This window comes from Arcanobacterium ihumii, from assembly GCF_900604515.1.
Taxonomy (GTDB): domain Bacteria; phylum Actinomycetota; class Actinomycetes; order Actinomycetales; family Actinomycetaceae; genus Arcanobacterium_A; species Arcanobacterium_A ihumii.
Genome location: NZ_UWOS01000002.1, coordinates 230686 through 346028, shown reverse-complemented (window position 1 = coordinate 346028; position 115343 = coordinate 230686). Strand labels below are relative to the sequence as shown.

General features: G+C 48.3%; 103 protein-coding genes, 3 tRNA genes and 1 other RNA gene (2 of these 107 only partly in view). 64 read left to right on the top strand and 43 right to left on the bottom strand.

The features are described 5' to 3' along the window. The 3 genes from EIH22_RS06625 to EIH22_RS06615 all read right to left on the bottom strand — a co-directional run. Positions 1–1038 carry the start of an AMP-binding protein gene (locus tag EIH22_RS06625; RefSeq protein ID WP_200829201.1) on the bottom strand. The gene continues 1065 nt to the left of window position 1, outside the view, so 1038 of the gene's 2103 nt are visible here — the first part of the coding sequence; it begins with the start codon at positions 1036–1038; the stop codon falls past the left edge of the window. Positions 1039–1212: 174 nt separating this feature from the next. Then, positions 1213–2421, bottom strand: coding sequence for a phosphoglycerate dehydrogenase (gene serA / locus EIH22_RS06620; protein ID WP_124055012.1), 1209 nt, complete (start codon positions 2419–2421; stop codon positions 1213–1215). A gap of 162 nt (positions 2422–2583) precedes the next feature. Beyond that, a complete protein-coding gene (locus EIH22_RS06615; RefSeq protein ID WP_124055011.1) occupies positions 2584–4863 on the bottom strand; it encodes a HelD family protein in 2280 nt (759 codons plus the stop codon). 202 nt (positions 4864–5065) lie between these two features. On the opposite strand from EIH22_RS06615, the gene EIH22_RS06610 reads away from it, so the two are divergent. Beyond that, a complete protein-coding gene (locus tag EIH22_RS06610; RefSeq protein WP_124055010.1) occupies positions 5066–6118 on the top strand; it encodes a PAC2 family protein in 1053 nt (350 codons plus the stop codon). 21 nt (positions 6119–6139) lie between these two features. Here EIH22_RS06610 and EIH22_RS06605 read toward each other — a convergent pair whose 3' ends face one another. Further along, complete coding sequence (locus EIH22_RS06605; protein ID WP_124055009.1) at positions 6140–6988, bottom strand: spermidine synthase; 849 nt, start codon at positions 6986–6988, stop codon at positions 6140–6142. 91 nt (positions 6989–7079) lie between these two features. Here EIH22_RS06605 and dinB point away from each other — a divergent pair, with 91 nt between their 5' ends. The 23 genes from dinB to dnaE all read left to right on the top strand — a co-directional run bounded on the left by dinB (position 7080) and on the right by dnaE (position 33196). Further along, the gene (gene dinB, locus EIH22_RS06600; protein ID WP_124055008.1) at positions 7080–8309 is read left to right on the top strand and encodes a DNA polymerase IV; all 1230 of its coding nucleotides are present in this window, start codon (positions 7080–7082) and stop codon (positions 8307–8309) included. A gap of 90 nt (positions 8310–8399) precedes the next feature. Beyond that, positions 8400–8795, top strand: a complete 396-nt coding sequence (locus EIH22_RS06595) for a DUF3040 domain-containing protein (RefSeq protein ID WP_124055007.1) — start codon at positions 8400–8402, stop codon at positions 8793–8795. A 224-nt stretch (positions 8796–9019) separates the two neighbouring features. Further along, positions 9020–9451 carry a division/cell wall cluster transcriptional repressor MraZ gene (gene mraZ / locus EIH22_RS06590; protein ID WP_124055006.1) on the top strand — a complete coding sequence of 144 codons (432 nt, stop codon included), beginning with the start codon at positions 9020–9022 and terminating at the stop codon, positions 9449–9451. Positions 9452–9578: 127 nt separating this feature from the next. Continuing rightward, positions 9579–10616, top strand: a complete 1038-nt coding sequence (gene rsmH / locus EIH22_RS06585) for a 16S rRNA (cytosine(1402)-N(4))-methyltransferase RsmH (RefSeq protein ID WP_124055005.1) — start codon at positions 9579–9581, stop codon at positions 10614–10616. After that, a complete protein-coding gene (locus EIH22_RS06580; RefSeq protein ID WP_124055004.1) occupies positions 10613–11008 on the top strand; it encodes a hypothetical protein in 396 nt (131 codons plus the stop codon). Before rsmH ends, EIH22_RS06580 begins: the two co-directional genes overlap by 4 nt. A gap of 8 nt (positions 11009–11016) precedes the next feature. Continuing rightward, entirely contained in the window at positions 11017–12909 is a 1893-nt protein-coding gene (locus EIH22_RS06575; RefSeq protein WP_124055003.1) for a peptidoglycan D,D-transpeptidase FtsI family protein, read from the top strand. Between the two features lie 2 nt (positions 12910–12911). Beyond that, the gene (locus EIH22_RS06570; protein WP_124055002.1) at positions 12912–14516 is read left to right on the top strand and encodes a UDP-N-acetylmuramoyl-L-alanyl-D-glutamate--2,6-diaminopimelate ligase; all 1605 of its coding nucleotides are present in this window, start codon (positions 12912–12914) and stop codon (positions 14514–14516) included. Positions 14517–14519: 3 nt separating this feature from the next. Beyond that, positions 14520–15959: a UDP-N-acetylmuramoyl-tripeptide--D-alanyl-D-alanine ligase gene (locus tag EIH22_RS06565; protein ID WP_124055001.1), complete on the top strand. Its 1440-nt coding sequence runs from the start codon at positions 14520–14522 to the stop codon at positions 15957–15959. After that, the gene (gene mraY / locus EIH22_RS06560; RefSeq protein ID WP_124055000.1) at positions 15960–17045 is read left to right on the top strand and encodes a phospho-N-acetylmuramoyl-pentapeptide-transferase; all 1086 of its coding nucleotides are present in this window, start codon (positions 15960–15962) and stop codon (positions 17043–17045) included. It begins immediately after the preceding gene. Beyond that, a complete protein-coding gene (gene murD, locus EIH22_RS06555; RefSeq protein ID WP_124055161.1) occupies positions 17042–18535 on the top strand; it encodes a UDP-N-acetylmuramoyl-L-alanine--D-glutamate ligase in 1494 nt (497 codons plus the stop codon). The genes mraY and murD overlap by 4 nt, the downstream gene beginning before the upstream one ends. Further along, positions 18535–19830, top strand: a complete 1296-nt coding sequence (locus tag EIH22_RS06550) for an FtsW/RodA/SpoVE family cell cycle protein (RefSeq protein WP_124054999.1) — start codon at positions 18535–18537, stop codon at positions 19828–19830. The genes murD and EIH22_RS06550 overlap by 1 nt, the downstream gene beginning before the upstream one ends. After that, positions 19823–20947 (top strand): undecaprenyldiphospho-muramoylpentapeptide beta-N-acetylglucosaminyltransferase, encoded by a 1125-nt coding sequence (murG, locus tag EIH22_RS06545; RefSeq protein ID WP_124054998.1) that lies wholly within the window; start codon positions 19823–19825, stop codon positions 20945–20947. Before EIH22_RS06550 ends, murG begins: the two co-directional genes overlap by 8 nt. Beyond that, on the top strand, positions 20944–22320 hold the full coding sequence (gene murC, locus EIH22_RS06540; protein ID WP_124054997.1) for a UDP-N-acetylmuramate--L-alanine ligase: 1377 nt from the start codon (positions 20944–20946) through the stop codon (positions 22318–22320). The genes murG and murC overlap by 4 nt, the downstream gene beginning before the upstream one ends. Next, positions 22317–23501 carry a cell division protein FtsQ/DivIB gene (locus EIH22_RS06535; protein ID WP_124054996.1) on the top strand — a complete coding sequence of 395 codons (1185 nt, stop codon included), beginning with the start codon at positions 22317–22319 and terminating at the stop codon, positions 23499–23501. Before murC ends, EIH22_RS06535 begins: the two co-directional genes overlap by 4 nt. A gap of 159 nt (positions 23502–23660) precedes the next feature. Further along, the gene (gene ftsZ, locus EIH22_RS06530; RefSeq protein WP_124054995.1) at positions 23661–24890 is read left to right on the top strand and encodes a cell division protein FtsZ; all 1230 of its coding nucleotides are present in this window, start codon (positions 23661–23663) and stop codon (positions 24888–24890) included. Between the two features lie 91 nt (positions 24891–24981). After that, positions 24982–25812 (top strand): polyphenol oxidase family protein, encoded by an 831-nt coding sequence (locus EIH22_RS06525; protein WP_124054994.1) that lies wholly within the window; start codon positions 24982–24984, stop codon positions 25810–25812. 92 nt (positions 25813–25904) lie between these two features. Next, positions 25905–26324: a cell division protein SepF gene (locus EIH22_RS06520; RefSeq protein WP_124054993.1), complete on the top strand. Its 420-nt coding sequence runs from the start codon at positions 25905–25907 to the stop codon at positions 26322–26324. A 12-nt stretch (positions 26325–26336) separates the two neighbouring features. Then, a complete protein-coding gene (locus EIH22_RS06515) occupies positions 26337–26636 on the top strand; it encodes a YggT family protein (RefSeq protein WP_124054992.1) in 300 nt (99 codons plus the stop codon). A gap of 216 nt (positions 26637–26852) precedes the next feature. Next, positions 26853–27449: a DivIVA domain-containing protein gene (locus EIH22_RS06510; RefSeq protein ID WP_124054991.1), complete on the top strand. Its 597-nt coding sequence runs from the start codon at positions 26853–26855 to the stop codon at positions 27447–27449. A gap of 141 nt (positions 27450–27590) precedes the next feature. Continuing rightward, complete coding sequence (gene lspA / locus EIH22_RS06505) at positions 27591–28115, top strand: signal peptidase II (RefSeq protein WP_200829200.1); 525 nt, start codon at positions 27591–27593, stop codon at positions 28113–28115. 25 nt (positions 28116–28140) lie between these two features. Next, the gene (locus EIH22_RS06500; RefSeq protein WP_124054990.1) at positions 28141–29070 is read left to right on the top strand and encodes an RluA family pseudouridine synthase; all 930 of its coding nucleotides are present in this window, start codon (positions 28141–28143) and stop codon (positions 29068–29070) included. Next, entirely contained in the window at positions 29070–29525 is a 456-nt protein-coding gene (locus EIH22_RS06495; protein WP_124055159.1) for a GNAT family N-acetyltransferase, read from the top strand. The genes EIH22_RS06500 and EIH22_RS06495 overlap by 1 nt, the downstream gene beginning before the upstream one ends. Before the next feature lie 125 nt (positions 29526–29650). Beyond that, positions 29651–33196, top strand: a complete 3546-nt coding sequence (gene dnaE / locus EIH22_RS06490) for a DNA polymerase III subunit alpha (RefSeq protein ID WP_124054989.1) — start codon at positions 29651–29653, stop codon at positions 33194–33196. A 125-nt stretch (positions 33197–33321) separates the two neighbouring features. On the opposite strand, the gene EIH22_RS06485 is transcribed toward dnaE, so the two are convergent. The 5 genes from EIH22_RS06485 to EIH22_RS06465 form a co-directional block, all read right to left on the bottom strand. Further along, positions 33322–33546 carry an RNA-binding S4 domain-containing protein gene (locus tag EIH22_RS06485; protein WP_124054988.1) on the bottom strand — a complete coding sequence of 75 codons (225 nt, stop codon included), beginning with the start codon at positions 33544–33546 and terminating at the stop codon, positions 33322–33324. Positions 33547–33548: 2 nt separating this feature from the next. Continuing rightward, positions 33549–33953 (bottom strand): Fur family transcriptional regulator, encoded by a 405-nt coding sequence (locus EIH22_RS06480; RefSeq protein WP_327537495.1) that lies wholly within the window; start codon positions 33951–33953, stop codon positions 33549–33551. An 88-nt stretch (positions 33954–34041) separates the two neighbouring features. Beyond that, positions 34042–34989 (bottom strand): metal ABC transporter permease, encoded by a 948-nt coding sequence (locus tag EIH22_RS06475; protein WP_124054986.1) that lies wholly within the window; start codon positions 34987–34989, stop codon positions 34042–34044. Next, entirely contained in the window at positions 34986–35825 is an 840-nt protein-coding gene (locus EIH22_RS06470) for a metal ABC transporter ATP-binding protein (RefSeq protein WP_124054985.1), read from the bottom strand. Before EIH22_RS06470 ends, EIH22_RS06475 begins: the two co-directional genes overlap by 4 nt. Positions 35826–35924: 99 nt before the next feature. Continuing rightward, entirely contained in the window at positions 35925–36986 is a 1062-nt protein-coding gene (locus tag EIH22_RS06465; protein ID WP_235001801.1) for a metal ABC transporter substrate-binding protein, read from the bottom strand. A gap of 260 nt (positions 36987–37246) precedes the next feature. On the opposite strand from EIH22_RS06465, the gene EIH22_RS06460 reads away from it, so the two are divergent. The 3 genes from EIH22_RS06460 to dusB are packed head-to-tail and all read left to right on the top strand — an operon-like array spanning position 37247 to position 41107. Then, entirely contained in the window at positions 37247–38641 is a 1395-nt protein-coding gene (locus tag EIH22_RS06460; protein WP_124054983.1) for a glycine--tRNA ligase, read from the top strand. Between the two features lie 13 nt (positions 38642–38654). Beyond that, positions 38655–39893 carry a YibE/F family protein gene (locus EIH22_RS06455; protein ID WP_235001800.1) on the top strand — a complete coding sequence of 413 codons (1239 nt, stop codon included), beginning with the start codon at positions 38655–38657 and terminating at the stop codon, positions 39891–39893. A 2-nt stretch (positions 39894–39895) separates the two neighbouring features. Continuing rightward, positions 39896–41107 carry a tRNA dihydrouridine synthase DusB gene (gene dusB, locus EIH22_RS06450; protein ID WP_200829198.1) on the top strand — a complete coding sequence of 404 codons (1212 nt, stop codon included), beginning with the start codon at positions 39896–39898 and terminating at the stop codon, positions 41105–41107. A gap of 11 nt (positions 41108–41118) precedes the next feature. On the opposite strand, the gene EIH22_RS06445 is transcribed toward dusB, so the two are convergent. Next, complete coding sequence (locus tag EIH22_RS06445) at positions 41119–42210, bottom strand: hypothetical protein (protein WP_124054982.1); 1092 nt, start codon at positions 42208–42210, stop codon at positions 41119–41121. Here EIH22_RS06445 and EIH22_RS06440 point away from each other — a divergent pair. Both EIH22_RS06440 and dnaG read left to right on the top strand, forming a co-directional pair. Further along, complete coding sequence (locus EIH22_RS06440) at positions 42205–43518, top strand: deoxyguanosinetriphosphate triphosphohydrolase (protein WP_124054981.1); 1314 nt, start codon at positions 42205–42207, stop codon at positions 43516–43518. The two genes, EIH22_RS06445 and EIH22_RS06440, sit on opposite strands and share 6 nt — an antisense overlap. Before the next feature lie 28 nt (positions 43519–43546). Next, positions 43547–45529, top strand: a complete 1983-nt coding sequence (gene dnaG, locus EIH22_RS06435; protein ID WP_124054980.1) for a DNA primase — start codon at positions 43547–43549, stop codon at positions 45527–45529. A gap of 148 nt (positions 45530–45677) precedes the next feature. On the opposite strand, the gene EIH22_RS06430 is transcribed toward dnaG, so the two are convergent. From EIH22_RS06430 to EIH22_RS06415, 4 genes are read right to left on the bottom strand one after another with little or no spacing between them, the layout of a single operon-like run. Beyond that, a complete protein-coding gene (locus EIH22_RS06430; RefSeq protein WP_124054979.1) occupies positions 45678–45944 on the bottom strand; it encodes a DUF6457 domain-containing protein in 267 nt (88 codons plus the stop codon). Then, positions 45928–46737: a twin-arginine translocase subunit TatC gene (gene tatC, locus EIH22_RS06425; protein ID WP_235001799.1), complete on the bottom strand. Its 810-nt coding sequence runs from the start codon at positions 46735–46737 to the stop codon at positions 45928–45930. The genes EIH22_RS06430 and tatC overlap by 17 nt, the downstream gene beginning before the upstream one ends. A gap of 24 nt (positions 46738–46761) precedes the next feature. Then, the gene (tatA, locus tag EIH22_RS06420) at positions 46762–46947 is read right to left on the bottom strand and encodes a twin-arginine translocase TatA/TatE family subunit (RefSeq protein ID WP_124054978.1); all 186 of its coding nucleotides are present in this window, start codon (positions 46945–46947) and stop codon (positions 46762–46764) included. Positions 46948–46988: 41 nt separating this feature from the next. Beyond that, on the bottom strand, positions 46989–47363 hold the full coding sequence (locus EIH22_RS06415) for a Sec-independent protein translocase subunit TatA/TatB (RefSeq protein WP_124054977.1): 375 nt from the start codon (positions 47361–47363) through the stop codon (positions 46989–46991). A gap of 225 nt (positions 47364–47588) precedes the next feature. Here EIH22_RS06415 and EIH22_RS06410 point away from each other — a divergent pair, with 225 nt between their 5' ends. From EIH22_RS06410 to EIH22_RS06375, 8 genes are all read left to right on the top strand, one after another. Next, on the top strand, positions 47589–48443 hold the full coding sequence (locus EIH22_RS06410; RefSeq protein WP_160149038.1) for a 4Fe-4S dicluster domain-containing protein: 855 nt from the start codon (positions 47589–47591) through the stop codon (positions 48441–48443). A 53-nt stretch (positions 48444–48496) separates the two neighbouring features. Then, a tRNA-Ile gene (locus EIH22_RS06405) sits at positions 48497–48573 on the top strand. A 393-nt stretch (positions 48574–48966) separates the two neighbouring features. Continuing rightward, the gene (locus EIH22_RS06400) at positions 48967–49248 is read left to right on the top strand and encodes a hypothetical protein (RefSeq protein ID WP_235001798.1); all 282 of its coding nucleotides are present in this window, start codon (positions 48967–48969) and stop codon (positions 49246–49248) included. Positions 49249–49290: 42 nt separating this feature from the next. Next, on the top strand, positions 49291–49782 hold the full coding sequence (locus EIH22_RS06395; protein ID WP_124054974.1) for a hypothetical protein: 492 nt from the start codon (positions 49291–49293) through the stop codon (positions 49780–49782). A 173-nt stretch (positions 49783–49955) separates the two neighbouring features. Next, positions 49956–50030 (top strand) — tRNA-Asn (locus EIH22_RS06390). A gap of 174 nt (positions 50031–50204) precedes the next feature. Then, positions 50205–50696 (top strand): peptide deformylase, encoded by a 492-nt coding sequence (gene def, locus EIH22_RS06385; protein WP_124054973.1) that lies wholly within the window; start codon positions 50205–50207, stop codon positions 50694–50696. After that, complete coding sequence (locus tag EIH22_RS06380) at positions 50693–51661, top strand: TIGR01777 family oxidoreductase (protein ID WP_124054972.1); 969 nt, start codon at positions 50693–50695, stop codon at positions 51659–51661. The genes def and EIH22_RS06380 overlap by 4 nt, the downstream gene beginning before the upstream one ends. Before the next feature lie 129 nt (positions 51662–51790). Continuing rightward, entirely contained in the window at positions 51791–52297 is a 507-nt protein-coding gene (locus tag EIH22_RS06375) for a DUF3145 domain-containing protein (protein ID WP_124054971.1), read from the top strand. Between the two features lie 100 nt (positions 52298–52397). Here the strand turns inward: EIH22_RS06375 and EIH22_RS06370 are convergent, their stop codons facing one another. After that, entirely contained in the window at positions 52398–52862 is a 465-nt protein-coding gene (locus EIH22_RS06370; protein ID WP_124054970.1) for a hypothetical protein, read from the bottom strand. 114 nt (positions 52863–52976) lie between these two features. On the opposite strand from EIH22_RS06370, the gene EIH22_RS06365 reads away from it, so the two are divergent. Both EIH22_RS06365 and EIH22_RS06360 read left to right on the top strand, forming a co-directional pair. Beyond that, on the top strand, positions 52977–53597 hold the full coding sequence (locus tag EIH22_RS06365) for an L-threonylcarbamoyladenylate synthase (RefSeq protein WP_124054969.1): 621 nt from the start codon (positions 52977–52979) through the stop codon (positions 53595–53597). Positions 53598–53652: 55 nt separating this feature from the next. After that, complete coding sequence (locus EIH22_RS06360) at positions 53653–54369, top strand: HAD hydrolase-like protein (RefSeq protein WP_124054968.1); 717 nt, start codon at positions 53653–53655, stop codon at positions 54367–54369. Between the two features lie 30 nt (positions 54370–54399). Here EIH22_RS06360 and EIH22_RS06355 read toward each other — a convergent pair whose 3' ends face one another. The 3 genes from EIH22_RS06355 to aceE all read right to left on the bottom strand — a co-directional run bounded on the left by EIH22_RS06355 (position 54400) and on the right by aceE (position 60908). Further along, complete coding sequence (locus EIH22_RS06355; protein WP_124054967.1) at positions 54400–56211, bottom strand: ABC transporter ATP-binding protein; 1812 nt, start codon at positions 56209–56211, stop codon at positions 54400–54402. Beyond that, the gene (locus EIH22_RS06350) at positions 56208–57980 is read right to left on the bottom strand and encodes an ABC transporter ATP-binding protein (RefSeq protein ID WP_124054966.1); all 1773 of its coding nucleotides are present in this window, start codon (positions 57978–57980) and stop codon (positions 56208–56210) included. The genes EIH22_RS06355 and EIH22_RS06350 overlap by 4 nt, the downstream gene beginning before the upstream one ends. 174 nt (positions 57981–58154) lie before the next feature. Next, positions 58155–60908: a pyruvate dehydrogenase (acetyl-transferring), homodimeric type gene (gene aceE / locus EIH22_RS06345; RefSeq protein ID WP_124054965.1), complete on the bottom strand. Its 2754-nt coding sequence runs from the start codon at positions 60906–60908 to the stop codon at positions 58155–58157. Positions 60909–61178: 270 nt separating this feature from the next. Between aceE and EIH22_RS06340 the strand changes: the two genes are divergently transcribed. The 3 genes from EIH22_RS06340 to EIH22_RS06330 all read left to right on the top strand — a co-directional run bounded on the left by EIH22_RS06340 (position 61179) and on the right by EIH22_RS06330 (position 63433). Then, entirely contained in the window at positions 61179–61589 is a 411-nt protein-coding gene (locus EIH22_RS06340; protein ID WP_124054964.1) for a DUF3052 family protein, read from the top strand. 146 nt (positions 61590–61735) lie between these two features. Continuing rightward, a tRNA-Val gene (locus tag EIH22_RS06335) sits at positions 61736–61808 on the top strand. 185 nt (positions 61809–61993) lie between these two features. Further along, on the top strand, positions 61994–63433 hold the full coding sequence (locus EIH22_RS06330) for an alanine/glycine:cation symporter family protein (RefSeq protein ID WP_124054963.1): 1440 nt from the start codon (positions 61994–61996) through the stop codon (positions 63431–63433). A gap of 20 nt (positions 63434–63453) precedes the next feature. Here EIH22_RS06330 and crcB read toward each other — a convergent pair whose 3' ends face one another. Together crcB and EIH22_RS06320 are read right to left on the bottom strand one after the other, a co-directional pair. Beyond that, positions 63454–63816 (bottom strand): fluoride efflux transporter CrcB, encoded by a 363-nt coding sequence (crcB, locus tag EIH22_RS06325; RefSeq protein WP_124054962.1) that lies wholly within the window; start codon positions 63814–63816, stop codon positions 63454–63456. Further along, positions 63813–64271 carry a fluoride efflux transporter FluC gene (locus EIH22_RS06320; protein WP_124054961.1) on the bottom strand — a complete coding sequence of 153 codons (459 nt, stop codon included), beginning with the start codon at positions 64269–64271 and terminating at the stop codon, positions 63813–63815. Before EIH22_RS06320 ends, crcB begins: the two co-directional genes overlap by 4 nt. A gap of 50 nt (positions 64272–64321) precedes the next feature. Here EIH22_RS06320 and EIH22_RS06315 point away from each other — a divergent pair, with 50 nt between their 5' ends. From EIH22_RS06315 to EIH22_RS06280, 8 genes are all read left to right on the top strand, one after another. Further along, positions 64322–65122: a Nif3-like dinuclear metal center hexameric protein gene (locus EIH22_RS06315; RefSeq protein ID WP_124054960.1), complete on the top strand. Its 801-nt coding sequence runs from the start codon at positions 64322–64324 to the stop codon at positions 65120–65122. Positions 65123–65364: 242 nt separating this feature from the next. After that, positions 65365–66405, top strand: a complete 1041-nt coding sequence (locus tag EIH22_RS06310; protein ID WP_124054959.1) for a LacI family DNA-binding transcriptional regulator — start codon at positions 65365–65367, stop codon at positions 66403–66405. 13 nt (positions 66406–66418) lie between these two features. Next, a complete protein-coding gene (locus EIH22_RS06305; RefSeq protein WP_124054958.1) occupies positions 66419–67180 on the top strand; it encodes a glucose 1-dehydrogenase in 762 nt (253 codons plus the stop codon). Then, positions 67177–68637, top strand: coding sequence for a CoA-transferase (locus tag EIH22_RS06300; RefSeq protein ID WP_124054957.1), 1461 nt, complete (start codon positions 67177–67179; stop codon positions 68635–68637). The genes EIH22_RS06305 and EIH22_RS06300 overlap by 4 nt, the downstream gene beginning before the upstream one ends. A 73-nt stretch (positions 68638–68710) precedes the next feature. Continuing rightward, a complete protein-coding gene (locus tag EIH22_RS06295; protein WP_124054956.1) occupies positions 68711–69886 on the top strand; it encodes a thiolase family protein in 1176 nt (391 codons plus the stop codon). Between the two features lie 104 nt (positions 69887–69990). Next, positions 69991–71139 carry a glycerate kinase family protein gene (locus tag EIH22_RS06290; RefSeq protein WP_160149036.1) on the top strand — a complete coding sequence of 383 codons (1149 nt, stop codon included), beginning with the start codon at positions 69991–69993 and terminating at the stop codon, positions 71137–71139. 2 nt (positions 71140–71141) lie between these two features. Then, on the top strand, positions 71142–72779 hold the full coding sequence (locus EIH22_RS06285; RefSeq protein ID WP_124054954.1) for a class I adenylate-forming enzyme family protein: 1638 nt from the start codon (positions 71142–71144) through the stop codon (positions 72777–72779). Between the two features lie 78 nt (positions 72780–72857). After that, a complete protein-coding gene (locus EIH22_RS06280) occupies positions 72858–73592 on the top strand; it encodes a zinc ribbon domain-containing protein (RefSeq protein ID WP_124054953.1) in 735 nt (244 codons plus the stop codon). A gap of 55 nt (positions 73593–73647) precedes the next feature. Here the strand turns inward: EIH22_RS06280 and EIH22_RS06275 are convergent, their stop codons facing one another. Further along, positions 73648–74421: a YaaA family protein gene (locus tag EIH22_RS06275; RefSeq protein ID WP_124054952.1), complete on the bottom strand. Its 774-nt coding sequence runs from the start codon at positions 74419–74421 to the stop codon at positions 73648–73650. A gap of 99 nt (positions 74422–74520) precedes the next feature. Here EIH22_RS06275 and rnpB point away from each other — a divergent pair. Continuing rightward, positions 74521–74898: RNase P RNA component class A (gene rnpB / locus EIH22_RS06270), an RNA gene on the top strand. A 56-nt stretch (positions 74899–74954) separates the two neighbouring features. Here the strand turns inward: rnpB and ppgK are convergent. Genes ppgK through panB form a run of 3 tightly spaced genes read right to left on the bottom strand, consistent with a single transcriptional unit; the run spans position 74955 to position 77525 of the window. Then, positions 74955–75740, bottom strand: coding sequence for a polyphosphate--glucose phosphotransferase (gene ppgK / locus EIH22_RS06265; protein ID WP_124054951.1), 786 nt, complete (start codon positions 75738–75740; stop codon positions 74955–74957). A 20-nt stretch (positions 75741–75760) separates the two neighbouring features. Beyond that, positions 75761–76672, bottom strand: coding sequence for a type I methionyl aminopeptidase (map, locus tag EIH22_RS06260; RefSeq protein ID WP_407640829.1), 912 nt, complete (start codon positions 76670–76672; stop codon positions 75761–75763). 55 nt (positions 76673–76727) lie between these two features. Beyond that, on the bottom strand, positions 76728–77525 hold the full coding sequence (panB, locus tag EIH22_RS06255) for a 3-methyl-2-oxobutanoate hydroxymethyltransferase (RefSeq protein ID WP_124054950.1): 798 nt from the start codon (positions 77523–77525) through the stop codon (positions 76728–76730). 109 nt (positions 77526–77634) lie between these two features. Between panB and EIH22_RS06250 the strand changes: the two genes are divergently transcribed. Together EIH22_RS06250 and EIH22_RS06245 are read left to right on the top strand one after the other, a co-directional pair. After that, a complete protein-coding gene (locus EIH22_RS06250) occupies positions 77635–78972 on the top strand; it encodes a glutamine synthetase family protein (RefSeq protein ID WP_124054949.1) in 1338 nt (445 codons plus the stop codon). 85 nt (positions 78973–79057) lie between these two features. Beyond that, positions 79058–82090 (top strand): bifunctional [glutamine synthetase] adenylyltransferase/[glutamine synthetase]-adenylyl-L-tyrosine phosphorylase, encoded by a 3033-nt coding sequence (locus EIH22_RS06245; protein WP_124054948.1) that lies wholly within the window; start codon positions 79058–79060, stop codon positions 82088–82090. 29 nt (positions 82091–82119) lie between these two features. Here the strand turns inward: EIH22_RS06245 and EIH22_RS06240 are convergent, their stop codons facing one another. The 8 genes from EIH22_RS06240 to lpdA form a co-directional block, all read right to left on the bottom strand. Beyond that, a complete protein-coding gene (locus tag EIH22_RS06240) occupies positions 82120–82902 on the bottom strand; it encodes an amino acid ABC transporter ATP-binding protein (protein ID WP_327537494.1) in 783 nt (260 codons plus the stop codon). 10 nt (positions 82903–82912) lie between these two features. Beyond that, on the bottom strand, positions 82913–83896 hold the full coding sequence (locus EIH22_RS06235) for an amino acid ABC transporter permease (protein ID WP_124054947.1): 984 nt from the start codon (positions 83894–83896) through the stop codon (positions 82913–82915). A gap of 20 nt (positions 83897–83916) precedes the next feature. Next, positions 83917–84822, bottom strand: a complete 906-nt coding sequence (locus EIH22_RS06230) for an ABC transporter substrate-binding protein (protein WP_124054946.1) — start codon at positions 84820–84822, stop codon at positions 83917–83919. 169 nt (positions 84823–84991) lie between these two features. Further along, complete coding sequence (glnA, locus tag EIH22_RS06225; protein ID WP_124054945.1) at positions 84992–86416, bottom strand: type I glutamate--ammonia ligase; 1425 nt, start codon at positions 86414–86416, stop codon at positions 84992–84994. Positions 86417–86614: 198 nt separating this feature from the next. Next, positions 86615–87325, bottom strand: coding sequence for a DUF4191 domain-containing protein (locus tag EIH22_RS06220; RefSeq protein WP_124054944.1), 711 nt, complete (start codon positions 87323–87325; stop codon positions 86615–86617). A 69-nt stretch (positions 87326–87394) separates the two neighbouring features. After that, positions 87395–88606: an MFS transporter gene (locus EIH22_RS06215; protein ID WP_124054943.1), complete on the bottom strand. Its 1212-nt coding sequence runs from the start codon at positions 88604–88606 to the stop codon at positions 87395–87397. A 127-nt stretch (positions 88607–88733) separates the two neighbouring features. Next, entirely contained in the window at positions 88734–90470 is a 1737-nt protein-coding gene (gene sucB / locus EIH22_RS06210; RefSeq protein ID WP_124054942.1) for a 2-oxoglutarate dehydrogenase, E2 component, dihydrolipoamide succinyltransferase, read from the bottom strand. A gap of 21 nt (positions 90471–90491) precedes the next feature. Further along, positions 90492–91868, bottom strand: a complete 1377-nt coding sequence (gene lpdA / locus EIH22_RS06205; RefSeq protein WP_124054941.1) for a dihydrolipoyl dehydrogenase — start codon at positions 91866–91868, stop codon at positions 90492–90494. A gap of 229 nt (positions 91869–92097) precedes the next feature. Between lpdA and EIH22_RS06200 the strand changes: the two genes are divergently transcribed. Then, on the top strand, positions 92098–92439 hold the full coding sequence (locus EIH22_RS06200) for an oxidoreductase (RefSeq protein ID WP_124054940.1): 342 nt from the start codon (positions 92098–92100) through the stop codon (positions 92437–92439). A 79-nt stretch (positions 92440–92518) separates the two neighbouring features. Here the strand turns inward: EIH22_RS06200 and EIH22_RS06195 are convergent, their stop codons facing one another. After that, the gene (locus tag EIH22_RS06195; RefSeq protein WP_124054939.1) at positions 92519–93964 is read right to left on the bottom strand and encodes a leucyl aminopeptidase; all 1446 of its coding nucleotides are present in this window, start codon (positions 93962–93964) and stop codon (positions 92519–92521) included. A 19-nt stretch (positions 93965–93983) separates the two neighbouring features. Then, entirely contained in the window at positions 93984–94655 is a 672-nt protein-coding gene (locus tag EIH22_RS06190; protein ID WP_160149035.1) for a DUF3043 domain-containing protein, read from the bottom strand. Positions 94656–94768: 113 nt separating this feature from the next. On the opposite strand from EIH22_RS06190, the gene EIH22_RS06185 reads away from it, so the two are divergent. From EIH22_RS06185 to EIH22_RS06170, 4 genes are all read left to right on the top strand, one after another. Next, on the top strand, positions 94769–96112 hold the full coding sequence (locus tag EIH22_RS06185) for a dipeptidase (RefSeq protein ID WP_124054937.1): 1344 nt from the start codon (positions 94769–94771) through the stop codon (positions 96110–96112). Positions 96113–96115: 3 nt separating this feature from the next. Beyond that, complete coding sequence (locus EIH22_RS06180; protein WP_124054936.1) at positions 96116–97303, top strand: hypothetical protein; 1188 nt, start codon at positions 96116–96118, stop codon at positions 97301–97303. Between the two features lie 137 nt (positions 97304–97440). Next, complete coding sequence (erpA, locus tag EIH22_RS06175) at positions 97441–97791, top strand: iron-sulfur cluster insertion protein ErpA (RefSeq protein ID WP_124054935.1); 351 nt, start codon at positions 97441–97443, stop codon at positions 97789–97791. Positions 97792–97882: 91 nt separating this feature from the next. After that, on the top strand, positions 97883–98830 hold the full coding sequence (locus EIH22_RS06170) for an FKBP-type peptidyl-prolyl cis-trans isomerase (protein ID WP_124054934.1): 948 nt from the start codon (positions 97883–97885) through the stop codon (positions 98828–98830). 94 nt (positions 98831–98924) lie between these two features. Here the strand turns inward: EIH22_RS06170 and EIH22_RS06165 are convergent, their stop codons facing one another. The 5 genes from EIH22_RS06165 to EIH22_RS06145 form a co-directional block, all read right to left on the bottom strand. After that, a complete protein-coding gene (locus EIH22_RS06165) occupies positions 98925–99569 on the bottom strand; it encodes a LutC/YkgG family protein (protein ID WP_124054933.1) in 645 nt (214 codons plus the stop codon). Then, a complete protein-coding gene (locus EIH22_RS06160) occupies positions 99566–101095 on the bottom strand; it encodes a LutB/LldF family L-lactate oxidation iron-sulfur protein (RefSeq protein ID WP_124054932.1) in 1530 nt (509 codons plus the stop codon). Before EIH22_RS06160 ends, EIH22_RS06165 begins: the two co-directional genes overlap by 4 nt. A 1-nt stretch (position 101096) precedes the next feature. Continuing rightward, positions 101097–101885 carry a (Fe-S)-binding protein gene (locus EIH22_RS06155; RefSeq protein WP_124054931.1) on the bottom strand — a complete coding sequence of 263 codons (789 nt, stop codon included), beginning with the start codon at positions 101883–101885 and terminating at the stop codon, positions 101097–101099. Positions 101886–101920: 35 nt separating this feature from the next. Beyond that, positions 101921–103585 (bottom strand): L-lactate permease, encoded by a 1665-nt coding sequence (locus tag EIH22_RS06150; protein WP_124054930.1) that lies wholly within the window; start codon positions 103583–103585, stop codon positions 101921–101923. A 284-nt stretch (positions 103586–103869) separates the two neighbouring features. Further along, the gene (locus EIH22_RS06145) at positions 103870–104493 is read right to left on the bottom strand and encodes a superoxide dismutase (RefSeq protein ID WP_124054929.1); all 624 of its coding nucleotides are present in this window, start codon (positions 104491–104493) and stop codon (positions 103870–103872) included. Between the two features lie 248 nt (positions 104494–104741). Here EIH22_RS06145 and EIH22_RS06140 point away from each other — a divergent pair, with 248 nt between their 5' ends. Together EIH22_RS06140 and trpD are read left to right on the top strand one after the other, a co-directional pair. After that, the gene (locus tag EIH22_RS06140; RefSeq protein ID WP_124054928.1) at positions 104742–105170 is read left to right on the top strand and encodes a response regulator; all 429 of its coding nucleotides are present in this window, start codon (positions 104742–104744) and stop codon (positions 105168–105170) included. Then, positions 105170–106228, top strand: coding sequence for an anthranilate phosphoribosyltransferase (gene trpD, locus EIH22_RS06135; protein ID WP_124054927.1), 1059 nt, complete (start codon positions 105170–105172; stop codon positions 106226–106228). Before EIH22_RS06140 ends, trpD begins: the two co-directional genes overlap by 1 nt. A gap of 3 nt (positions 106229–106231) precedes the next feature. On the opposite strand, the gene EIH22_RS06130 is transcribed toward trpD, so the two are convergent. Further along, the gene (locus EIH22_RS06130; RefSeq protein ID WP_235001797.1) at positions 106232–106573 is read right to left on the bottom strand and encodes an Lrp/AsnC family transcriptional regulator; all 342 of its coding nucleotides are present in this window, start codon (positions 106571–106573) and stop codon (positions 106232–106234) included. Positions 106574–106737: 164 nt separating this feature from the next. On the opposite strand from EIH22_RS06130, the gene EIH22_RS06125 reads away from it, so the two are divergent. Both EIH22_RS06125 and EIH22_RS06120 read left to right on the top strand, forming a co-directional pair. Continuing rightward, the gene (locus tag EIH22_RS06125) at positions 106738–107952 is read left to right on the top strand and encodes a pyrophosphate--fructose-6-phosphate 1-phosphotransferase (protein WP_124054926.1); all 1215 of its coding nucleotides are present in this window, start codon (positions 106738–106740) and stop codon (positions 107950–107952) included. A 139-nt stretch (positions 107953–108091) separates the two neighbouring features. Further along, a complete protein-coding gene (locus tag EIH22_RS06120) occupies positions 108092–109447 on the top strand; it encodes a class II 3-deoxy-7-phosphoheptulonate synthase (RefSeq protein WP_124054925.1) in 1356 nt (451 codons plus the stop codon). A gap of 44 nt (positions 109448–109491) precedes the next feature. Here EIH22_RS06120 and pknB read toward each other — a convergent pair whose 3' ends face one another. Both pknB and EIH22_RS06110 read right to left on the bottom strand, forming a co-directional pair. Beyond that, entirely contained in the window at positions 109492–111534 is a 2043-nt protein-coding gene (gene pknB / locus EIH22_RS06115) for a Stk1 family PASTA domain-containing Ser/Thr kinase (protein ID WP_124054924.1), read from the bottom strand. Between the two features lie 97 nt (positions 111535–111631). Next, positions 111632–112732: a LysM peptidoglycan-binding domain-containing protein gene (locus EIH22_RS06110; RefSeq protein ID WP_124054923.1), complete on the bottom strand. Its 1101-nt coding sequence runs from the start codon at positions 112730–112732 to the stop codon at positions 111632–111634. A gap of 150 nt (positions 112733–112882) precedes the next feature. Between EIH22_RS06110 and EIH22_RS06105 the strand changes: the two genes are divergently transcribed. Further along, entirely contained in the window at positions 112883–113242 is a 360-nt protein-coding gene (locus EIH22_RS06105) for an Rv2175c family DNA-binding protein (protein WP_124054922.1), read from the top strand. Positions 113243–113394: 152 nt separating this feature from the next. Here EIH22_RS06105 and EIH22_RS06100 read toward each other — a convergent pair whose 3' ends face one another. Then, positions 113395–114465 (bottom strand): polyprenyl synthetase family protein, encoded by a 1071-nt coding sequence (locus tag EIH22_RS06100; protein WP_124054921.1) that lies wholly within the window; start codon positions 114463–114465, stop codon positions 113395–113397. A 114-nt stretch (positions 114466–114579) separates the two neighbouring features. Between EIH22_RS06100 and EIH22_RS06095 the strand changes: the two genes are divergently transcribed. After that, positions 114580–115343, top strand: the 5' portion of a protein-coding gene (locus tag EIH22_RS06095; RefSeq protein ID WP_160149034.1) for a DUF4192 family protein. The gene runs 481 nt beyond the window's last position; 764 of the gene's 1245 nt are visible here — the first part of the coding sequence; it begins with the start codon at positions 114580–114582; the stop codon falls past the right edge of the window.

Genomic DNA, 115343 nt, shown 5'->3' with positions numbered 1-115343 from the left:
TGCGGCAAGATCTGGGTGTAAAGGCATAGCTCCGCTTACCGAAAAACGGATTGATTTGAGATTTACGGATGGTCGGTCTTCTATGCTCTTAAGGATTTTGTCGAACATCGGAGGTACCCCTCCGAAGAAAGTGATGGGGTGTCGTGAATGGGCAGCTAAAAGAATGTCAACATCGAAGGTTGGGGTCATTACCTGGGTGGCAGCCATATTGACACAAACCGAAAGTGAAAGTTGTAGACCGAAAGCATGGAAGAAAGGAAGAACTGCAGCTACAGTTTCTTTTCCACGTTTGAAGTCAGTGAGCCAATACTCTACTTGCAGTGAGTTTGAGACTAAGTTGCTGTGAGTTAACTGAACAGCCTTCGGGCTACCGGTTGTTCCACCTGTTTGAATCAAAACAGCTACGTCCTCGAGTTCTGGACGCTGGACTGAATTGAGGTTCATAGGATCGGCGTGGAAGACTTGGTTGTCCCACGAATGGACTCCAGCTGGAACCTTTCCTCGAAGTTTTGCGCGTTGTGCGCGAGCCGCTTTGAGTGGCAATTTCAGAAGAATCTGCGACTTTTTTGGAAGAGCGCGCGTGATGTCTACTGCCAAGTATGTGAAGCCGTGAAGGGTTTTATCGGTGGTCAGTTTTTCAACTGTTTGCTCCCAGGCAATGACGATGCGTGCCCCTGAGTTTTTGAGTTGCTCAAGGATCTGGCTTGGTGGGGCAAGTGGATTGTGCTCAGAGACCGTCGCACCGAGATACATCGCGGCATAGAATGCAACATAATGCTGAGGGCAATTTGGCATAATCAGTGCAACAACATCCCCGCGCCGTACTCCGCACATTGTAAGGACTGTGGCGGCGCGTTTGACCTCTTCGTGGATTTGAGAATAAGTAAATTCCCTACCTAAAAAGTCAATTGCAACTCGATTTGGGTAGTCTCTGACCGCTGAATCCAGCTTCTTTTCAAGAGTTTCAGTTACGGATTCAATTGTCCAAGGAACGCCCGCACTGTAGTGCTCCATAGCAGCTTCTTGAGCTTTATTCACGATACTATCTCCCTGCGTAATAAACTCTCACTGCAAATATTACAGCGTTTAGCCATATTGTAATCAAATAATATAAAATCGTCACTTGGGAACCGATGGGCTGGAATACACCGAGCTACGAATATGTTATGGAAACCTATGAACATGCTTGGAATAGTCGGCAAAGGCGGTGCTTTACCGCTTCGGCAGCACTCTCAAACGAATGTGCATAGAGGATTGCTGCAGCTCATCAAGAACTTGATCCGGTACTTCGGTTGCAGAATCCGTGACCATATACCCGTACTCGCCACGAGTAGCAAGTGACTGGTAAGTAATATTAGCACCGGCGTCGGCGAACAACTGGTTGACACGAGCAAGGGCGCCAGGAGTGTTCCGATGAACCCAGGCAACTCGGTAAATTGACTCCTCAGAAGGTGAAGAAGCCAAATTTGGCAAATTGACCGACATGTCGGTTTCGCCTTTTCGAATGTAATTCATGAGTTTGCCAGAGACGAACTGCCCGATCGATTCTTGAGCTTCGAGAGTGGAGCCACCGATATGGGGAGTCAAAATTACATTGGAATACCCTAAAAGTGAAGATTCAAAGTGTTCACCATTGGCATTCGGTTCATGTGGAAATACGTCAATACCGGCACCAACAATTGTTCCATCTTCTAGTTTTTCGCGTAGCGCTTCGAGATCAACGGTATGGCCACGAGAAAGATTGATGAAAATCGATCCGCGCTTCATTTTGTCAAACATTGCGCGTGAGAAGAAATTGGTATTAGACGACCGTCCATCGATATGGAGGCTAACTACATCGGACTGAGCCAAAAGTGCATCAAGCGTCGATGTGCGCTGAGCATTTCCTAGGGCAAGTTTTTCTGCAATATCGTAGAATACAACGTTCATGCCGATTGCTTCTGCGACGACGGACAACTGGGAACCGATCGAACCGTAACCGATAATTCCTAAGGTTTTCCCGCGGATTTCGTGTGATCCTACCGCGGATTTTTCCCATAATCCGCGGTGTAAAGCTTCATTTCGTTGCGGAATCTGGCGAGCAAGTGAAATCAGTTCACCAATCACCATTTCTACAACCGAGCGCGTATTGGAATAAGGTGCATTGAACACTGCTACACCGTGTTGTGAGGCAGCGCTGAGGTCAATCTGATTTGTGCCAATGCAAAAGGCGCCAATCGTCGTTAACGACGGCGCAGATTCGAGTACTTTTTTCGTAACATAAGTCTTAGATCGAATTCCCAAAACGTTTACGCCGTCGAGTGCTTCAATGAGGTCATCTTCCGATAGTGCACCAGATACGCGGCGGATATCGCATCCGTATCGGTGGAAGGTTTCGTCAGCGGACGTGTGCGGGTTTTCGAGAAGCAATATCTTAGTCACAGATTAACTCTCGACCGAATTCGCCCATTTTTCAAATATGTACCATGATTCGGAATGCTCAAAGCATTTATTTGACCACGATCAGATCTGATCTAATCGTGGTTCGTGTCAAAATGGGTGATATTCGCTTGTGGTCGTGGTGTTGTCAGGGTAGTCGTTTCTTTAGGGTTTGGGAACAAATCCGGCCATTGGTACTTTCGTGGAAACTGCAATGAGTTTTGAGGTTGTTCGCGTCATCGCCACGTAAAGGTCACCCGGTCCGTCGTCGAGAATATCGTTTGGTTCAAGCAAAATGACGACGTCGTATTCCAAACCCTTTGCTATTCGTGCGTCTACTAGGTGGATACGTCCGGTGATATCGGTGCCTTTGACATCAATTGTGTCTGCTATGGAATGTGTAACGTTCTGAAATTGATTCGCTAAATCAGAGCGCTGTGACACCGATGAAATTACTGCGATAGTACCCAGACCTTCACCGTATTTCTCGTTGAGAGCAGCAACTTCGCGATTGATAATCTTTTCGAGGTCTGTGGCAATTGAGTCATGCGTAGATTCAACGAACTCAAAAGAATTAGGTAGATCACGTGCTGCGCGAATTGGACGTACCGGGAAGCCAGCTGATTTCATCGCGATAGATGCTCGGTTAAGAATTGATGCAGGGGTGCGGTAGCTTACAGTCAATCGCTCAACTCGATGGTTTTCTGCCAACTGGCCGAGAGCTTTTTCCCATCCACCAGCAGGGGCACCTTCAGGGCGCTGGTCGAGGTCTCCAACAATCGTCATAGAACGTGACGGATTACGTCGTCCGAGCATACGCCACTGCATCGGAGAAAGCTCTTGTGCCTCATCGACGACGACGTGACCATAGGTCCATGACCGGTCGCTTGCCGCTCGATCGGCAAGCGTATCGGAGCTTCCGGCGTCCGCCCAGCGTTGCGCTAAGTGACCTGAGTTTACAATGCCTCCTCCCAAGCCCATGGAAGACATCGTCTGTTCCATGTATTGAGAGAGGCGAGTGTTTTCGGCGTCCTGTTGAGCCAAGTGTTGCCTTTGATCATCGGTATAGAAATCGCCTACGAGTTCAGAAATCTCGTCTAATAATGGTATGTCCGCTTTGGTGAAACCGTCTCCTGGCTGGCGCTGTAGTACTTCACGTTCGTAATTATTGAGCTCAGGTGCCACCTGCTTGAGGAGCTGTGGCCACTTAAATATATGCTCGAGAAGCCACTGTGGTGAAGTAGGTAGCCAATGCAGGTTAATAAGTCGGCGCGCATCAGGATCACCAGCGACGTCTGCAATCAGCCAGTCACTTTCGGTCACCGTTGTGTGCTGTGCCTGAGCTAGTTGTTCCGCAAGTACATTGACCAAGTACCTTGCGTAGATATCGCGGGCTTGGTTATGAGGCTTCCCAGATCTATGCGCGCGTTGCTGAGCATGCTGGACGTCCCTCGGTGTGAGCTTAAGCTTCTTCCCAGAGATTACGATCGTCTGTTCTATAGAAAGTGGACGTTGCAAAATTGTGGTCACGGCGCGTTTAATTATTGTCGACCAAACAAGGCGTCCTTTAATTTCCTCGCATTCCTTCGATTCCTCGGCCGTTGCTGAAACAAAGGGGAGGAGGTCTTCTAGTGTTGTGGAAACGACGTCGGACTCGCCAAGAGAAGGAAGAACTTGGTCGATATAACGTAAGAAGGAATGTGACGGGCCCACAATTAAAACTCCCGAGCGGGCAAAGCGTTCGCGATGCGTGTAGAGCAGATAGGCGGCGCGGTGTAGCGCTACGGCTGTTTTACCTGTACCAGGGCCACCTTGAACAACCAAAATTCCTTTGTCAGAAGAGCGAATAATGCGGTCTTGCTCGGCCTGGATGGTTGCAACGATGTCTCCCATCTTGCCGTCGCGGGCTTTCCCCATCGCGGCAAAGAGCGCGCCTTCACCAGTAAGGTTTAAATCGGAGTCGTTTCCCGCTTCAGAAATAAGGAGTTCGTCTTCAATATTCGTAACTTTTCGGAAGCGAAGCTGGATATGCCGGCGTCTTACCACCTTTCCCGGTTCAGCTGCAGTGGCTTGATAAAAAGGTTCGGATTGAGGAGCTCGCCAGTCAGTCAAAAGAATCTGCTGGTTCTCGTCACGAAGGGTGAGTCGGCCAATATGTGTAACTTTTTGTGAAAGCGAATCCAAACGACCCAGAACAAGCCGATTTTCTACATTGCGTAACCGAAGTAGATTCTCTTCATAATGAGCTGCAAAAGAGTCGCGCTCAGATCGGGCACCTGGTGTTCCAGATCCGCCTTGCTCACGGACTCGATCAAGTTTCTCCTGGTAATAGCGTTGTTGCTGGTCGAGCGCTGCATAGGCGATGTCTACAAATCGTTGTTCTTCTGAAACCGCGCGTGATAGAGCAGTATTGTCCGATTTCTCAGAATTAGATTCGTAATCCATGAAAACTCCTTGAAAGGAAAATGTAGCCAAATAATTATCCACTATTTAGAAACCGGATGCCATTCCTATTGATCAAAGTGCCGTAAATATCGAGATGGTGTGATGGGGTGATAAATGCTACGAAGGTCAGCGATGATACTGGACGAAGAAATATGGCAGAGTTGAATCATTAGGTATCGATTCTAGAAAAGCAAGGAAGACGATGGCGGAGCTCATAGAGTACAAACAGACGCGACCAGATCTTTGCGTTCCTTACCTCGTGATGAATCTGATTGATCCGCTTGTTGATGCGGGTGATATTTCGCAGGCAATTGATGCAACGATTGCCGATCTCGATGCGGTAAAGATTGCAACTTTTGATTCCGATTTGATTTACGATTACCGAGCTCAGCGTCCAATTGTTAGCTATCTCGATGGTCAGCTCAATGATCTCGCCTATCCGGAAATGAAACTTAACCTTGTGACGGATATTGCGGGAAATAACTTCCTCTATCTTTGTGGGCAAGAACCAGACTTCCGGTGGCGAACACTGACAAATGACATTATCGGTATTGTTGAGAAATTCGGAGTGGAACAAGTTATCACCTATGCAGCGATGCCTGCGACTGTTCCTCATACTCGACCTGCAGATATGTTGATTCGAACCACGAAACCACGTGAAGAGAGTGCCTATGTTCAAGGTCATGCGGAGCATTTCAGTGCGCTTGCTGATTTCTTCGAATATTTTGCAGGCAAAAAGGGAATTTCGGTGACGAACGTCCGAGTTCGAGTGCCGTTCTATATGGCACGTGGAATGCATCCTTTTGTTTCAGGTGCACTAGCAGCGGTTAAGATGACGGCCTCGTTAGGGGGTCCCAAACTTCCGCTCGGTGATCTTGAGCAGCTAGAGGATCGTCAAGCTGAAGAGATTGCGAGTATCCAGATCGAGGGTGCAGAGTTCGAAGAGCTTCTTGAAAAGCTCGAAATGGAATATGATGCCACTTCACTCGAGGCAGGATTCGCGAAAACCGAAGATGTTATCCTCGAAATTCCTAGCTCAGAAGAAATCGGTAAGGCGGCAGAACAATTTTTGGCGATGCAAGGCGAGGATCTACACGGAATGGTTCGGCCAAATCACGACGCCGCTCCCACGAAGTCGAAGTCAGGTTTGGCTTCAGGTGTTTCTGACGATGAAGAAAAGCCTCGATGGTCGCGCCGCCTACGTGGACGCCACCATTTCCGTCACGATGAAGATGAAACCGGAACCGCACATTAATTGCTAGGTTCGGGCTGATGATCACTTAGTTGGAGATGGTTGTGCGACGCTCCACCCTACATCGGCATCGGTCAAAGCACGAATGCTCTGAGCTCCCGATAACAGCCGCTGTGAACCAATAATCGAGGTGGGAAGGGGAAGCTTACGAAGCTCTCGACCAATTGAGTCAACTGGTATTGGATTGTTGCTTGCCAACAGAATGATATTTCCAAAGCGCCTGCTTTTGAATATGGCGGGATCGGAAATTGCTGCTAGATGGCAGAAAGATGGCTCAAGCGCACGGATTTCTTCGTAGAGATGCGAAAGTCCCGAATGCCCCGCAACATTGAGGCAGTAAATTCCGCCGTCTGCCAAGAGCTTGGCTGCCTGCTGATGAGCTTCAACGGTGCGTAGGGGATCTGGAATGATCCCGTGCCTAAAGGTATCTCTCACAATCACGTCCCAGGTACCTTTATTGGTGTCTAGAGTGAGACGTGCATCCTCTGCTCTGATTCGCAAGAAAGGCGAGCGGGGAAGATCGAACCACTGGCGCGCAAACTGAGCTAACTCGGAATCTATTTCTATAGCTAATTGGCGCGAACCTGGTCGGTCTGCATTCAAAGCACGTGCCAATGTGCAACCGCCTCCGCCAAGGTGAAGAACTTTGAGCGGGGTGGGTGGCTCAAAAATTGAATTGAGGGAAATTCGGATATGCTCCATATATTCAAACTCTAGGAAATGCGGGTCCGAAAAACGGATCGCCGATGATTCAGTTCCATCTACCCAAAGCGTTAGTAAATCAGGGTCGCCGGGGGTAGCGCGAACCTCAAGCAAAGACATCATCGTTTTGAACGTTTGGGGTAGAGGGGATACTTCGCGCTGAGTTTTCATAGTGGCATACTATCTAAGAATCAGCATGGAGCAGAATCACTCTCCAGTAGACTGGAACCACTAAGAAGTAGGGAAGGAGGAGTAGGGAGTAATGTCACGTGCACCAAGAAACGAATCACTTCGGCGGAACTGGGGAAGTGATGATTCAAGTACTCCTATCCTTCACGTCGATATGGACGCATTCTTTGTTTCCGTTGAGCTGCTAGACAAACCTCACCTCCGTGGAATTCCCTTGGCGGTCGGCGGTCAAGAACGAGGGGTAATTTCCGCAGCCTCGTATGAAGCGCGTAAATTCGGCGTCAATTCCGCGATGCCGGTTGCGATCGCTAAAAGACGCTGCCCTCATTTGCTTATTCTGCCTGTAAATATGGAGCGCTATAAAGATGTTTCGCGCCAGATCATGGGAATTTTGCACGATGTTACCCCGCTAGTTGAACAAGTATCGGTTGACGAAGCTTTTTTAGATGTCAGTGGGTCGAGACGTCTATTCGGAGGACCGGTCCAGATTGCACAGATGATTAGATCTCGAGTCCATGAAGAGGTTGGTGTAGGGGCCTCCATCGGTATTGCTTCCACGAAGCACCTTGCGAAAATAGCTTCTGCGCATGCCAAGCCTGACGGTATGCTTCTGATCCCCAATGAGCGATCTTTAGAGTTTCTCCATTCCTTGCCAGTTGGTGCTTTGTGGGGTGTTGGGGACAAGACTCGTAAAAAACTTTCAGATCGTGGCGTGGAGACGGTTGCCGATATCGTTCAGTTGGGTGAAAACCGCATGGTAAAAATGCTCGGGGAAGCGGCAGGGAAAAAGCTTTATGCGCTCGCGATGAATCAGGATTCCCGATCGGTCCATGCTGATTCGAGTGATAAGTCCATTAGTAAGGAACGGACTTTCTTTGATTTTCTCCACGACCGCGATGAGGTGCTCAACGTAATTTTGGATGAGTCGCTTGAAGTGGCACGTCGCATGCGTAGTCGCCACTATATGGCACGTACTGTTTCGATCAAGATTCGCTCTGGAGAATTCTTTACCATCAATCGTTCCACGACACTCGGTGCACCAACAGATGTAGGGAGCGTCATTTTTGAGGCGGCAAAGCGCCTGTTCAGAGGTGTGGAAATGCCGGCTTCGGGAATTAGATTGATTGGGGTCCGTGCGGAACACTTTGTTGAAGATGGTGAAGGTATCCAAATTGCCCTGGATGACGACGGGCGGCGCGGTCAAGCTGAAAACGCAATTGACGCTGTGCAACAGAAGTTTGGTAGCTCGGTGGTGTTGCCGGCGTCGTTGATGGGCTTTCAACCTCGGGATAGACACGAATAATTCCTCGTTACAACCTTTTGATCTGACTACCTTTCGGTGCAGCATTCAGCTAGGCTGGTGATGATATAACGAAGATCTTGGGGAGTTTCAATGGCGCTTTCAGATTACGAACGACGAATGCTTGAGGAATTGGAGAGTCAGCTTAGTGGTGATGATCCAAAATTCGCACAGACTTTAGCGTCTGATGAGGGGACGGTGAAGCGGCTTTCGATTTCGCCGAAGAACTTGGTAGGTGGCTTAATCATCGCTGTACTTGGTCTCGGTGTAGTATTGCTCGGAGTTTCCCTTGAGATCGTTGCTTTGGGAGTGCTTGGGGTAGTGGTGGTATTTGCTGGATTCTGGTATCTCAGCAATGGTGCCACACAAAAGTCCATCCGGCTTTCCTCCACTTCTCACACGGGAAAGTCTCCGTTTGGTGGATCGGGGAATTTTATGGAGAAGCAGGCTCAAGAGTGGTTGCGCCGTAGGGATCAAGGCCAACAATAATTCGAAAATAACTTAATTTAGTTTTAGCAAACTCTATTTTAGGGGCGACGCATTGCGTCGCCCCTAAAATTTTACCTTCAAGCCGCGTAAATGTGTGAAAAACCCTCCACCAGATTTTTCCTTGCTATACCAAGAAAATTGTGGCGCAAAATGCTGAAATAGACTTGCTTGTGGTTGAAAATGGAGTAAAGTGGAGCTATAAACCTTGAGAGGGGAGGTGCAAGGTGTTTCTCGGAACGTACGAACCGCGTTTGGACGATAAGGGACGCCTGATCCTTCCTGCCAAGTTTCGAGAGCAACTTGCTGGTGGATTGGTAATTACGCGTGGGCAGGAACACTGTTTGTACGTATTCCCGATGGCAAATTTTGAAGAACATTTAGAAAAGCTCCAGCAGGCACCGATGACTTCTAAAGAAGCACGTACGTATACCCGCGTGTTCCTTTCGGGAGCCAACGATCAGATTCCAGATAAACAGGGACGAATCACGATTCCAGCCAATCTTCGCGATTATGCGAGCCTTAACCGCGAACTTGCTGTTATTGGTTCGGGTAATCACGTCGAAGTTTGGGATCTCGATTCGTGGAATTCCTACCTTGAAGGAAACGAATCTGAATTTGCAGATCGAGAAGAAGAACTAATTCCCGGAGTGTTCTGAGTCTGTTTGGTTTCTTACCGCCGTCTTGAGGTAATTCCCCAACTTCAAGCCTGCGGTAAGGAATCAAATTGCCTTAGCCCACGACGGGGAAATACATAGGGATGCCGAAATCAAGAAAGGAGTCGGTGTGGAGTCAACGTCACTCAGCGCAGAAAACAATGCGCTCCACCAGCCGGTCCTTTTGCGTACCTGCATTGACCTCATGGCCCCTGCTATCTCCCGCCCTATTGATTCGCGCGCAACGGGCATCGTAATTGACTGTACCCTCGGCATGGGTGGTCACTCCGAAGGTATTTTGACCGAATTCCCAGACGTGACCGTCGTTGGAATTGATCGAGATCCGCAGGCAATCGAGTTGGCATCTAAACGCCTTGAACGTTTCGGTGAACGTTTCCATGCCGTGCTTACCACGTACGACGACGTTGACCGAGTTGCAGCCAAGTACGGTGATCACGGAAAAGTAGATGCGATCTTAATGGACCTAGGGGTTTCTTCTCTCCAGCTAGATAATGCAGAACGAGGTTTTTCATACTCGCATGAAGCACCTCTTGATATGCGTATGAATCCCACCCAGGGAATTTCTGCTCAAGAACTTCTTAATTCGGTTGAAGTTGGAGAACTTGCACGAATTTTACGAGTCTACGGAGAAGAAAAATTTGCGATGAAAATTGCTCAGGCGATTGTTCGTCGTCGTGAAACCAAACCTCTGGCAACTACCACGGAACTGGTGGAATTGGTTCGTGATGCGCTTCCGGCAGCAGCTAAACGAACTGGTGGAAATCCTGCGAAGCGCACTTTCCAAGCGATTCGAATCGCTGTTAATACCGAACTATCTGTGCTTGAAAAAGCGGTACCACGAGCACTTGAATCTTTGCGGGTCGGCGGACGTTTGGTTATTGAATCCTACCAGTCGCTTGAAGATCGCATTGTTAAAGATGCTTTCCAGCGGGGGTTGAAGTCAACAACACCAGCGGGATTACCGATGGAACTCGATGACCACAAGCCGTTCTTGAAGGCATTAGTACGCGGAGCGGTGAAGGCAGACGATGAAGAGCTCGCGCTCAATTCACGATCTGCATCGGTTCGACTTCGCGCAGTGGAACGAGTACGTACCACTCCAACTCACTTATTTAATCCAGATTACTATCGAGGGGACACTTTATGAGTGCTGCAAACTACGCGGTCTCGCGTCGCGCTGTTTCGCCTAAGTCACGTCCAGTACTTGCTGCGCCAGGACTTAAAGTCGTACCAAGTCCGGCTCCCGCACGAGGGTTGTTTGGAACGGTGACGGCGTGTCTCCTTATCTTTGTAGTTTCAATCACGCTTGCCTTTTATCTCAACACACGCATGGTCCAAGGTGCATATGAACTAAAGACCATTAAAGTGGAATTAAGTAAAGTAGAGGCGCGCATGGATACGCTTCAAGGAGATGTTGTCGGTCTGTCTACTCCCGATCGTCTACGCGAAAACGCGGCGAAGCTGGGGATGGTCACGGCAAAGGATCTGCGCCATATTGACGTTGCTTCGGGAGCGATCACGGGCAACAACAAGAAGTAAGGATTGGTATGACGGAACGTGAGAATCATCGTTCACACCTCTCACACTCCGGCCCTAATGCTAGGCAAGGACAAAATGCCAGCGCACAAGAGGTGAACTCGGTCCGATACGCTCGCGCTACCACCAACAGGCGTTTACGCGCAATCATCGCAATTATCTTGGTGATGGCTGTGCTGTTAGCAGGGCGTTTGGTGTTCCTTCAGGTACTTCAGGCCGATAAATTATCGTCCTTGGCCCGCGAATTCCGTACCCGTTCATATACTCAAGAAGCTCTGCGTGGCGATATCCTTGACTCTAACGGGGATGTACTCGCAACCTCTGTTCCTCGATACAATGTTCGAGTTGACCAAGTCGCAATTAAAGATTTCAAGCAATATAACGACGACGGTGAAGTCATCGGAACAGGTGCAGCTGCTGCGGCGGCGTTGCTCGCACCGATCCTTAAAGAAGATCAAGCCACTTTGGGTGGACGCTTACTTGGAGGTGAAAAGAAGTCTCACTGGGGATTAATTAAATCTGGTCTTACCCCTGATGAATGGCGAAAAATCAATGATCTGAACATTCACGGTATTTTCCCGGAGCGCTATATGCAACGCGAATACCCAAACGGTACGGTTGCGGGAACTATCTTGGGATATGTGGGTCAAACTGAAGACGATCCGCATCCGCAGGGACGTGCGGGAATCGAACAGTCCCTGAATGATGTTCTTAAAGGCGTGGACGGTAAACTTACCGTTGAGGTTGGACCGGATGGGACAATCTTTCCGCAAGGCGAGATCAGTGATACTCCCGCTGTTGATGGTAGAAAAATTAAGCTAACCATTAACCGAGATATGCAAAAAGTCGCTCAGGATGCCGTTGATAAATCGGTGGGCCGATTTGGAGCTAAATGGGGTAGCGCCGTCGTTATTGAAATCGGAACTGGACGTGTACTTGCTTTAGCTGATAGCGCCAGCCCAAACCCTGGAAAACTCAATGAAGCCGATCCAAAGAACTGGGGCTCGAGGTCGGTATCGAGCGTGGTCGAACCAGGTTCCACGGGAAAGATCGTTACCTATTCGGCGGCTATTAACGAAGGTAAAATCAATCCACTCAGTGTTTTCACCGTTCCTTCGCAATACAAAACCTCCACAGGTGAAGTAATTAACGACGTTGAGCAGCATGCAACGGTACGCATGACTGCTGCTGGAATTATCGCGCTTTCCTACAACACTGGTTTGGTTCAAATTGGTCAGTTGATTGAGGACAAAAAGCGATTCGAATACATGAAGGCATTCGGCTTGGGTAGTAAAACTGGTATTGAACTACCTGCTGAAGAGCCAGGATTACTTAATGATTACACGAAGTGGGATCGTCGATCGAAGTTCACTACAATGTTCGGTCAGGCTTACGCTGTTACCCCGATTCAACTCGCACAAGTGGGTTCGATTGTGGGTAGCAAGGGAGTGAAGAACCCGATCCATATCGTTGATGGTACCTACGACGAAAAAGGGAATTACAAACCCACCGTCGTTGATAAAGCACAGCAAGTTATTTCTCCGGAAACTTCAGACACTATCTTGAAGATGATGCAAGGTGTTACTCAAAAGGGGTCGACTGGCCAGTTAGCTGCCGTGCCAGGATATAACGTGGCGGGTAAAACAGGAACCGCTCAGGTGATTAACTCAGCTGGTAAAACAACAGCGTTGGTTGGAACCTTTACCGGTTTAATCCCGGCCGAGAACCCAAAAATTGCCGTTGCTGTTGTAGTATATACCGGTCACGAGCCTGGCTTTGGTGGCGTGATTGCTGCTCCCGTATTTGCAGATATTGGAGAGTTTGCGATGCGTCAGATGAAGGTTCCACCGTCCTCTGTGCCATTGTATAAGTATCCGTGGTATGAAAATGAGTTAGGGAAGTAATAATGATTAGGCCTGAGCTAAGTCCACGAATTGCTTTGGACGCCGTCGTTGACTTCCTTGATGCGACCTTTCACAATTCCTCTCAAAACGGAGCACAATCCAGTGCAGATATTGTAGTAACTGGCGTCGCACTGGGTAGCAAAGAAGTTCAACCGGGGGACTTGTTCGTTGCTGTTCCGGGTGAACGAGTCCATGGCGCGAAGTTCGCTGGTAACGCTCAAGAAAATGGTGCTTGCGCCGTCATCACAGATAGCGCTGGTAGGGAGCTAATCAAAGCAAGCGAAGGACTCGCTATCCCTATAGTTGTGTGTGAAGATATTTTACAGCGTCAAGGTGATCTAGCTGCGTTAATTTATGGATACCCGAGCCAAGGTATCGCATCCTTTGGAATCACTGGCACAAATGGTAAAACAACCACCAGCTACATGATCGATTCGATTTTGGGCGCGCTAGGTAAGCGAATGGGACTAGTAGGCACTGTTATGGTTCGTGCCGGCTCGGAAGAAATCCCAGCGCTCATGACTACTCCTCAGGCTGTTGAGCTCCAAGCGATGCTCGCGAAGATGCGTGAATATTCGATTGACGCGCTGGTGATGGAGGTTTCCTCGCACGCTTTAGCTCAGAATCGAACTCGGCCAATTCATTTTAACGTCGCGGGATTTACGAATCTAACCCAAGATCATTTAGATTTCCATAAGACTTTTGATGAATACTTTGCGGCCAAGAAGCTTTTGTTTAGCACAGAAAACTCAGGATCGTGTGTAATCACGGTAGATGATGAGTATGGAAGGCAGCTCTACAGCCAAACTAAAGCTGAACGTGGTCAGGACTGCGTTGCTCTAGCAATCCATTCGGAGCTCCCTTCCGATGGTGGCTGGAAAGTTCAAGACTTCCACGTAGAAGCAACTGGCTCTTCCTTTACTTTGGTTTCTCCACGCGGTGAGTCGATATCAGTTCAGCTTGATATTCCAGGTGAATTTAACGTTCAGAACGCGGCACTTGCAATTGCGATGGTGGCACAATCCGGTGTGGAGCTCGATGAAATTTCCCAAGCGCTTCTCAGTATTGGTGGTTTGAAACCGAAGGTTCCGGGACGCATGGAAATTGTTGCGACTATGCCGCGAGTGATAGTTGATTTTGCGCATAATCCTGACGCTCTCAAACAAGCTATTAAAACGTTAAGACTGACGACGAAGGGTCGTTTAGTTACATTGACCGGTTCCGCAGGTGATCGCGACCGTACAAAGCGACCAATTATGGGCAATATTGTTGCATCTCTAGCCGATTTGACGATTATTACCGACGATGATCCTCACTCGGAGGACCCAGCGAGAATCCGTGCGGAAATTATTGAGGGAATTGCAACGGATGCTGAATTTATTGAAATTGGTGATCGCACCGAGGCAATTCATTATGCAATTGCCAATGCCGAACCTCAAGACACTATCTTAATAGCGGGTCGTGGGCACGAAATCTGGCAGGATTGCAATGGAACAATGGTTGAGTTAGATGATCGAGTTGTAGCTCGCGATGCTCTTGGTCAGCGCAATATGCACGCTCAAAATGCTTTGTTGGCTAAGAACGATTTGCTAGGTAAGGAAGATTAATAGATGTTTGATGCTTCATTCCAAGACGTTCTTAAAGCCACCGGAGGAAAACTACTAGAAGGCTCTGCCGGTGAAGCCTTGTCTGAACAGATTACCTCGGTAGCTACTGATAATCGCGCAGTGAGTGGGGGAGAGCTGTTCGTTGCCATTCAAGGTGAGCGATCCAATGGAAATTTCTATGCGTCTGATGCCCTTAGCCGTGGAGCTGTTGCAGTTTTATCTGACGATCCACAAACCGCCCTTTCGGCAGGTGCCCCAGCTTCGCGAATTATTGCTGTGGAAGACGTTGTTAAGGCGGTCGGCAGGCTGGCACGCGAATCTTTAAAGGCACTTCGAGTATATGGAAACTCAAACCTCAAAGTGGTTGGTATCACTGGCTCAGTTGGAAAGACGACGACGAAAGATCTGTTGGCTGATCTTCTTGCGTTCCGTGGACCAATTGTTGCACCTCCCAACTCTTTCAACAACGAGTTGGGTTTACCACTAACGGTTTTGCGTGCCGATTTAGAGACTGCGACCCTCGTGCTGGAAATGGGTGCAGATCATATCGGAAATATAGAATACTTAACTTCTATTGCGCCTCCCGATATTTCGGCAGTTTTGGCGGTTGCTCGCGCCCACCTCGGTGAGTTTGGCGGAATTGAAAATGTTGCTCAAGCCAAGTCCGAAATCGTTACGGGTACGCGAGATGGAGGACACGTCGTCTTAAATGCCGACGACGTCCGCGTACGAGCCATGGCAGCTAAAAGTAGCGTTCCAGTAACATTCTTCTCAAATAATTGTGTGGGGGACCTCTGCGAACTAGGTTCTCACTGCGTATATGCCTCTGAGGTAGCTAACGTTGATGGTCACGCTCAGTTTATTTTCCATCTTGGCGATAAAACTCAGCAGATTCAGCTGGGACTTACCGGTATACATCACGTTCACAACGCACTGGCGGCGGGTACTATTGCTTCTTTGCTTGGGGCATCGATCGAGCAAATTTCAAATGTTTTACAAAGGGCAAAAGCGCTTAGCCCGCACCGAATGGATGTACGCCATGTTCGCGAAATGACGATAATTGATGATTCATACAATGCAAACCCTGATTCGATGCGTGCCGGGCTGCGTGCGCTAGTTGATTTTGGCAAAGAGAACCGAAAGATCGCGGTGCTTGGCGCTATGTTAGAGCTCGGGGAGGAATCTGCCCAGGAGCATGCCGACGTTGGCGAATTCATCGTGGGTGCTGGAATCGACGTTGTAATTGGAGTAGGAGAGGGGATCGAACCTCTCATCGAAACTGCGCAACTCGGTGGGGTTGAAGTCTATGAATTTAGTGCGCTGAATCAAACACAAGAGTTTCTTCATTCGTATCTCGACGCCGGTGACGTAGTCTTATTAAAGGGCTCGAATGGTTCCGGGATTTGGCATATCGCGGATGAACTCTTTACAGAAGGGGCATAAATGCTTTCAATTTTGGTTGCGGGTGCAGTAGCTCTCGGTATTTCCTTATTTTGCACGCCCCTCTTTATTAAGTTGCTTCAGCGGCGTTCTTATGGGCAGTTTATCCGAGAAGACGGACCGACCTCCCACTTGACTAAACGTGGCACTCCAACAATGGGTGGCGTGATTATTATTCTTGCCACAGTGGTTGGGTATACCATCAGTAATTTAGTTACCGAACGTGCTCCGAATGCGTCTGGAGTGTTGCTACTTTTCCTCATGGTCGGCCTTGGGTTCATTGGATTTCTTGATGATTTTATCAAGGTCCGCAAAGAGCGCTCTTTGGGTCTGACCCCTATTACAAAGATGATTGGACAAGGAAGCGTGGGAATCATCTTCGCTGTTCTCGCGCTTCAGTTCAAAAATGAATTGAACCGTACCCCTGCCTCAACCCAAGTTTCCATAGTCCGCGACACCAAGTTTGATCTAGCTTTTGGCGGAATCATCATTGGAATGATCCTCTTTATTCTTTGGGCAAACTTCCTGATTACCGCTTGGTCGAATGCAGTCAATCTCACTGATGGTCTTGACGGTCTTGCTGCTGGCGCCTCGGCAGTGGCTTTCGGTGCCTATGTAGTCGTTACTCTGTGGCAGTCCTACCAACCGTGCCTTTCCGTCGTTAATCCGGAAAACGGATGTTACGACGTTCGTGATCCTCGTGACCTCGCTATGATTGCGGCGGCAATTGTGGGAGCGTGCCTCGGATTTCTCTGGCATAATACCTCGCCTGCTCGTATCTTTATGGGTGATACCGGATCGTTGGCCCTTGGCGGAGCATTTGCGGGGATGTCGATTCTTACCCAGACTGAGATCCTCGCTGTTTTCATCGGCGGACTCTTCGTCATTATCGTAATCTCAGACGTAATCCAGATCGGATTCTTTAAAACCACTGGAAAACGCGTGTTCCGTATGGCGCCTTTGCATCATCACTTCGAGCTAAAAGGCTGGAAAGAAGTGACAATCGTGGTGCGTTTCTGGTTGATTCAATTCTTGCTCGCCGCCACAGGTATTGGGTTGTTCTACGCTGAATGGCTGGCCCAGCAATGAGTTATTCCATTCCAACGCTTGATTATTTCGTTGATCGGCGGATTGCGGTACTTGGGCTGGGTATCTCTGGGCTTGCAAGCATCGATGTTCTTACTTCCAAGACTGAGGCAATCGTTAGCGCTTGGGATGCTAGCGAAGACGCGGTCCAGAAATTTCACGATAACGTGGCAACAGATTACACCTTTGCACACCCTGATCCTGAAACATTAATTGCAAAGCTAATCGACTGGAAACCTGAAATTGTGGTTATTGCGCCAGGTTTTCGTCAAACCGGGTATGAATGGAAAACGCTACGTGAAGCGAATATCGAAGTTTGGTCAGAGATCGAGCTGGCCTGGAATCTTCGTGCACGTAATACTGATGGAGAATTTGCACCGTGGCTTTGTATCACGGGAACGAACGGCAAAACGACCACTGTCACGATGCTTGAATCGATCTTGGTGGAAGCAGGCCTTAGAGGTAAGGCAATCGGAAATGTTGGAACACCTGCAGTAACGGAAGTTTCAAGAACGGACGATGAAGCGCCACGTGCTTTTGCACTCGAGTTATCGTCGTTCCAATTAGCTACCACGATGTCGATGGCACCGACGTCGTCAGTGTGCCTAAATATCGATGATGACCACTTAGAGTGGCACGGAAGCCGCAATGCATATCACGACGCTAAAGCACGCATTTACGAAAATACCCAGATCGCTTGTGTCTACCCAGTGGGGGATACTGCCGTACAATCCATGGTCGATAATGCGGATGTACAAGAAGGCGCTCGCGCTATCGGTCTCACCCTAGGGATCCCTTCCTTGGGCCAGATTGGCTTAGTTGAGGATATTGCTATCGATCGTGCATTCGGTCAGCGTTATTCCAAAGAAGCTTGTGTATTATTTGAACTTTCAGACTTAAGTCATCTCATGAGCGCCGATCATATTGCGCCGCATCTTGTGAAAGACGCTTTAGCAGCCACTGCTTTAGCACGTTCGATTGGTATTGCACCAGATGTAATTGCCCAAGGTCTACGTTCGTATCGTATCGGAGCTCATCGAATTGAAACAGTAGCGGTTATTGACGGCGTTTCATGGATTGACGATTCGAAGGCGACTAACGCGCATGCTGCTCGCGCATCGCTACTTGGGAGGTCTCAGCAATCGGTTATCTGGATTGTAGGTGGACTCGCTAAGGGTGCTCGATTCGATGAGCTCATATCGGATGTTGAAGAGGTTTTGGCAGGAGTCGTGGTAATCGGCCAAGACCAGGAACCTTGGAAATCGGCACTAAGGGAGGTCTCAGTTCCGGTTCGATACATCGATGTAGACGATCAAAATCCAATGACTTCCGCGGTTCAACAGGCTACCGAACTCCTCACAGCCACTACTGATACTGTGTTGTTGGCTCCGGCCAGCGCATCAATGGATCAATTTGATTCCTATGCACATCGGGGGCGAATGTTTTCTCAAGCGGTCGAAGGTATGAATCTCCATGCGAGCGAGGAAATCTGATGACTACGTCTGATTACAGTGCGCATCAATCTGGAACACTCTTCGTTGAACCGATTGACCCAATCTCATCTAATTCACCAGAGCTAAATGAGATCCAAAAGAAGCGGCGCGATGCGATCCAGCAGTCGCTTATCACGATGATTGTGGTAACAACGGTGCTGTTGGTGATGGGAATCCTCATGGTTTTCTCGGCCACCTCTGCATCTTCAATTCGTGCGGTTGATCGATACGGTTCGGAAGTGGGTCTTTTTTCTGTTGCAATCAGGCAGGTGGCGTGGGCTTTTCTCGGACTACTGGGAGCTGTTTTTCTAGCATACGTTCCTTATCGTTGGATTGAACGCAGTAGCTACATAATCTTTGCTGGTGCCTGTATGTTGCAGCTCTCGGTCATCTTCTTTGGAAAAGAAGTTGCGGGAAACACTAACTGGCTAAAGCTCGGACCGATTCAGATCCAGCCCTCAGAATTCCTTAAACTCGCGGTCATCGTTTGGCTCGCGCACTTCATCGGACGTCTGCGAGTCTCCCAAATGAGTGATTGGCATGCACTTCTATATCCAGCTTCGGGCTTAGGAATTGCTACTGGGTTGGTGCTTTTTCCAGGAGACATGGGAACATCAATCATCTACATTATGATTGGCCTCGGTTTGTTCTGGCTAGCCGGACTACCCGGTAAATACATCTTGTGGTTAGGCGCCGCAGGTGTGCTCGGTGCGGCCGTCTTAATCGCAATCCAACCTTCACGTCTGAGCCGTGTTTCGGACTATTTTTCGAATCTCTTCGCGACTCCAAGCATCGTTGAACCGACTCAAGCAGAATTCGCACAGTTCGCATTTGGTACCGGTGGTTGGTCAGGCTTAGGAATCGGTGCAGGCAAAGAAAAATGGCGAGATCTCAAAGAAGCCCACACCGACTTTATTTTCGCAGTTATTGGTGAAGAACTTGGACTTTTTGGGTCAATCATCATCGTGATTTTATTCTTGGTGCTGGCGTGGTCATTTGTGCGGCTTATCGTGAATCATCCGTTCCGCTATGGTCAACTTCTTACCGCGGGAGCTGGGCTATGGATCTGTGGTCAGGCGTTCCTCAATATGTGCGTGGTTACGGGTCTGCTCCCCGTCTTTGGAGTACCACTACCATTCCTCTCTCAGGGAGGTTCGGCACTAATGGCAACTCTCTTCATGATGGGTATTGTGGTTTCATGTGCTATGGGAATTCCAGGAGTGCGGGAGAGCTTGCGAATTCGGTCTAATTTGGTTCATCGTGCCCGTGCAGTTACATGGAGGAAAAATGCTTAATAACAATCCATCGGTCGTCTTAGCCGGTGGCGGAACCGCTGGGCACGTCAATCCACTTTTGGCTACCGCTGATGCCTTGCGAGAATTGAATCCCAAGGTTCACATCACTGCAGTCGGCACTTCCGGTGGACTCGAGACCCAGCTTGTTCCCGCAGCGGGTTACCCATTAAAGACCATCGAGAAGGTTCCATTCCCACGCAAACCAAATTTTGATGCTTTTACTTTCCTACCTCGTTTTGGACACTCAATCCGAGCAGCCAAGGAAATCCTACGCGATGCGGAAGCTGACGTCGTCGTCGGTTTTGGCGGATACGTTTCCACTCCGATCTATCTCGCGGCGAAATCGATGGATATTCCCGTCGTCGTACACGAAGGTAATGCTCGCCCAGGGATGGCGAACAAACTAGGTGCACGTTTTGCGCGGCTGGTGGCTTTGACTTTCCGTTCTACAAACCTTAAGGCACGCAATGGAGAAACACAGGTGCTGGGTCTTCCACTCGCCAAAAATATTTCAGAATTAGCAAACGACTCCGAACAGCGCGAGCAACTCAAACAAGAAGTGCTCGATCAGTTTGGCTTCGATTCAACGCGTCCTATTATGGTTGTCACGGGTGGCTCGCTAGGAGCTCAACGCCTCAACGATGTTGTTTCTGATTGCGGTCACGATATTATCGACGCTGGTATCCAAGTTCTTCACATCACCGGAAAAGGAAAGCTGGAGGGCGTCAGGGTCAAAACCGAGGAACTGGACGAACGCGGATATCGAGTTATCGATTATCTGTTAGGGATGGAAAAAGCCTACTCGATCGCTGATCTAGTGCTCACTCGTTCGGGTGCAGGAATGGTTGCAGAAGTTACTGGTCTTGGAATCCCTGCGGTATTTGTTCCGCTTCCGATTGGAAACGGTGAACAAGCACTGAACGCCCAAGACGTCGTAGAAGCCGGAGGAGCACTTTTGGTTTCTGACCGTAATTTCACTACTACTTGGTTTAAAAGCAAGGTCCTTTCCTTATTTGGCGGAGAGAAACTGAAAGAAATGTCGCTGAAAGCGCGAGCCGTTTCGCCACTTGATGGCGCACATACACTAGCAACAAAAATATTGGAGATAGCTTCGTGAAGTTTTACCTGATTGGAATCGGTGGCGCGGGAATGTCGGTCGTTGCTGAGCTCCTGATGGCGCAAGGACATCAAGTGAGCGGATCGGATCGAAGCAGTTCGGACAATATCGAGCGTTTACGATCACTAGGCGCCCGGGTTTTTATTGGACATAACGGCGCGAACGTTAACCCTGAGGCAACAATAGTTGTTTCATCTGCTATCAAAGCGGATAATCCCGAACTAATGATTGCTCGTAAGCGCGAGCAAAGTGTCATTCACCGCTCGGAGGCACTAGCGTTTGCCTCTCACGATAAAGACTTCATTGCGGTTGCAGGTGCACATGGGAAAACCTCCACCACAGGTATGCTTGCGGTTGCGTTTTCAGAACTTGGCCTCGATCCTTCACGAGCTATCGGAGGTTCGTTAGCAGGCGGATTGAGCGGAGCTTATTACGGTTCTGGCTCAATTTTGGTGGCTGAAGCCGATGAATCAGATCAGTCTTTCCTTAATTACGCACCAAGGATCGCGCTGGTTGTTAACGTGGAAGCTGATCACCTAGATCATTACGGATCTTTTGAGAACTTTGAACGAGCATTTGTTGACTTCTCTCACCGGATTGTTCCTGGTGGTTTGCTGATCTGCTGTTCCGATAATGAGGGCTCAGTGAAACTTGCCAAACAAGCAAGTAGTGAAGGAATCCGTGTGTGGACCTATGGACGCACTGCTTGTGACGTAGGTGAAAAGCACGCGTTGCTAGTTGATAAAGACGAACATATAGATGCCGCACCAAACGAAAACTGTGGTCACATTATTTTTGAGGAAGTTGAGCACAAAATCTGTATGTCCGTGCCGGGTCAGCATATGCTCACTAATGCAACTGGAGCGTGGCTAGTGGGAGTTGAGCTTGGAGTTAGCGGCGAAGACATGGCACGCGCATTACATTCATTCCGTGGCACGGGACGCCGATTTGAGCTTCGTGGCGAAGCCAATGACATTCGCGTTATCGACGATTATGCTCATCACCCCACTGAAGTTGAAGCTACGCTAAGCACCGCGAAGTCACTTTTTGAAGGAAACGTTCGGGTGCTATTCCAACCCCATCTTTATTCGCGGACTAAGAATTTTGCGCAACGGTTTGCTAAAGCATTGTCAATTGCCGACGACGTTATCGTAACTAGTGTTTACGCAGCCCGAGAAGTTCCGTCCGATGGTTGCGAAGGTGACTCAATTACAGCATTTTTACCTGGTGCTACGTATATTGCCAACAAAGAAGAAGCTGCTCGTGAGATCGCGCATCGTGCTCAGAGCGGGGATGTTGTTCTGACTGTGGGCGCGGGAGACGTCACGGAACTTGGTACCGTGATCTTACAGGAACTGGAGACTAGACGATGAGAGCCCCCCGTCAGCCTCGAAAGCCACGAAAGATCACACCTTCGAACTTGAATCAATCTTACGGGGGAGAGCTATCGCAGGGTGAGAGTTTTCCCAGTGCCGACAGTGTAGAAACGGCTGCTTTTGCGCAAACGGCACCTATTGCTGAAACTGCTGCGTCATCGTCGGACGACTGGTCTGAGGAGGTTTCGTCCACTTACGTCGATAAAGACAATCGCAAAGACGTGGGTGCTAAATTCAGGAACGAAAGTGATGTCACTGAGTCGAAGGTACGCTTTGCTAAGCTCAAGAAGCTCACGGGTCGAGTGAAAGCGCAGCCGTATTTCGAAGATGAAGCGGAGTATTCGGAATACCGTGAGTGGAGAAAGAAGATTTCGGCAGCTGCTGCCCCTCTGAAGCTAGATCCACGCAAAGAAAAGGTGAGCACCCAGATAAGACGAGACTCCGCCGTCGTTTCGTTGGGCGATCGACGTGCCGAACAGAAGAGTGAGATCCGCAGAGGAAGAATCAAGAAAGCAATTATCTTGCTTGGAGTAGTGGCAATCTTGGTTTTTGTTGGGTGGTTGTTATTTTTTTCGCCGATGATGAAGATTGGTGTCTCAAATACAACTGTGAATTTTAGCGGTTCAACTAACCCGACGAGTCAGGAAAGAGTTGCCGGAGTGCTGAAAAACTATGAAGGCAAACAGCTTCTGCGCATCAACCGGGGGGAGCTTGAGGACACCTTAGAAGAAATTCCAGAAGTTGCTCATGCAAATGTGAGCGTTTCTCCATTTTCTGGCTTAGTCATCGACATTGACCCGCAGATTCCGCTGGTTTGTGTGATGAAGAATGGTGCATGTGTACCTCTGTCTGTAAAAGGTGAAGAACTTCAGATTCCACCAGAAGTGGCACAGAATTTGCCAATTCTTGATGAGGTTCCGCAAGCGCTCGATAAAGCGCGGGTGCTTCGAGACATCGATCAAGTTTTCGGTGATTTACAAGCAGATTTATCTAGCAATATTACCAAGATACGGGTATCTTCCGGATACCAGTTCGCTTTTACATTTAAAGATGGACGTGAAGTTTTCTGGGGAATTACAAAGGACGGTGCTGCAAAGGCAAAGGTGCTGCGAGCCGTCTTAGGAGAACAAAAGTCTAAGTTCGACGTTTCGATTCCTACCGCTCCAGTTGCTCAGTAGATTGGCCTGCGTGCAGCAAAGAAACAGGCGCGAATCCACTTCTCGTTCGCAACACACCTAGCTATATTGTTGCTTAATAGTTCCAATCACATTACTTTTTCCGCGAGGTTGAAGTTGGAAAACTTCAAGTACAACTTGAAGTTTCGGAAGGAATAGGCAATGTTTTCAATGAACAATGCAGCTGACATCAAAGTTGTTGGCGTTGGCGGAGGTGGCGTTAACGCCATTGACCGAATGATTCAAGATGGACTTGCAGGTGTCGATTTTATTGCAGTCAACACTGACGCACAGTCACTTGCGAAGTCTGAAGCAGAAACGAAGCTTGATATTGGAATGAATGTCTCGCAAGGACTCGGCGCAGGTGCAGATCCTACTGTTGGAAAGCGTGCGGCGGAAGAAAATATCGAGACGGTTCGCAATGCTCTTGATGGTGCCGACATGGTTTTCGTTACTGCTGGAGAAGGCGGTGGAACGGGAACTGGTGCAGCTCCAATTGTTGCATCAGTAGCTCGTGAGCTCGGTGCACTTACCGTGGGCGTCGTTACTCGTCCTTTCGGTTTTGAAGGACAACAGCGTACTCGCAATGCAAATCAAGGTATTGCCGCCCTGCGTGAAGCGGTAGATACTCTCATCGTTATTCCGAATGATCGACTTTTGGAGATCTCCGAACAAAACGTTGGAATTATCGAAGCTTTCCGTATGGCTGACGAAGTTTTGAACTCCGGCGTTAAGGGAATTTCAGATCTTATTACCAAGCCTGGACAGATCAACCTTGACTTTGCAGACGTTAAGGCGATTATGAAAGATGCCGGTACTGCGCTTATGGGTATCGGAAGTGCATCGGGTGCAGATCGTGCTCTTCGTGCTACTGAAAATGCAATATCTTCGCCACTACTCGAAGCCCGTATCGATGGTGCTCACGGCGTATTGCTTGCATTCACAGCATCAACAGATTTGAGCCTTGCCGAATACTCTGAGGCATCGAACCTGGTAAAGGAAGCCGTCGATCCAAACGCAAATATCATTATTGGTCTTATGATCGACGAATCTTTTGGTGATGAATTGCGCGTTACCGTTATTGCTGCTGGATTTGATGAAAATGAAAATTGCCTTGCTTCATCCGAGACTAAGGCTCCTCAGGCTGCTGCAATTCCGCTGGCTCCTGAGCAGGGAGCAAAGCATCGCGAAGTTCCTACTAATGATGACCGCGTTGCGCAGCGCCCAGCGGTAAGTGGAAACGTTGCTTCGCCGGCAGCTCCGCATGCTAATGCGGAAGAAGCGCTGTCTGCAGCGCCAACTTCGTTGGATGTTCCACCGATTTTGGAAGACGAATCAAGCCGTCGCCGTCCAGACCTTGATATCCCACCTTTTCTTTTCGGTGAGGAATAAGAAATAGGCCTGGTATATTGCTGAACTTCAACCGTGTGGCCTTTGATAGTACCTATCAAAGGCCACACTTTTCTTAGGTGCTGATTCACTTATGAATTCATACAAAAAGTATGGTGAAGACGAATCCTGTAACCAAAGCCAAATCTATTCGCCTCACGGTCAAATTATTCGATTTGGATTCACCACACGGTCAGGCGGTGTTTCACAGGGGCCCTATGCCTCTTTCAACCTCGGTCTCCATGTGGGAGATGATCTTCACGCGGTTCAGCAGAACAGACGAACCCTTGAACGAATGTTCCATTCATCTCTGGTTTGGATGAACCAGGTACATGGCGACCAAATTGCTGATGCATCTTCTGCCCGCGATGATAATGGATCGCTAAATGTAGGAGAGGTAGATGCCATTATCGTTGAAGGCTCTGGCATTCCCGAGGGGAAGTCACTCGGTGCAGTGGTCATGGTTGCGGACTGTACTCCGCTAATTTTAATTGACTCAACTGGCAATCGAGCTGCCGCGGTCCATGTCGGACGAGCTGGCCTTGAACTCAACATAGCCGGCAAGGCTGTATCGGAATTACTGGACCGTGGAAGCATAGCTAACAATATCATGGCGGTCATCGGTCCGGGGATTTGTGGACGGTGCTACGAATTGCCTAACGAGGTGGTTCAAAGGATCGAGAACAACTTCCCGGGGGCACAATCAATAACCTCGTGGGGGACATCTGCGGTCGATATCCCGAGAGCTCTGAAAACTCAGCTCCGTAACGCAGGGGTTAACGATGTTCGCGTAACTGATATCTGCACACTTGAATCAGATGACTATTTTTCTCACCGCGCTGCAACAAAACTGGGGGAAACAACAGGACGCTTTGGCGGCGTTGTTGTCCTTGACAATGATTCAGCTACAGATGGGTCTCATTGAGCAAATTAGTAGCCGACACGCCACTCTAGATCCGCCGTTTTGCCTAGGATCTTTAATAGTTTTATATCAGCATGCTTAGCTAAGGAGAGAACATGGGTTTTCTAGATCGAATCAACCAAAAGGCCGTCGTTGAGGACGAAGATTTCGCTTACGAAGACGGTGATTTCGTCGATTATACGGACGAGGAATACTTTGAGTCGGAAGATGCCGACGTTACCCCTATTCGTTCCGTTGCTAACGTTGATATTGCTCGAATCGTTACTGTTTGGGTTTCTTCGTACAAAGATATTAAAGACTTCGCAGTGGAGTACCGTAACGGTTTGCCTGTAATCCTCAATTTAAGTGAAGCCGCGGATAACGAACGTGCTCGCATTGTTGATTTTGCTCTGGGTCTTTGTTTCGGTCTTGAGGGTGTTTTCTCTCGTATTTCCGACGATGTTTTCCTGTTGACGCCGCACAGCGTCAGCATTGATTCCCGTGGCTCAGACGATGAACATGATTTTGCACGCTGAGGTCCTTGAACGTTGCTAGGAATTGTACTCAACATTTTATATTGGACTTGTGAGCTGTATATTCTTGTTTTGCTCGGTAGAGTGATCCTCGATTTTGCGCAGATTTTTGCTCGTAACTGGCAGCCTCAAGGAGTGCTACTTGTGGTAGCGAACTGGGTTTATCGTTTGTCTGATCCTCCGTTGCGCTGGATCGGTCGAATTATTCCTCCAGTTCGTTTTGGCGGAGTTGCCTTGGACGTTGGCTTTATAGTGCTCTACTTCGCAATTAAACTTTTTATGTTTCTACTCACCCAGATCGCTCTAGTTATTTAAAGAATAATTGGCGGTTTTCCAACACTTTCCGTTTTTGGAGATAAGCGAAAATTAATGTACTTTTTCGTTTTCTAGCGGTGTTCTGTTGGAATGTGATAAGAAATACCTGTAACTTTGAATAAGAACAGGTATTTACCTCGAAGTTACCACCGTCTGCGTGTGGTACTCGGAGAAAAATATTTGCTATCAAACATAACTTAGACACGAGGTACTAACATGGCAATGCTGACGGAAAATGACGTTGTCAACATGCGCTTCAAAGAGCCCAAGCGCGTTGAAGATGGTTACGATCAGGATGAAGTCGATTTTTTCCTTGATGAAGTCGCTGAAACTATCGCTCAACTTACCAAGGATAAGGCTGAACTCGAAGCACAGCTGAAGTCGGCACAAGCACGTGTTACCGAGCTTGAAACCGCTTCTGGAGCTGCTGTTCCGCAGCAGGTCGAGTCCCAGCCAACAAGTCCTGATTCCACTGCTTCTTTCGCGGCAACGGGAACCGACGAGGCTGCGTCTGCAACCGGCATGCTTTCCCTTGCACAGCGTCTCCACGATGAATACGTAGCAAACGGTAAGGCAGAGTCCGAGCGCATCATCACCGAAGCTGAGTCTGAACGGACCCGCATCATCACCGAAGCTGAGGATATTCACAACCGCACCCTCACCAAGCTGGAAGAAGAGCGTTCACTACTTGAGCGTAAGATTTCCGAGCTACGCGAGTTTGAGCGTGACTACCGTACTCGCTTGAAGAGCTACCTCGAGTCTCTCCTCAACAACGTTGAGACTTCCGGTTCGGGACAAAAAGGCCAGATCTGAGAATTCTTTACAAAAAGGAGGGCATCGTCGCGGTGCCCTCCTTTTTGTATTTTGATAGTTAAGATACTTGTGTTTTGCTTTCACCGATCGTACCGATCGTCGTTACCATGGCAAGATCTGCTTTATTGATAGAGTATAGATGTGAAAAAACGTAGCGATTTTTGGATTATTCCATTGAGTATTTTGCTGGTTATCGTTGCATGCGACCAGCTCACAAAACTGTGGGCGGAGTCTCAACTCTCACAAGGGCGCGAAATTGAAGTCATTGGAAAGTGGCTATCTTTAAAGCTTACGTATAACTCCGGAGCTGCCTTTTCACTTGGTAATGGATCAACGTGGGTCTTTACAATCTTCGCCATCTTTGTTGCTATCGCAATGCCATTTATCTTGAAAAAATATCCTCGTACACCGCAGAGGATTATTCTTTCAACGATCTGGGCCGGTGCCGTCGGAAACCTTATTGATCGCTTAATTCGCGAACCTGGAATCGGTCGTGGTCACGTTGTGGACTTTATTAACTACAATGGTTGGTTCATCGGAAACGTAGCAGATATTGCGCTTGTTCTTGGAGTTATTGCATTCATCGTGATTGAAGCAATTGACCCCACCCTTCCACCAGAGGAAGCCACCCAAGAACCAAACGAAACCACGCAGGTGGAGAACTAGACTGTCGTCATAGTGAGGCAAATAGGTGAGTGTAAAGACGTATCCAGTTTTTCCTGAATTTGAAGGAGAGCGTTTAGACGCGGCGCTTTCCCGGTTTACAGGGATATCGAGATCAAAGTGTTCTGATCTGATCGCCGAAGGAAAAGTTTGGATTAATGGCGAAGTGGCAGCAAAGTCTTCAATGAAGATCGTTTCAGGGACGATTATCGAAATAGATATCCCCGCACCGCCGTCCCTAGAACCGATTCCAACTCCTGTTTCAGGAATGGATATTTTGTATGAAGACGACGACATCATCGTCGTCGACAAACCGGTAGGTGTAGCTGCACACGCGTCCTTGAACTTCGAGGGCCCCAACGTGCTTGGTGCACTTCTTGCTTCCGGGGTGCGATTAACGACGTCGGGTCCTCCTGAGCGCAAGGGAATTGTGCACAGGCTTGACGTGGGGACCACCGGAGCGATGGTTGTTGCTAAGTCTGAGCTTGCTTATTCGGTTCTGAAACAAGCTTTCCGAGACCGTACCGTCACGAAGATTTACCACACCTTGGTGCAGGGACATCCAGATCCAACCGTTGGTACCATTGAAGCTCCAATTGGTCGCGATCATCGCCATCAGTGGAAAATGGGGGTTCGCGAAGACGGAAAATTCGCCGTTACTCATTATGACACTTTAGAAGCGATGTCCGGTGGAACGCTCTTGGAAGTACACCTCGAAACTGGAAGAACACACCAGATTCGCGTTCATATGGCTGCTACGAAGCATCCATGTGTGGGTGATGAGATGTATGGCGCTGATCCCACTTTAGCTTCGAAGCTAAACTTAAGTAGACAGTGGCTTCATGCGGTCAACCTTGGGTTTACTCACCCTCGGACCGGGAAGTACGTTGAATTTCACTCGGTTTATCCAGATGATCTCCAGTATGCCTTGGACCAGATGCGGGAAGGAGTGATGTGATGATGCTTAAGGCCATTGAAGTATCAACTGAAGCTGAGCTATTGCGGTGTTTTGAGATTCGCCTCGAAGTTTTTGTTCATGAGCAGAATGTACCTGAGGAAGAAGAGCTTGATCACCTAGATCGTGACCCGAAGACGGTTCATATCTTAATTAGCGACGGGGAAAAGGATTACGCAACTGCACGTATTTTGCCTGACCATAATGGTGAAGTCCATGTTGGTAGGGTAGCGGTTCGGAAGAACGCACGCCGTCTGGGAGTTGGTCGGCTATTGATGGAGACTGCCCATAGCATCGCCTTAGCAAAATTTGCCGATAACGATGGCAAGGTGCGCAGTGTTCTTTCTGCTCAGCTTCAGGCCGTACCTTTCTACCAAGCATTAGGTTATCGAGAAATTGATGATCGTATTTATCTCGATGCGGGGATCAAGCATCGAGACATGGAGTGGCTGAGCTAATAATCCTCCTAGTGATGGAACTCATGTTACTGAATTTGGTGATATCTCGGGTTCGTTAAGGACTAAACCAAGTGCGATCCAAAACTGATGTCCACAATCGGCTCGACACTTTGTAGACTTAGACCATGGTTGCTCAACAGGATTTTGCTCATCTTCATGTACACACTGATTATTCTTTGCTTGATGGTGCTGCGAAAATCAATAAGTTGGTCAATGAGGCTGCGGCGCAAGGACAATCGGCAGTGGCAATTACCGATCACGGTTACCTTTTTGGCGCCTTCGAATTCTGGAAAGCTGCAATACAAGCTGGGGTAAAGCCTATCATCGGCGTCGAAGCATATATGACGCCTGGCACCTCACGATTCGATAACACCAGAGTCAAATGGGGAACTCCCGCACAAGCATCCGATGATGTTTCCGCTCGTGGTGCCTATACCCATATGACTCTGCTCAGTGAAAACAACACCGGAATGCACAACCTATTCCGGATGGGGTCGCTGGCATCTATCGAAGGTCAGATGGGCAAGTGGCCGCGTATGGACCGTGATTTGCTTGAGACTTATCACGAAGGCTTAATCGGCACCGCAGGATGCCCTTCTGGTGAGGTACAGACTCGTTTGCGTCTTGGACAGTACGACGAAGCATTACGAGCCGCTGGAGAGCTCCAGGATATTTTCGGAAAAGATAATTTCTTCGTTGAGATTATGGATCATGGCATCGAGATTGAACGCAAGGTTCAAAAAGATCTGGTTGCGCTAGCACGTCAGATCGGGGCACCGATTATTGCGACGAACGATTCGCACTACGTCAAGAAAACTGATGCAAAGATTCAAGACGCAATGCTGTGCATTAATTCTGGATCAACATTGATGGACCCCGATCGATTCAGGTTCGACGGTGAGGGCTACTACCTGCGCTCTACGCAAGAAATGCAGGAGCTTTTTGCCGATATTCCAGAAGCTTGTTCAAATACTTTGTTGATCGCCGAACGTTGCAATATCAAGTTTGAAACAACCAAAGATGGTGCAAACTTTATGCCGAAATTCCCGGTACCGCCAGGGGAGGACGAGACATCGTGGTTCATTCGTGAAGTTGAAAATGGTCTGCATGAGCGCTTCGGTGAAAAGATTCCAGATCACGTTCGCCAACGTGCGAATTACGAAGTTGACGTTATCGTCAATATGGGATTCCCCGGCTATTTCTTGGTGGTTTCGGATTACATTAAATGGGCTCGACGTCAAGGAATTCGTGTAGGACCGGGCCGTGGATCAGGTGCAGGATCGATGGTGGCGTATGCGCTAGGAATCACGCAGCTTGACCCCATACGTCACGATTTGCTCTTCGAGAGGTTCTTGAACCCAGAACGAGTCTCCATGCCCGACCTTGATATCGACTTCGACGATAGGCGTCGCGGAGAAGTTATCGAGTATGTGGAAGAGAAGTATGGGAAAGACAAAGTTTCTCAGGTTGTAACCTTCGGTACTATTAAATCCAAGCAAGCGCTTAAAGACGCTTCTCGTGTGCTTGGATACCCTTTTGAAATGGGAGACCGCCTCACAAAGGCAATGCCTCCGTCGGTTATGGGTAAAGATATCCCCGTCAACCAGATCTATAATAAGGAACATCCCCGTTTTAATGAGGCCAGTGAATTCCGGGCAACGGTCGACGGCGATGCTGACGCGAAGAAAGTCTTCGACCTCGCCTTGGGGCTGGAAGGCTTGGTACGCCAAACCGGTATGCACGCTTGTGCGGTGATTATGTCGTCTGCACCTCTCACAGACGTGATCCCAATTATGAAGAATGCAAAAGATGGCGCTATTCTCACTCAATTTGAATACCCACAATGTGAGGAATTAGGACTGATCAAGATGGACTTCCTGGGGTTGTCTAACTTGACGGTCATCAACGATGCGCTTCGAAATGCGGTAGAAAACGATAAGAATCCTCCGAGCATTGATGAAGTTGAATTAGATGACAAGAAAACCTATGAGATGCTCGCTCGAGCTGAAACTCTAGGCATTTTCCAGCTTGATGGTGGCGGAATGCGAAGCCTTCTCAAGCAGATGAAGATGGACAATTTTGCGGATATTTCCGCGGTTTCGGCTCTTTATCGACCAGGACCGATGGGTGCAAATTCGCATATTAACTATGCGCTTCGTAAAAATGGTTTGCAGAAGAAGACGCCGATCCATCCCGAGCTTGAAGAAGCCTTGGAAGATATTTTGGGTCAGACGCATGGCTTGATTGTGTACCAAGAGCAGGTCATGCGTATCGCTCAGAAACTGGCTGGATTTACCCTCGGTCAAGCAGATATTTTGCGTAAGGCAATGGGCAAAAAGAAAGCCGAGGTACTACAGCAACAGTTTGAGGGCTTCTCCGCTGGTATGCGTAACAACGGATATTCCCAAGAGTCGATTGATACACTGTGGGAGATTTTGGTTCCGTTCTCGTCCTATGCGTTTAACAAATCCCACTCGGAAGCTTACGCACTGGTTTCCTATCAGACTGCCTACCTCAAGGCACACTACCCTGCAGAATTCATGGCAGCTCTTCTAACCTCGAACACTGGAAAGAAGGAAAAGGTAGCAACCTACCTAGCTGAATGCCGTCGCATGGGCATTCCGGTACTGGTTCCAGATGTTAACGGCTCCCGCGCTGACTACTGGGCGGTTGGAGAAGAGATCCGCGTTGGACTCGCAGCTGTTCGAAACGTGGGTTCCAACGTTGTTGACGGAATTATTTCATCTCGTGAGGAAAAGGGAGCCTTTACGTCGTTCCAAGACTTCCTTGATAAAGTTCCACTCCAGGTTTGTAATAAACGCGCTTTAGAATGCCTCATTAAAGCAGGTGCCTTCGATTCTATGGGGTATACTCGCCGCTCGCTTCTAGGCATCGTGGAAGAAGCTGTGGACTCGGTGGTTTCCGTTAAGAGGAATGAAGCAGCCGGTCAGTTTGATTTGTTCGGTGACCTCGGGGGAGCTGAGGCTTCTGGCGGTTTCGACGTGGCGGTTCCTGATATTCCTGAGTGGGACAAGAAGCAAAAGCTGAATCTCGAACGAGATATGCTCGGCCTTTATGTTTCAGATCATCCTCTCTCTGGCCTTGAACCATTCTTGAACCGTAATTCCGACACTACGATTGTTGAGTTGCTAGATAACGAGTCCTTAAGTGATGGCGCGAACGTGGTGGTTGCAGGAATTATTTCCTCGGTTCAGACGCGTATTTCGAAGAAAAACGGAAAAGCTTGGGCGACGGCGATTGTAGAGGATCTTACTGGATCGGTTGAAGTTAACTTCTTCCCGGCAACGTATCAGACGGTTTCCTCGATGCTACTGCAAGATTCCGTCGTCTCCGTCACCGCACGGGTATCGATTCGTGATGGTGCTGTTTCGCTTAACGCACGCGAAATGACTATGCCGCCAACGGATATCGACGCAGATTTGCCGGTTGACCTGCAACTCGCTGAGCGGATGTGTACCTCAGAGTTGATGGACCGGTTCAAACAGCTATTGCTACAGTATCCGGGCAATGCGCCAGTACGGGTACACATTAAGCAAGCAAAGAAGACGACGGTTGTTCAGTTTGATCGCCGCTTTGGTGTTACTGCCAGCCCGAGTCTCTATGGTGATCTCAAGGTGCTCCTTGGGCGTGACTGCATCATCGGGCATTAAAAACGAAGCGGTATGCCTCTCTATCGAAGCAGTTGGCTGACTACTGTTAGTTGGAAATAGTTTGGTGGGTGGTTAATGAACCTTTTGGTTCTTCAACCACCCACCAAGTGAAGTCGAGTTAATTTTTAGGCTTCAACCGCTTTAATCGAAACGCTGTTTCCGTAATCATCTTCTACTGAAACGACGTCACCATCAACGAGCTGATGAGAGCGACGCTTTTCTTCTTCGCCGTTGACGAATACGTAGCCTTCAGCAATCAAGGTCTTTGCTTCTGCGCCGTTTTCCGCTAATGATGCTAGCTTGAGAAACTGGCCAAGCTTAATAGGCAGGTGAACCGCAAATTCTTCCATAGTTAATTAAAAAACTCTCTTTTTGCTGGTTTATCGTCACATGCAGAACATTGTCCGTAGAGCTCTAACGAATGGGTAACTCCGGTAAAATTATGTTCATGGGCAATCTTAGCTGCCCACTGTTCAACTGCTTCACCTTGAATATCAACTGTTTTCCCACAGTTCCTGCACACTAAATGGTGATGGTGATTGTCGTCAGCGCAGTACCGGAACAACTGCACATCTGAGTCCTCTTGACGAACGACATCGACGGACTTAACTTGTGCCATTGCCTGAAGATTCCGATAAACCGTTGCTAATCCAATGTTGTGCCCCTCTTTGCGTAGCAACTCAAAAATATCTTGAGCAGACAGAAAGTTATTCTGCGTGCGCAAGAGCTCAATAATTGCAGAACGCTGTTTGGTCATTCTCTGCATTTTTCCTCCTTTTGAAGAACGGATAACGCCATGCGTTCTTCGATAACAAGGATATTAGCGCATAAACACTAGATTGTGGTTAGTATGTGTTGTTCTGACACCGCGAACTGACCGAATCCTTGTTGCTGTTAAGTACCACTAAGTCCGAATCAACGAGTTGATGCGGCTCAGCGATATGGTTTCGATGAAACACCGAGATGATTGTAGGACGGATGATTGCAACGATCAAGTAGATTCCAACCGCAAGCAAGACGATCGTTGCACCTGGCGACCATGGTCTAACATAGGTAATCGTCAGTCCAGAGATGCTCACGACTACACCAATGCCCATTGCCAATGCCATAGTGGCACGGAAAGATCGAGTGATCATCTGTGAAATTGCGACGGGGACGATCATGAGAGCTGAAACTAAAAGTGCACCGACGACTCGCATCGCAACCGAAACCGTTAAGGCAGCGGTGACTGAAATGAGAACTGATAAGAAACCAACGGGAAGCCCAGATGCCCGTGCAAATTCGGCATCGTGACACAGAGTAAACAAGGCCGGACGTAACCCTATTCCTACGGCAATGATGAATAGGGCAAGTCCAACGGTTAGCCACATATCAAGTTCAGTGACGGTTGAAATTGAACCGAAGAGGTAGCCGTTGAGATTGGTGGTGGTCCCGCCCGCAATTCCGATTAATAGGACGCCTCCAGCGATACCTCCGTAAAACAAAAGTGCCAGAGCGACGTCGCCTGAGGAGTTTGCTCGGGTTCGCATCCATTCGATAAGGAGCGCACCGACGACGGAAGCCAAGATTGCCCCCGGAACAGCCCAGGCATCTCGGTTGGTAGCTTGCGCGAGACCAGCACCAATCCAACCCAAGGCAACACCGGTTAACGCAACGTGACCGATTCCGTCGCCTAATAGAGTTAGTTTTCGTTGCACAAGATAGGTACCAACAACTGGCGCAGCAAGCCCCACAAGTAGAGCAACAATCAACGCACGCTGCATAAGTGATGACGAGAGCATTTCAAGAATCATGAAAGATGACCTCCTAACTCAGAAGTCTGGAAACTAGGCTCGTAAGGCTCGTAAGGCTCGTAAGGCTCGTAAGGCTCGTAAGGCTCGTAAGGCTCGTAAGGCTCGTGAGGGTGTTGGTGGTCGTGTTCCGGGTGACCGTGTTCTTCTTGTCCGATGAAGGATAGGGAAGTGCCTTGAGAAACTACTTTGCCGTGTTCTAGCAAGACCGAATAATCGATGAGATCCTCTAAACCATATAGTTCGTGTAGAACAAGAACGAGCGTGACGCCGTTTGCTTTTAATTGGTGCAAGAGCGAAATGATGCTTTCCCGTGATTCCTTGTCAATTCCCGCAAAGGGTTCATCAAGCACAAGGAGTTGAGGATTTTTCACTAATGAACGAGCAATCAAAATTCGTTGCTGTTGGCCACCTGAGAAAGTTTGGACTGATTCATGAGCGCGATGTGCGAGCCCAACCATTGATAGTACATGTTGTGCTCGCTCTTTGGAGTTCTTAGGTAATCGAAGCGAAGTGCCGAATACTAAACCACTTTGAACAGTTTCGAGAGCTGTTGCTGGAACACCAGAGGTTGCGGTGACTCTCTGTGGCGCATATCCGATATTTTTCCAGGCAACTTTACGTGTATTGGAAAGTTCTTTACCAAAGAGCCTGATATGGCCAGATGAGTACGGGGTTGCATTGACGAGTGACCGAATGAGGGTAGATTTTCCTGATCCATTCGGGCCCAAGATGGCAACGGTTGCCCCTTGATCAACTTTAAAATCAATACCTTGTAAAATGTGGGCCGCACCGATCTTCACATGAAGATCTTGTACCTCAATGACGGTTGTACTCATTCGGGTCCTTATTCTGGGGGCGTGCAGTATATATTAATAATGCGCTGGTTGCCGATAATCTGCATCAGCAACCAGCGCATTATTAATCTCACGTTGATTTTACTTGCAACTCATTGACTTCGAAAGAAGTTCGAAATTCTCTTTCATCACATCTAGGTAGTCTTTGTCCTTATTGCGCTTCGTAGCTGCAGGATCAAGCACTTGAACCTTTGCTCCAGTCTCCCTCGCAACCGAATCTGCAACCTTCATCTCTTGGTCAGAGGTAGTGAAGATCGTGTTGACGTGATCTCGTGCAACGATTTCCTTGATTTGAGCAATTCGTGCTGGTGATGGTTCAAGGTCAGGATCGAAAGATGCAATTCCAATCTGCTTTAGATTGTTTTCCTTTGCGAGGTATCCGAAAGCGAGGTGGGTTACCACAAATGATCGGGTGGTGCACTGCTTGTCAGCCAGAGTTGACTTGAAATCAGAAGCGGCCTTTGTAAGTTCATCGGAAACCTTAGCTGCGTTCTTCTTGAACATATCAGCGTTCTTTGAATCTAGCTTGGCAAGTTCATCTGCAACTAGTGGTGCTGCCTTAGCTAGGCGGCTTGGATCGGTCCAGAAGTGTGGATCATTAACACCGTGGTTGTGTCCATGCTCGTCGTGACCTTCAGCTTCGTGGTCGTGACCTTCAGCTTCGTGGTCGTGACCTTCGGCTTCGTGGTCGTGACCTTCGGCTTCGTGGTCGTGGCCTTCGGCTTCGTGGTCGTGGCCTTCAGCATCGTCAACGTTTGGAAGTTGTTCCGAAACCGCAGCGATCTCAGTTCGAGGCAGTAGTCCCACGGACTTACCGATTTCCATTGTCTCCTTGATTTTCGCCGTCTTCACTGCTTTATCAATGGATGGGGACATTGTCTCAAGGTAAATAACGAGATCTGACTTCTCCATCTTCGCGATTTCAGCAGGTGAAAGTTCGGCACCGTGCGCATCGGATCCAGGAGGAGTAAGGTCGTTAACCTTAACGGCATCTCCGCCGATCTTCTCAACCAAGTAGGTGATAGGATAGAACGATGTACTTACGTTGAGTTTCGACGAAGACTTTGAATCGGTTCCCGATCCTGAACAGCCAGCAAGTGCTAATGCAGCTGCACCAACCACTGCGGCAAATTTCGTTGACATTTTTTCCTTCATGCGAACAATTCTCATTATTTGAGGTGTGATAGTCAAGCCAAAGGCGTGTGATATTTGACCTTTGTTCTCAGAATTTCAAGGCATTGTTATCATCTTTGAGCGTTGTTTCGTACAATCTAAATGGTAGAGGGAATTTTGAACCCTTTACCAACGTTCGGCAACCGGATTCGGTGCTTGGACACTGCCACAGCCAGTGGCAGAAAAACCACCACATCAGCCAGATGTGGACTCAACAAGGAGTGTATTTCATGGGTAAACCTGCACCATCTCGGTTAGACAACGTAATTTCTCTTGCGAAGCGTCGTGGCTTCGTTTTCCCAGCGGGTGAAATCTATGGTGGAACTCGTTCGGCATGGGATTACGGTCCACTTGGTGTTGAGCTCAAAGAAAACATCAAGCGCCAGTGGTGGAAGGCAAATGTTACTGCGCGTGAGGACGTCGTTGGTCTCGATTCCTCAATCATTCTTCCTCGTGAGGTATGGGTAGCATCTGGTCATGTTGCAACCTTTTCTGATCCACTTATTGAGTGCACGTCGTGCCATAAACGCCTGCGTGAAGACCAACTTATCGAAGAATATGCAGAGAAGAAGGGAATCGCCGAAGAAGAAGTTTCAATGTCCGACGTTGCATGCCCAAATTGTGGCAACCGCGGAACCTGGACCGAGTCTAAGCCATTCTCGGGACTTCTCAAGACCTACTTAGGACCAGTTGACGACGAATCAGGCTTGCACTATCTTCGTCCAGAAACCGCACAGGGAATTTTCGTTAATTTTAATAACGTATTGACGACGGCGCGCCGCAAGCCTCCGTTTGGAATAGGCCAGGTTGGAAAGTCTTTCCGTAACGAAATTACGCCAGGCAACTTTATTTTCCGTACTCGTGAATTCGAACAGATGGAGCTCGAATTCTTCGTTAAACCAGGTGAAGACGAAGAGTGGCACCAGTCGTGGATTGATGCTCGCGTGGCATGGTACAAGGAACTCGGTGTTTCTCCAGAAAACCTTCGCCTCTACGAGCATCCGCAGGCAAAACTCTCGCATTACTCTAAGCGTACGGTCGATATCGAATACCGTTTTGGTTTCCAGGGAAGCGAATGGGGAGAGCTCGAAGGAATTGCAAATCGTACGGACTTCGATCTTTCTTCACACTCCGAAGCATCTGGAAAGAAGCTTGAATACTTTGACCAAGCAACCGGCGAACGTTACACTCCGTACGTCATCGAGCCTTCAGCAGGTCTGACGCGTTCGATGATGGCCTTCCTAGTTGAAGCGTACACCGAAGATGAAGCTCCAAATACCAAGGGTGGCGTAGACAAGCGTATTGTTCTTAAACTCGATCCACGTCTTGCTCCAGTCAAGGCAGCAGTACTTCCGTTATCAAGGTCAGAAAAGCTTTCGCCGCTCGCACGTGAAATCGCAACGAACCTGCGTCGTCATTGGAATATTGATTTCGATGATGCAGGTGCAGTTGGTCGTCGTTACCGTCGTCAAGACGAGATTGGAACTCCTTACTGCATCACGGTTGATTTCGACTCGCTAGAGGATGACGCAGTAACCGTACGTGATCGCGATACGATGGCACAGATTCGTATTCCGATCGCCGAGGTTGAGCAATTCCTAGCTGGAAAGCTCATTGGCGCCTGAGTCAAGGACTTGTGTGAACTTTTTAAATAAATCGAAGGGTGCGGATGAAACAAGTCGCACCCTTTCGAATACCTCAGAGAATCTTCATCACCACATGCACTCGCATTCTCATTCGGGCCGTTTGGATCTAGATCCACAGTCTCGGAAGAAAGTTATTCGCTTGCTTTCAGCAATAATTGTGCCGATTGCGATTCTAACGGTCATAGCCATGATTTTACTGTGGCCATCTGCTGCGGAATCTAAAGTTGGATCCTATGAACTCAATGCCCCAGGAACCGAAAAGGTAATTGGAGAGATCTCCGCGATTGGTAAAACGGACCAAAATGGTAAGACCCCAGTGAAGATGAAGCTTGATGGGGTTGATGTTTCGCTCAGCGTCCCTTTGGAAATCGTCAAAAACGGTTTAGATGTAGGTGACTCTGTAGAAGCTTTATTCTCACCAGATGCAATCTCTACTGGAACAGCCTACATCTTTGTGGATTTCCATCGAAATATGCCTCTGGCGGCCATCGTTATTATCTACATTCTGGTAGTTGCCCTGGTTGCACGTGGTAAGGGACTTGCTGCGCTGGTTGGGTTAGCGGTATCTCTTGCCGTCGTCGTATTCTTCCTTTTGCCCGCACTTATGGCAGGGAAACCGGCGTTCTTGGTGGTCGCGGTTGGTTCTGCAGCCATGATGTTTGCTTCCATTTACTTTGCCCATGGGATCTCAATCCGAACAACCACGGCAGTGATCGGTACATTTGCGGGTCTCCTAATCACGGCTTTGGCTGCGGTAATTTCGATTGGCAGCAGTAATCTGACCGGAACATATAGCGATGCCGCAATCTCTTTGACAGGGCATCTTCCCAGTGTCTCGATGCAACAAATTCTGCTGGCGGGAATGGTTCTTGCCGGTCTTGGTGCCCTGAATGACGTTACAATTACGCAGGTTTCAACCGTCTGGGAACTACATACCGCAAATCCTTCAGCGAGCAGGAAACAACTGGTTCGTCAAGGTATGGTGGTGGGTCGCGATCACATCGCCTCCACTGTCTACACTTTGGCATTCGCCTATGTTGGAACTGCACTTCCGCTCCTGATGGCAGCGGCTTTAATTGATCGTGGATTCATTGATTTCTTCGTGATCGGTGAAGTCGCTGAAGAAATTGTACGAACCTTAGTGGCTTCTATCGGACTGGTATTGGCAATTCCGATGACGACGGTAATTGCTGCTATCCTCGCTCCTGTTTCGCCAGGAAAGGCATACTAATCATGATCAATATTGGTGAAGTAGCCATTGGAACTCCGGTGATGTTATCGCCAATGGCCGGAGTTACAAATCCACCTTTTCGCCAGATTTGCCGGGAATTTGGGCAGCTTGGTGCGCAAAGTGGCAATTTTGAAGCACCCTCAGGACGCACCGACGGAACTTATGCACCAGCTGGGCTGTATATCTGCGAAATGATTACGACTCGGGCATTGGTGGAACGCATTCCTGAGACTCTGAATATGGTAAAACCGGATGTAGGTGATCCGGTAAGGTCCGTACAGCTTTACGGCGTACAACCTGCAACCACAGCAGCTGCGGTGAAGATCCTCATCGAAGAAGACCTAGCAGATCATATTGACTTAAATTTTGGGTGTCCGGTGCCCAAAGTCACCAGAAAAGGTGGCGGTTCGGCATTGCCCTGGAAACACGACTTATTCGAAGAGGTAGTTACAGCAGCAGTCGAAGCATCAGAGGCTACTTCTAAGCATCGATCACACCAGGTTCCAGTTTCCGCTAAATTTCGGATCGGGATAGACGATGATCATGAGACATATAGGGATGTTGCGAAAATTGCACGTAACGCAGGTATCAGTGCATTAACCCTGCATGCACGTACCACCCAGCAGCATTATGCGGGAGAAGCAGATTGGGAAAAGATAGCGATCCTCAAAGAGTGTTCGGATCTGCCCGTTTTTGGTAATGGGGATGTCTTTGAAGCAAGCGATGCACAGAGGATGATGGATTACACTGGTTGTGACGGCGTCGTGATTGGACGCGGATGTCAGGGACGCCCGTGGATTTTCTTCGATATCGCCGCGGCTCAGCACGGGAGTACAGAACGGTATCGACCCACGTTGCGAGAAGTTGCCGATGTAATTGTGCGCCATGCGCAACTGTCTATCGAACATTTCGATGACGAACACCGCGCTTTGCGCGAAATGCGCAAGCATATGAGTTGGTATATGCGTGGCTTTTCAGTCGGCGGGGAAGTACGTCATGAACTGGGCTTGGTTAGCACTCTTGAGGAGCTTAAACAACGGCTTAGCAAGCTGGATCTTGACCAAGAATTTCCGCAGGCAGCGCAAGGAGCTCGCGGACGAGCAGGCAATCCCAAACGGCCACATCTTCCCGAGTCCTGGCTCGATAGCCACACCTTAAATGAAATGCAACGCGCAAAGATTCACGAAGCTGAGATCGGTGTTTCAGGGGGCTGAGCTGGACGTAATTATGATCTACTAGTAGACCGATGATCTATCCACACCACTTCGCCTAAGGGCAGTATCCGTGAGGTGCCGTCGTCTGCCATCGGCAAGTTTCCCGACGACGAAAGCAAGATTTCACAATCTGGAGGAAGAATTTCGCCTTCCGAGCGCTCTACATTGATTCGTATCTCAATCGGTCCAACCAACAGGTGGCAGACACCTGGCTGAGAATTGTGTGCAACTGCGATACTGGCATTATGAAGCGCCAGAGTTTCGCGTAAACGTAGAGCATGGCGCGTAAAAGGGGAGTAACCCATGGCCTTGCTCTCGAAGTAAACTATTCCCGGAAGAGCCAGAATAATGCATACGCGAGCTGAAGCTGAAAGGGTATGGTGTGCCTCGTTAAGGATATCTGGGCGAAGATTCCAAGTTGTCATTCGGTTGAACTGATCAAAAGTTGCGTAGGTTTTTTGAAGATAGCTGGTGAATGACTCGATTGTGTGGTCTTGAATATGGAATTCTGCACGAACGATGTTATAGAAATTTGTGTCTAACCAGGCATTCAAGATTTCATCGGTAATCTGAGGAAAACCAATAGAGATAGCAGCCTCCGGGTCAAGAACATTTACTAGCTTCTCCAAGGAGGCAAGTCGGTGTGTGCCAAAAACCGTAATGTCTTGTGAGTCAGTAAAACACGAAAAATTCCCTAATTCGATTCCTCTAGCTCCTGATTCGATCCAAAGATGAACGAGGTCAGTTAAATTTTCGTAGCTGAAAGGAGATGCAATTCCATAGGCTTCATACATCTCTGAACTAATATCTACCAAGATTCTGATTTCGCGCTGTTGTGCCTTTGAAAGAACACGATCTCGGTAGCGAGGGTCGCCGTCTGGCGCAATCCCCGGTACGGTTATCGTGCGAATTCCGTGGCGAGCACCGGTTGCAATCAGCGTTAGAACATCGTCGGTGGTTTCGACTCTATTAGGGTGAACTCGGTACCATGTGGCATAGTCGAACCAAGGTGATGAATGGCGAAACTTGGAATGAAGGACGGTCGTATCGGAGTCTTCTGGCGTTTGTGATGTTAGCTCATAATTTGAAGTATCCGTATGCACAGTCTTATTGTGCCACGAAAACTCGGTATCGTAGATGTTGTGCACACAGATTATGAAGCGACAGACGTTGAGCGGTGGGTGACCGAGCCACCGAAAAATAATGCTCGAACCGATTTTGAAAGAGATCGTGCTCGTGTATTACATTCCTCAGCTTTGCGACGTCTCGGCGCTAAAACACAAGTTCTTGGGCCAGAATCCGATGACTTTATTCGCACCCGTTTGACGCATTCTCTTGAAGTTGCACAGGTTGGTCGTTCACTTGCAAAGATTCTAGGTTGCGATCCAGATATCGTGGAAACAGCCTGTTTGTGCCACGATATTGGACATCCACCTTTTGGTCATAACGGCGAACATGCTCTTGATGATATGCTCAGCGATATCGGTGGATTTGAAGGAAACGCCCAGACCTTGCGAGTGCTTACGCGACTTGAGCCAAAGCGTTTCCATGCAGATGGTAGGTCTGCGGGATTGAACCTTACGCGTGCCACCTTAGATGCCACGATTAAATACCCATGGATGCAAGGTGAGAAACCGGCGTCAACATCGAGAAAATTTGGTGCTTACGACGACGACCGTGCCGTTTTCGAATGGTCTCACCAAAGCTATGAGCATCGCAGGTGCATGGAAGCCCAGGTGATGGACTTATCTGACGATATTGCTTATTCTGTTCATGACGTGGAAGATGCCGTTGTCCACAGCATCACGTCGAGCTCAAATTCTGGGCAATCTCCATTGGTCTTGTCAAATATGATGATGGATAGAGAGCAGATCGTTGCTTCAACTTTGAATTGGTATGGCAGAGCTGCCACCGAAGATGAGCTTACACAGGCTTTTAATCGACTCTCTCAGATGCCTACATGGCCACGAGAGTTTTCAGGAAATCTGCGTGATTTGGCACTCTTAAAAGATTTGACTTCTGATCTTATCGGAAGGTTCGTATTTGCAGTTTCTCAGGCAACCATCGGTGAATATGGCAACGATCCATTAATTCGCTACAGTGCAGATGTTGTTATCCCAGATGAAACTAAGGCGGAGATTCTCTTGTTGAAAGGGATGGCGGTTCACTACGTTATGCAGCCTCGCGAACACGAGCCGGTATATTACACACAACGCTCTTTGCTATATGATCTGATGGACGCGATCAGCGAAGCACCACGCGAACGACTTGAGCCGGTTTTTCTAGGTTTTTGGAATGCTGCCGAAACCGAAGCGGATCGGCGCCGCGTCATTGCCGATCAAATTGCTTCTTTGACAGACCAGTCTGCACGTCAGTGGCATGCCCATCTTTGTGGGATGCTGCGTAATTAAATCTCTGAATTGCGGTTAGAATACCTTCATGGCTGGATTGATTAAGCGTGAAATTATCGAGGAGGTTCGAGACCGAACCAGGATCGAAGATGTGATTTCTGAATACATCACGCTCAAATCCGCTGGCACTGGCTCGTTGAAAGGGTTATGCCCATTCCACGACGAAAAAACTCCCTCGTTTAATGTCCGTCCGCATGTGGGACGTTGGCATTGTTTCGGTTGCGGAGAAGGCGGGGATGCTATTTCTTTCGTCGAAAAAATCGAGCATATCTCCTTTGTTGAGGCCGTTGAGTTGCTCGCACGAAAGTCTGGTATTCACGTCGAATATGAAGACAACGGCGTGCAATCTTCACGAAATCAAGGTGAACCCACTCGTGCTAGGCTTATCGATGCCAATCGCGTTGCTGAAGAGTTCTATATTCGAAACTTACTTACTCCTGAAGGCCGAGCTGCCAAAGAGTTGCTCTATGAACGCGGCTTTGACGATTCAGTTATTGCTTCGTATCGAATCGGGTATTCGCCTAATACCTGGGATTCGTTACTTAAAGAACTGCGCAAACGTGGGTTTACCGAAAAAGAGATTCTTGCTGCGGGGCTGGTTACCCAAGGAACGCGAGGTGCCTACGATCGTTTTCGTGGCAGAATCATGTGGCCGATTCACTCTATTACGGGTGATCCGATCGGTTTTGGGGCGCGCCGCATGCGCGATGACGACGATGGCCCCAAATATCTCAATACTCCTGAAACAAGTATCTATAAGAAGTCTCAAGTCCTCTATGGTTTAGATCGAGCGAAAAAAGCAATTTCGACCGACCGCAAGATTGTTGTGGTAGAGGGTTATACTGACGTTATGGCCGCACACTTAGCAGGCGTTCCACACGCCGTGGCAACTTGTGGAACAGCGTTTGGTCATGAACATGTGAAGATTGCTAGGCGGCTTTTACGCGATACTCAGGCACCAGGATCCGGCGTCATGCTCCATACAGGCCAGAGTATGGGTGGGGAAGTAATCTTCACCTTTGATGGCGATGCTGCAGGGCAAAAAGCGGCGATTAGGGCTTTCCAAGAAGATCAAAATTTTGGTGCACAGACTTTCGTTGCGATATCACCTGGTGGTTTGGATCCTTGCGAAGTTCGTATGAAATACGGTGATGCCGCGGTGCTGGAGATTATTTCGAGCAGAGAGCCACTCTTTGCATTTGTTATTCGTTCGCTATTGAAGGATCTTCCACTAGAAAATGCCGAGGGGCGTGCAGCGGGTTTGCGGGCAGCATCACCTATCGTTGCTTCTATTAAGGATCGCGTTCTTCGCCACGAATATACCCGTGAACTTTCGGGGTGGCTTGGAATGGATGAAACTTCGGTACAGTTATCTGTTCACGAAGCGGCAAAAGCGTTGAACGCGCAAACACTGGCTATTACTGCAACAACGGAAGACCGTGAGGAAGAAGAACACAGTACTGCTGAGCCTATATTAAAAGAACGCGACTTAATCCGTGATCCGATCGAGAAAGTTGAGCGTGCCGCCCTTGAAATTATGGTTCAGCTTCCCCGTATGGCACAAGAGGCGAATGTACAGAGTTTGCCTAGTCAATCCTTTACTCTCCCTATTCACCGCTATGTCTTTGACACAATTCAAGGAGCTGGTGGCGTAGGGATATTCCAAAACTATATTCACCAGCTTCTTGACCAAGGTGTCGATGAAGAACAAGCTCAAATGGGTGCGACGACGTGGTATGTCAACAAAATCATGGACGGGGCTCCCGATGATGTGAAGTCTGCGATTGCCCATTTGGCTGTTGAACCTATTGCTGAGGATCGTGCTTCAGATATGTGGCGCTACGTTCGAGGAGTGATGATGTCTCTGGTGCGTCACGGATTCATGCGTCAAATCGCAGATCTTCGTAGTGAGATGCAACGGTGCAATGATTCTGAACAACAATCAGTGCTGTTTGCGAGACTTATCGAACTCGAAAATCAGCGTAGGTTATTCGATGAAACTGATACTTAATCCGTTATCGAGAAAAGTCATTATGCGCGTAAAATTGTTTCGAACAACTGGCAGGCTGTAAAGAGTTCCCTGATCCCTAAAGTTTTAATACTTTAGGGATCAGGGAACTCTATATTGTTTGATTCTTGAATCAACTCAGAAGTTAGGTTCAGGATTCGTAGTTTTCAGCCAGTTTCTGAATCGAATCGATAATGTCATGCGGATTCTTAGCTTGGTCTGATCCTGCTAAGTATCCGACCAAGTACGCAGTCAGTGGGGCTCCAGGGCGGGATGGCCCATGAGCCACAGTTGAAATTAATTTCAAGAGTTCTGATTGAACTGGGGCAAGGGTGCCATTTAGCTCAAGCTCATTTTCGACGATTTTAATCCACTGATTCAGTTGGTTTATTTTATCTGCGTCATCGTGGTGTGCCATAGGCATTCCTTTCAGTAGTTGTTAGGTCTGTAATCGTCTTCGATTTCTTTTTCAGGTGTTTTTCATGGAGAGCAGAAATTGCGATAGCAAGCAGGTAAAGAAGAATAAGCACTCCTGCTTGAATGGTCATCGGCCACGGTGATGGGAGCGGATTTGCAATAGCGGCAAAGGTAAATGCCAATACAATTGCCCATCGCCAAGCTTTGAGCATGGACTTGGAACTAAGCATTCCAAGGAAATTCAATACCACAAGAATCTCAGGGATAAGGAAAGAAATTCCGAAAGCCAGTACTAGTCGCGTATAGAAAGTTATGTATGAATCTGCTCTAAGTAATGTAAGTGATTCTGGTGGAGTGAATGAAGCAAGGATCTCAACGGCGCGTGGAATCATAATGATTGCACTGGCAGCTCCAGCAGCAAACAGGATAACTCCCGCGAATCCAAAAACTACCAGACTATTTCGTTCTTTTCTCCGTAGACCTGGAGAAATAAATGCAAAAATCTGGTAGACCCACCAGGGGCTTGCTAAAAGCGTTCCAATCCACAAAGATAGCCGTAGCTTCAAATCAAATGCAGCACCAATCGTTTGAAAATTTAGACGTGCGCTATCTGAATCAATTGCTTTGAGTGGGGATTGAATCCATACCAAAACGGGGTCATATATGTACCATCCGACGATTGAGGCTAGGAATATTCCCGCAATAGACAGCAGAATTCGTTTACGAAGCTCCTGGATATGCATGCGCACGGGCATGACGGCTTCAGGGTTTGGTTTCTTTCGAATCGTTACCATAGTGTAACAGCGAAGCTAGTTTGCCTACTTTGTTCCCTCATTTGTGCCATCACCTAATTCATTGGGCTTTTCGTCTTCGGTGAGTTCCTTCATTTCCTTCTTGAGGATCTTCGCTGACTGGCCAATCGAACGAGCAATGTCAGGTAGCTTGGCTGCTCCGAAAACAATGATAATAACAAGGAGCAAGACAATAATGTGGACTGGCTTCATTTCTTTCCTTCAGTGATATGCGTTGATTAATTATTAAAAGACTAAGGTGTGGAATCGTTAAGTTTCCATGGCGGTGTGACCTTGCGGTCGGAATCTGTGAGCTTCGTACCTGCAGAGGTGTTGTTTTTAGTTGTTAAATTCGATTGTTCCATCCATGCTTGCATTTCTTCTTGAACCGCATCACGAATTACCTGCCGCGGGTCGAGACTCCTAAGATCAAATTCCGAAAGATCCACAGATGGAACATAATTTTCAACTTTCGACTCTTCACGTAATCGTGATGAGAACGCTTTAGCCTTTGCAACTCCGCCTTTGAAAACATGGAGAAATTGAGCGATTGATTTTGGTCCCAAGACGAGCAATGCGACCAATGCAATCACCACAAACTCTGTGCCTGAAATGCCGAAAAACTCCATGACTCGGAGTCTACCGCAAGCTCTCGATCATATATAAAATTCGGAGCAATTGTGTGAACAATGTTTGACGTAAATCGAGTGTTTGTGGTGCAAGCGACGCAGTATGCATTAACTATTAGCGTTCACAATAGATAGGCTTTAGGATACGTAGGCAGGGTAGCCACCATAGAATCTTATCTACGGTTAATACCTAGACCTGTCTCGGCATAAAAAGAAAGGCTGACGGTGGAGAATTCGGAAAATATTCGTTTTCTTTTGCGGTGGTTATTTGCTCGTGATTTGCCGCGCTACGCCGTCGTAACGGGAAGTCGGTCATCGTTAACTAAGAGCCCGCGTGAAACGCAGATTATCCAGTGGAATGATGAGCTCTCCCAAGCGTCTATTGGTCTTCCAGCACAGTTGCTTGCTCTAGGAATTGAGCATGTTTATGTGGAGGTAGACGAAAGCGATGCTGCCTCTGTAGCCCAATTTCATGAATGGGAGAACGTTACTCCCGGTCTCGTCTCTCAGTTCCAAGGTTTTCGCCGTTTCTTTCGACGCGGTGATGACGTGCTCGTCGTCGGTTCGATTCCGTTGCCCAGGAGAGTTATCCTCGGCTTCACTATCGCCGAAAACCCTCCCTTCTCTTTTGTAGGTGACGACGTCGATCGCACCATTCGCGCTCTAGAACTGCTACGTTCTCAGGGAAGGATCGGAGCCTTGTCTGGCCTTGAAAATAAATTGGGTGGCGCGCGCCTGGGTGTAACGGCTTGTACTGCGTGTGGAGTGTGTGTGCGAGCCTGTCCACACGATGCACTGGAGATGGTCGATCGTGAAAAGTCCAGTGTTTTGCTCCACCACGTTGATCTTTGTAGAAATGAAAATCGCTGTGTAAGTTTATGTCCAGAGCAGGGGATTTGGGTGCAAGGCGAAGTAACTCTTAGTGATTTGCTCGAAGATAAAACCAAAAAACTATTTACGGTTACAACAGCGCGATGTGAAAAATGCGGCGCACGCCACCCAGAAAACGAAGGCAGCCTCTGCAAAGTCTGCCAGTTTAAAGAGCTTTCGCCTTTCGGTTCGATCACAATTTCTCGGTAAGGACCGGGTCAAGTTGGCAAAGAAGTGAGTCTTCGATATAACCTAATGACTATGCCCCTGTAGCTCAGACGGTTAGAGCAGGGAACTCATAATTCCAGGGTCGCGGGTTCAAGTCCTGCCGGGGGCACCAAGTAATTCATGCCAAAGAATTCAAATCAGTCAGCCCATGTGCGGAACTGAATAATATTAGTGATACGCCTTGTGAGCAGAGTAAAAAATTAACAATTCTATTCATACGTAAATAATTAGAAAAATCACAAATAATTGTTTGTAGGGTGCTAACCTTTACTTAAGACGGAGCGTAGAGGCGATCGAAGCCTCGAAGTGCTAGTTAACCGAATAGTGCCGCGTGTTTCCGGGTTATGGCAAAGGTATCTCGGAATCTGCTTTGAAATGTCGATGCGCTCCGTTCCCTTTTGCCTGCTCTCCATCGGTGAAATAGTTGATGTGGCGATACGGCCTTGTGGCATATAGGCTGGATCATGGACTTTTAATAGCTCTATTTCTAAGTAGAAGTGGTGTGATGGGCGAATCTTCAAATCGTAGTGAACGTAATATGCTGACGGAGGATCAGGATCTTGCTTTGGGGAATTCTGAAGTGAATGCTGGGGTTGGTCAAAGTTTGACCGAGGATGAGATTGCTCGATTGAAACGCGTGCAGAAGCGGAACTTTATTGTTGCAATTGTGCTCGGAATCATCCTTATGATAAGCGGCTACTTTGCTGGTCAGCACGTCCGTGAAATGCGTTCAGATACCTCGAGGGGTATTGTGCAGAGTATTTCTTCCTCTGAATGTGATGCGTAAGTTAAACGTAAAATATGGCCGATCTAAGGTGAGAAAAGACATATGAAACTTAGCTTGAATCGAAATAAAAATAAGCACCTTGCTAATTTGTTGGGATATATGCCAACAGCATCAAGTGAAGTTGATGGGGATGGTCAGCTTTGGTTAGCCACTTCCCCTACCGAATTAGCGATCGTAAGTGGAAACAAAGTTGAGAGAATCGAATGGTCTGATTTTGCAAATGCTGCTTGGGATGGTGTGAAACGTGAACTGGTGATGGTGTTTATTGATCCTTCTTTGCAGAATCTGCGGTTTGTTCTTATTGACGAATATAGTGAAAATTTCGTGACCGCCGTGCGTGAGAGGATTGATCGGTCGATCGTGTATCAGCAGTTCGTAGAGTTGTCTTCAGGGGTGATTGCTCGAGGCCAGGTGCGTAGAAACTCTGATGAGACCTTGTTTACTCAGATTGTGGTGGATGGTGTAGTTGGTGAGGGTGATAGTAGCATGTTGCATGACCTTGAAGCGGAGCTCCGCGAAGCGGTAGGGCTGTGATCTGGCGGACGGGTAACCGGATGGCTAAAATTACAGGCGAGCGAATGGGACTGTTTGCTAGACCACACATAATTTATTTGTGATAGCCGTCACTTTGGCGAAAATAAGCCAAAAACTTCCCTTCGCTGAATTCGCTTTTGTAAAAAAGTTTGCTAAAGTAATTCAAGTCGCGATCCCGCGTAGCTCAATGGCAGAGCATTCGACTGTTAATCGAACGGTTGTTGGTTCGAGTCCAACCGCGGGAGCCACCAAGACCTCTGATGGAAATATCAGAGGTCTTTTGTTTTCCTAACTATTGTTGCTCTCTTGTTATTGGGGCAGAAAGAGTTGGGATAAACTACTATTGATTGAGCTTATTCCTTGGAGTGAGTATTGGTGGAAAGCAAACCAGTCCAAAATGGATGGTCGATAAGGGAAGAAAAATGACGTACCGCGATATTCGAATTGTTGGAGATCCAGTTTTGCGCACTGTGTGTGCCCCGATCACTGAGGTCACTCCTGGCATCCGCCAACTAGTAGATGATTTGATGGAAAACGTCAACGAACCTGGTCGTGCGGGCTTGGCGGCGAACCAGATTGGACAGTCTTACCGTGCCTTCTCATGGAATATCGACGGCAAACGAGGTTATATCCTTAATCCAGTAATCGTTGAGCTATCAGAAGATGAATACCAAGACGGTGATGAAGGTTGTTTGTCCGTTCCTGAACTATGGTACCCATGCAAGCGTGCTTGGTACGCAAAGGCTGAAGGGATGGACCTTGATGGAAATAAAGTCGTAGTCGAGGGTGAAGAGATCTGGGGTCGGTTGATCCAGCACGAAGTTGACCATTTGGATGGGCACCTCTATATCGATCGTCTTGAGCGTGCGGAGCGTAAGAAAGCGCTACGCGAGATTCGCGCACGTGGAATGTGATTCAAGTGCAGGTGAACACGCAAGGGAAGCGTGTTTTGATAGCGGGAGCAAATGGTTTCATCGGGAAATACCTTTTGCGATCATTGCATAAACAGGGATTCTTGCTTAATGTTTTACAACGGAAATCTTCGAAGCCGTCTCCTGATTCTTTCGTGTTAAATCAATCCGAACTAAATGAAGAATCTGCACGGATTTATTCTTGGTCTCCAGATCAGAAAAAGATTGATTTGGACGCTGTTCGAAACGTTGACGTGGTGCTTTGTCTCAATGGCGCGTCGATTGGCAAGCTGTGGACGCGCTCACACAAACGTAAAATGATTAATTCTCGAATCAATTCTGCTACTACTATCGTGGAAGCGATCTCCCAGCTAAAGCCCGAAGAGCGCCCAGCTGTGATATTAGGTAGTTCAGCGATTGGGTTCTACGGAGATCGAGGAAACGAAATACTTGCCGAAAACAGCTGCAAAGGCCAAGGATTTCTTTCTGATCTCTGCCTCGCCTGGGAAGAAGAATTTAACCAAGCTCAAAAACTTGGGGTCCGAGTGGTGAATATAAGAACCGGGCTCGTTCTTCACCCTTCGGGTGGGATGTTGAAAACTCTCGCTCCTAGTTATCGTCTTTTTGGAGGTATAACCTTCGGTCAGGGCGATAATTGGATGTCTCCAATTTCTCTTTCCGATTACTCTGCCGCTCTTGAATTTTGTATTGAACACGACCAGATATCCGGTCCTGTCAATTTTGTGGTGCCTTCTCCTGTGACTGCACGAGAGTTTACAAAGATTTCTGCAAAGCATTGGAATCAACGTTCATTTCTTAAGCTGCCTAGGGTGTTACTAGCTATATTGCCTGGAAACATGGGTAAAGAGATGATTATTGCATCCCAGCGCGTTGTACCGGAAAAACTCCTTAGCCACGGATTTTTATTTTCGTCACCAACAGTCAATGAAATCTATGAGCGATTTTAAAGGGGGTGTCATTAACTATTGGGCTGGTCGCACTACCATTTTCTTTTTTAGCGGCTATACTAATGCATAGAGCTGTGTCCTCACTGGTGGGTGTTACGGGGAATTTCACCCAAGCTGAGGAGGACCGCGGTGAACGCAAAATATACAACTAGGGGAGTGATCTTTATTCACTCCGTTACTCCGGCTGTTCAACCACATGTTGAATGGGCGGTTACCAGTGTGCTCGGATATCCAGTTCATATCGAGTGGACCAAACAGCCCGCTCAACCACAGATGAATCGTGGGGAAGTTGCTTGGACAGGCGAAGTCGGCACCGGCGCAATGATTGCATCGGCACTTGGTGGCTGGGAACATCTTCGCTTCGAGATCACGGAAGAACCAACTGCGGTTTCTGACGGTGGCCGCTGGTCTTGCACCCCTGGTCTGGGAATCTTCTATGCACAGACCGACCTAGTTGGTAACGTCGTCGTACCAGAAAATCGAATCCGTGCTGCGATTGAACAGTCTAATGGCGACGCCGAAGAGTTACGCAGGCTTCTAGATGTAGCTCTCGGCCAAGCTTGGGATGACGAGCTTGAGGTCTTCCGTTACGCGGGAGCGGGAGCTCCTGTACGCTGGCTTCATAGGGTTGGATAGAGATACTTGACGGGTTTTGGGCAGAACTCTTAATCACACTCGGTGTTGTCCGATGCCGAGTTGATAAAATACCTTGATGAGTCGAAACTAAAAACGAAACCTACTGGAACAAAGTGCGAAGATCTTCGGCACTGGCAAGCTGCGATTCCTCCTCAACGTTGCTTTGTAAGACATCGTTAACTTCGCTCTTGCATTCTATACTCGGTTTACCTTCTGTTTTGGAAGTACTCTCCAAACTGACCGAATTAACGCGTTGTGTGCTAGGAATATCTCTGGGGGAAGTTACCGATTCCTTGGTGAAATCACCTAACGGAACCTTGATGGCTTCGCATAGATCGGATACTCGACTCGCATTACAAATTAATGTATCTGGAATTTCTTTCTTGGACAAGCGCTCAAGCGAGGTGGCAATTGCCCAGATTGAGACGGTATCTAGCGCTAGAGAGTTTCGTAAATCGGTATCGTAACTCGCCTCGCTGGAAGAAATCTCCGGTGCGACTTCAGCTAAGGCGACGTGAAATCGTGCCAAGGCGAGCTGTTGCTCGTCAGTTAATTGAGCATTCATATTTTGTCCTTGCCAAAATTACGTTGATTTGCTTCATTATTAGCGTACCCGATAGGCGCCTGCGCCATTAATCCAGTTACCTGGCTTATAATGGAAAAAGATCAAGGAGCAATCATGGCACATTATGTTGAAGTACATCCAGATAATCCTCAGCAACGGTTGGTTGACCGAATCGTTGAACGCTTGCGTCAGGGCGAAATCGCAGCAATTCCCACTGATTCTGGTTACGCCTTAGTTTCAAAGCTTGGAAACAAAGATGGACTCGAGCGAATTCGAACCATTAGAAACGTAGGAGAACGCCATCACTTTACTTTGCTCTGCCATGACTTTGCTCAGCTAGGAAAACTCGTCATCATCGATAACGCCAATTACCGTTTTATCAAGAGTCTTACGCCCGGTCCCTTCACCTTCATTTTGAAGGGTACGAAAGAGGTACCACGGATGATGCTTCACCCCAAGAAATCGACAGTTGGTGTACGAATTCCTGAACACACCATTACACAGTCGATTGTGGCAACAATGGGTGAGCCGTTACTTTCGTCAACCCTGATTCTTCCTGGGGAAACGGAGCCACAGTCCGAAGGATGGATGATCAACGACGAACTTGGTCACATGATCGATATTGTTGTAGAAGGCCCGGTGGGGGAAAACGGTCCAACGACCGTCGTCGATCTTTCTTCGGGCGATGTCGAAGTACTGCGTGAAGGCGTGCGTGCATCGGAACTATTGCGCTAAGGGCTAGTTTTCATAGAACTTCATAGATATCACAACCAAAGGTAATGAAAGCTACATGAATAAACTTAAAGCGATTCTCTTTGATCTTGATGGGACTTTGACGGATTCAGCTCCTTTGATCTGTGAAGCCATGCATGCCACGATGGAAGAAAAAGCGGGTCGTGATCTGCCACTCGACTCGTTTTTGCGCTATGTAGGGCCACCGCTTCGTGACTCGTTTAAAGAATTGGGAGTCGAAGAAGATCAGATTGAGGATTATATTCAAGACTACCGGCGCCGCTACGTCAAAGTAATGGATCAAACTCCACTTTTTGAGGGAATAGATAATACTTTGCGCGAGATCAAAGATCGGTTAGGAGTACCGCTTCTTATCGCAACATCTAAACAAACTCCACTGGCAAAGGAAGTGTGCGATAACCTTGGTATCACTCCACTTTTGTACAAAGTGTGTGGAGCTCCTTCTGATACGGCTCACAGCACGAAAGCTTTAGTTGTTGCCGACGCGTTGCGTTCCTTGTACGACGATGGCGTGGTTGATATACCTCCGCAGGAAATAGTTACACCTGGCGTACCAAGAAACGATGCGCTCCTTCGTAGCGATGTAGTGATGGTGGGGGATCGTATTTTCGATATTGAAGGTGCAGGTGCACACTGTATTCGAACCATCTTAGTCCAGTGGGGAGACGCTCCTCAAAGCGAACACGATTTGGCGTGGAGAAGCGTGTACACTCAAGCTCAACTCATTGAGACCTTGGAAGAACTAAACTACTGAACATAGCGGATAGTTAAGCTACAGAGTTACTTAGGGTGTCACTCCTGAGTATTCGCCGGCAGCACGGTTAAATTGGGATTGATACAGATCAAAATAGAACCCGTGTTGCTCCATGAGTGAGTTGTGAGTTCCCTGCTCAACAACGTTTCCCTTCACCATTACTAGGATTATATCTGCTTCGCGAATTGTAGAAAGCCGGTGAGCGATAATAAATGAGGTACGTCCGGTACGAAGCTCATTCATCGCTCGTTGGACGAGCATTTCGGTGCGCGTGTCGACCGATGACGTCGCTTCGTCCAAAATTAAAATTTCAGGATCGGATATATATGCGCGCGCAATAGTTAGTAGCTGTTTTTCGCCACTTGACAACCCCCCATCGTCATCGCTCACCAGCGTGTCGTAGCCATCAGGAAGCTGGCGAATTAAACGATCCACGCCGGTTGCTTGTGCCGCGCTAACGATCTCATCTCGGCTGGAATCTGGTTTTCCATAACCGATATTTTCGGCAATTGTTCCCTCAAAGAGCCAGGTATCTTGCAGAACCATTCCCACCTTTGAACGCAAGGAATCTTTAGAAAACTCCGAAATATTTTGCCCATCGATTTTAATTGATCCGCTATCGACGTCATAGAACCGCATGATTAAATTAACCAAAGTCGTCTTTCCAGCTCCGGTTGGACCAACAATTGCAACTTGTTGACCACGCCGTACCTGAAGATCTAAATGGGAAAGGACTGGTTCACCCGGATGGTATCCAAAGGAAACGTCGTCGAACTCTAAAGAACCGTTATCTAATTGAGCTTTTAGTTCCGTTGTGGAGTCGACCGGCATTTCTTCCGAGTCTAGGAAGTCGAAAATTCGTTCTGCCGAGGCTGCTCCCGATTGAATTAAGTTCGCAATTGAAGCAAGCGTTCCGATGGGGTGGTTGAGTTGACGCGAATATTGAATGAAAGCTTGGATTCCTCCGATTGATAACGATCCGCCAAGCACCTGAAACGCACCGACGACGGCGACGATCACGAAAGATAGATTGGCAACGAATCCCATGATGGGTTGCGTGAGCTGAGAGAGGAACTGTCCTTTAAATCCCGCATCGAATAGTTCGTTGTTAAGTTGATCGAATTCACCTTCACGCGAGGTTTGCATGTTGTAAAGCGAAACAACTTCGTGCCCAGAAAATGTTTCTTCCACGATGGCTGAAACTTCGCCGGTCTTAGCCCACTGCTTTTTAAATTGTGGTTTTGAGAGCTTGAGAATCTTCGTCATGGCAAAGATACCCACCGGAAGCACGGCTAAAGTTAGGAGCGCAAGAGACCACGATATCCAGAGCATCATTGCGAATATCCCGATCACCATATAGATCGAGGAGATCACTTGGCTAAAGGTCTGCATCAGAGTTTGATTGACGTTATCGACGTCGTTTGTGACGCGCGATAACAAATCCCCACGTTGATGATGGTCTACGTATGCCAAAGGCAACCGATCAATTTTTGCTTGGGCTTCCTTACGTAGCTTAAAACCGAGGTTTTGGACGATGATACGAATAATAATGCCGGCAATAAAGTTCATAACTGCGTTTACAATATAGAGACCGACGACGAACAACAAGATATTTCGCAGCAATGAAAAATCAATACCATTCGTTTGTAACCCATCAACGATCACATTGGTAGCATCGCCTAGGAATTTTGGTGCCGCAACCGAGGCGATGGTGGCTATTAAGGCGAAAATTATGATAAAGCTAATCCGTAAGCGTTCCGGTTTCAGTAGTCGAGCGAGGCGTTTGAGAGAGCCCTTAGTGTCGCGCGATTTTGCTGTTGGGTCGAATCCATGATCTCTCATTTTGCCTCCTCCGCAGTGAGCTGGGATTGAACAATTTCTCGATAAGTTTTGCAGGAAGTTAAGAGCTCGTTGTGAGTTCCCTGACCAACGATATTTCCCTTATCAAGGACGAAGATTTCGTGGGCATCGCGGATTGTGGAGATTCGCTGTGCAACGATAAGGACGCATATATCCTGGAGCGACTCTCTTAACGATTCCCTTAGCCGCGCGTCAGTTGAGTAGTCGAGGGCTGAAAAGGAATCGTCAAAGATCAACAACTCTGCTTCCCGGTGACCCGTTGTATCGGGTAGGCAACGGTAAAGTGCTCGGGCAATAGTTAGCCGTTGACGTTGACCGCCCGAGAAATTCTTTCCACCTGATTCGACGTTTGCGTGGATATTTCCATCGAGTTCAGAGACGAAATCCCAAGCTTGGGCGAGTTTAAGTGCATGGGTGACGCGTTCGTCGTCGATTTCTGAAAACGACCCCAAGGCTCCCGCAACATTCGAGGCAATTGTGCCTGAAAACAAGAACGCACGTTGCGGGACGACCGCGATTCTTGAACGTAAGTCGTGGAGACTTAATTCAGCAACAGAAATATTACCAGCGGACACGACCCCACCGCTTGCATCGATGAGTCTAGGGAATAGTCGTACCAGAGAACTTTTCCCCGATCCTGTGGAGCCAATTAACGCAGTCGTGTGTCCGGGTTGAAGCTTCATTGAAATATCGTTAAGAACAGGTTCTTCGGCTCCAGGGTATTGAAGAGAAACCTTTGAAAGTTCAAAGCTTAATGTGCCGTCAGGTAACCGACGAGGGGTGGTAGGTTCGAGGATGGAAGGTTGGTGATCCCTGATTTCGGCAATGCGCTTGGCTGAAATTTCACCACGCGGGTACATCATTGCCATCATTCCAGACATCATCACGGACATCAGAATCATCATGAGATAGTTGATATATGCTGTGAGTGCGCCAACATTCATCATTCCTAATTCGATGCGCTGACCACCGAACCAGATAATTGCGGTGGAGGATAGACCCACAATTAAGAAAGCCATCGGAAGAAGAAAAGCCCAAAGCCAGCCGATTTGCAACCAAATGCTACGAAGTCCGTGGTTGGCATCGTCGAATTTTTTCGTTTCTGTTCCTTGCCGAACAAAGGCGCGAATTACACGAACTCCAGCTAATTGCTCTCGAAGCAAGGTATTGATTCTATCGACTCGTTTTTGTTGGACTTGGTAACGTGGTGTCAAAAGAGCCATGATCGTGCCGATTAAGATTGCAAGGGCTGGCACGATGATTAGCAATAACTTTGAAAGACTGGTGTCTTGTTCAATCGCCATTATGATTCCACCGATTCCCATAATTGGTGCAGTGATCATGATAGTAAACGTCATTAAAATGACCATTTGCATCTGGGTGATGTCGTTAGTGGCGCGGGTAATGAGGGTGGGAGCACCGAATTTATGCTGATCAATAGATGAAAATTTTTGAATGTGCTTGAAAGTGTGGGCGCGAAGTTCACGACCAAATTGCATGGCCGTTTTTGATCCGAAGTAGATTGCGCCAACCATGAAGGCAACCTGTAGGAGAGATATCACCAACATGAGCCCACCGCGACTATAAATGACCGAGCGATCATTGCCAAGAATTCCATGGTCGATGATGTCTGCATTAATTGACGGTAGCCATAGGGAAAGAATGATTTGCCCTAGTTGAAAAAGAATAATTGCTGCGAGGCTGAGTTTTCGGTGTTGAAGGAATTCCCAAGCCGTGTGAATCAATTTCATAATGCTCTCAAGTAATTAAGTATTAAATTTCCTAAATTTAGATTACGGCAATGTGGTGAGTGAAGCATAGATTAAGGCGTGTGCTTCATAACAGTAAGGGTGGCTGGTTGAGAACCTTGGGATTCTCAACCAGCCACCCTTACGTGAGTCACTGAAGAGTGACATTAGCTAGCTCTAAGCAACTTCGTTTGGATCAGAAACTCCGGATTCTCCAGCGTTTGGATTGAATAGGTCGTACTTGTCAATCGCTTGCTTGACTACCGAACGATCAATCTTTCCTTGATCTGCCAATGCTTGCAAGGAACGAACCACCATCGAAGCGGCATCAATCTTGAAGTGACGACGAGCGGCAGCGCGGGTATCGGAAACACCGAAGCCATTTGCACCGAGCACGTAGTAGTCACCTGGGATCCATGGGCGTACCGAATCTTGGTTCTGCTTCTCGAAGTCAGAAGAAGCGATAAACGGACCTTCTTCGTTCTTCAAACGGCTGGTGAGCCAAGCTTCGCGTGGCTCTTCTTCCGGATGAAGGAAGTTGTACTCGTCGGCAGCCAGGCCATCTTTGCGAAGCTCATACCATGAGGTCACAGACCATACGGCTGCGGAGATTCCCCAGTCGTTGCGTAGCATATTACGAGCTTCCCGAGCCCATGGAACACCGACGCCGGAAGCGAGGAGTTGGACCTTGTGACCTTCGCCTTCGGCAGCATCAACCTGGTAAATACCCTTGATGATTCCATCGACGTCTACGTTTTCTGGCTCTGCTGGCTGGTGAATTGGTTCGTTATAGATGCTCATGTAGTACATGACGTTCTGGTCACGACCATCGGAACCATCGCCGTACATGCGAATGATGCCGTCACGAACAATGTGGCGAATTTCGTATGCGTAGGCAGGATCGTACTGGACAATCGCAGGGTTGGTCGATGCGATGACGTGTGAGTGGCCATCCAAGTGCTGGAGACCTTCACCTGTCAAAGTGGTACGACCTGCCGTAGCTCCCATAATGAAGCCACGAGCCATCTGGTCAGCAGCATGCCAGAACTGATCGCCGGTGCGCTGGAATCCGAACATTGAGTAGAAGATATAGATCGGAACCATTGGGATTCCATGGGTGGCGTAGGAGGTGCCTACTGCTGTAAATGCAGCGTTTGAACCGGCTTCGGTGATACCGGTATGAAGAATCTGACCCTTTTCGGATTCCTTGTAGGAAAGAAGAAGGTCGGAATCAACTGCGGTGTAGTGCTGACCGTGAACGTTGAAGATCTTTGCGGTTGGGAATAGTGCGTCCAAACCGAAAGTACGCGCTTCGTCAGGAATGATTGGAACGATGCGGTGTCCGAATTCCTTGTCACGAATTAGGTCTTTCATGAGACGTACAAAGCCCATGGTACTTGCGACCTTCTGCTTACCAGATCCGCCCTTAAGAACGTCGTAAACCTTGTCCTTTGGAAGAGTAATTCCCTGTTCAACCACACGGCGTTCTGGTAGATATCCACCAAGTTCACGACGACGGTCTAGCATGTACTGAAGCGCAGGAGCATTTGGATCAGGTTTGAAGTATGGAGCATTGTATGGATCTTCAAGCTGATCATCAGAGAAGTCTAGATGAAGGGTGTCTCGCAACAGCTTCAAATCGTTGGAATTGAGCTTCTTCATCTGGTGGGTGGAGTTACGTCCGGCGAAGTTTGAGCCGAGCGAGTAGCCCTTCACCGTATGAGCAAGAATGACGGTTGGCTGATCCTTGTGGTCAACTGCGGCCTTGTAAGCTGCATATACCTTTCGGTAATCGTGGCCACCGCGCTTCATGGCGAAGATCTTCTCATCGCTCCAATCCGCAACCATAGCCTTGGTGCGAGGATCGCGACCAAAGAAGTTTTCGCGGATATAACCGCCATCGTTAGCCTTAAACGTCTGGTAGTCACCGTCAAGGGTGTTGTTCATAATATTGACGAGTGCGCGATCCTTATCAGCAAGGAGTAGTTCGTCCCATTCGCGTCCCCAGATAACCTTGATAACGTTCCAGCCGGCACCCCTGAACGAAGCTTCGAGCTCCTGGATAATCTGGCCGTTTCCGCGAACAGGGCCGTCAAGGCGCTGAAGGTTACAGTTGATAACGAAAGTGAGGTTGTCTAGGTTTTGACCTGATGCAAGGTGGAGCAAACCACGTGACTCAACTTCGTCCATTTCGCCGTCGCCCATAAACGCCCAAACATGTTGCTGGGAAGTATCCTTTAGACCGCGATCATGGAGGTAGCGGTTGTACCAAGCCTGGTAGATTGCAGAGATAGGTCCAAGACCGAGCGACACGGTTGGGAACTCCCAGAAATCAGGGAGCTGGCGTGGGTGTGGGTACGAAGGTAGTCCTTTGCCACCCGACTGGCGTGATACCTGCTGACGGAATGAATCGAGATCTGCTTCGCTCAGACGACCTTCGAGGTAGGCGCGAGCGTAGTTACCAGGTGATGAATGACCTTGGAAGAATACTTGATCGCCACCGCCAGGGGAATTCTTGCCGCGGAAGAACCAGTTGTGACCGACTTCGTAAAGAGTTGCTTGAGCTGCGAAGGATGAGATGTGTCCGCCAACTGCAATGCCTGGACGCTGAGCACGTGTTACTTGAACTGCCGCATTCCAACGAATCCAACGGCGGAATTCGCGTTCGAGTTTCTCGTCGCCTGGGTAGAAAGGCTCATCGTCGATGCCGATGGTGTTTACGTACGGTGTAACGAGGTTGCCTGGTAAGCGAACTCCGCGCTCACGTGCACGTCGTTCCATTGCCATTAACAGATAACGAGCACGAGCGTCGCCCTGAGCGTCGATAAGTCCGTCGATGGACTCTAGCCACTCTTGTGTTTCTTCTCTATCAACATCCGGTACCTGACTGAGCAATCCATTGATCAGCGGGCGAATAGGAACTTGACTCACGTTGTCTCCCTTACTTACTTGCTTGTGGGAGGTCGGCAAATCGCAAACTTGATTTCAAAAAGCGGTTGTTGACCTCTCCTTAATTCCAAATGTACCGGATTTGGGTCAAAAGCCCTACATTCTTTAACAATTTTCAAATGGGAGACCACTCACGTTTTTAAATGCTTTGAATTCCCGATTTTGAGGTGCTAGTGAGATAACAAGACTTTAGAATATTTCGTGATGTAACTTATAAGGGTTACACATAGCGTCTTGAAAGGACGGTTTCGAGTGTCCGGCATCATTACCGGTGAAAAATTAGGCTTTAAGCAAGGCAATGTCGTACAGGAGTTCGGATTTGACGACGACGTTGATTTTGATTTGCGCGATTCTATTGAAGGTATCACCGGCGAACAGTTAGAAGACGAAGATTATCGTGGAGTTGCGGATGCTGTGATTGCGTGGTGGCGTTCCGACGACGGTAACGTGGATGATCTTACGGACTATTTGGTTGATTGTGCTGCTTCGCTTGACTCAGGTGCTGGTGTTATCTGGTGTTTGGTTCCTATTGGATCCTCAGAATTCCATGTGACGACGGCGGATGTTGCGGAAGCTTCTAAAACAGCGGGTTTGTCGATTCCAACTTCTGTTGCCCTAGGTGGGAACTGGACCGCATACCGAATTTCCTCTCGTGGGCACTGATTTCCCTAGTTTTGCTGGAAAACTTCACCTTGATGTCGCTTAAATTTGAACGAGCGGTTCATTGCGAGAATGTATTGCAATGAGCCGCTCGTCACGTTTCGGGGATGAATTTGGAATTTAGAACTGTTTCTGGATATGCTTCTAACGGACTCTTAGCTCAGTTGGTAGAGCACCTGGTTTACACCCAGGTTGTCATCGGTTCGAGTCCGGTAGGGTCCACTAAAGTTCCTCTCCAGTTTCTGGAGAGGAACTTTTATTTATATCCCACAAATTATTTCCAATCGTTGAGCAATTTTGCGCTAATTTACTTTTTCTTTATAAAATCCTTGAAGCGTCAAAAGATATCTCGTAGGAATTGTTTAATGTGAACAGCTCTTTCGAGATCCGTCGATAGGAAAACATCTATGGCTGACACGATTGCTACGTTCTTCGGTTCGATTTCGGACTTTATCTATACGTACATTCTGATTGCACTACTTCTTTGTGCCGGCATCTACTTCACCATTCGCACCCGAGCGGTACAGTTTACCAATTTCGGGCAAATGGTCCGAACGGTTTTTTCATCCCGTGAATCTCGTGATGGGGGAATCTCATCGTTTCAAGCTTTTGCAATCGGACTCGCATCGCGCGTGGGGACTGGAAACATCGCAGGTGTAGCAATTGCTCTTGTTCTAGGTGGACCAGGAGCCGTGTTCTGGATGTGGATCGTTGCCCTTTTAGGTATGGCAACGGCATTTATCGAAGCCACTATGGCGCAACTCTTTAAGGTTCGTTGGTATGACGGTACCTTCCGTGGCGGTCCGGCATTCTATATTCAACGTGGTCTAGGCTCACGTAAATGGGGATTCGCATTTGCGATCTTCCTAGTATTCTCTTTCGGTATTTCCTACGAAATGGTGCAGGCAAATACAATTGCAGCGACCTTAAATGACCACTACAATGTGAACCCCTGGGTTACCGCCGCATTCCTATTTGTACTCACGGGAATCGTCGTCTTTGGTGGCCTCAAACGTGTTGCAAAGGTAACCGAATGGATGGCTCCGGTTATGGCGTTGGTTTATGTTGCAATCGCATTGATGGTAATCGTCATGAACCTCGATAACATCCTCCCGATCTTCAAGCTGATTTTCGCTTCAGCATTCGGTCTAGAACAAGGCCTTGCGGGTACTGCGGGCGGTCTCGTCGCAGCTATGTTAAATGGAACTCGTCGTGGATTATTCTCCAACGAAGCGGGTGAAGGTTCGGCTCCAAACGCCGCCTCAACCGCACAGGTTTCGCACCCTGTTAAGCAGGGGTATATACAGGCAATGGGCGTATTTGTTGATACGATTTTGGTTTGTTCGGCAACTGCTTTTATCATCTTGAATTCACTTGGTCAGGTCTACAAGCCCGGTGAGGAAACAGCTGTAGATGGCGCTTCGCTCACTATTGCCGCAGCTAGCTACGAACTAGGTGAATGGATTGTGCCGATTATGGTTATCCTCATTCTCGTGTTCTGTTATTCCTCGATTATTGGTAACTTCGCCTACGCCGAAATCAACATTGATTTCATGACCAAGGGCAAGAAGTGGGGATCGAAGGTACTTGGTGTGATCGTTGTTGCCTCGGTGGTTATTGGATCGGTGTCCTCGTTAAATGCAGTGTGGAACTTTGCAGATATCACCATGGCAGGTATGGCTATGATTAACCTTGTTGCCATCGTTCTCCTTGGGAAGTGGGTATTCGGTGCCCTTAAGGACTATCGCGAGGACCCTGAACGTCCGTTCGTTGCAACAAATAACCCAAATATGCCAGGTGAACTCCCAACCGACATTTGGGTAGAGCGTGAAAACGCTCAGGCGTAGTCATATATACAAAGGCTTAGCTAGGCGAGGTTAAAACCTAATAAAATAGCTAGGTAAGAAGCAACCAAGCAAAGAAAGAGCATACTCCAAACGTAGAGGTGCGCTTTCTTTGCTTGGTTTTCTTTTAATAAGGTAAAGGCATCGAGTGATGCGGTGCTTAGGGTGGTGAAGCCACCGGCAAATCCAGTTCCGAGAATAGTGAGCCAAGTGTTGCTGAGAGCTCCGCCAAGCTGGAGACCGGTGCATAAACCGAGTATGAATGATCCAATCACGTTCACCACCAAAGTGCCGGTAGGGAAGTTTTCTTTTGGAAGCAGTGAATCAGTTACATAGCGAAGTGCTGCTCCTATTCCACCCGCAAATGCAACGGCTAATAAACTCATTTGGTTTTCTCCGGTCCTGCTATGTGAGTGGGAGTGTTAGGGGACTGAGGGTGATGGGTCGTTTGTTTGGGAAGCGCTAGCTTATTCGCGAATCCCACACCAAGACCCGCAAAAACAATTCCTAGCACGATGGTTACGAAGGGGTAGAATGTGGCCAACCACGAATACCCGTTTGCCAGAAGAAGGTTTGAATCAACCACGACGGCGCTATAGGTTGTGAATCCGCCTAGTAAGCCTGTTCCAAGGAAAAGACGAATAGTTAGTTTAGTTCGTGCTGAAATTGCACGACTTTTCACAAAGGTTGTCAAGAACCCAAGAGCGAAACAACCAATAAGATTAATTAAGGCAATTCCGACTGGCAGAACACTGAGCTTTGGAATAGCGGAGTTCGTGAGGTAGCGCAAAGCAACGCCGATGAAACCACCACAAAATACGGTGAGAACGGATTTAAACACTTTTAGATTCTATCGTTCGATCCTTGGAGACCGATTGATAGGATTGAGGTATGTCTGTAACGGTAGAAAAAATTGTGTCCACAATGAATGCCTTTTATCCAACCACATTGGCAGAGAGCTGGGATAAAGTCGGGCTCATTGCTGGAGACCTTTCCTGTGAAGTGCGAAAGATCGGTTTTGCTGTTGATCCGTGCGAAGCTACGATCAACGAAGCTATTGATCGTGGGGCAGATATGCTCATCACGCATCATCCACTCTATTTGCGTGGAACTTCAAGCGTTGCAACTGATTCATCTAAAGGCAGCTGGGTGCATCGACTAATTAAAAATGATTGTGCACTCTTCGCAGCTCATACAAACGCCGATGCTGCTGGGGATGGTACCGCGGCGGCTTTTGCCGATCTGCTTGGATTAGAAAATACGCGTCCGTTGGATTCAAACCCTGATTTTCCACAGCTGGGAATTGGGCGCATTGGAGAGCTTCCTTTGACGATGAGCGTGCTTGAGTTAGCGCAACGAATTTCTGCCAAGATTCCACAGGTTCCGGCTGGTATCACAATCGGAGGAGATCCAGAAAAGATTGTCAAGACGGTAGCCGTATCGCCTGGATCAGGTGATTCGTTCTTAGATCGAGTAAAAGAAGTTGATGCTGATGTTTATATCACCGCCGATCTTCGGCATCATCCAGCAACCGATCATCTTTGGTCGAGTGACTGTGCCTTGATTGGATTAACTCATTTTGCTTCAGAGTGGCCGTTGCTTCCAAACTTACAAAAGCGTCTTAACGCTGAGCTTGGGGTCGAGTCCTATGTTTCAACCATCATTACTGATCCTTGGATAATGCGAATCTAAAGTGTAATTACCTACTTTAAAGCGGGGGTTGTTAAGCGCTAACTTAACAACCCCCGCTTTAAAGTAACCGCAGTTAACAGGGTACGTTTGAAAATTTGTCTATCAAAATCTGTATGATCAACGCTCAAGAAGTATCAACTTAACATTGCTTAACTCACATTCTTATTGGGAATCTAATCACAAGTCGATGTGGACTCGTAATTTTATGAACCCAGCATCGGTGCACAAGGGAGTGAATCGTTTTGGATCGCAATAATCGCACTGAAAATCCTTCACCCGAAGGATCTGCCGCAGATATTGCGCGGGCACTAGGAGTGTCACGTGCAGCGGTGTCGTATGCGCTCAACGGCAAGCCGGGAGTTTCGTCAAGCACTCGGCAAAGAATCCTTGCTCTTGCAGAACAACGTGGTATTCACATTTCTGATCGCGCCTTGAATTGGAAAACCACGAAACCACTCGTCGGTCTAATCTTGGCGGATTTAAGCAATCCCTTCTATCAGGAGCTTGGAGTGGCAGTGTCGAACCATGCTCGCTGGCACGGCTACGATGCCTACCTATCCCACACGGGAGATGACCCTCTAGAACTCCTTACCTCTGTACGTGCAATGGCGAGCCACAGAGTCGATGGAATCATCCTCACTGCAACTCAAGATGGAGACGCGGCGGTTGTCCAAGAACTTCGAAAATCCAACACCCCATACGTCCAGGTATCACGCAAAATTCCAACTGTCCCCGGTGCATTCGTAGGAATTGACAACAAAGCTGCCTCTAAAGATATTGCATTGCACATGGTAAGCCACGGATTCCAAAAAATAGCTCTGGTGGTAGGACCGCGTCGGTCGTCTGCCTCAAATGATCGCTATGCCGGGTATCTTGACGGTTTGGTAGAAAGTGGCATCTTCGTTCCACAACAATGGATCGTTCGTACGTCGCTTGGTATTGATGGTGGTCTGAAAGCGGGAGAGTACCTGCGCTCCTTAGATCGTGGTCTGCCGGATGCAATCATCTGCGGGTCAGATGCAATTGCTCTCGGAATCATTGAGGACTTCGGTGCACATGGCTTTTACGTGCCTAATGACGTTGCTATTTGCGGATTCGATGGCGTAATTAGTCCAAGAACCTCCGATTTTTCATTAACAACGGTTGTTCAACCGGTCGACGACATGGCCGAAAACGCCGTAGTTTACCTAGACAATCTCATCAGAAACAAAGCAGTTACTCCGCACGAAGTGATCTGCCAATACTCACTACGCATCGGTAATTCTTGCCGATGCCAAATTTGAAAGGAGCGGTCTCATGACTTGCACCCCGCTAGAAAATAAAGTCGCTATCGTAACCGGTGCGTCTCAAGGTATCGGACGTGGAATCGCACTGAAGCTGGCAAATCGTGGCGCGACCGTCGTCGTCGTGGATATTAATGCGCAAGCGGCTCAGGAGACTGCAGAAGCATGCGGCGGAAAATCGATTGGACTGGCGCTTGATGTTTCCAATCGCGAAGCTGTAGATACGGCGGTGGAGCAGGTCATTTCCGAATTTGGAAAGATCGATATCCTGGTCAATAACGCTGGAATCAACCGCGACGGAATGCTTCATAAGATGACCGATGAAATGTGGGATTCCGTTATAGCTGTGGATCTATCAGCAGTGTTCTATTTCTGCCGTAAGGTTGGAACCCATATGCGTGAAATAGGATATGGACGTATCTGCAATGTTGCATCGGCTTCTTGGATGGGTAACATTGGCCAAACTAACTATGCTGCAGCCAAAGGCGGCGTTGTTTCTCTTACTCGCTCCATTTCAAAAGAGCTTGCGTTCAAGGGGATTACTGCCAACGCGATTTGCCCGGGTTTTATTGAAACAGCGATGACTACGGCTTTGCGTGAAGTTCCTTCGCGTGCGGGCTTTGACAACCTCTACGAGGAGCAGGTAGCTAAGGTTCCGTTGAAGCGAGCTGGCCAGCCTGAAGACGTTGCCAACCTCGTAGCGTTCTTGGTCTCAGACGATGCTTCCTACCTCACCGGCGAAGTCATCAATATCGGTGGAGGATACAAATTATGAGTTTCAAGTGCATTGAGCCAAATGAAGTGGCGAGCCTGATTCCAAATGGAGCAACCGTCGTCGGAAACGGATTCACCATGATGGGTGTGGCTGATGAAATCTACTTTGAAATCGAACAGTCCTTCCTCACCAAGGGTACACCGAACAACTTAACCTTTGTTCATGCCGCTGGGCAGTCTAATCGAGTAGATGGTTTGGCGCGTCTTGCGCACCCGGGCCTTCTCAAGCGCGTAGTGGGACCGCACTGGGGATTGAACCCGCCGATGGCTAATGTACTCGGCGCTGACGAAGTCGAAGCGATTTGTTTGCCTCAAGGGCAGATTTCTACCCTGTATCGTACGACTGCAGCTCATCGTCCGGGTCAGATTTCTACCGTGGGTCTGGGAACATTCGTTGACCCTAGGCACGACGGCGGTCGCATTAACGATTCAGCTAAGGCTGCCGTTCCAGCCGACGAATATGTTTCGCTCATGGAACTAGATGGTAAGGAATACTTGTTCTACAAGTCCTTCCCCATGGACGTTGCGATTATTCGTGGATCGCGAATCGATCCTGATGGAAATATGTCTCAAGAAGACGACGTCACCATCCTCGATAACCTGGCAATTGCTCAGGCTGTACATAATAGTGGTGGCATCGTAATTGCTCAGGTCAAAGAAATTGTTGAACGTGGCGATATCCCTGCTCGTGAGGTCGAAGTGCCTGGGGTTTTGGTTGACTACGTGATGGTGACTTCTGATCCTGCAAAGTATCATCGCCAGACAAACGCTTCAATTGAAGTGAACTGGGATCTAATCACTGGATACGCCTCTCCAGAGGAACTGAGTGAGTCACTGCTGGCCCATGAACTTGAACCAACCCGTGTAGCGATCGGTGAACGTGGTGCCAAGCTCGTCAAAGACGGCGACATCATCAACCTCGGAACTGGATTACCAGGCGATTCGATCGGCCGAGCGCTGGCTATGAGTGGTCAGATTGCGAATATTACTTTGACGGTTGAATCGGGAACCTATGGTGGAGTTCCTCTCGGTGTAGTTGATTTTGGATGCGCGCTTCACCCCGCTGCTATCATTGGGCACCCTCAGCAGTTTGACTTCTACAACGGTGGCGGAGTCGATATCACGTTTATGGGTGTTGGACAGGTAGATGGTTCTGGGAATATCAACGTTTCCGCATTTGCAGGTAAAGCAATCGGGTGCGGTGGCTTCATGGATATTGTGGACGGTGCGAAGAGAATTTGCTTTTTGATGGTTGCCGATTCGAAGCATCCGAAGTGGGTGGAAAAGGTAGATCAGCTCACCTTCTATGGAAAAGCTGCACTGGATAAAGGACAAGAAGTTTACCTAGCTACAGAGCATTACCTCGTTCAATTGACCGAAAAAGGGTGGGTGTTCCTTGAGATCGGTGATTCGCAGGAAGCTTTGGCTGCAGCACAACTTGTGATTACTGCGTCGTAATTCTCAATCAGAGCCAAAGCTCGAAACATCAATTCAATCGTATACACGAAGACGTGAGAGAAAAGGAAAATCAATGGAAAAGATCGTAGTTGTTGAAGGAGCAAGGACGGCTGTTGGCGCGTATGCTGGATCGCTTTCGACCACGCCAAACCACATCATGGGTTCAATTGCCGTGAAAGAAGCCGTAGCTCGTGCGGGTATTTCATCGGAAGTAGTTGATGAAGTCGTAGTCGGTTGCGTTGGGCAAGTGGGCGGAGATGCTTTTCTAGCACGTCGTATCGCGCTTGAAGCAGGTGTACGTGAGGACTCAAATGCGTTTACCGTCAACCGGCTTTGTGGTTCTGGCCTCCAGGCAGTCCAATCCGCAGCGTTCGAACTGCGTGCCGGTGATGCCAAGTTCGCGGTTGCCGGTGGCTCAGAGAATATGTCTCGTCAACCATTTATGGACTTCGATGCCCGTAATGGCTGGAAAATGGGCAACCATAACCTTGTAGACGGCACACTTTCGCTTGTTACTGATCCATTCGGAAACTATCCAATGGGTGTTACTGCGGAAAACGTAGCTGAGAAGTATGGAATTTCGCGCGAAGACCAAGATGAATTTGCTGTGTATTCCCAAGAAAAAGCTGCAAAAGCACAGGAAGCGGGATTGCTTGCCCCAGAAATTGTGGGAGTAACGGTTAAGGAGAAACGATCGGAACGCATTTTCGACGCCGACGAGCACCTACGCCCAGGAACCTCGGTAGAGAAACTGGCTAAGTTGCGTCCGGCTTTCCGTGACGGTGGAAGCGTAACTGCTGGCAACTCCTCTGGAATCAACGATGCATCAGCGATGCTTGTGATGACCACTGAAACAATTGCTAAGGCAGAAGGACTTAAGCCAATTGGTGAGTTCGTCAGCTTTGCTAAAGCGGGTGTTGCACCCGAGGTTATGGGATTTGCACCGGCTCTAGCTATCCCACGCGTACTCGAAAAGGCTGGACTAGCGCTTAGGGATATTGATTGGATCGAGCTCAACGAGGCATTCGCGGCCCAAGCGCTCGCGGTCATTCGGGATCAGAGCCTCGATATGGAGAAAACAAATCCACTAGGAGGAGCAATCGCCCTCGGACACCCAGTAGGTGCTACGGGCGCTATCCTTTCGCTTCGCACTCTCTACAATCTTCGCCGCACCGGCAAGGAATTCGGATTGGTGTCGATGTGCATTGGCGGTGGTCAAGGTGTTGCTGCTGTCTATCGTGCACTCTAGAACCAGCTTCTAGAATAAATATCAACGCCAACCTAAAACACTAAATGGAGCGGACTGTGGGGTGCACCGATGCGCCCCACAGTAGTCCACCTACCGGAGTCAAAATGAAAATCGTAATTGCACCAGATTCGTTTAAAGAGACTATGTCAGCACAGATTGTGGCACAGACGATGGAAGATGCTGTTCATGAGGTGTGGAAGGATGCGCAGTGCGTTTGCGTTCCTATGGCAGACGGTGGTGAAGGGACAACACAGTCACTGGTAGATGCACTAAATGGTGAAATCCGTTGCGTTGAGGTAGTTGATGCGCTGGGGCGGCCACGAACATCTTTCTTCGGTTGGATTGATAAAGAAAAGTTAGCGGTTTTAGAAGTAGCTCAAGCCATCGGAATTGAGCATATTTATCCGCAAGACCGGAACCCCACGCGATCTTCTACAGTTGGCGTAGGGATGATGCTAAATGCAATCAGTGAGCTTAAACCCAAGAAAATCATTGTTGGTTTGGGAGGATCAGCTACAAATGATGGTGGCTGGGGAATGTGCCATGAGCTTGGACTCAAGCTCAGTGATGCACAAGGTAAAGAAATCGATCCGTTTGAACCTCTTAGCCTTGCCAACGCAAGGAATCTTGATGCTTCTGGAATTGACCCAAGCTGGTACAGTGTTGACATCATTCTAGCATGCGACGTCAACAATCCGCTGTGTGGAGATAAGGGTGCCTCTGCGGTATTCGGTCCACAAAAAGGCCTGGGGTCAAAAGAGATAGCGGTTTTTGACCATGCCTTAAAAACATGGGGCGATCTTCTTGACTGTTACGCTAACCAAGCCATTTCCACTTGTTCGGGCGCAGGCGCTGCAGGTGGATTGGGTGCAGCTTTCATGGCAGTCCTTCAGGCAACGAACCGTGCAGGCGTCGACGTCGTAATTGAAGCCGTAGGTCTGGATGAGGCTTTAGAAGGGGCAGATCTGGCACTTACCGGTGAAGGCGGAATGGATTTCCAAACTAAGTTCGGAAAGACGCCGTGGGGCGTGATGTTGGCTGCTCGTAGACACGCAGTTCCCACAATCGCTTTTGCAGGGAAACTTGGTTACGGGGTTGAGTCACTTTACGACGACGGTTTCGCTGCCATTATTCCAACGGTCAGAAAAGTCTCTGATCTAGAAACTGCATTGAAAGATGCTCGACCGAGTCTTTTCGAAGCGGTCAAAATGATGTGCAAAATCATGGATGCACGTAATTTAGATGTGAGGTAACGATGCTGAGCGGGGAAATATTCTGGGATAAGAAACTGACATCGGATCTGTACGATGTTCAGTTGTATGGGCGTACCGTACGTTCGTACCGTGATGCACCGTCCTCGCTTTATGAAACGCTTGTAGAAACAGTGGAAAAACACAATGATAAAATTGCAATCTACACTGAAGATTCGAGAACTTTTACCTTCGGGCAGGTACTTGGATTAGTCGAAGAGTTTGCTTTATTTCTACATCGGAAGTATTCCATCAAAAAGGGCGATCGAGTAGGAGTTTTGCTCGACAACGGCATTGATTTCATCACTGCTTTCTACGCACTTAACCGACTTGGAGCAATAATCGTTCCGTTGCCGGGAAAGTTTCGCAAAAGTGAAATAACGGCTTTAGTTAATCGAGCAGATCTGATTTTGATCATTTGTCAAAAGCAACAAATCACTTGGTTCCCTGAACATCAAACGATAGTTACAACCTCGCAAAACTGCGATTTTGGCTTGCCACTACTGGACAGATTAGATACGTTCGTGGGCACAGACATGGCAGTGTATGCTGGCCTTCCACCGACTGACCTATCTCTAGTTGACGATGCAATTTTGCTTTATACCTCTGGTACAACGTCGCAGAGCAAAGGCGTTATCTTGACCAATATGAACGCCGTTCATGCCGTCAAATCTTATGAGCGTGTGTTAGGTCTAAGCGATAATGACTCAACTATTATCGCAGTGCCGATTTACCACGTGACCGGTATGATCGCTATCATCGGACTTTTTATCTACCTTGGTGGATCAATCCACATCCAAAAGCGGATGTGTGGCAGACCTTTCGTACGTGAGATCTATTCTTCGAATATCACGTTCATCCACGCCTCTCCAACTGTCTTCGCGTTGATGCTCGAAGAGCAAGAGCGATTCCCAGCTCTCAACAGTGTGCGAAAAATTGGCTGTGGAGCAGCCCATATGCCTATCACTAGGATTCAAGCTCTGCATGAGTGGATGCCTCAGATGGAATTCAGAACGATTTATGGCTTAACGGAGTCGTGTTCTCCGGGGTTCGTTTTTCCAACAGATGCAACGGTCCATCCTCATCTTGGAAGTTCTGGAATTCCAATTCCAGGAATGGACGTCAAGGTTTGTGACGACGACGGACGTGACTTGGGTTTTGGCACTATCGGAGAGATCTGGTTGCGAGGTGCAAATATCGCTCGTTGCTACGACAAGGTTCAGAGTAGCAGTTTTACCTCTGATGGATGGATCGCTACTGGTGATCTTGGCAAAGTATGCGAAGATGGATTCGTCTATGTTTTGGATCGGAAAAAAGATCTTATTAACCGAGGCGGTGAAAAAATCTGGTGTATCGATGTCGAAGAAGAACTGAGGTTGTTGCCTGAGATTGAGGATGCTGCGTTGGTGGGGGTACCTGACACGATTTATGGAGAAGTTCCGGCTGCTGCAATTGTGCTTGCGCCGGGTGAGAAGTTTGATGAAGAGTCGATTCGAATGCAGCTCAATAAACGCCTTGCACGTTATCGCGTGCCTGTTTATTTCAAGGTCGTTAACGAATTGCCAATGACACCTGGTTCGAAGATCGATAAGAATGCAATTAGGCACCTCTTCGCCTTTGAACCGGCGGTTGGAACGTTCTAAACTTTTCTCCCTCTAGCCTGCGTGTTGCCGGCGTCGTGCCCTATAGTAAAGTTACGAGCTACATAAAGTGAGGTATCAATGGTGAAGGCTCCACGTGAACAGCAGCTTAAACTTATTGAAGTTGCCCAACTTGACGCGCAGTTAGCGCGCCTAAACTCAAAGGTTAATCACCATCCAATGCGCGAAGAACTTCACAACCTTGACGTTAAACAAGAAGAAGCCTTGGCGAGTCGCGAAGACTTTAAGACACGTCATGATGGAGTAAACGCACAGAATGACGAACTCGATCGTCAAGTTCACGAGGTTTTAGAGAAAATCCATTCTAAGGAGACCAAACTCAATGCAGGAGTTGGGATGGACTCGCGTGAGCTATTGGCACTGCAATCTGAAATAGACACCGCTCGCAAGCACCTCCACGACCTTGAAGATGCTCAACTTAATTTGCTTGACGACGCCGATCAGCTGGAGTCTCGTATCGGTATCTGTAGCGACGAAATCGAGCAACTTCAACGGATGCGAGCTGAGGTTCAGCAAAGGTTTACCGCTGAACTTGCCACGTTGAACAATGAGATCACGAAGGTCAGTGCTGACAGAGACGGATTATTTAAACCCCTGGATGAGGCGTTGCAACGAGCATATGAAGGTGCTCGCTCTCGCGGTGGTCTTTCTGTGATCGGATTACATCATAATGGTGAGTCCACTGGTGGAGTGGCGCTTTCGCCTATCGAAGTTGCAGCTGTGAAGGCCGGTGCTGAAGACGAAATTTATATTTCTGAGGACTATGACTGTGTTGTGGTTCTTTTAGATAACTGAGGTGTAATAACAGAAGTCGTGAAGCTCAAACAGTGCTTATAAGAATCGTTAAATGTTAATCTTCATGCTGTACAAGTACTAGTTGCCATTGATTTTTACCGCTGGATATTAGTTCAGCATTGTCAATATGCCCGGAGCCAATAAGCTCTACGGCAAAGTCAAGCAATTCTTCAGGGTGTTGTATATCGACTTGGGCTTTCACTAGGTTCTTAGCCAGTAGACCGCGGAAATGCTTGGCATTATGGGATATAACTTTGCGTTCGCCATTGTGTTCTCTCACCGCATTAATAGAAATATGCTGGGAATTGACAGGCGGATTCCAAACTCGATAATTCCCTGATCGGCAATCTATAACCACGTCAGAATTATCTGGGGAAAAGCTGGCAAGCTCCTTCTTCCAAACTTTCTTGGTATTTCCAAATCCGGGGAGTGTTACTCCCATGGAAAGGCGGTAGGGCGGAATCATATCGCTGGGTCGTAGTACTCCAAAAAGTGCAGAAAAGATGAGGATGTGTTCATCAGCAAAGCTCAGTTCGGTGGAACAGGCGCTTTGTAGCTCCATTGCGCTGAATAACACTCCCGTATATATTTCGCGGGCGGGGGCACAGGGGAGTGAAAGCAGGTGAGTCTGTTTTGCTACGACGTCGTGAAGTTTGGGACCAACCTTTAAGATTGTGAGCGCATCGTCACGCCCAGCAGTTTCAATCAAATTTTTTGCAATGTCTTGGCGGGTGGCATTGAGGTTCGGTGACGATAAACTATCAAAGTTCAGCGGGGAGCCACTTGCCGGTGTGGTTTTGCTTTCTGAAGGTGGAAGTAAGATGAGCACCGACCCAGTTTAACAAATCAAAGTGCACTACCAGCGGTCAGCATCACCGCAAACTGCCTTGGTTTTATCTGCGCTGGGCGGATAGAATGCTTGTGCGAATGAGTCGACTAGGCGGTCGCGTGCATAGCAATATGCCCGAGGAACGTCCGGGCTCCACAGGGAACAGCGGTGGGTAACACCCACTCGGGGCGACCCGCAGGAAAGTGCCACAGAAAATAAACCGCCGTGACTATTTGTAGCTACGGTAAGGGTGAAAAGGCGAGGTAAGAGCTCACCGCGTAACTGGCGACAGCTACGGCATGGTAAACCCCGCTGGGAGCAAGACCAAGCAGTATACAGTGAGGCGTCCCGCTGAGTATACGGGTAGGTTGCTTGAGTCACGTGGTAACACGTGATCTAGATGGATGGCTGCCACTTGGTTGAGAACCTTTGGATCTCAACCAAGTACAGAACCCGGCGTATCGGTCGACTCATTCGTTTTCAATATGCCTTGAAATGGGACAGCCTTGAAGCGAAAAATTGAGTTCAATTAGCTAGGCAAGCTTATCTGCCTTTTTATTCTCCTGATATGCCATCAAAGCAGCACCTACTATTCCTGCGCCATTTCGAAGTTCAGCTGGAATGATAGGAGCATTGGTGGAAATCAACGGTACATATTTCTTGTATTTCTTAGAGATACCGCCACCAATGATAAATAAATCGGGGGAGAAGAGCATTTCAAGGTAGCTGAAAACTTCTTGGAGGCGACCTGCCCACTCCTCAAAGCTGAGTTCTTCGCGCTCGAATACTCCAGAGGACGCGAAATGTTCAGCTTCGATACCTCGAGGTAAAACGATATGACCCATCTCTGTGTTCGGCACAAGTGTTCCTGCCGATACCAAAGCAGATCCAATTCCGGTTCCCAATGTTAAAACGAGAACGGTGGCTGGGTTACCGTGGGCGGCACCAAAGTGAACTTCAGCGTAACCGGCCGCATCGGCGTCGTTCAATACAGTAACTGGACGCTTAAGCTTTTTAAAGAACAGTTCATCTGCGTGAATTCCGGTCCATTCTTGAGACAGATTTGCAATCATGGGGACGACTCCACGCAGAATCGGCGCAGGAAAAGAGATTCCAACTGGAACGTCGTCGGGAAGATCAAATGAATCGACTATTTCTTTCACAACGTTGGCAATTGTATCTGGACTGGCGTTCTCTGGCGTTGGAATTCGAACGCGATCCTCGGTAAACATACCGGTCTTAAGATCAACCGGTGCACCTTTGATACCAGAACCACCAATATCGATTCCTAGGGCAATTCGACGAAATTTCTTTTTCATTGGAGATATCCCTCCTGATATTAGAGCTCTGGCATCGCCGCGGATTTTTGGCCTTGTGAGGGGAGAGTAAGAATCTCAAAACCGTCTTCTTTAACGAGGATCGTGTGCTCCCATTGTGCACTGCGGCCGTGGTCCTTCGTCAAAACTGTCCAATCATCGTCCCACTGATCCCAAGCAATAGCCCCCATTGTTAGCATCGGTTCAATTGTAAAGACCATTCCCGGTTCAATAAGGTCGTTGTGGAGAGGGGCAGTGTCGTAATGAGGGACGATCAAACCTGAATGAAAGGCTTCGCCAACTCCGTGGCCGGTGAAGTCTTCAACTACGCCGTAATTAAAACGCTTTGCATAGGATTCGATTACACGACCGATGATGTTAATTTCGCGCCCCTGTTTAGCTGCTTTGATACCACGCATCATGGCAGTGTAAGTGCGTTCGCACAGCAGCTTTGATTCGGTATCTACCTCACCAACATAAAACATTGCGTTGGTATCGCCATGAACACCGTTCTTATAGGCAGTTACGTCAAGGTTGACGATATCTCCCTCTTCGAGTGGACGGTCATCGGGAATACCGTGGCAAATAACTTCATTCACTGAAGTACAAATGGATTTCTTAAATCCCATGTAGCCCAAGCATGAAGGGTAGGCTCCGTGATCGCACATGTATTCGTGGGCAATACGGTCAAGTTCATCTGTGGTGACGCCGGGCTTAATGGAATCACCAGCGGTATAGAGAGCATCAGCTGCAATTGTTCCTGCTTCACGAATCTTTTCGATAATCTCGGGTGATTTAACATCTGAAGCCGTTACTACTTCAGGTCCGTCGTGGAACATGTATTCGGGTCGCTCAATATGCTTTGGCACGTTCCTTATTGGGCTGAGTTTCCCCGGCTGAATATTTCCAACTGGTGCGCGATGTGGATCCATCATTCTTACTTCTTGTCCTGCTCTCTAATTTCGTTTTGCGCCACTGTTTTTAAGGAATCTATTCCATGAAAGTGTGTTTTTCTTCGGGAAATGATCGGTCACGTACCGCTTCGTTGTACATCATCGCTGCATCTGTTAACGCGGCACCAACTTCGCCGAATACCTTAACGAAGCGTGGCTGCCAATCGCTCATTCCTGCCATGTCCGTCCATACCAAAACCTGACCGTCACAGTCTGGACCAGCACCGATACCGATCGTAGGAATTTCGAGGTCCATGGTGATGTCTTTCGCTACTGGAGCTGGCACCATCTCAAGGACGACGGCGATTGCTCCTGCTTCTTGAACGGCGATGGCATCGGCTTTCACCTGTTCGGCGCCGGTGCCACGGCCTTGGACGCGCGGACCACCCAAGCTATTTTCAGCTTGAGGTGTGAAACCAACGTGGCCAACTACGGGAATACCTGCATCCGTAATCGCTTGAATCGCGTTGGCACGGCGTTCTCCACCTTCAAGCTTAACTGCTGCAGCGCCCGCTTTAATTAACTTAATCGCCGACTGTACAGCCTGTGCGGTGCTTTCTTCATACGAGCCAAAGGGGAGGTCGGCAACTACGAAACTCCTTGCCACTGAGCTTGCAACCGAGCGTGTTGCAACTAGCATCTCTTCGAGGCTAACCGGAATTGTAGACTCGTAACCGAGCATTGTGTTTCCATAGCTATCACCTACTAAGAGCATGTCCGTTCCGGCGGCATCGAAAATTCGTGCCGTCACGGCGTCGTAGGCAGTGAGCATCGTAATAGGTGTACGTTCTTTCTTCCACTGTTGAAGATGGTGAGCGCGTACTCGCTTAATCATAGTTGCCTCCGTAGGTGATGCAGATTCAGTTGATACACATTCTACTATTAGTTCCCCAAACTTCGACTTACTCAGGCACAATAGATACCAGAAGAAATATGGAGGTACGATGGATCGCCAACAAGAAGACGTACTGCGGATAATTGAAGAAAAAGAAGTTCGCTTTGTTCGCCTATGGTTTACAGACGTCTCGGGAACCCTTAAATCGGTCGCTATTGCTCCGGCAGAGCTAGAAAATGCTTTTTCTGAAGGCATTGGCTTTGATGGATCCGCTGTCCAGGGTCTTACCCGCGTACATGAAGCTGATATGGTGATGCGCCCAGATGCTTCGACTTTCCAAATTTTGCCTTGGTATGACGAAGGCGAAGTTGCAGGAAGAATGTTCTGTGATATCTATACGCCCGACGGCGAACCGGCACGATCGGATCCTCGTGCGGTTTTGAAGCGTGCTTTGGAACAAGCCGCCGAGCTTGGTTTCTCTTTTCACGTGCATCCAGAGATTGAGTTTTACCTGATGCATCCAGAAACCGATCCGAATGTTGTTCCGCGTCCGATTGACCACGGATCCTATTTTGATAATGTATCGCGTTCGCTTGCTCGGCACTTCCGTTCTGACGCGGTCAAGACGCTAGAGGATCTCGGAATTTCGGTTGAATTTTCTCATCATGAAGCTGGTCCCGGTCAAAATGAAATCGATCTACGAGTAGCTGATGCCCTTACAATGGCTGACGACATCATGACCTTCAGAGTCGTTATTGATCAGATTGCGTTACAGCAGGGTGTGCAGGCTTCCTTCATGCCTAAGCCTTTGATCGAATGTCCAGGTAATGGTATGCACACTCACTTCTCTCTATTCGAGGGGGAAAAGAATGCGTTCTTTGACCCAACCGGTGAGTTCCAGTTATCGAAAACTGCTCGGCAGTTTATTGCAGGTTTGCTTCACCATGCTCGCGAAATTACAGCTCTGACCAATCAGCACGTAAATTCTTATAAGCGACTTTGGGCAGGATTCGAAGCTCCAGCTCATATTGCTTGGGGAAAGAATAACCAATCGGCATTGATTAGGATTCCAACGCTGCGTGCTGATAAACCAAAATCTGCCCGAATTGAATATCGTGCACTGGATTCAGCTGTAAATCCCTATCTAGCCTTTGCCGTAATCCTCAATGCGGGATTAGCCGGAATCAAAAATAACTATGAACTTCCAGAGGCGGTAGATACTGACGTTGCAGCACTCTCAGCACGCGAACGTCGAGCCTTAGAAATCGACTCGCTACCGTCCTCATTATCTGATGCTTTGCGCGAAATGGAAGTATCAGAGCTAGTAGCACAAACTTTGGGTGAAGATGCCTTTGATTACTTCCTTCGAAATAAGCGCAAGGAGTGGGAGAAGTATCGTTACCAAGTAACGCCGTTCGAACGTGAAGCCTTTCTGCCAAACGTCTAAAACTTGAGTGAAACTCGGATGGGTATCTTCGAAGACTCGCGTGAGCACCGTCGTCGTCAACTAAACCAGGAAAGGTGGAAACCCGATGCCTCGTGTGGAATCACAGCAATCATTGCTGGTTCGTGCCGGATTTTTAGACACGGGTAAAGCACATCGACTCCTCCAAGATCCTGTTCTTGACTCGGTTAATCACGAGTGGCTCTTAGATCAAGTTAGACATACCGCCGATCCTGATCTTGCGCTACTGGCCTATATTCGCCTCCTCGAATCAGCTCGTGCATATGGGAAAGACGCCATGGATGCCCTCTACTTGGTGTGCGAAGAGGAAAAGGCATGCCAGCGACTATTTGCAGTGCTGGGAATGTCTACCGCATTAGGAGATTATCTAGTAGCCAGACCAGTCAACGTCCATATTCTCCAAGATTATAAAATTGGATCCGAACCGCTGAATAGTTCGTTAGAGAAAGAAAAAGAAAGTGCGTTAGCGGCAGTGCAAGCAAGGTTGCACGATGGAGTGTATATTTCTGAGCTACCACCTAGCGAGGGCATAGATGCTTTGCGGGCACACTATTGGTACCGCATTATTCAGCTGGCCTCTGTGGACTTAACACAGGCTGATGCCGGTTACGTTATGCCAGATGTGAGCGCCTGTATCTCAGACATTGTGGGTGGAGTATTAGAGGCCGGTCTTGCGGTAGCACGAGCTCACATACCTAATGCTAAAGATGTTGGCTTAGCAGTGATCGCAATGGGGAAGACGGGCGCTCGCGAAGTTAACTATATTTCAGACGTTGACGTGATCTACGTAGCCGAAGCATTGAATTCGGACCTTGACGAGTCTGAGATGCTGAATATTGCTACCCACATGGCGAACTACCTACAACGCCTTGTCAGTGCACCAAGTGAACAACCAAAACTCTGGGATCTAGATCCGAACCTTCGACCCGAAGGCAAAGATGGACCGTTGGTGCGGACTCTCGAATCTCACCGAATCTATTACAAACGATGGGCTCAAGATTGGGAATTTCAAGCTTTGTTGAAAGCTCGGCCGATTGCCGGTGATGGTGATCTCGGAAGGCGTTACTTAGAGATGGTTACGCCACTGGTGTGGACGGCGTCGCAACGTGAAAATTTTGTTGAAGACTCGCGCGCTATGCGTAGGCGCGTTGAAGATCTAGTTCCTAAAAAGGATGCCGAATTTGAATTAAAACTCGGAAAAGGAGGGCTTCGAGATGTTGAGTTCACTGTCCAACTATTACAACTTGTGCATGGGCGATCTGATGAAGCCCTCCATGTTTCCTCCACACTTGACGCCTTGGGTGAGCTCAGCCGTAGGGGATATGTGTCTCGGAAACACTCCCACGAGTTATCACAGGCCTATAAGTTCTTACGCGCCCTGGAACACCGCATTCAACTTCAGCGATTTAAGAGAACACACTTAGTTCCTCAATCTGAACAAGAGCTGAGGCGAATCGCGCGTGCGCTAAGCGGCTATGAGTTTTCCTCTGCAACAGAGTTACTTTCTTATTATAAAAAAGTACGACGCCGTGTCCGTGAGCTTCACCTCGAGATCTACTATCGACCTCTTCTACCGGAAGTCGCACGGCTATCGAACGAAGATATTTCGTTGGATGCGACTGCAGCGAAAGATCGTTTGGCGGCAATTGGATTCCGCGACCCCAGTTCAGCCTTGTACCAGATTAAGGCTTTAACCAGTGGTATCTCGCGTACTGCACTTATTCAACGGCAACTCATTCCAGTTATGATCGGCTGGTTTGCACAAGGTGCGGAACCTGATCGAGGTTTGCGATCATTTCGTATTATTTCCGAACAGATGGGATCAACCTCCTGGTACATGCGCACGCTAAGAGATTCGACGATCGTTGCAGAACGATTGGCGCATGTTTTATCTTCGTCTCGCTACATCTGCGATATGCTTCCGCTGCATCCCGAATCTATTACATGGTTGGACGATGATTCTTATCTTGGGACTCGAAGCTTTGAAGAACTCACCCACGAGTTAGATTCTTTGCTTTCACGCCGCGATTCGCCAGAGGAAGTCGTACTTGCTGGAAGATACCTACGCCGTAAGGAGCTACTTCGTGCGGCCTTGGCACAGGTCCTCGGTATCAGTACCGCGCAAGACACTCGCTGCGCCATTTCTAACTCTGCTGATATCGCGATCGAGGCCGCGCTAAGATCCGCAATCATGAAGCTCGAAACAGAATCGAAAGCTGTTCCGATAGATTTCGCTGTTATCGCGATGGGACGATTCGGCGGACGTGAACTGAGCTATGCATCGGATGCTGACGTCGTCTTCGTTCATGCGGCAAGACCAGGGGTGTCTGATAATGATGCAGATACATTTGCAAATGACTTAGCTCGGACGATGATAGCTATGTTGGGGATGACGGCGAAGGAGCCTGTTCTCAAGATTGACGCCGATTTGCGTCCTGAAGGAAAGAACGGACCGCTGTCGCGTAGTTTAGATAGCTTTGGTCAATACTATGACCGCTGGGTAGATACTTGGGAAAAACAAGCTCTATTGAGAGCACGTTTTTGTGTGGGGGACCGAGAGCTGGGGGAGAGTTTTCTTAAGCGTATCGAGGAGCTACGTTATCCCGACGGCGGTCTGAATGCTTCTGAGCTACGTGAGATTCGAAGTCTGAAGGCACGAATGGAGACGGAACGGATGCCGCGCGGCATAGATCCCACCCGTCACTTAAAATTGGGACGTGGAGGTTTATCTGATGTCGAGTGGTGTGCTCAGCTAATCCAATTAGAGCATGCTCACCGAGTTCCAGAATTGCGCACTACGCAGACCGTTAAGGTTTTGCGGTGTGCACGGGAAAAGAAAATTATTTCAGCCAGTGATGCTCAACAACTAATTAAGGCCTGGGAATTTGCCTCGATTTTACGTGACCTCAATGTACTTGGTACGGGGCGAACCCAAGGATCGAAGATCGATGTGCTTCCGCATGAGAGTACCGAATTGGGCATCATTGCGATGCTGTTGGGATATCCTATTGATAAACGTCATGATGTGGAAGAAAACTATTTAAGGATTGCTCGCCACGCAAGAAAAGTGTGCGAGCAAATCTTCTATGGTGAAAGATAAGCTCGCACACTTTTCTATGGGGGTCTTCACTAAAGGACCTTGGAAAGGAAATCCTTTGTACGAGGATGGGTTGGGTTTTCGAAAAGCTCTGTTGGTGTTCCGGCCTCAACGATTACACCCTCGTCCATCAAAATCACTTGGTCGGAGACCTCACGAGCGAAACCGATTTCGTGGGTGACCACGATCATCGTCATTCCTTGCTGAGCTAGATCCTTCATAACGTTCAAAACCTCGCCAACAAGCTCGGGATCGAGTGCTGACGTTGGCTCATCGAAAAGCATCAGATCGGGTTTCATTGCAAGAGCGCGTGCGATTGCAACTCTCTGCTGCTGGCCACCGGAGAGCTCCGAAGGATAATAGTTAATACGATCAGCTAGACCAACTTGACCGAGCAATTCGATCGCCTTCGCTTTAGCTTCGGCTTTATCTTCTTTGAGTACATGAATTGGAGCTTCCATGACGTTCTCGAGGGCTGTCATATGAGGGAAGAGGTTAAAACGTTGAAAAACCATTCCAATTTTGGCGCGTTGCTGAGCGATTTGCTTGTGGTTAAGTTCGTAGAGCTTTCCATCTCTATCGGAATATCCCATTAGCTTGTTGTCAACGAAGATTCGTCCAGCTTGAATGGTTTCGAGCTGATTGATGCAGCGCAGAATAGTTGATTTTCCTGAGCCAGAAGGACCCAAGATGGTGCAAACGCTTCCAACTGGTACTTCAAAAGAAACACCCTTCAGAACGTGCAGGTTTGAAAAGAACTTGTGAACGTTCTGAACCGAAACCATGTTTCCGGTAGCTTTAAAGTTTTCTGCCATGAGTTCTATCCTACGGAGTGTATTCGATAAATGGATCGTCTTTTGTGGTTGCCGACGCGTTAATCGCTTGTTGGCGCGAGGAACGCTGGCGATGTTTTGCGCGACGTGACTGTGATCCGGACTTACTATCTTGAGTGCCTCGGCCAAAGTACTGCTCTAGGTAGTGCTGGCCGACCATAAGGATAGAGGTAATAACTAGGTACCAAATTGCGGAAACCAGCAGGTATGGAATCGGCTTGAAGCTCGATTGCCCAATTGCATTGGTTACATAGGTTAGTTCCAATGTGAACGGTACGGCAGTTACCAAGGAGGTAGTCTTGAGCATCGAAATTGTTTCGTTGCCGGTTGGCGGAACAATTACGCGCATTGCCTGTGGCAAGACGATACGACGCAAAATCTGAGAGTTTGACATTCCCAGTGCCTTCGCGGCTTCTTCTTGACCACGATCAACCGAGTTCAATCCTGAGCGAACAATTTCGGAAAGGTAGGCACCTTCGTTCAAACCGAGTCCAAGCAGTGCGCAAACAAACATAGTAGTGTCCATTGAGGCAAATACTTCATAAGGCTTGAAGGACATTAGACTGATGTTGGTAAATGGTATGCCGATTGAAATTTGCTCATAGAGAACACCAATGAGACCCCAGAAAATGAGCTGTGTATAAATCGGCGTTCCACGGAAGAACCAGATGTAGACGGTAGCAACCCAACGAAGAATTGGATTTTCTGAGCGACGCATAATTGCCATCGTCACTGCCATAATGATACCGAGGACCATTGATCCTACTGTGAGGAGGAGTGTCCAGCCGATTGCGTGGAATATCTCTGGCTTGAATAGGGTTGCAAAAACAACATCCCATTCGTACTTCGGATTTGTAATTAGCGTATTAATAATCAATGCAGCGATAATCGCGACTATGGCCGCTGAAATCCAACGACCATAGTGACGCACCGGCACAGCACTGATAATCTCAGGCTTTTCGGTGTGGGTATTCATTTCTCAGTTCCTAAGTCTTTTTAGTTCGCAGGGTTGAGCGCTGCGTCCTTGGAGATACCATCTGTAATTCCCCAAGTCTTAAAGATTTCGTTGAGTTGTCCGTTGTCAATGAGGTACTTTAGTGCTGCCTGAGTAGCCTTGGTGAGTTGATCGTCTTGCTTGGAAACGACGATTCCAACTCCTGCCACATTTTCTGGATCGCCAACTAATTCGGTGGAACCATTGGTAATCGTCGAAGCGTATTCGGCAACTGATGAGTCGCTAGACATTGCTACGAGCTTACCTCCTGCTAAAGCGGTGGTAACTGCTGACTGCTCGTTGTAACGCTGGATTTGGATCTTCTTATCTGCTGGGCACTTGGCGTTAAGAGCATCGATTTCTTCGTCCTGAATTGTACCTGTTTGGACGCCGACGATTGCGCCGCAGGGGTTCTTTGGATCAAACTTTTTAGGGTTGCCCTTTTGGACGGACCAAGATGATCCGACGCGGAGGTATTCGATCATGTTGACGGTTGCGATTCGTTCCTGGTTAATCGAGAAGTTTGCAACGCCAAGTTCGTATTTAGAACCAATGGCTGGAATAATCGCGGCAAATTCAGCCTGCTGAATATCGGCTTTGAGACCCATGACCTTGGCAAGAGCGTTCGTAAGGTCAATGTCATAACCCTGGGCTGTCTTTCCATCGCTGCCATAGAACTCTGCAGGTGCATAGTAAATGTTGTTTCCTACGGTAAGCGTTCCATCGCTCTTAACGGCTTCTGGAACCATCGCTGCAATGGAATCTACTTTTTCTACCTTGCTTAAGTCAGCTGAGGTAATCTCGCTTCCTCGGGATTCGCCGGATCCAGATTTCGATTCTTCCGCACCGCAGGCAGAAAGTGCCAGAGCGATCGATAAACAGACGGCTGCAAATGGTTTCCGACGCATTTTGACTCCTAAGGTTGTTTGGATTGTATTAAATAATATACACACTAACGCATAGATATGTAAATTATTTTAATTGTGCAGTCGGTCTCGTCCCATATTTTGGATAGAAATGGGTGGTTCGCATAAGAAATGCGAACCACCCATTCGGTGTATTTTATTTCGGTCGGCTTTACAGATCGTAGTAGAGCGCAAATTCGTATGGATGAGGACGCTGACGAAGTGGGTCAATTTCCTTTTCGCGCTTGTAGGAGATCCAGGTTTCGATCAGATCTTCCGTGAATACGTCGCCTTCGGTCAAGTAGTCATGATCTGCTTCGAGAGCACGAAGAGCGTCTTCGAGTGATTCAGGAAGCTGCGCAATCTGGGAGTGTTCTTCTGGCGGAAGCTCGTAAAGGTCTTTATCGATTGGATCCGAAGGCTCGATGCGGTTCTTGATACCGTCAAGGCCCGCCATGATTTGGGCTGCAAATGCCAAGTATGGGTTTGCTGATGGATCAGGAACTCGGTATTCAACACGCTTTGCCTTTGCCGAGTTGCCGGTAACAGGAATTCGAATACAAGCAGAACGGTTACGTGCCGAATAGACGAGGTTCACCGGTGCTTCGAAGCCTGGGACCAAACGATGGAAGGAATTGATCGACGGGTTAGTGAAAGCGAGTAGCGAAGGTGCGTGGTGGAGGAGACCACCCACGAACCAACGTGCTAGGTCAGAGAGTCCGCCGTAGCCCTTCTCATCATAGAATAGTGGAGCGCCATCCTTCCAAAGGGATAGGTGGCAGTGCATACCGGAGCCGTTATCGCCGAAGAGTGGCTTGGGCATAAAGGTGGCTGTCTTCCCGTTTTGGAAAGCGACGTTCTTGATTACGTACTTAAATTTCATCATGTCGTCTGCTGCGGCGAGCAATGTGTTAAATGTGTAGTTAATTTCTTGCTGTCCGCCAGTTCCAACTTCATGGTGAGCCCGTTCGATGTTTAATCCAACCTGTTGGCAGGTAGCGGTCATTTTGTCGCGCAGATCTGCCATCTGGTCGTTAGGCGAGACCGGGAAGTATCCGCCCTTGATACGCGTTTTGTATCCGAGGTTTCCGCCTTCTTCTTCTCTTGAGGTGTTCCACCAGGCTTCCTTGGAATCGAGTTGGTAGAACGAACCACGTGGTTCGTCGCCGAATCGAATTTCATCGAAGATATAGAATTCAGCCTCTGCCCCAATGTAAGCGGTATCGGCAATACCGGTCGACTTTAAGTATTCTTCTGCGCGACGTGCAATATTACGTGGATCTCGTCGGTAGGTTTCTCCGGTGAATGGATCAATAACGGAGAAATTGATGACGAGCGTCTTATGTTCTCTAAAAGGATCGACGAATGCGGTGTCAAGATCAGGCACAAGCTTCATATCTGATTCGTGAATTTGGGTGAAACCGCGAATTGAAGAACCATCAAACATCAGTCCTTCGGTCAGATTTTCTTCGCTGAACGCATTAATTGGAATGGTGAAATGTTGCATAACACCAGGGAGGTCGCAGAACCTAATATCTACAAATTCAATTTCTTCGTCAGAAATGAACTTAATTGCTTCTTCAACGCTTGAAAACACGTTTACTCCTCACTGAAGGGGGATCTAATGATCCACGTAAAAACCGTTACTAACGGTCACAGTCACAAGTCTAAGAAAAATCGAATAATAAAAGCGAATGTGGCGGGCTGATGAATAGAATCAGCCCGCCACATCTCAAAATATAAGAAAAGTAAGATCAAATACTGTATAAATTATCTCCTACCTCACATTTTAGACTCAGCCCCGCATAGCGCGACGGTTTGCGCGAGCCTTTGTTGGATCAATCCCCTTGGGAATGGGAAGTGCGGAAGGTTTAACGGCATCGAAACGAACAGTAAGCGCTGCGATTTCCTGGTTAGAAATTGACTTTGGTAGACGCTGGAGGGCTCGCTGGAGTTTCTCGAGTCGTACCTGACCATCATCGTGTCCAACCTTAATTACGTGAACAGGGGCAGTTGGAGCAACGCGCTTAATCCACTGGCGCTCTTCATTAATTAGCTTCTGTACACGGTGGTTCGGTCCTTCAGAAACAAGCACAACTCCAGGTCGTCCAACTGCACGGAAAACCATATCTTGAGTGCGAGGATTAAAGCGAACCGGTTCGGCACTAATTGACCAACCACGCTTGATTTGATCAAGAACTGCGGCTACAGCACCTGGCATGCCGTCAATTTGCATATATGAGGCTTTCTTCACGAGCTGGGTCAATACCAACAGTGAAACTGTAGCTCCAAACAAGAGGCCCATGATTGACCAGAGAATTACTTTGCCCGTTACTAAACCGATGACGACGCCAAGAACAAGAATGCCTAGCAGGGAACCGAATACGGCATATGGGGTCCACGAAAAACTCTTCGAGGAAACCTTGTATGCGTCAGCAAGGTACGAATACCAGCGTTTCTTCTTTGCCTTCTTAGGCTTCTTAGTAGTCGATTCGTCTTTAGCCATTGATATTCCTTCACTTAGGTTTCGTAAACGAATTCTAATTGATTTAGATTTAGCCACCAAATGGGGTAATCACGTTTCACTTGAGGTTTTAACCTTTACAGTAAACAGCGTAACAAACGTCATGAGGAGTGCAGAAACTGCGGCAACATAGAAACCGTAGGGGAGATGGATCTCGAGAAGAGTTCCAGCAATTGTTGAGGAAAGCGAAACGCCGACGACATTCATGGATCCTAGTGCAGTCACTGCGACAGCGCTTCCTCCTGGAGGTGCGAGGCGCCCAGCTAAAGTAAAAATCGCTACCGACGCTGGGCCGATTGCCAAACCGTTGATGAACATAAGAAATGCAAGCGTCCAGTCCGAGAAAGCAAGGGAACATAAGAAAGCGCCAAAGCCAATCGCAATTCCAGCTACGATGATGCGTTTCGCTTGCGAAATTTTCTCCGGAATCATTACTGCGCCAAGGGCGGTAAGTGCAGATCCAAGACCAAGAGCCGCGTAGATAATTCCGCCCTTACCGGGTTCACCGGTGTAGTTTGCATATCCTGTTACCGACGTCTGCATTGCGCCGAAGAACATTCCGAGTGTTGCCATCGCGCCGAGCGGAACAATAACTTTTCGCATTACATATCCCATCTTCGGGGAATTTGCGATTTCTTCGCTCGAAGATGCACCTACACTGAAGCGTGAGAGTGCAAATGGAACTACACAAGTTACGACGATGCATGCAGTGACAACTAGAGGTGCAGCAGGATGAATGAGGGCTGCCATGAGACCGACAGCTGCTGGTCCTAACACGAAAGACATCTCATCAATCGTGGATTCAAACGATAATGCGGCAGCAAGCTGTGGGGGAGTTTTTGAAAGTGAATACCAGCGGATACGTGCAAGTGCGCCTATAGGCGAGGTTGTTAAACCAATAAGTGCGCATAGGACTGCCAGGAGCCACAGTGGCGCGGCAAGAATAGCAGCGACGACGAATCCAACCAGTGACAGTACGCTCACCGGTGCAATATATAAAAGCGGGTATTTCTGACCATATTTATCGGTCAGCCTGCCAATGATTGGATTGCCAATTCCTGTCGCAATTGCTTGTGCAGCGGAGACAATAGCAGCATTGGCAACTGAACCAGTGGTCACTGTAACAAGCGTTAATACTCCGATTACATTCATCGAAGTAGGTAGTCGTCCGATGAATGAAATTAAAAGGTATAAACCACTGGTAAGCTGTGGAAGATCTCTATAACTTCCTAATTTAGACCCAAGGTCCAATTTTCTTTTCACAATTTCCTAACCTGTTAAGTGCCAAACTATCCTACTATAGCTTAAAAATAGTCTTGGTGTGTAAAGGTTATCCTTTACACACCAAGACTCAGTTAGGGATCGGTCTAATTAATAACTAATGTTGTATCTACAGACCGATTTCTGCTCCAAAGTCGCCTTCTTCGAGACGAGCCTTAACGTCGCGTAAGAAGCGTGAAGCGTCTGCGCCGTCAACGATACGGTGGTCGTAGGAAATGGAGAGGTAGCACTTCGAACGAATCGAAATTACTTCGTTTCCGTCTTGATCCTTGACTACGCCTGGAGCCTTAAAGATCGCGCCAGTTCCCATGATTGCAACGTTTGGCTGGTTAATGATCGGGGTATCAAAGATAGCTCCGATGGAACCAGTATTGGTAATCGTGAAGGTCGAACCAGCCATTTCGTCGGCGCCAATCTTTCCATCGCGAGTACGAGCAGCAAGATCGCCAACAGCCTTAGAAATACCGGCGATATTAAGATCGCCTGCGTTCTTAATAACTGGAACGAACAGACCCTTCTCGGTGTCCACCGCAATACCAACGTGCTCGACGTTGTGGTAAACGATTTCGCTACCTTCTACCGAGCTGTTGATAATTGGGTGAGCCTTGAGGGCTTCAGTTGCTGCCTTGATGAAGAATGGCAAGTAGGTCAGCTTTACGCCTTCGCGTGCTACGAAAGCGTTCTTTGCCTGTGCACGTAATGCAACGATACGTGTAACGTCAACTTCCATAACAGTCGTGAGCTGGGCAGAAGTCTGCAGAGACTCAACCATGCGCTTAGCAATCGTCTTACGAAGACCGTTCATCTTCTGGCGGGTTCCACGCTTGCTAGAAGCCTGGACTGCCTTCTCAGCCATTTGAGCCTTAACCGAACCACCAGCAGGTGCTGCGGCAACTGGAGCTGGTGCTGCAGCAGGTGTCGAAGCCACTGCAGATGCTGCGGCCTTGGCGGCTTCTGCTGCTGCCTCAACATCCTGGCGACGAACACGTCCGCCGACGCCGGATCCCTTTACGGAACCGAGATCAACGCCAAGGTCTTTCGCGAGCTTACGAACGATCGGTGTGACGTAAGCTGAGTCGGAAGAAACAGTTTCCGATGGAGCCGAAGCCTGTGGGGCTGGTGCAGCAGCCGGAGCTGGCTTAGCTTCTTCCTTTGGCTCTTCCTTGGCTTCTGGTTCTTCCGCTTGCATTGTTTCCTCAGCCTGTGGTTCTTCCTTCTTTGGCTCTTCTGCAGCGCTACCGTCAGATTCGCCACCAATAATTGCCAAAACTGTACCGACTTCAACAGTCTCATCTTCATTCACGATGATCTTGGTGATAACACCTGCTGCGGGAGCTGGAACTTCGGTGTCTACCTTATCGGTCGAAACTTCGAGGATCGGCTCATCTTCTTCGACGGCGTCGCCGACTTCCTTAAGCCAGGTGGTTACGGTACCTTCGGTAACAGATTCGCCGAGGGCAGGCATCTTTACTTCGACTGCATCCGAAGAATCGCCTGAAGATTGAGAAGGCTCAGCGGATTCTTTTGGCTGCTCTTCATTCTTTTCTTCTGGTTCTTCAGTCTTCTCTTCTTCCTTGGAAGAGTCATCTGAGCTGGAGTTCGACGACGATCCGTCGCCGATATATCCAAGAACGGTTCCGACTTCAACAGTTTCATCTTCGCCGACTTCGATCTTCTCGAGAACGCCTGCTGCGGGAGCTGGAACTTCGGTGTCTACCTTATCGGTTGACACTTCGAGAATAGGTTCATCAGCTTCAACAGTGTCGCCGACTTCCTTAAGCCAGGTGGTTACGGTACCTTCGGTAACAGATTCGCCCAGTGCGGGCATCTTTATGGGTTCAGACATAATCCTGATCTCTCCCTATTCTCAGTTGTGGGTATGAAGTGGTTTGCCAGCCAGCGCCATGATCGCTTCACCAACAGATTCATTCTGAGTTGGGTGTGCGTGGATGGTGCCGTCAAAGTCTTCAGGGAATGCTTCCCAAGTGACCATAAGTTGACCTTCGCCTACCTGCTCACCCATGCGGGCGCCGATAGCGCTAAAACCAACGATTGGACCGTTCTTTTCACGAATCAGCTTAACGAAACCGGAGGTCTTAAGCATCTGGGACTTGCCGTTACCAGCGAGGTTGAACTCAACGGTTTCAACATTTTCCTTCCCGAATTTCTCCTCGGCTTTCTTTTGTGAAAGTCCAACTGAAGCAATTTCTGGGTTACAGAAAGTAACCTTTGGAATGTTGTTTTCGTCGATAACCTTTGGATTCATTCCTGCGATTTCTTCTGCAACGAAGATTCCTTGAAGGAATCCGCGGTGTGCAAGCTGAACACCAGGAACAATATCTCCAACTGCATAGATATTTCCGACCCCGGTGTGTAGACGCTCGTTTGTGATAACGAAGCCGCGATCAAGCTTGATACCCTGTTCTTCATATCCGAGGTTTGCAGTAGAAGGCCCGCGACCAATAGCGATAAGGAGGTATTCGGCGTCGTACTGCTTACCATCTTGGGTGAATACATGTACGCCGTTCTCGTCTTCTTCAACACGATCGAACATAGTTTTCGTCTTAAAAGCAATTTTGCGCTTACGGAATGCGCGCTCAAGATGCTTTGACACAGCTTCATCTTCGTTTGGAACTAAGTGATCCAATCCTTCGATAATCGTTACCTGCGCGCCGTAGGAGGCCCAAACAGAGGCGAACTCAACACCGATAACACCGCCGCCAAGCACGATGGCCGAATTTGGAACAGTCGTCATCTGGAGGGCCTGCTCCGAGGTGATGACACGGTTCGTGATCTTTTGGCCGATGGTCTTTGAATAAGAACCTGAAGCCAAGATGACGTTCTTACCCTTAAGGAGTTGACCATTTACTTCAACGGTATCTTGGGAAACGAGACGTCCCCAGCCGTGAATGGTTTCAACACCGCGAGAATCGATTAGACCGGTAAGACCTTTGTAGAGCCCTTCGATGACGCCAGCTTTATAGGTGTTGAGAGCTTCCATGTCGATGCCCTCGAACGTGCCCTTAACGCCGATGCTTGCGCCTTCACGCATTTCATCGGCTACTTCAGCAGCGTGGAGTAGTGCTTTGGTGGGAATACATCCACGATGAAGACAGGTTCCACCAAGCTTGTCTCCTTCGACCAATGCGACGCTCAAGCCGAGTTGCCCTGCACGCATTGCTGCTGCATAGCCACCGGAACCAGCGCCGAGGATCACTACATCGTATTCTTTCGTATCTGACACGTACCTCTCCCTCGAGTATCGGATCCAGGATTGGATCAACAAGTACCTTCGTCCTAATTCAACCACTTTTAGGCAATTTTTGCGCTGTAAATCGCCCAGGTAAAAGGTAAGAAAGCTAACTACTTTAGATTTTCGCGGTTTTTGGGGAATCTCTACTGTGCTCATCGCCACGGTTATGGCTAAAATGAACAAGAATAATTTTATATTTCTGGCAGAAGGAAGAAGAAAAATGGGTTGGTTTTCAAGAAGGGCTAAGTCTAAAGACCCAATCGATTTGGGAGCGGCGCCCACCCGATCACAGGTGAACCAGGCCCAAGACTACTTTTCGAATTTCGTTGAGACACGTCAATCAGTAAGCGCGTTTTTCGAAGAAGCCACCCCACGCGAAAGTGCAGCTCTTGTGCTAGTCGCCGGCGACGGTGAGTGGACCAGGCGTAAAGTAACCGATGCTTCATCGGCACGGAAGATTGCCCAGAAACTGGGTATCGATATTTTTGACGTTGCGAAGGTGGGGTATCCTCCGCAAATGCGTGAATGGAACAAAAAGAATCCGGGTTCAACGAAGCGTTGAACCCGGAAACCAAGCTAGCGCTGGCTATATGAAGTCAAGTTCATCTTATGGCGCTTCGCTAGATGTAAAGGTATTTATTTTAACCTAGAGCCTTTTCCTCGAGGTAATTAACTAGGGTCCGCATCATTGCGCCGGTAGCACCCTTTGGTGTGTATCCGTAGGCTGCCTCGCGGTTAAACGACGGACCTGCGATGTCGATATGAGCCCAAGGAGTATCTCCTACGAATTCCTTCAAGAACAGGCCTGCAACGAGCATGCCTCCGTAACGAGATCCAGAGTTCTTCATATCCGCAACATCGGACTTCAAACTGGATTTAAGGTGTGCTGGTAGCGGCATTCCCCAGGCGGATTCACCTGAATTTTGTGCTGCTGCAACAACGCTCTCGCGAACGTCATCACTACCCATAATTCCGGTGTAGCGTTCGCCAAGTGCAATCATTTGTGCGCCAGTCAATGTAGCAACGTCAATAACAACGTCTGGGGTTTCGTCAGTCGCCATTAATAAGCCATCAGCAAGGACAAGGCGGCCTTCGGCATCGGTGTTATTGATCTCCACGGACAGACCGTTTTTATAGGTGATAACGTCGTCTGGACGAGTAGCCTGACCAGAAACCATGTTTTCCGCCAAACACATCCAGCCCACAACCTTCGTCGGTAGTTGGAGCTGAGCTGCGCTAATAACGGCGTGTAAGATGGTTGCGGCACCGCCCATATCGGTTTTCATCTCTGTGATTGCAGTAGAAGGCTTGAGTGAGTAACCGCCGGTATCAAACATGATGCCTTTTCCTACCAAAGCGGTGAAACCTTGAGCACCTTGTGGATTCCACTCAACTCGAACTAACTTGGGGGAGTTCTTTGAGCCTTGGCCAACTGCAAGTAGACCAGCCAAGTTCTTTTCCTTGAGTGTGGCTACGTCGAAAACCTCTACCTTGCAACCGGCTGCTTCTGCTTCACCAACTGTATACTGCGCGAAGGATTCAGTGTTGAGGTCGTTTGCAGGGGTGTTCACCAAGTCGCGAACTTTGTTCACGTTGGCTACAACAACCATGGAGTGATCAAGGATAGTTTGGGCATCGTCGAGGTTGGAATCAAAGTGAATTGAGGAGACGGGGAGTTCAGCTTCCGAACGATAGCGGGTGAAGTCATAAGCCCCTAAAAGCGCACCTTCAGAAATGGCTTCAAATTCGGCGTTCGTATTGTGCGCAAGTGCCACACTAACTTCGTTCAGACCCGCCGCTGCGCGCACGCCTGCTCCAGCAACTTCGCGAAGTTCTTCAAGATCTGGTTCGGTGCAAATTCCCACTGCAAACACAGGGGTGTTAGGAACGGTTGATACTACAAGCTGAGTGACCGTGGCATGTGAACCAGAAGCGCGCAAAGTTGCGAGTGAAGATTCACATGCTTGGATGAAACCGTCGTCGTCAATAGAAGAGACTAACGCATACCCATCATCTGTCTTAGAATATCCGACGATGATAGCGGTGGAGTTGAGATTGGTAAATTTTTCTAACTTAATTTCGGTCATGATTTTCCTAGCGTTAGTATTATTTTCCGGCCTTTTTAGCTGCTTTAAGATCTTCGCGGGATGATCCCGGAGGGAACTCGCCACGCTTCACCTGCGGTGTAGGAAGGCGCCAACGGCGAATATAGAAGCAACGTCCGAGCATTTGCATGGTGAAACCACGCGGAATCTGATCAGTCCCAAATCGGTAAGAGGCAAGAGTCTTTGCTCGGCGCACAACGAATAATGCGTTAAAGAGCATAATGAAGAAGATTAGGTAGAGCGCAAGTGTCAGGTAATTAACGATCTGCGGGAAACGTAGCTGGAAAATCATCATCGGAATTAGAGCAATTGCCAGTGGCATAAACCATGACGAGACCGGTGCCGATGCATCAATATAATCACGAGCCCATTTGCGTGCCTTGCCTTGATGCTGCACCGGCATGTGCTTCTCATCGCCAGTGCGCATTGCCTGCTGCTGTTGGTAGTACAGTTCGTTTGAACGTTTACGATCCTGGGCCTTCTTAGCCTTCTTTTGCTCTTTCGTGAGTTTAGTGCGGTCGGCAACAATTGGTCTGCGTTGTGCGGCTTCTACATCTCTACGCTTCGGGGTAGCTGTGCCCTTCTTAGGTGTGTACCCCTTCGGAGTAGCCTCAACGGTGCTTTCTGAAGCAGCTGAATTACCGCTTGTAGATTCTTTCTTCGAACCAAACACGTGTAGTAGTCCTTCTAATGACGAAATATTAAACCTATCCTAGTCTATCGGAAATTCTGCCTAATTTACGCACGAGCATTGCGTTCGCGACGAGGGGAGATAGGATAAATACCATGAATACTGAAAAAGTTGTTTCACGAATTAACGATATCTATGACAAGACCAAGCAGGATCTGATCGAATTAGTTGCAATTCCTTCAGTGTCGGCTTCATCTTTTGACCAAACTCAGATGGACCGTTCCGCTGAATGGATCGCCGCCAAAGCACGCGCTCTGGGATTGACTACGGAAGTCATAAAGATTAAAACCGAAAGTGGCCTAGTTGGGCGTCCAGCTATCTTGGCAACCCGGGTAGCTGAACCAGGAAAGCCAACTGTTTTGCTCTATGCTCACCATGATGTACAGCCACAGGGCAAGACTGAACTGTGGGATTCAGATCCATTCGTGGCAGAGGAGAGGAATGGTCGCCTCTATGGTCGCGGTGCCGCTGACGACAAGGCGGGTGTCTTGCTTCACCTCGCAGCTATTGAAGTAGCAGACCCAGGTGTTGGAATTACACTTTTCATTGAAGGGGAAGAAGAAGTCGGCTCGCCAACCTTTGTTGACTTCCTACATAAGTATCGTGACACGTTGAAGTCGGACGTCATTGTAGTTGCAGACTCTAATAACTGGAAAGTTGGAGTTCCATCGTTGACGACTTCTTTGCGTGGTGTGACTCAACTGGATGTCAAGATCTCTGTTCTTGACCACGCACTTCACTCGGGAATGTATTCAGGACCAGTTCTTGACGCGGTTACGATCGCTTCTCGTCTTATCGCTACTTTGCATAACGATGCCGGTGAGATCGTCGTCGAAGGTCTAGAACAGCGTGACGAAACGACCGTTGATTACCCAGAAGCTGATTTACGTCAAGACATGGGGCTGCTTGAAGGCGTCCAACTCGCTGGCACTGGTTCGCTTACCTCGCGTCTGTGGACCAAGCCAACGATCACGGTGATCGGAATGGATGTCACGCCAACTGACGTTGCTTCCAACACTCTCATTCCTTCTGTTAAGTTTACGCTTTCCATGCGTGTGACCCCGGGTCAAGATGCTCGTGAAGCTGCGAAGGCTTTGGAAAAGCATCTACGTGAGCATGTACCTTTCAACGCTAAAATCGAGATTAATCTCAATGAGGCAGGTCCATCCTTTCAAGCTGCTCAAACTTCTCCCACCACTGAACTTGCAAAGTGGGCGCTGAAGACCGCATGGGATGTTGAACCGGTAGATATCGGCGTCGGCGGATCGATTCCATTTATCTCGGATCTTGCCGAGGTCTTCCCAGAAGCTGAAATTTTGGTTACAGGAGTGGAAGATCCAGATACTCGCGCCCATTCGGAGAACGAATCTCTACACTTGGGTGACTGGAAGAACGCAATGGTTGCAGAAGCGCTTTTGCTCTCGCGTTTGGGTGAGTGATTCTTGCGTATTCTTGCAATTGCTTCAGGCATGAGTGCCCTTGAGCCCAGCCAAGTTTCAGAAGCTTTTCTGGCTGGCTGGGCTCAAGCACGCCCAAATGACGACATTTCGATTTTTCCGTCAAGTGAAGGGGCACTCATCGGAAATCGTTCGAGTGGCCTTCTCGATCTGTATGAGTCCTATTGGAATGTTCTTCCGCATTCTTCTTCAGCTAGTTGCGATGTCTACCTTGGAAAAAAGAAGGTTGAGTTGCCAACCGGTGCCAAGTCATCGGTCTTGAGCCGGGGGATCATTGATTTAGCGTCAAGTATGACGTGGCGCGAAGATGGAAATCTCCCGCTCGCTTCAACGGAATTTCTTGGACATGCATTGAAAAACTTGATCGGCATCCAGGTTGATGAGATCCATCTACACCTGCCAAGGTTTTCGGCTGCATCTGATCTTGGCATTGCTTTACTAAGTGTTTTTGCTCCGACTCCATTATCTTTTGACGCAGACGTTGATGTTGCGTCGCTCACGGTAGCTTTGAATTGTTTTTATACGGCTCTTGACGGCATTCGCGTAATCGTTACCTATGCCGAGGGTCAAGAACTCCGTGGGGTTTCAGGGATGGCAAAAGCATGGAACGACAGGGGTGTTACAGGCGATGCTGCTCAGGATTTCGAGCGACACGCAGGAGCTTGGATCCATGCGATGAAGCGTGTGGCTGTTGGAACGCGCCATACAAAAAATAAAATTGTAGCTCTTGGGGATGCACCCTCCTCTGACCTAAAGAATTTCTCGGGAGTAGGCGGTGGGCTCGGTTTCCTTTTCGATAAAATTGGTGCCGAGACGTGGATGCTTTCTGAATTCGTGTTGCGGGGAGGAATTTATTCCGATCTGGACATTGCTGCTCAGATAAGTAAAGCAGATGCCGTTTTCTATTTAACAAGCGTTATTGGTGAAGCAATACCACGTGGTCTTACTCTCGTTTCAGAGCTTTGTGAAAACTACGGAATCGCGCTTATCTTGATTTCAGAATCAGCAGGTTTACGAAAAGGCGACCTCCCACGATTTGGTTTGGCTGGTTCATATGACGTCGACTCAGGCAGACAATGGCTTGAACAAGGCGTTTTCGATCCGAAACGTGTGGTGCCTGCAGGCAGCGTTGAAGAATTGACTAAACGAGTTGCTCACACCTGGGGATGGTGAGGAAGCTCGTTTTCACTGGAACCGTCAGTGGTATAATTCGCTTCGCGAAGAATCAAGTAGCTTAGCGTTGGAGTGCCACGTCAAATGTGGTTAGGCTGTATCTTACAAAGATAATGACTTGCGATGGAGGTCAAAGAATGAGCGAACAGCTCGAGGCTGCAACACACGGTGTTACTCTTACCGAGGTAGCTGCCCAGAAAGTTAAGTCACTACTTGAGCAGGAAGGACGTGACGATCTACGCCTTCGAGTAGCTGTCCAGCCAGGCGGTTGTTCAGGTTTGATGTATCAGCTTTACTTCGACGAGCGTTTTCTTGATGGAGACGCAGTGGCTGAGTTCGACGGTGTTGAAGTAATCGTTGATCGTATGTCGGTACCATATCTTGACGGTGCAACGATCGACTTTGCGGATTCGATCGAGCGTCAGGGCTTCACTATTGATAACCCTGCTGCAAAAGGAACCTGTGCTTGTGGAGAGTCCTTCCACTGAGTTCTAAAGTTCCCCGATAAAATATCGGGGAACTTTACTTTTAGTGTCTTATGTAAGAAAAGACGCTTTCTGGTATGACGTAGGAGTGTACGTGAAACGTCAATTGATTGCCGGTATTACCTCGGCACTTATGATTTTCGGTTTAGCTGCGTGTGGTAATAACGAAGCGAAATCAAGCAACTCTACTTCGTCGTCATCCCAAAAAGAATGGGATGGGACGATGCCGACGGTGGAAGAAAAGGGAGAAAAGACCAAACTTAAGTTCCCTGATTCTGGTGCACCAAAGGACCTTAAAGTCCAAGTTGTTGCTGAAGGAAGTGGAGCAACCGTAGAAAAGACCGACACAGTCATTGCCGATTACGTTGGTCAAGTTTGGGGTAAGGACGAATCTTTTGACTCCTCCTTCAAGCGCGGCGCACCGACTGGGTTCCTTTTGGAAAAGGTTATTGCTGGATGGACTGAAGGTCTCGCGGGTCAAAAAATTGGTTCGAAAGTAATCTTGGTGGTACCACCGGACAAGGGCTATGGCGCTTCTGGCGGTAATCAAGCTGCGGGTATTGGTGCAGATGACGTTATTGCATTCTATGTCGAGATCAAGGATGCTTACGGAAAAGATAAGGGCGGAGACCCTCACGCAAAACCTGAAACTCCACTTGATCAGCTCCCAGTAGAAATTTCAGGTGAGCTAGGATCGCCAGTTTCAGTGAAGGTAAAAGCAGGTCAGCCACAACCGACTCAGCGTCAACTCACTGTTATTGCTCGTGGTTCAGGTGAACCAGTTAAAGATGCCGGCACCACCGTTTATCTGCAGTATGGGATGTCTTTATGGGATAACTCCACCGGTGAATCCACCTACGGAATCACTGGTCCACAGGCTATTCCAGTGACTGCAGGGTCTCCTTTTGAATTATTGAAAGACATCCCAGTTGGTTCACGAGTGCTTATTACTCAACCAGCCTCAGAAGGCGCTAATCCGCCCAAGAGCCCAGCCTTTGCAGTAGTAGTCGATATTGTTGGTCAGATCCCTGCTGGTAAGTGAGCGGTTTTAAGAGTTAGAGGAACATTTAATATAGGTATGGGTGTGGGGAGAACCTTTGAAAGGTTCTCCCCACACCCATACCTAGCAACGGGGATTAGTCGACGATGATTACACGTAAATTACGTGGACCATGAACGCCATCAACTCGAACTAGTTCGATATCAGATGTTGCCGAAGGACCAGCGATCCAAGTGAATGGACGAGTTGGGTTCTCACCGAGGATATCTACCGCTTGCGGAACGGTAGGGTAAATGTCCTTTGCTCGTAAAACGATTACGTGTGTATCTGGGATCAAGGTGATCGCGCGGCGTCCCTGATCTGCTTCCCCGTCAAGGATGATTGTTCCAGACATCGAAATTGCTACAGCGGATGAAGTTACCACTGCGTCAATGTCATTGAGCTGGTAGTTATCAAGAGGAGCATCAACGGAGTCTTGCTGGACTATGCGTCCGTCGCGTTCTGCAGCTTCTTGCCAGTCCTTCTTCAAACCGTGCGGGACAACCACAGACTTGGCATCTGAAAGAAACGAGTCAATTGCATCGGCGATTCCATCTTCCTTACAACGTATGACGGTTGCGGTGTAATCTTCGAGTTTCTCAATGAGATCCGCAATTACAGCCTCGCTACCTGGCAGATCTTCTGCGGTACGACGGTAGTTGCGTGGAGGTTCAGGTGTAGGAACCTTCTGAGTTGCGAGGGCTGCTCGTACGGAATTTAGGATATCGTCACGTGCGCTCATTTTTCCTCACCTTTCTTTTGCTCTTCGTTATACCAGTCACGGAATGACTGCGCTGGTGGAGCGGGTACATCTTTGTTTCGAGTCCATGCAGATACCGGCCATGGAAGCGCGGAAATCTTTTCGTCCTTACCGGCAATTGGGCGTCCCAATTTTGCCATGCGGGCTGCCTTTTCGAAGCGATGGCCGTTAGACATAACCTTAGACGATGCCTTCATGGCTACATCCCAACCGTTTGGAATTCCGCCGCGGTTAGCCTCGGTGTAACGGTGGCGCAAGTGAACCAAAGCTCCAGGAATATCGATTTTAACTGGGCAAACATCTCCACAAGCTCCGCATAGTGTGGAAGCGAAGGGCAGCGAGGCAGCTGGATCGTGGTGATCGGTGGCTTCAAGCAATTGCGGCGTAAGGATTGCGCCGATTGGACCTGGGTAAATCGAGTTGTATGCGTGTCCGCCTACATGTTCGTATACTGGGCATACATTCAAACAAGCCGCACAACGAATGCAGTGAAGTGCTTCGCGTCCTACCTCATCTGCAAGTGCCTTCGAACGACCATTATCAAGCAAAATTAAGTGGAACTCTTGTGGTCCGTCACCTGGGGTGACGCCGGTCCAGAAGGAAGTGTATGGGTTCATACGTTCGCCTGTTGCCGAACGTGGCAGGAGTTGGGAGAAGACCTCAGCGTCTTGGAAGCGAGGCACCATCTTTTCAATTCCGACGACGGAAATAAGTGTTTCAGGCAAGGTCAGGCACATACGACCGTTTCCTTCTGATTCGTAAACAGAAAGAGTTCCGGTTTCGGAGATCATCATATTGGATCCCGAAATTGCCACCTTGGATTTAAGGAAAAGTGCGCGCAAATGAGCGCGGGCGGCCATTGCGAGTTCACGTGGATCTGCTGTGAGACCTTTAGGCGCATCTGCCATCTCCCTTAAGAAGATTTCACGGATCTCAGAACGGTTGCGGTGAATTGCAGGAACAACGAGGTGAGAGGGCATATCTTTGCCAAGTTGCACAATCATTTCTGCAAGATCGGTTTCCCAAGCCTTGATGCCATGTGAATCAAGGAATTCATTCAAATTGATTTCCTGGGTAACCATGGATTTAACTTTGACAACTTCTTCTACCTGCTTCTCGCGAAGAATAGAAAGAATGATCTCGTTTGCTTCTGCCGCATCACGCGCCCAGTGGACGATACCGCCGCGCTTGGTAACATTTTCTTCCATCTGGACGAGCAGTTCAGGCAGGTTAGACATAGTCTCGTGTTTAATGGCCGAAGCTGATTCGCGTAGATCTTCCCAATCGGGCATTTCTAAGACGCGAAGGTTGCGCTTGCTACGAATCGTGTGGGTAGCATGCCCTAGGTTCTTGCGCATCTGGCTGTTTCGAAGTGTGGAGGCTGCACCTTGTGGGAAAGATGAACCCCAACGGAGAGTATCTTCGGGAAGTGGCTGTCCAACTTCCCATTGGTCGGCGTTGTGCTTCAAGCCAGAAACGAATTTTGGAATACCTAGAAAGGTTGCCATATCAGACACCTGCCTTTACTGTCGTGGACGGAGCAGTCCAAGGGTGATCCTGGGTGCCAGCAAGGACTTCTGCGAGATGCATCGCGCGAACACCTGCACGGTTACGAGCAAGGCCACCAGCGATGTGCATGAGGCAGGAGTAGTCTCCTGCAACCAAAACATCTGCACCCGTGGACTTGATATTCGTCATCTTGTCCGCAAGCATCGATGCAGAGGTTTCCGCGTTCTTTAAGGAGAAGGTTCCGCCGAAGCCACAGCAGGACTCTGCTTCTGGCAAATCAACCAAATCGATTCCTTGTACTTCGCGAAGCAACTGATACGGGCGATCGCCTACACGAGCAACTCGTAAAGAATGGCAGGTTGGATGGTAGGTCACGCGATGTGGGAAGTAAGCACCGACGTCGGTCTTTCCAAGAATATCAACCAGGAATTCCGATAGCTCGTAGGTTTTCGCAGCGATTTCGCCAGCGGTCTTAGCAAGTCCGTCAAAGCCTTCTGCCTTTGCAACCATTTCTTGTTGATGACGGATTGAACCGGTGCAAGAACCTGAAGGGACAACGATGGCATCCCATTCGCCGTCGAGTACAGGCGAAAAAGTCTCAACGTGGTTCTTAATTAGTGGCATTGCCTCTGGGTAGTAACCGGTGTTGATATGCATCTGGCCACAGCATGCCTGCGACTGCGGGAATTCGACGGTAACGCCGAGACGTTCCAAAAGGTGCATCGTTGCTTGAGGGGCCTGTGGGAACATCGAGTCGGCGATACATGTAGCAAATAATGCGACTTTCATGAATCCTCTTTCTATTTGTGTGCTAGTGAACGAGTCTAAAGAGTAGGGATAATGCCTTGAGATGCCAAGAAAATAATGATGCAGAGGTAACCGAGTAGGCCGAAGGACCACGGTGCAACCTTGCGAAGAATTTCTGGCTCGCTACCAACCTGGCCTACTGCGGTTGCAGCGATTGCCAAGTTCTGTGGCGAAACGATCTTTCCAATACCCCCACCGATCGAGTTTGCGGAGAGCAATACACCCGGGTCTAAGGAAGCTCCGTGAGCGGCGGTGGATTGGAGATTAGCGAATAATGCATTAGAGGATGTAGCAGATCCGGTTACAGCGGTTCCGATCCATCCAAGGATAGGAGAAAGGAAACCAAACGCGGAGCCAGTAGCTGCAAGGGCGGCACCGATAGCGACCGTTTGGCCCGAGAAGTTCATGACGTAGGCAAGTGCCATAACGAGGGCGATCGTCAGCAATGAGAGTTTGAGTGAAGAAATCGTGGTAAAGAGAGTGCGGATTCCTTGCCCAAATGAATATGGGAAGAGGTCACTTGAAGAATTCTTGCCGTAGATGAATGCAACGATCAAGGCTGTCAAAACAATCATGGTGCCTGGTGAGGATAAGGTTTGTAGATTGCAGATCGGGGAAGTGGAAACTTCACCGCTTGGGGTAAGTAATTGTCCGTAGAGACCTGGCCACTTAATTTGGCGATCTGTGGAAGCCAAAAGAGCAGGGACGTCGATCCCTAAACGCCATAGCTTAGCAATTGCGAAGATGATGACGACGAGCCAGTAAGGCATAAGAGCAAGAGTTACTCGTCCAGCGTTGAGTGGTTTGTGAATGGTTTTGGAATCAATTCCGTGTGAACGGAATTCTTCTGGTGTTTGTGGATTCATTTTCGTTAAGATCGCTGCGGTTACGGTGAAGCCAAGCAAAGATGCAAATACAGCAGTGAGCTCGTAGGAGATGAAATTAGCCGCGATGACGTGGCCCAACGAGGTAACAATGCCCTGGACTAATGCTAGGAACCACAGTTCTTTGAGGCCGCGCTTGCCATCTAAAATCATGAGAAGTAGAAGCGGAACAAACGTTGCAATCCACGGGGTAAGCGATGAAGCGGTTGAAGCTACTTCTGTACCTGGTACGCCTCCGAGACGTCCCGCCGTCGTAACTGGAATAGCCATTGCTCCAAATCCGACGTTAATTGCATTACCAACCATGGTTACGACTGCGGCTTTAATGGGTGAAAGCCCCAGTGTGACCAGCATTGCCGCAACGATAGCTACTGGTGCACCAAATCCGGCTAGACCTTCGAGCAACCCACAAAACGAGAATGCGACGAGTAAGGCTTGGATACGGATATCGCCTTTTCCTACCGCGGAAAATACGGCACGTACGTCTTCTGAACGACCTGATGTCACAGTTAGGTTATAGAGCCAAACCGCTGCGATTACGATATAGATAATTGGAGCGAGGCCAAAAGCGATGCCTTGGAGGGTAGAAAGCCCTACCAACGAAATAGGCATTCCGAACCCTACAACTGCGGAAATAAAAGCTACGAGTAGTGAGCCCAGTGCGCACCAGTGGGTGGCTAGTTTGAACACTCCGAGCATAACGAAAAAGACGACGAGTGGAAAAATTCCTAGTAGTGCTGAAAGCACAACAGAATCACCAATTGCCGTGGTAGATGGCGTAAATGTAGTAAGAAGCATCTGAACTAATTAACCTCGTTGAAAATAGCTAAATGAAATGCACTCTTAAACATATTGCACCGAATAGCTAGAACTACTTGTTGAAATGGGAACAATTTCGCAAATTAAGTAATAGCCGGTTTTCCTAAATTGGAAATCGGGACGAAGGTCCTGTTTTTGCAAATTTTGGGACCTTTTTCGTTTTGGCAGGGAAATACCGGGGATATAGGTCCTTGTGGACAGAAAAGAAGTGTGGGTGTGGACTTTCGTCCACACCCACACCAGAAAAGGGCTCTATTTAAAAGTTATCGTACGATCAAGGAATCAGCCTTAGCTGCTGCGTTGACCAGGCGTTCGTTAACATCTGCCCAGTTCACGATGTTCCAGATTGCCTTAACGTAATCTGCCTTGACGTTGAGATAATCGAGGTAGAAGGCATGCTCCCACATATCAAGCATGAAGAGTGGAATGGTTCCAACTGGAACATTTGCCTGCTGGTCGAAGAGCTGGAAGATGTTGAGCTTGCCTGAAATTGAATCGTAGGCCAGGACTGCCCAACCGGAACCTTGGATACCAGTTGCAGTAGCGGTGAAGTGCTTCTTGAAGTTGTCGAAGCTGCCGAACGAATCCTTAATTGCCTCTGCGATTTCACCTTCTGGCTCACCGCCACCATTAGGTGAAAGGTTCTTCCAGAAAATGGAGTGGTTGGTGTGACCACCGAGGTTGAACGCAAGATCCTTAGAGAACTGATTGATTTTCGAAAGATCTCCAGCTTCACGGGCTGCTGCGAGGTTTTCGAGAGCAGCGTTAGCGCCACTCACATAGGTTGCATGATGCTTATCGTGATGAAGCTCCATGATCTTTCCAGAGATGTGCGGCTCGAGAGCTGCGTAGTCGTAATCTAGTTCGGGAAGGGTGTATACAGTCATTTTTCCTCCAGTGAAATGTACACAATCGCTTGGGCAACCAAGATTCGGCGGTTGCCACGCATAAAAAGCGATCTGAGATTAATTCTATGAAGTTCGTGCACTATAAGGCATTGAAATTTCACTATGTGCGCAATAATTTCGCAGATGCGCGATAAGATTGGTGTTGTATGTCTACGTCGTACCAGAAAATAGGTACACTATGTTTTGTGAATGGCAGACCGCCGAAAATAAGTACTGGAGGATTCCCTATGTCCGTTAAAGAATCTGCTCTTTCTCCCGCCGAAAAAGAGGCCGTTAATGTCCTTGTATACTCGGATAATAGAGAAACTCGTGCAGATGTAATGAACGCGGTGGGGAATCGCCTCGGTAAAGATCTCCCTTCAATTAACTGGGTAGAATCGGCAACGTGGCAGGGTGCAGAAATGAAGATCCAAGAAGGTGATTTCTCCCTCTTGATCCTTGACGCTGAAACCCCTAAGTTAGGCGGAATCGGACTTGGAAAGAAAGTTCGAGACGAAATCGATCCAGATATGGATTACGTCGTCCTTATCGCGCGTCCACAAGATGAATGGCTAGCCCGAGTCTCCAAGCCAAATGCTATTATTCAATATCCAATCAATCCTCGTGAGTTATCCGAGGTTGTAACCAAAATTCTTCGGGAGAAAGTTTCGCGCTGATGGTTAAATTTGCATGGCCTGATCTCATTTCAGCAGTAATAAACGGTTCAGATCTTAGTTCTGAGCAAACTGCTTGGGCAATGGATCAAGTCATGCAAGGGGCAACTTCTCCGATCGTCCTAGCCGGTTTTCTCACTGCCTTGGCAACAAAAGGTGAAACCACCGACGAATTCCTTGGTCTTGCTGATTCCATGCAAAGTCATGCGGAGAAGATTAGTCTGCCAACCGACTCCATAGATATTGTGGGAACAGGTGGGGATCGTCTCCGTACGGTAAATATTTCAACCATGGCGTCCGTCGTCATCGCCGCTGGTGGTGTCCCTGTGGTTAAGCACGGAAACCGCGCATCATCGTCGAAAAGTGGCTCAGCTGATTGTCTGGAGGCGCTCGGAATCAACCTGGACCTGTCGATTGCTGGAGTAGAAGAAGCTTTCGGGAAACTTGGAATTACTTTCCTCTTTGCTAATAAGTTCCATCCGTCTATGCGATTCGCTGCTCAAGCGCGTAAAGAATTAGCAGTTCCAACTGCTTTTAACGTGCTTGGGCCACTTACTAATCCAGCTCATCCCCAAGCCGGAGCTATCGGAGTTTCTCGCGCACACCAAGCTCCGCTAGTTGCCGGTGTGCTGGCTAAACGCCAAAACCGTGCACTGGTATTTCGAGGTAAGAATGGTCTTGACGAGCTATCGACTGTTGTACCAAATGAAATCTGGGAAGTTCGTGGAGGAGAAGTAACGTTTTCTGAGGTCGACGCCGTTTCTGAGCTTGGGCTCAAAGCCGCAACTATCGATGATCTTTTAGGGGATGATGCAGAATTCAATGCTCGCGTTGCAACTCGCGTTCTTCACGGGGAAAAAGGTTCCGTTCGCGACGCTGTTGTACTGAATGCTGCTGGAGCATTTGTTGCTGATGGTCGCCTCGACGGAGTTTGCCCAGATCAGGGGACATTGGTTGAGCGTTTGCGCCGTGGAATCGACATCGCCACGGACGTTATTGATTCGGGTAGAGCTCAGCAACTTTTAAGGGACTGGGTAAACCTATCCAAAACTTTGCGATAGCTTTTAGTTCAAACCCAGATCGAAAGCTACGTCAAGATCTTTAGTTGAGAATTCTTGAAATGCTAGGTAGGTCTTGACTGCTTTAACGCCGGGAACTTTAGCAATTTGACCTGGAATGATTTTTGCGAGGTTCTCGTGTGTAGGAGTTCTGACCAAGGCGATAAGATCAACGTCGCCGGTTACCGAATATACTTGGCTAACCTCATTGATTGCCGAGACAGCGTGCGCGACTTCTGGAATCTCATCGACTTGTGCATCAATTAATACGATTGCAGTAACCACAGAATCTCCTTGCTTATGGACGTGTGTATCTTGTAGTTTATCGATAATTTCTGATTCAGCCACTAAGAATTCTAATTGTGGATAGGAAGGCTAAGGAAATTTCCCAAGGATAAAAGAAGCTCTGGGAATTTCGAACTAGGAAATGTACACAGAGTCGGTAGAATAGTGTTAGTGCCAAATACGGCCTGTCAATGACAATTCATTGAAAAATCTATGAAAGGAAACGGATGACTGTCCGTCGCGTTGCCCTGCTCACCGCAGGTGGTTTTGCACCATGTCTATCTACCGCAGTTGGTGAACTCATCGAACGTTACACCGCTGTTGACCCTGAAATTGAGATTATCGGGTATCAATATGGTTACCACGGTCTTTTGACGGGAAACTATGTAGTCTTCAATGAAGAAGCTCGTAAGAATGCCGCAGCGCTGAAGAAATTTGGTGGTTCACCGATAGGTAATTCGCGTGTTAAGCTGACGAACAATCAGAACCTAGTTGATCGTGGACTGATTAAGGAAGGCCAAAACGCGCTCGAGGTCGCTGCGGAGAATCTGCGCCGCGACGGCGTTGATGTGTTGCACACCATCGGTGGTGACGATACCAACACCACCGCCGCTGATTTGGCCGCATACCTGCACGACAACGATTATGAGTTGACCGTGGTTGGCCTTCCCAAGACGATCGACAACGATATCGTTCCTATCCGTCAGTCCCTTGGCGCATGGACGGCTGCAGAACAAGCTTCTATCTTTGCTCAGAACGTCATCGGTGAGCATCGCTCGAACCCACGTATGTTGATCATCCACGAAGTCATGGGTCGAAACTGCGGCTACCTAACCGCACAGTCCGCAGCTGACTACCATGCTTGGGTCAAGGAACAGGAGTTCCTACCAGCTGCTGGTCTTTCCCAAGAGCGTTGGGATATCCATGCTGTCTACATTCCAGAAATCTCATTTGACCTTGATGTTGAAGCTTCGCGCTTGCGCAAGATCATGGATGAACAAGGGAACGTAAATATCTTCCTGTCGGAAGGTGCTGGAGTTAGCGAAATCATTGCTGAGATGCTTGAAGACGGTATTGAAGTAGAACGAGATCCTTTTGGTCATGTTAAGCTCGATACCATTAACCCTGGTCAATGGTTTGCTAAGCAATTCGCACAGGCAATTGGCGCTGAAAAGGTAATGGTTCAGAAGTCTGGTTACTTCTCACGTTCCGCTCGCTCGAATGATCGTGATCTAGAGCTTATCGCCACGATGGCGAAGCTGGCTGTTGAGTGTGCACTTCGTGGTGAACCTGGCGTAATCGGTCACGACGAAGACAAAAACGATGAGCTTCGTGCTATTGAGTTCTCTCGTATCGCGGGTGCTAAGCCGTTCGATGTCCACCAAGATTGGTTTGGTGAACTCATGACCGAAATCGGTCAGCAGTGGGAAGCAAAAGCATAATTCAGCTATTTAGAGTGTTCACAAGTGAAATCACTTAACTTTGCTATGTGAGTAACATGTAGAATGTGATCTCAGGAGTGCCCCGTTCAACTAGTGGATTCGTCCACCAAAATTGAACGGGGCACTTTAGACTATAAATGTGAATAATGAAGCAAATAGCCAACTTAGAGATTTGTATGCAGCGTGGAGCACGCTTGATGCGAAGCACCAACCGAATTATCCGGCTCCCGAAGAACTTGAAGCCGTCGTTGACTATTTGCGGACTATGCCCCCGCTTGTTTTCGCCGGTGAAGCAGATAAACTAACGTCTCTCATGGCGCGCGCTTCACAGGGGGAAGCCTTTGTTCTCCAAGGGGGAGACTGTGCGGAAACTTTTGAAACCGCAACGGCAGATCGAATCCGGTCAAAGATCCGCACGATTTTGCAGATGGCGGTGGTATTAACCTACGGTGCTTCGGTGCCTGTAATCAAACTAGGGCGAATGGCAGGGCAGTACGCTAAGCCACGTTCCAATGCAACTGAAGTTCGAGATGGAATCGCATTGCCTTCCTACATGGGAGATGCGGTTAATGGATTCGAATTCACCCCTGAATCGCGCACCCCAGATCCACGTCGTCTTATCGAAATGTATCAACGTTCAGCTACTACCTTGAACCTTATTAGAGCGTTCACGGCTGGTGGCTTTGCTGACCTTTCAAAGGTCCATGAATGGAACCTTGGCTTCGCCTCTAATCCCGCCTATAAGCGATACAACCAGCTGGCTGGTGAAATCGATAAGGCTATGAAGTTCATGGAAGCAGCAGGAGCAAACTCTGAGTCATTGCGGACAGTGGATTTCTACTCGTCCCACGAAGCTCTACTCTTGAACTACGAACACGCGATGACTCGCGTGGACTCTCGTACAGGGAATCTCTACAACACAGGGGCACATTTCTTGTGGATCGGTGAGAGAACACGTGGAATTAATGATGCCCACGTGGAAATGCTTTCACGTATTCACAACCCAATCGGTGTGAAGCTCGGACCAAACGTTTCAGCAGATGAAGTTAAAGCTCTTATTGACAAAATCAACCCGGAAGGCAAGGCTGGTCGCCTCACCCTCATCACCAGAATGGGAGCTCAAACTATTACCGAGCAGCTTCCACCGATTATTGAAGCTGTGCAGCGCGACGGACGTCCGATCACTTGGATTACTGATCCAATGCATGGAAATACGATTTCAGCATCGAACGGCTACAAAACTAGGCGCATGAGCGACGTTGTGAAAGAAATCAGTGAATTCTTTACTGTTCACTCTGAGATGGGAAGTTGTCCAGGCGGTGTCCACATCGAGCTCACTGGAGACGACGTCACTGAAGTCCTTGGGGGAGCCGAAGAAATCTTTGAAGATACCCTATCGACTCGTTACGAAACATTAGTGGACCCGCGGCTCAACCATCAGCAATCCCTAGAAACCGCATTTTTGGTTTCTGAAATTCTGCGCGAAACTAGCTGAGTTTAGAAGGCTTGGGTTGGGCTATCAATGCCTAACCAAGCCTTCTAAACCACTTTAATTTTGATAGTACTACCGGGTTGAACCATTTCATCAGCGCCCGGATTCTGTGCGCGAACAGTACCGAAGATTCCGCCGAGAATGCGCTCAACTTCGACGTTAAATCCGGCGTCCTTGAGAGTCTTTACTGCATCTTTTTCTTGTTTCCCAAAAACATCAGGCACCTTGACTGGTTGAGGTCCCTTGGAAACTGAAATCTTTACCGAGTCATTCTTATATCGACCGGTACCCTCATCCGGTGATTGTGAAACGACCTGTCCCGGCGGGATCGAACTAGAGTACTCTTCGGAGATTTCTACCTTCAATCCGGCCTTAGTGAGAGCTTCCTGGGCTTGGGCGCTGTTTAGTCCAACTACCTTAGGTACTTTCACGGGCTCGCGACCTTGAGAAATAACAATAGTTACTTCAGAGTCATGAGTTGCAGAAGCGCCGGCGATCGGTTCTTGGGAGATTACTTTTCCTTTAGCAACGGAATCTGACCAAGCCTGCGTTACCTTTGCGGTAAATCTCGATTTCTTGATGATGTCCTCCGCCTGTGCTTGCTCTTGGGCAACTACATTCGGAACGGTAAGAATCTCCACACCGTCTGAAACGATGATCGTTACGGGGTTAGAGGGATGAATTTTCGAACCTGCCTTCGGATCAGTTTCAATGACGTTACCTCGAGGAACGTCATCTGAAAAGGCGTGGTCCGTCTTGACCGTGAATCCTGCTTTTTTAAGTGTATCTGTGGCTTGTTGTGTAGATTGTCCAGCAACATTGTTGACCGTTACACGTAATCCCGGACCGGAAGCAAACCACCAATGCACTCCAAAACCTGCGGCTCCAAGTAAAACAGCAAGAAGGACGACGACGATTGGCCACCGTCGTCGTGGTTGAGAAGAAGGTGCACGGTTTTCGCTACTTGGAGAGGTGACACCCGCTCCGGAACTTTGGTTGAATGCGTTACCGTCACTGAGTTTGGGTTTGAATTCGTCAGGAAGTAAGCCGGTTTCTGCCATAGGCTCTATATCTGGCGCATGCGCATCATTCGTTGGAGTTAAAAAGTGGGTGGCAACAAGTGCTTCGGATTTCTCTAAGTTTCGAGGCTCCTCGGTAGTGCGATTGACGGGGAACACAGGAATACGTCGGAGAAGCAATTCTTCGGGGAGCCCCTCGAAAACATCGGTTAGTGCGTCTAATGCCTCAGTTCCACTGCGTGGTCGTTTGAGCGGATCTTTGGCAGTGAAAAGGGAAATCAACGAATCGACGGAAACTGGAATCCATGGTGCAAGATCACTCAAGCGTGGAACTGGATCATTGACGTGAGAATACGCGATCGATACTGGGGAAGTACCCGTGAAAGGAAGTTGGCCAGCTAGGAACTCGTAAAGCATAATGCCCACTGAATATACATCAGAAGCTGGGCTAGTCTTTTGATGCGTGACTATTTCTGGCGCAATATAGCCAACTGTGCCGAGCATTGACGTGGTGTGGGCGCTACTTGAATCGGTTGCCGCTTTCGCTAAACCAAAATCGGCAACCTTGGCCACAACACCGGTTTTATTTAATGGATGGCTTTGGTCTAGTGCTTCGGTAAGTAGAATGTTTTCTGGTTTGACGTCACGATGGATAATTCCCTTGCTATGAGCGATGCTTAACGCTGTGAGAATTTGACACGCCAAATCGAATGCTTGACCAAGTGTAAAGGAACCAAGTGCGTTGAACTGAGCTCGAAGATTTGGACCGGTAATGAGCTCCATAACTAAATAAGCACGAGTGCCATCAGGGAGATGAGCAACCCCTTGATCATAAACAGTAACGATATGCGGGGAATATAAACTTGCAGCTGACCTTGCCTCTTTGATAAATCGAGCAACGAGTGCGTTTTGTTCAGCGAGGTGTGGGTGGATGAATTTAATGGCAACATCCCTACCCAGCCGTGAGTCGGTCGCACGATATACGCTTGCCATGCCACCGCGAGCTATCCGCGCATGGATCGTGTAGCGTCCGTCTATGAGCGTTCCGAGAAGTGGGTCAATAGCATTCACAAGTTAAAGCCTATCTAACGAAGCCGGTCGCAAAGTTGCGACCGGCTCGTGTGTCTACATTGCTATATTAAATTTTAGCAATGAACACAGGATTAGATCAGAAGCGTCCCATTGCTCCCTTGATCTTTGCAACGTAGCGAACGGTATCTGGACGCATGCCGGATTTCCGTACTCCGCCTAGACCTTGGTAGTAACCTGCAACGCCCTGATCAAAGGATGAAGCGTGGGACTGTAACCAGCGGATGATGGCAACGCCTGCAATGATATTATCCTTAGGATCGAGAAGGTTGAGCTGGCGACCAACCATCTGGGATGCCCATTTACCTGCGCTAGGGATGACTTGCATGGTTCCAACTGCATTTGCAGGAGATACTGCGCGGGCATCAAATCCGGACTCAACGTATGCGTGTGCTAATGCGAGCTTAGGATCGACTCCCATTTCACGAGCAGTTTGGATAACCATCTGCTGGATTTGGGCCTTGCTTGGAACATTCGAATTTACCAGAAGGTTCTTATTGGTGTTCGCCGCGGCAACCGTTGAATTCGAATAGGTGTAGCCAGGGAAGTTATTGGTAACAAGTTGTTTCTGTGGAGCGCTTTGTGGTCCTGAAGTGGTAGCTGGTTGAGTAACTGGGGCAGAGGTTGATGCTGGAGCATTCGTACTTAAGCGCAACTGTTGTCCAACGAAAATTCGGGACGGATTAGCGATCTTGTTCAAAGATGCCAATGAGTTAACAGTCATTCCAACACGTTTCGCAATTGCTGACAAAGTATCGCCTCGTTTAACCGTGTAGGTTCCATCCGTGTTCGTGATGCTAGGAGCTGGTGAAGCTGAAGCCACAGTGGTTGTAGTAGCAGAGACTGGCGTGTTGGTGGTGATGATTAGACGTTGGCCTGGATAAATTGCGCCTTTAGCGTTTAGGCCGTTGGCATTAATAATTGCCTGCATTGAAGTATTGAACTTCTTTGCGATTCGCCACACTGAATCTCCGCGCTGAACTTGGTACGTAGCGGTCTGAGTGGTGACATTCGCTTGCTTAACCGTGTGTTGCCCGGCTAGAGCGAGATTTCCTTCAAACCGTGGTGAGTGCTCAAGCGGAGTTGCTTGAGCAGTTGCGACGGTCGCCGGAGAGACGAGTCCGACGATTGTTGCAGCTGCAAGCAGTGTTCCAGTTGCCTTTAGTGGTTTGTTCGTCACGGTTAACCTCCGATGAAATCACTCAAGAGTTAAAATTGGTATAGATGTTACAAATGAGCAATTTGTTGTTTTATGTTACAGGTGTGATGATAGTTGAAATTGCCGCGTGTCTTCAAGTTTTTAATTAAATCGCGAGGTATTATCAAAACGATGAATAATACGCTCGAACCAAATTGGTTATCTATTCCCGAAGTTGCCGACCTATTAGAACTGCGGCAACGTGATATTCGATCAATGTTGAACGAAAAGAAATTGATCGCAGTTCGACGTGGTGAAAATAATGCATTGTCGATCCATCCAGATTTATTTGTGTCAACTGAAGGCTCGACTCATATTCTGAAACCGCTACGCGGAACATTGATCGCGCTTTCTGACGCGGGATTTAGTGATGATGAGGCCATGGAGTGGTTGTTGCGTCCAGAGCCGGAACTTGGAGACTCGCCATTAGAGTGTCTTCGCACAGGTAACATTCATGCAGTGCGGCGCGCTATATCGACACTCATTTTCTAATGGATTAAAGATATTCCAATACCCATTGGGAGCTTAAGGTAATTGGTCGTCCACATGTGAATGTGGACGACCAATTACCTTATTTCTATAAGGTGCTGAGCTAAGAATGTATCGAGTTTGTATGTGAGCAGAACATATTATTCACTGTTTTCTCAGTGTGTTCGCGCTGCCAGCTTTTCAAACATCAGAGGAAGCATATTGCCAGAGATTCCACTATTTTCAAATTCATTAAGTGCTTGGTTCTCACGGTTTTCAATGAGCGATATGTATTCATCGAGTGCACCCGTTTCATGGATAATTGAACGAATTGAGTCGATTTCAGCTTCGTTAAGATCTTGACCGATACGTGAACAGAGGAATCTACGTTGCGTCTGCGTTGATAGTTTAAGTGTCATTCCCAACAATACTGTCCGTTTGCCTTCGCTTAAGTCTCCGCCCGAAGGTTTTCCGGTAATCTCTGGGTCTCCGAACACTCCGAGCAGATCATCTCTAAGTTGGAAGGCCTCGCCAAGGGGTCTACCAATCTTATGAAGAACGTCGAGCTTGGAGGCCTCGGCTCCGGCAAGAGTTGCTCCAATGATCAATGGAAGCTCAACCGAGTAACGGGCTGATTTATGTACTAGCACTGCCTGTGCGTGCGAGATGATCGATTCGGCGTCTTCTGTAAGTGGCGTATACTCTGCTCGATTGTCAAGAAACTGCCCGTACGCAACTTCGGCTGTCATCGAATGAAATGCTGAACGTGCACGGTTATGCGCGCTTTCAGAAACTGATTCGGCGTCTTCGAATGTTCGTGCGCTCAGTGACAATAAATAATCGCCGAGAAGTAACGCAGATGTTACACCGAACTGGGATCGATCAGATATCAAGTTCTTATTCTGATGTATCTTAGAAAAAGCAACGTGGACAGCGTCAACACCTCGTCTAGAAACTGCGTTGTCTACAATATCGTCGTGTACTAGCGCTGACGCTTGATAAAGTTCTAATGCCGCGCCTGCATTTACAGGTAGTTGCATTGCATTTCCGGGGAGACACGACTCCCAACCCGCGGTCATGAGTAGAGCTCTGGTACGTTTACCGGATCGGATAAATGAATCGAGCGGTTCTAAAAACTCTTCGAAGCTCGACTGAATCTGATCAGAAACCGACCAAAGGGGAGTGCCCAATGCCGACAGCATGGAGTTGGTAACGGCGGCGCGGTAGTCGTCGAGGTTGATGTGCATAATCTAAGTCTAATGGATGATAGCAAGTGTCCACATTTCATATTTCGACGGGGTTATCCACCGGATAAGCACTAACAAGGACATATGCGTTTGCTTTTCGGCAGTCTTATAGGCATGCAAACTACACTTCATCTTCGTTCGCTAGCTGAATCTCTGATTCTTATTCCTCATGCACTAGGTTTTCGTCCACTCGAGTCCATAGTGATCGCGTGTTTAGATTCAAACCATGAGGACGAAAACCTTGAGACCGAGCAGGGAACACGAAAGTCAATTGATGGTGTGCACGGTTTAGTTCACACTCCCATGGGTCCTATGCTCGTTCTACGCAAATCCATATTGAACGAAGGTCTTTCAAATTCACGGATCATTGCAGAGTATATTTCTGAAAACAAAATTCGAATCGCAAGCATTTGTTGGTTTGGAAGCGATCTTGGTTCTATGGTGCGAGATACCGAAACAATAGTGAATATTTCTCAAATCGTTTCGTTTGTTGAATCAAGAATGGAAGTATTTACACGTAGTGGATATAGAGCAAATATAGGTGTATTTGCTACGGACTTTCATAATTGGGTGGATCTAGCTGATCTTTGTTTCCTCGGTGATACCCAAAATATAGAGACAGGTGTCAAGTGTCCGAAAAATTTCGTTGAAATGGGAGGTTTCCATCCGGCGTTTAAGGACGAACGTCGTGCACCAGTATTGGAGATTCATGATTACAGGGAATTTGAAACATCGGAGATCTATTCAGAACTTGTTTTTGAAGGAGTGGCGGTTTCAGAACATGATAAGGCAATACCGAGCACGATTAAAGACTTTGATAATCCAGCTTTTGACGTATCGAGGAACGCGGTTGCTCTAGAGTTGGATCGCCTCAAGTC

Bases quoted from the DNA above. Each gene is read 5' to 3' on its own strand.
- EIH22_RS06615 (WP_124055011.1), bottom strand. From the start codon at position 4,863: ATGGATTACGAATCTAATTCTGAGAAATCGGACAATACTGCTCTATCA.
- EIH22_RS06610 (WP_124055010.1), top strand. From the start codon at position 5,066: ATGGCGGAGCTCATAGAGTACAAACAGACGCGACCAGATCTTTGCGTT.
- EIH22_RS06605 (WP_124055009.1), bottom strand. From the start codon at position 6,988: ATGAAAACTCAGCGCGAAGTATCCCCTCTACCCCAAACGTTCAAAACG.
- dinB (WP_124055008.1), top strand. From the start codon at position 7,080: ATGTCACGTGCACCAAGAAACGAATCACTTCGGCGGAACTGGGGAAGT.
- EIH22_RS06595 (WP_124055007.1), top strand. From the start codon at position 8,400: ATGGCGCTTTCAGATTACGAACGACGAATGCTTGAGGAATTGGAGAGT.
- EIH22_RS06580 (WP_124055004.1), top strand. From the start codon at position 10,613: ATGAGTGCTGCAAACTACGCGGTCTCGCGTCGCGCTGTTTCGCCTAAG.
- EIH22_RS06575 (WP_124055003.1), top strand. From the start codon at position 11,017: ATGACGGAACGTGAGAATCATCGTTCACACCTCTCACACTCCGGCCCT.
- EIH22_RS06570 (WP_124055002.1), top strand. From the start codon at position 12,912: ATGATTAGGCCTGAGCTAAGTCCACGAATTGCTTTGGACGCCGTCGTT.
- EIH22_RS06565 (WP_124055001.1), top strand. From the start codon at position 14,520: ATGTTTGATGCTTCATTCCAAGACGTTCTTAAAGCCACCGGAGGAAAA.
- mraY (WP_124055000.1), top strand. From the start codon at position 15,960: ATGCTTTCAATTTTGGTTGCGGGTGCAGTAGCTCTCGGTATTTCCTTA.
- murD (WP_124055161.1), top strand. From the start codon at position 17,042: ATGAGTTATTCCATTCCAACGCTTGATTATTTCGTTGATCGGCGGATT.
- EIH22_RS06550 (WP_124054999.1), top strand. From the start codon at position 18,535: ATGACTACGTCTGATTACAGTGCGCATCAATCTGGAACACTCTTCGTT.
- murG (WP_124054998.1), top strand. From the start codon at position 19,823: ATGCTTAATAACAATCCATCGGTCGTCTTAGCCGGTGGCGGAACCGCT.
- EIH22_RS06535 (WP_124054996.1), top strand. From the start codon at position 22,317: ATGAGAGCCCCCCGTCAGCCTCGAAAGCCACGAAAGATCACACCTTCG.
- ftsZ (WP_124054995.1), top strand. From the start codon at position 23,661: ATGTTTTCAATGAACAATGCAGCTGACATCAAAGTTGTTGGCGTTGGC.
- EIH22_RS06525 (WP_124054994.1), top strand. From the start codon at position 24,982: ATGAATTCATACAAAAAGTATGGTGAAGACGAATCCTGTAACCAAAGC.
- EIH22_RS06520 (WP_124054993.1), top strand. From the start codon at position 25,905: ATGGGTTTTCTAGATCGAATCAACCAAAAGGCCGTCGTTGAGGACGAA.
- EIH22_RS06510 (WP_124054991.1), top strand. From the start codon at position 26,853: ATGGCAATGCTGACGGAAAATGACGTTGTCAACATGCGCTTCAAAGAG.
- EIH22_RS06495 (WP_124055159.1), top strand. From the start codon at position 29,070: ATGATGCTTAAGGCCATTGAAGTATCAACTGAAGCTGAGCTATTGCGG.
- dnaE (WP_124054989.1), top strand. From the start codon at position 29,651: ATGGTTGCTCAACAGGATTTTGCTCATCTTCATGTACACACTGATTAT.
- EIH22_RS06485 (WP_124054988.1), bottom strand. From the start codon at position 33,546: ATGGAAGAATTTGCGGTTCACCTGCCTATTAAGCTTGGCCAGTTTCTC.
- EIH22_RS06480 (WP_327537495.1), bottom strand. From the start codon at position 33,953: ATGACCAAACAGCGTTCTGCAATTATTGAGCTCTTGCGCACGCAGAAT.
- EIH22_RS06475 (WP_124054986.1), bottom strand. From the start codon at position 34,989: ATGATTCTTGAAATGCTCTCGTCATCACTTATGCAGCGTGCGTTGATT.
- EIH22_RS06470 (WP_124054985.1), bottom strand. From the start codon at position 35,825: ATGAGTACAACCGTCATTGAGGTACAAGATCTTCATGTGAAGATCGGT.
- EIH22_RS06465 (WP_235001801.1), bottom strand. From the start codon at position 36,986: ATGTCAACGAAATTTGCCGCAGTGGTTGGTGCAGCTGCATTAGCACTT.
- EIH22_RS06460 (WP_124054983.1), top strand. From the start codon at position 37,247: ATGGGTAAACCTGCACCATCTCGGTTAGACAACGTAATTTCTCTTGCG.
- dusB (WP_200829198.1), top strand. From the start codon at position 39,896: ATGATCAATATTGGTGAAGTAGCCATTGGAACTCCGGTGATGTTATCG.
- EIH22_RS06440 (WP_124054981.1), top strand. From the start codon at position 42,205: ATGCACAGTCTTATTGTGCCACGAAAACTCGGTATCGTAGATGTTGTG.
- dnaG (WP_124054980.1), top strand. From the start codon at position 43,547: ATGGCTGGATTGATTAAGCGTGAAATTATCGAGGAGGTTCGAGACCGA.
- EIH22_RS06430 (WP_124054979.1), bottom strand. From the start codon at position 45,944: ATGGCACACCACGATGACGCAGATAAAATAAACCAACTGAATCAGTGG.
- tatC (WP_235001799.1), bottom strand. From the start codon at position 46,737: ATGGTAACGATTCGAAAGAAACCAAACCCTGAAGCCGTCATGCCCGTG.
- tatA (WP_124054978.1), bottom strand. From the start codon at position 46,947: ATGAAGCCAGTCCACATTATTGTCTTGCTCCTTGTTATTATCATTGTT.
- EIH22_RS06415 (WP_124054977.1), bottom strand. From the start codon at position 47,363: ATGGAGTTTTTCGGCATTTCAGGCACAGAGTTTGTGGTGATTGCATTG.
- EIH22_RS06400 (WP_235001798.1), top strand. From the start codon at position 48,967: ATGGGCGAATCTTCAAATCGTAGTGAACGTAATATGCTGACGGAGGAT.
- EIH22_RS06395 (WP_124054974.1), top strand. From the start codon at position 49,291: ATGAAACTTAGCTTGAATCGAAATAAAAATAAGCACCTTGCTAATTTG.
- def (WP_124054973.1), top strand. From the start codon at position 50,205: ATGACGTACCGCGATATTCGAATTGTTGGAGATCCAGTTTTGCGCACT.
- EIH22_RS06370 (WP_124054970.1), bottom strand. From the start codon at position 52,862: ATGAATGCTCAATTAACTGACGAGCAACAGCTCGCCTTGGCACGATTT.
- EIH22_RS06365 (WP_124054969.1), top strand. From the start codon at position 52,977: ATGGCACATTATGTTGAAGTACATCCAGATAATCCTCAGCAACGGTTG.
- EIH22_RS06360 (WP_124054968.1), top strand. From the start codon at position 53,653: ATGAATAAACTTAAAGCGATTCTCTTTGATCTTGATGGGACTTTGACG.
- EIH22_RS06355 (WP_124054967.1), bottom strand. From the start codon at position 56,211: ATGAGAGATCATGGATTCGACCCAACAGCAAAATCGCGCGACACTAAG.
- EIH22_RS06350 (WP_124054966.1), bottom strand. From the start codon at position 57,980: ATGAAATTGATTCACACGGCTTGGGAATTCCTTCAACACCGAAAACTC.
- EIH22_RS06330 (WP_124054963.1), top strand. From the start codon at position 61,994: ATGGCTGACACGATTGCTACGTTCTTCGGTTCGATTTCGGACTTTATC.
- crcB (WP_124054962.1), bottom strand. From the start codon at position 63,816: ATGAGTTTATTAGCCGTTGCATTTGCGGGTGGAATAGGAGCAGCACTT.
- EIH22_RS06315 (WP_124054960.1), top strand. From the start codon at position 64,322: ATGTCTGTAACGGTAGAAAAAATTGTGTCCACAATGAATGCCTTTTAT.
- EIH22_RS06305 (WP_124054958.1), top strand. From the start codon at position 66,419: ATGACTTGCACCCCGCTAGAAAATAAAGTCGCTATCGTAACCGGTGCG.
- EIH22_RS06300 (WP_124054957.1), top strand. From the start codon at position 67,177: ATGAGTTTCAAGTGCATTGAGCCAAATGAAGTGGCGAGCCTGATTCCA.
- EIH22_RS06295 (WP_124054956.1), top strand. From the start codon at position 68,711: ATGGAAAAGATCGTAGTTGTTGAAGGAGCAAGGACGGCTGTTGGCGCG.
- EIH22_RS06290 (WP_160149036.1), top strand. From the start codon at position 69,991: ATGAAAATCGTAATTGCACCAGATTCGTTTAAAGAGACTATGTCAGCA.
- EIH22_RS06285 (WP_124054954.1), top strand. From the start codon at position 71,142: ATGCTGAGCGGGGAAATATTCTGGGATAAGAAACTGACATCGGATCTG.
- EIH22_RS06280 (WP_124054953.1), top strand. From the start codon at position 72,858: ATGGTGAAGGCTCCACGTGAACAGCAGCTTAAACTTATTGAAGTTGCC.
- ppgK (WP_124054951.1), bottom strand. From the start codon at position 75,740: ATGAAAAAGAAATTTCGTCGAATTGCCCTAGGAATCGATATTGGTGGT.
- map (WP_407640829.1), bottom strand. From the start codon at position 76,672: ATGATGGATCCACATCGCGCACCAGTTGGAAATATTCAGCCGGGGAAA.
- panB (WP_124054950.1), bottom strand. From the start codon at position 77,525: ATGATTAAGCGAGTACGCGCTCACCATCTTCAACAGTGGAAGAAAGAA.
- EIH22_RS06250 (WP_124054949.1), top strand. From the start codon at position 77,635: ATGGATCGCCAACAAGAAGACGTACTGCGGATAATTGAAGAAAAAGAA.
- EIH22_RS06245 (WP_124054948.1), top strand. From the start codon at position 79,058: ATGCCTCGTGTGGAATCACAGCAATCATTGCTGGTTCGTGCCGGATTT.
- EIH22_RS06240 (WP_327537494.1), bottom strand. From the start codon at position 82,902: ATGGCAGAAAACTTTAAAGCTACCGGAAACATGGTTTCGGTTCAGAAC.
- EIH22_RS06235 (WP_124054947.1), bottom strand. From the start codon at position 83,896: ATGAATACCCACACCGAAAAGCCTGAGATTATCAGTGCTGTGCCGGTG.
- EIH22_RS06230 (WP_124054946.1), bottom strand. From the start codon at position 84,822: ATGCGTCGGAAACCATTTGCAGCCGTCTGTTTATCGATCGCTCTGGCA.
- EIH22_RS06220 (WP_124054944.1), bottom strand. From the start codon at position 87,325: ATGGCTAAAGACGAATCGACTACTAAGAAGCCTAAGAAGGCAAAGAAG.
- sucB (WP_124054942.1), bottom strand. From the start codon at position 90,470: ATGTCTGAACCCATAAAGATGCCCGCACTGGGCGAATCTGTTACCGAA.
- EIH22_RS06200 (WP_124054940.1), top strand. From the start codon at position 92,098: ATGGGTTGGTTTTCAAGAAGGGCTAAGTCTAAAGACCCAATCGATTTG.
- EIH22_RS06195 (WP_124054939.1), bottom strand. From the start codon at position 93,964: ATGACCGAAATTAAGTTAGAAAAATTTACCAATCTCAACTCCACCGCT.
- EIH22_RS06185 (WP_124054937.1), top strand. From the start codon at position 94,769: ATGAATACTGAAAAAGTTGTTTCACGAATTAACGATATCTATGACAAG.
- erpA (WP_124054935.1), top strand. From the start codon at position 97,441: ATGAGCGAACAGCTCGAGGCTGCAACACACGGTGTTACTCTTACCGAG.
- EIH22_RS06165 (WP_124054933.1), bottom strand. From the start codon at position 99,569: ATGAGCGCACGTGACGATATCCTAAATTCCGTACGAGCAGCCCTCGCA.
- EIH22_RS06160 (WP_124054932.1), bottom strand. From the start codon at position 101,095: ATGGCAACCTTTCTAGGTATTCCAAAATTCGTTTCTGGCTTGAAGCAC.
- EIH22_RS06155 (WP_124054931.1), bottom strand. From the start codon at position 101,885: ATGAAAGTCGCATTATTTGCTACATGTATCGCCGACTCGATGTTCCCA.
- EIH22_RS06150 (WP_124054930.1), bottom strand. From the start codon at position 103,585: ATGCTTCTTACTACATTTACGCCATCTACCACGGCAATTGGTGATTCT.
- EIH22_RS06145 (WP_124054929.1), bottom strand. From the start codon at position 104,493: ATGACTGTATACACCCTTCCCGAACTAGATTACGACTACGCAGCTCTC.
- EIH22_RS06140 (WP_124054928.1), top strand. From the start codon at position 104,742: ATGTCCGTTAAAGAATCTGCTCTTTCTCCCGCCGAAAAAGAGGCCGTT.
- trpD (WP_124054927.1), top strand. From the start codon at position 105,170: ATGGTTAAATTTGCATGGCCTGATCTCATTTCAGCAGTAATAAACGGT.
- EIH22_RS06125 (WP_124054926.1), top strand. From the start codon at position 106,738: ATGACTGTCCGTCGCGTTGCCCTGCTCACCGCAGGTGGTTTTGCACCA.
- EIH22_RS06105 (WP_124054922.1), top strand. From the start codon at position 112,883: ATGAATAATACGCTCGAACCAAATTGGTTATCTATTCCCGAAGTTGCC.
- EIH22_RS06100 (WP_124054921.1), bottom strand. From the start codon at position 114,465: ATGCACATCAACCTCGACGACTACCGCGCCGCCGTTACCAACTCCATG.